Genomic DNA, 106,349 nt, shown 5'->3' with positions numbered 1-106,349 from the left:
TTGTAAACACGACATATCAAAAATGACTTGGAACTTATCTAAATTTGAAAATAATGAAATATATCAAAAAAAGTTAAATGGAATACAATCCATCTTTACTTTGTTTATAGATTATAAAAATCCAATTAAAATTGATGAGGATTTTGTCTGGTTTAATATTAATAACAATATTTCAAATAAAATTATTGATAAATTTAATACTTCGAATAAATTAATAAGAGAATTTATAGATCCTGATTTAGAAGATTTAATGAATATACTATTTAATTCTGGAGCAGGAGATGCTGGATATGATGTTTCTTCAGCTTTATTTATACCTTTCAATTTCAATTTTGAGATAAATAAATCAGAAATAACTAATCAAATTAATATTAACGGCAAAGAAATCATATTACCAAAAAAATTATTAAATTTTGAATGTTTACAACATGATGACGCTTATTTGTTAGCTATCATGTTAACTGACGCAAAGAATCGCCTAGATTCTGAAGGGAATTTCGAGTTAAATTATGATGATTTAGTGATGAGAAAGCTTTTTATAAAATATTTTTATAAAAAAATTGACAATCCCAAACATGATTTTATAATTTTCAAATTAGATAATGATTATGAAAAAATATTTACGTCTACTCAAGATATGAATATAGGATTTAAAGCTATGAAGACAAGTGATGGCTATAATGTTATGCCGAACATAAAATATTTGAAGTATTTAAGTTAGGATTTAGTAAGGCAAAGTTATATTGATCTACTCACTAACTTAATATCATTTTTAGAGGTGGAAAATGGGTAATAAAAACGATTATATTAATGGAATTTTTTTATTAGGGAATGATTCATTCGCTAATAGTCCTTTAGTTACATATACAATAATTGATAAAGTCTCAAACAAAGTGGCTTTAGTTAAATCATCGTTTGATTTTGATACTTTTTTTAATACAATATTAATTGATTTAATTGATGCACTCCATAAATTTATAAAGTGGGTAAACTCTGATAATGATGTATTAGGAAATCTTGTTATCAATTTATCTAAAGAGCAGTTGCTTTGCTTTAAAAACCATCTTTCGGAACAACATTATAAATTAATAGAAGTTGCATTAAGTGGAAATAAACTTATTGAAAAAGGTAACTTACGCTATCGTTTTGATAACTTTTACAATAACGAATTCATATGTAGAATTTTGAATGAGGCCATTCAAGAAATTGAAATTATTAATGAACAAAATCTTAAAATTACTTATACATTTTTTTACGAAATATCTAATTTAATAATTCGCAGAAGAGATTATATTGACTCTGAATTAAAAATGAACTATTCGAAGGAATTAAAAATCATACCATATTATAAAAATTAAATAAGTTAATATTATAGCCAGCCTTCATTTTGAAGGTTGGGCTACCCCATACTAGACAGGCAACAAAGAATTACACTCACCTGAATTTCGACATTCTGTATGTGCTAGTTAGTTAAGTCTAGCCGGCATTTTATCAATAAGCACAAAGGTCAACTAACCTTATGTGCAACCCCCTCACTTAATTGCATATAAAATTACTCTCCTTAAGATGCTAGATAATCTTTCAAACAATACTTTGCATGTCAAAATCCGCAAATTCCATTGCTCCACTATAGCTGATGGATTTATCTGCTAATGGATTTTTATAGTGATAATCCCTAAAATGGTGTACGGCGGTTTAAAAACCTATTACATATTCAATTTCAAAATTAATATCAAACCCCATTTTAAAACCCATAGCAAAACCCATTAGGAAATCAAAAGCTCCCACCAGAACTGCTTATAAAGCCTTATCTATCAAGGGCTTCAACTGCTGATCGATTAAAAGCATCGTTGATTATACTACGAGAAGCAATGTACATTAAAAAGAATTCAAAAATAAACCCTTGATAAAAACCACAAATAAAATACTTTTAAAAAAAACTAATTATTGCTTCATGTGCAATATTACGTCCTTAAATTGGAGAATCCCCATTTTAAATAGGTACTTAGAATATGGTTTTCACGAGGCTATAATGTGTAAAGCCAAATAAAATATTAGAGCCTCAAGCTCACTATCAATGCTATTTAACTAGCAAACGATTGTGTGCTTAAAACTATTTGCTAACCTAAAACGGAGGAAATCATCATGAATTCAAAAGAATTTAAAGTACATTTCATTTACAACAACAAAGGGCAACGCGTTGAATTGGGTTATCCAGAAATTCAAGCCCTACTTTTTTTAAACGAGCATAACTTTTTATCACAGCCGCAAATGTATCAGTTTTATTCATTCGTTCAATTAGTTCATCCGGCTACTTTTCGAAAAAAAACAGGCAAATGGCTACAAGCTGGACTAATTAAAAAGAAATCAATTCCACTGCAATCAGGTCATTCTGTTGTTATTATTTCATTGGCAAATGCGGGCTTAACAGTATTAAAAAAATTAGGTTATGTTAATGATAAAGCTAAAGTAAAATCATTTAATCTGGCTAAACCTGATCATGCATTAGCAATTAGAGAGGTCGTACTTGATGTAATAGCTAATCATCGCAAACGTACTAACGCTCAAATTTATCACGCTAAAGGCTTATATTTTGTTGGTATTCAGCCTAATGTTTCTTTAAACAACCTAACAGACCCTGTTTTGATTTATAAAACAAAACACCTTGGTGAAGATAAGCTAATACATTTTACAAAATATGATAACACTATTATAGAATATGAAAAAACCTTACTAACATCAATTAATCCTTATAAGGTAACAGATACAGAAGTCATTGCAGATTGGCTCTTCGAAATAGAAGGACACTACCTGCATTTAGAGATTGACTGTGGAAATGAGCAAATTCGGAAACCGAAAAGTGGGAATGATTCGTCTTTCGAGGGAAAGTTATCACGATTGCAGCCACAGCTTAACAAGAAAGAAATCGACTCAGCAAACTATCATGTCTTATTTATAATGGTAGATAATCGTAAAGACTCTGTTTTAACGCGAGCTTATCAGAATTGTACAACACGTATAGCTAATGTAAAACAAGAAATTGCACGTTTTTCAGAATTTAAAAATTGGCAGTTTGAAATGTATGTGATTAAATTCAGTAGAGCTACTGAGTTTTTGAAAGCATTTTTCAGAAAAATTGCAGGATTCATTCCGGATGAAAGCTTCTTGCTTCTTCAATTGGTTGATGCTTTTATCCAGAAAAGAGACTTACAATTTTCAGATTGGGTATTTGGTTATCTAGATAAAGATTTAATACTACAAAAAAAATACTTTCTGCAAGATGGATATATCCCCGAAAAAACATTAGTATACACAAATCGTGAACATTCTACTGCTCAATTACTAATTCCCTTCTTTATGGAGGAAGGTAATGTTAAAAAAGGTGAACAATTAGCTATTTTAGCTGAAGGTATTAATAGTGGGCGATACTTTAATCGCTTCACAAAAATTTTGGTAGTATATCTCGATACTGGCGAATTTTCTAATGATATTCTTAGAAAAAATAAAGCTAATTCAAAAAATGCATTCGCGATGGATACATCTAATATGTTGTTCATTTCTCTCTCAAACTTCATTGGCAAATATGACACTCCAAAATTATTCAACGAAAGTAAAAAGCAGCTTCCATATAGCAGTATTCTTGAGATAACAATTTAGGGTGGTTCAATTATGAACCATCTTTTTTACTTCATTTCCGTGAAACAGGATTTTGCAAGGACTTCAATAGCACTTTGAAAATCAAGGCAATTTCATAAAATTGGTTACCTTGAAGGCACAAACGGGTTACACTCTCTGTGGGTAACCCTTTAAACCCGCCAAAACCTTGAACCAGTAAGTGTTAACAGCATTTCAAAAACACTAAAAATATCGCCATTAATACATTTAAAATAATTACTAATCGTTGCTTTTTGTTTAATTAGAGTGTGTGTTGCTTTTAAAGTGAATATTTAAGTTTAATTGCCATTTCAGTGTGCCACTTAAATAGCATTAAAAAATCCCTCTCACGTTGAGTGCAAGAGGGATACTATTTACCTTAAATCATAGTAATTTAGTCCTTTTTTGATTAATGTATTAATCAGGTTACTCACTTTAATCGATTTTTTTTGACTCAATTCTTTTAGCTCTTCATAAAGTTTTTCTTCAAATAACACGGATTTTTTATCTACTGTTGCTTTTACATTCAGGCTGTCTTTATATAATTCGTAATCTAAATCCGCTACCTTTTCATTTTCCCTATCATTTTCTACATTCTCACTTGATTGAACATATTTTTGATCATAGGGCTTCACATAAATTTTTTTATAAATATTACGTGCTAATGACTCATTTTCATTTTCCCCAAGATATACCCATTTACTTTCTTCATTCAACTTAACAGCTGCGTTAGCTAATTTGCTTGCTAATACATTTGTACGCATCTCTAACTTTTGTGCAACATGCTCAATTGTTTCATTTTCATTTAATAATGATACTACTTCTCTGATTGTTACAACTTGCTTTTCTTCTGCTTGAAACGTATCTTCCAACTGTGTTTCTTCTGAATTACTGTTTAATTTGTTCTGAATGAAATGCTCTTTTTTTAGCATTGCAATCATCTCCTTTTCTTCTTTTAATCATCTTAGCTTCATACTTTGAAAATTCTTAGAGCAGATTCCTCAAAATAAATATTTATTTTATCGTAATTCACTATTCGAATATGAAAAATCCTGTAGTAGAATATTAAAAATTTTGGGGAGGAATGTCGCTATGAACCACGTACGACTAACTTTTGATGTTCAATCATTGCAATTAAACCATCAGCACTTCTTTTATTTAGATGCTGACGATAACTTAAAAACTACAGAGGAAGTTTGGCCAGAATTGCAACAAATCCATCAATCAGAAGAACTTTGTGTAAAGGCAAATACGCTTTTATTAATCATGCAATTTTTAGTAAAAGAGGAAGAGGTGATTCACATTTCTCGTGAAAGCGTGTCAAAAAAATCACGACGAATCGCTAAAAAGGCCGCTAATCTAAATGAGCTATTACGTTATCTGAACAAAAAAGGTTATATCAGCTTTCAATATGCTGGCGTTTCTGGCCGTAAACAGTTTATAACTATCAACCCGAAAATTTTCATGTAATAATAAAAACACAGCAATCGTTACAGAGTTGAAGTGATTGCTGTGTGATTTAACTAATTCATAATCTGCTAACTGCTCAACTATATAGTTACTATTGATAGGAACTATATAAAATATATACAATAACCGACAAGGAACTTGCTTATTTATTTTGGTATGACATATTTATTTAACTATGAAGATCTATTTTTAGCACAATTTAATAACCTTGGTTGATTCGAAAAACAGTAAAGCCTACATTACCGAAAAAGATTTAGTAACATATAAAGAGAAATTCTCACCCTTACATTTAAAATTTTCTGGATATCCCGATTTTAAATGGCCATCTACTGAAATTTCTAATTCATCAACATCAGGAGGTAATACTTTTACAACAAGAAAGCAATCTAAAATCTTTAGGCTACCATCATGAATTAGATAAAAATACAAAATGGAATATACTGTGCAAAGCCGTTAGACAATTCGGGTTAAAAAATGTGGCGTATACATTAGCTACTAATACTAAACGTTTAAAAGGTAGAAAACCAGATTCCGTTGCAATCACAATTTGGGAAACTGATTTAAAGCGACTTAGAAATAAATTTTACAAAAATCAATTCCAATGGCCTTCTACAAAACTTTAAAATTCACCTATGAACTGCAACGCAATTGTTTGACACATCTAATAATTGCTGGTGCAGTTTTTTCGTGATCAGATTAACCAATAAAGCCGAAAGTGGTTACTAATATCATTAATAAAAATCATTCAGAAAGTATTTTAGAAACTTTAAAAAAGCTTCGTACAAAAAGAACGATAAAAAAACACTAAATTTCACTTGGAATAGGCTCCATAGATTTTACCTTCAACTGGTTAAACAAATTCGCTAATGCCGTCTCACCGACATTTCGGTACTTACCTAATAATACTAGCTCTTTCGGGAAATCCCTCACATGCTGGAACCCTTGCTCTAGCAACGAGTTCAGCAAGCTGGTTTGACCTGGAAAGTTATCCTTCGTTAAGGCAATATTACCTAAAGCCTCTGTTAAAATAACAAAATCTGATTTGTAAAATAGCAAAATTTCGCCTTGGTACTGTTCCATCAGAATTTTACGTTTTTCCTCTTCTTCAATGAATAATTGCAATTCCTCGAAAAAGCACGCATCATTCGCTTCTTTAAAGCGCTTAACATGCTGATGTAAACCATCCAGTTGATACGGGAGTTCACTCATAATACGTGCCTGCTGCTCGCCATTTAAACGAATTAAAAACGTAGTAGACTTTGGGAAACGTTGCGGTAATAAAAAGGCATCACGTAAAAAATTCGGAACCTCAATAAATTGATCTTTATAATAAATTTTACGACTAACTTTTTGCTCGACAACAACCTTTTCTTGCGACGGCTGTTTTTGTACAAAGGTCTGCATTAATGCTTCAATATGATTAATTAAATCATCACGATCACCAGCACTCTTCTCAGGCACTGGCTCCATATATTCTGGCACTTCAATATCTGGTGAAGCATACGTTTCGATAAACCATGTCAAAATCACATGTTGATATTCCCAACCTGTCAATGCCTCTCGTATAAGCATTTTCCGCATCCCATCATGACTTGCAGTGTTTCCTTGACGACGCACGAAATGAATGGCATTATCCGTAGTGGTTGTAAGGATGCCTTCATTTTTTAACTTCATTTGTAATTCGCCAAAATTTAACTCGCTGCCTTCAAGCTCTTCCAATTTTGCCACTTCACGAACTAAAGTTTCCGCCATAGTGCGCGTGGTTTGCATTGCTGCTCTTGGTGAAACAAAAATAAGCTTTTCGATATCTTGTGTAAGTTCAGCTAAGCTTGGGTTAATTTCTAACAAAATTTCTTGTAATTTTTGCGACATAATTTCCCCCTACTATCCTTATCATCATATAATCTAGCAGTATACAAAAACTTTTAAATATGAGCGTACCAATAAAATGATACGCCTAATTTTTGTTATATAAGATTTGATATACCTTATAATGAATCTTTTTTCTTTTTCAGCTACCTATTCTTCATCTACCTCAATCAACATCGCAAAATAATTCAAATGTTGCTGCGAAATAACAATTGAACTCGCTTCTCCATTAATTTCGCACGGGATGTCATAGAAGTCCCCGTTATATAATTCTATTTCTTGTGGAGCTGTTTCTTGTAATAAAAAAGCCTTTGCTTCATCAAGAATAGCTGTTAAATTTAACTGCTGTCCGTGCTTCATAAGTGCATGACAGTTCGGGCAAAGACCTAAAATGTTAAATGGTTGATTATGCCACGCATGGCCTTCCTTGTATTCTACTAAACGATATACTTCGATATAATATTGACTAGGTCCAATCATTAAACGCGTAGCACAAACTTGACAGCGACCTTCATACTCTTGAATTAAATATTTCTTTGGGTCAGGTGCAGTCGTATCAACGTATTGTATATTTGACTTTATTTTTTTCGCACGTTCTCTTACTTCTTTTTTTACTGAACCAACTTTTAATTGTTCAGTAGTACGTTCTTTTAAAATGGCTATACTAGCTAAATGCTGTTCTGGATCTGTTGCAGTTTTCCATGGTTCATATGTAGCCGCAACTTCACCGTTTTTTTCACGTTGTAATGCATTCATTAATAAGTTTGCCACGGATTGGATATTTTCTTCTGTACTCGTTCCGTCAAGAGATTCTTCTACGACCACTTTAACAACTTTATCTGAAGCTTCTTCATGATCTACTTTATGTTCAATTGATTTTTTACTTTGCTGCTCATGCACAACAATTGGTTCTTCTTCTAAGTTTAATTCTTCTTTGGTTGCTGAGCTTTCTTTTAAAGAAGCGGTTGATTTCTTAGATTTTTTTACAGCCTGTTCTTTTTTAATAATTTCTTTATAATAGTATTCGTAATCTCTTAACGTACTTTTGTATGGTGAAAATTCAAGAAATGCTATCCATTGAGCAGCTATTTCAAAAACGTGTAAGTTTTCTTCAACATAAAATCTTTTCTCTCTCGTATCGTATAATGGCAAACTGCTATTAATCTCGAATTCAAAAATCTTTTTATGGATTTTATTTGTATAAACAATGTTTTCGACGACTTGTTCAATACCACCATAAGGATCGAACAAACGCTTTAATCTGGATGATTCAATAAAATCTAATTCTTCAAACTGCGATTTAAATAGTTGAATTAATATCGATTTTTCTTCTTCGGTCAATAATGAATATTCATCCGCTGATACTTTTCCATAATCTTCAACATTTCTCAGAGAAAATTCACTTGCAATATTTTTATATATGACTTCTTTTTGAGCATCACATTCTAAGTGAACGATACTGTATTCTTTTTCCAGAATATATTGATAAAGGTTATAATTATTACAAACATAATGCAGCTGTTGTGGATTCTTTTGACGCTTTTTTATAGTTAACTGCTGAGCTAATAAAGCCAATTGATCCTCTTTATTTAAGTACTCAAATTGTTTAATAACATAATTAATAATTTGGTTTTTATCTTCAATAGATTGTTGTTCATCTAAATAAAATTCTTCTAAACTTTCTAACAATGGAATTATTTCTGAATCCATTTGTAATTGTAGTTTTTCGCCTAACGACCTACCAACTGTTCCATATTGTTGCTCTATATAAGGTGTTGCTTCATTAATTTCTGCTCCTAGCTTAAAATCAAAAATCGATCTCAATTGTCGAGTATTTTTATCAATAATTCGCAATTCTGTTAAGTCAACTTGATTATTTGCAAGTTCATTTGTAGCTGCAAATAAATCGTCCCATTGTTCAGGTGTTGCTACTCGCCATGCTTGATTAATTTCTTTTATAGCAAGTTTTTTCACTTTTAAAGTTTCTAAATAGAAAGTGTTATATTTTGTTGGACTTTCATGCACAATATCCCAAAAATCCAACGCCTTATTTAAACCTCTAACGGATTTTAATCGGAATGCTTTTGAAGCATTCGTTAATCGTTCATCTTCAGTAGTTAACGGAATAAAATAAGAATCCAATCCACCCCAAAGATCATCTTCCAGCAGTAATTTCTTTTCCGACCTTTGTCTATGGTACATTGTTTTTAAAAAACCAGGTGGTGTCGGCTCGTTATAGTTACTACCTTCAATATAGCCGATGTGATTTAAATAATTTTTTTGCCATACCTGATATAAACGCTGTTCGACTTCAATTGTTGCTTTTTCATTTATAAATAGCTCTCTAGTTGCTTGATCTAAAATAACATTTTGTAAAGTAATCGAGTTTCTACTAGTATAATCGTTACTATTTTTTTCTTTCCAATCTCCAAATAGCTTAGGATTAGCATTATAAAAATCAGCAGCAGTATCATATTTCATTTCTTTGAAAAAGAATTGAGGACTATTAGCAATACCACATGAAACTAGAAAGTCCCGAATTTCCATATAATACTGGTCTAATCGTTCACCGCTTTGTTCAATTTTTGATTCGGGTATATACCAATATCCTGGCAATTCAAATTCAATTAATCCCGAATTATTGTAAGCGTCGTCACCATTTTTCAGCTGCAATTTAATTGGTAAAATCACATTTGAAAGTTTTTTCATGTACTTATTATCAACAAGAACCTTCATCTCCCGAAGCTCTGCCAATACTTTCAAATAATTTTCATCCTTACTTGACCTTTTCGCGCGATAAGCGTCAAATACAGTGAACAACACTTGAATACGATTATCTACAATTTCTCTAGTCCATTTTTCATATTGCCTCGTTAAATATGGGATTTGAATAGATCGCAAAATTGTATCCTCATTCAATTCTTCCACTTTTATTTCTTTCAATAACATTCTTAATGCTTCATTTCGTTTTGCTATCAGCTGCTGTTCAGGCTCATCTATGGAAGTTGGTTGCATTGTATAATTATAATCGATAATTGCTATATCATTAATTAAATGCAAACCATGATTTCTTCTCATTCGGTTTGAAAGCCAATAAATTTTAGAAGCATTTTTTAATTGGAAAAATGCTTTAAAGCCCTGATTCTCAATTGGAAAAATCAATGCATTTTTTATTCTGCTTCTTATATCACTCCATGAATAATAAGATCGAATGCCATCGTACAGTTTTTGATACAGTTTAGTTAATAAAGAAGCATCTCCCAAAATTTCTGAACTTAGCGGCCTCTTTTCTAAGGTAATTACGCTTTGGGTAATATCAATTTCTTCAATTTTATAAAATTTCCAAACAGGTTCCCACCGTGAAATTCCTTGCCAATCCTCAGAAATAAATGATCGATAAATACTTTTCTCTGCGTGACCTTGTAGAGAATCATCTTTACTAAACATATCAGACCATAGCGGTGTAGCTAATACCGTTTGTTTAGGTGTTTTCCATCCTGAGCTAGTCTTAACCCATTCCATTTCCTTCAATATTTCCATAAAACGTTCAAGGACTGGTGCAAGCTGCGATCCGCCTTTCTGAATAGGTATTAAATCTGGAAATGAATATTGTATTGAGTTATTAAAACGTAATTGTGAATATGCTTTTTTAAAAAATGTTGGTAAATATTCTAATAAATACCGATTCCATTCATTTGCCTGCGGATCATGCAATCGCTCTCGATCGGCCTTTAAATGTCCATCAACTTGTAGAAATATTGGTACTGGTAAAGTTACTTCTGTCGGTAAATAGCAAAATAACCTTCCTTCTTCTATTCCGAGATTGTATGCATTTAGTAATACAGCCATCTTCAGTGTTCGTTTCAGCGGTTTATCAGCTGTTAAGCGTTCCCAACGAGACTTTACTAAATCAGGTGAAAATTCTAGTTCATCCTCGTAAACTAAATATTGTCGTTCAATACCTACTGGTTCTGCAGTTAATTTTATGAGGTCTGAATTTTTCTCAATATTTAACGTATATGTTTTTGTTTCGTTACTTCGATAATCACTCAAAATAAAATGGGTCAGCTGTTGTAAAAATAAAAATGATTCCAATCTCTCCGACAAAAGTTTTCTTAATTCATCCGCAATAATTTCAATACTTTCGCTTTCTTTGAAATATACCTTTAACTCTGTACCCTCTGTAAATGATTCATTTTCAAGAATAGTAGGCACTATATAGGATTTATTATCTAATTTAAAATGCCATGGTCCACTATGTATATGAACTTCTTTAGCTAAAGCAAAGACGGATTTAAACCCAATACCCTTCTCACCAATGAATGAATTTGCACCTAGTTTACTCGTTGTCTTCGTAGATCCACCTGTATCAGTAATTGCAAAAATATCTTGCATACTAAATCCAGATTCATTATATGAAATCGCAAAATAATCATTATAAATTTTAAAATGAATAGCTGGTTGTGTATCATAAGTTGCATCGTCTGCATTTTGAATAAGCTCTAATAAAAAGTGCTTTCTATCCTCATAAGTTGTATCTGATAAAACTTTTAGTGAATTCATATAGCCTGGAACATGACTTTCAAATTCCCTTCGAATTCTTAAAAATTCAAGGGCCTCTTTACCAGGTTTTGCTTCAAAAAATTGTTCTTCTAATTGCCTTAATTTCGATTCAAACTCGGCTGGATTTTGCATCTATTTATTCTCCCTTCACTACAAGATCGATTAGCCCGATTAATTGTGTTGTATATGCAATTTGTTGACTTCCCTTTAATGATCTAATTTTCTCATTTGCCCTATTTTTTTCATTTTCTATTTGACCATTTAACATTCTTAAATATCTTTCATCCGCTCGCCCGCTTACAAGATAATCGTTAAGTGTTTGTTCAAGACGCTTGACACGTGTTTGACAGCCTAATTCGATTGCTTGAATACGGGTTTCAATTAATATTGATTGCTCAAACTGAATTTCTCCGAGATAATTTCCCATAAATTCTTCTATCACAAATTGACCTTCCGCTATCGCTTCATCAGGTGTAAAGAAATTCAAACCCAGATTTTCTATTTCTTTAGTATTAGACAATTGTTTACTAAATTCTAGAAAATCAACATCAACTGCTATACCTGATTGCTCACAAACTGGCACAATTCCAATATGATTTAATTCATGAACACCGCTCACCTCAATATTAAAAATTGGCATACAATAATTTCCTACTTCCAGACCAATGTCCTTTGAAGTGACAGCAAATTTAAATACACGATATAAAGCGGACCTATTTTCTAACTCGGCTAATACAAATCGAATCCAGAACCCTGTAATTGGTATAAAAACTTCTAGTAATTCATTGTACTTACTCCCATTGAATTGAAAAATAAGTTTTTTACTCTTTAATATCGAAGCCATTTCTTCTTGATGCCCTTCATTTCCTGGCTTCCTTAAAAATGTTGTTAACTGCTCCAATAGAGTGGATGTTAATGTAAATTTAAGCCGCTCAGCGTCCAGCCATTCAAATTCGATATTGTTCATATCAAGATAAAAGGCTGTGATTTTGGCTGCATCCCTAGGTGTTAAAAAGTCATTTCTTTTAGTAATCCCACTTATGATGGAATTAAATGAATCATCCCCATATAAATCATTTCTTTGTAAATCAAACTGTTCTTTTTCAATTTTGGCCTTCTCTACAGCTAGTAGTAATGTTTTCATTTTTTCCTGCTGTTGAGCTTCAGTTAATGAACCTTTTATTAAGTCTTGTTGCAGATCCTCAATTTCTTTTCCTATAATGGGTTCAAACATTCCAATACTCTCATGGATTAGGTTTACTCGTTCATACAATAATTCATATATTCGCTCATCAACCGTATTTGCTAGATACATATTAGCTACAAACACTTTTTCAGCTTGCTGACCAAAACGATCAATACGTCCTATACGTTGTTCAATTTTCATTGGATTATAAGGTAAATCATAATTTAACATCGCCTGACAAAACTGAAAATCTAAACCTTCTCCACCAACATCACTTGCAAGTAGAATATTAAATTTCTTTTGCTTAAAATTTTCAATAATTTCATAACGCCCTAGATGACCACCGTTTTCTACTAAAGGTGTTTGTCCTGTAATCACACCAACTGAAAAACCATCTGCTTCTAAGCGTTTTCTTAAATAATCAATTGTTTTCGTAAAAAATGAGAAAATGATTATTTGCTTATTTTCTAAAACTTCAAATAAACGATTAATCGTTATCAGTAATTGGTCGTATTTTGTGTCTGTAACTAGAGCATCAATTTTTCTGCAAATTTCTTGAGAACGAGTCAGTAAATGTTGAGGTAAAATGTCATAATCAAACATAGAATCATCTTCAATATCTTCAAGCGATTCATTAAAATCGATTTTCCCTGTTAAAAACCCTCTAGTTAAATACTCTTTCATTGCAGGTAAACAGCTAGTTGCCATTCTTCGTGGTAAATTAGTTACAAATCCTATTGCACTTGGATGACCACCCCTAAATTGATATTGTTCAGTTGCAAAGGCGATAATTTCTTCGTAAATTTCATTTTCTTCTTGTGTAAAATAAATAGGAACTTTCATAACATCCCTTACCACGACTTGTTCAAAGGCCTCTTTTTTTAATGTTCTTGTAAAACTTGCTTCTAAAGGATTAAACAATTTCAGAATTTTTTCAAACTGGGCTATTTCCTTAGGCTGGAACGGAATATTTCTACCCAATTTTCGATATAATTGCTGCATTTGCTCATGCTTCATAAACAAACCATTCATCTTCTTATCTATTTCTAACATTTGAGATTGCATGGATGAAAATTGCGATATATCACTAAGTAGAAGGTCCTGCATGAATCGATTCAATATTTTTACTGGTTCAATTAGCGCTGAAAACGATTGAATATCAGGGTACAGATAAGGATTTAAAATATGCATGAGTTGAAATAAATCCTCGTCTTTTAAATTTAATGGTGTTGCAGAAAGCATGACGAGCATTTCACTTAAAGTACTTATCAAATGTCCTAAGCGGTTACTATTCGTCCCACTATTCCTCATATGATGTGCCTCATCTATAATAACTAGAGACCAAATCGCTTCTTGTATCTGGCTATTCAGTTCCTCTAATTGCAATAGCATTTCCTCACTTCTTAACATTTGCATACTAACAATATGGAACATTTGATGTGGTTGGAGCTGATTAGTCTCAATGTTTTTTAACAACAACTTAAAGGAATCCTTATTGTGCAATTGAAAGGTCAAATTAAATCGATCACGCATTTCTTTTTGCCATTTCGGCCCTAAAATGTTTGGACAAATAACGATGACGGGCTTTTGCCAACGAATTTTTTTTCGCGCAAGCATTTCGGTAATAATAATGCCACTTTCGATCGTCTTGCCGACACCCACCTCATCTGCAATAAATAACCTTTCCATCGATTGCCCTTGCAAAAACTTTAACAACGGCTTAAATTGAAACGGATTAAAAACTGTTTTACTATTTAAATAACTGTATAAATTTCCTTCATAGGGCTTCCTTAATCGAGTCCATGTTTGAAAAATTTCAAAATCACGCAAGTTACCGTAACGAGCCTCGTCTATTTCTTTATAAATTAACACTTCCTCATTAACGAAAAATTCAAAAAATTTAGATTGCATTGTTTTAATATTGCCATCAACAGATACTTTATATAAATATTGCCCGCGTCTTTCAATAATGTCTATAACAACACCAACTTGTTGCGTAGTAATTAATTGTACTTGGCTACCAACTTCTATCTCCAATAAAATTCACACCCTTATTTCATAGATATATAATACTATTCACTTAATTATATAGTAATATTTGTAAAACAAAAGCATACTGACATAAATCAGTATGCTTAAAGTTCTTATTTCACAAATTCTTCAATAATAATTTCAGTTCGTTAAACTCTTCCTCCGACAATGTAACACCCTTCCCCATCTTCTCACGGTTAGGCGCCCATTCGCGGATATCGAACTTCGGTGCATTTCCATTCCAGCTAATACGGTTCAACTCTTTCTTCCAACCCTTTGCTGATTCTGATAAAACACCGATGTGTTCGACTACTTCATACTTAATTTCAGCCATGCTCAATACCCCTTAGTAAACTTCCTGTAATTGTGTTGCTTTTTTAAATGTAATTCCTGTTTCAATTGCAGCAAAATGCTTCTCACCACAACGAATTTTAGCTAATTCAGTTGGACGTAAATCTTCTGCGGCAATGCTTCCTTTTGTTTCTACGATGAAGTACAAATGATCTTTACCATCCTTTTCAAGCGCTAATGCCCAATCAGGATTGTACATTCCGAGCGGTGTCTTAATTTTAAACTCAGCAGGTAGCTTAATATAAAACTTCACATTTGCATCTTGCTCACAGGCCACTGCGAATTCCCTTTCTACGGATGAATCAACAATAATATGATCGTATGGCGAACGATTATTACTTACAGGTACAATGTTATCGCTATAAGTTTCAATTTCTTCTTTAATAAATAGCGATTGATCATACAATTCATCGCCTACTGATTTTTCGTATTTAATGCCATCCACCATTGCCATACGCTTAGCTGCATTGATAATCCGAGACGTTTCCATCATATAAGTTTGAGGATTGCGTTTGAAATCAGATAACGTGCCACTATCTTTTAAAATTTGAATTAACGTTTTACGTTTTATTTTCGTTTCATTTTGTAAGAAAGTTAAAATATCTGGCGCTTTTACATATTCTCGCTCAGTCGTTGCAAATACTGTCGATTCTTCCATAACCGTTGATATGCCGGCCTCAGTAGTTTCAATTTTGTGGCGTTCAAATTCTAGCTTATTTATACGAACGATTAGCTCATCATTTAATTTTTCCGCAGCTTGTTTAATGAACTTGTCCGAATCTAAATGAATCGTATAATTCGTTTTATATTTAATGCGTTCCCATAGCTCTAAAAATGGGCCAGAAAGTGCTTCTTTGTTTAGCTTCACACTTTCCTTTTTATCATTATCTTTAATCTCGATTTTTTCAACATTAAATTTTAATTCAATTGCTTCGATGATTTTTTCTTTCATGTCAGGCGCAAGCTCTTTAAACGCTTCTGGAATATCAAATGTTTCCTCTTTGATCGCTTTAGCGAGTGCTACCGTCCCTTTATGCTTCTCATCAATGTACTTTTGCTCTTTTAAATAAGCGACAAGCTGCTCTGACTTTTCGTGTCCAAGAGGCGTTTTGATGCCAGTATGTTCATCGACTTCGATGACTAATGAACTGAAAATATCTTGTTTAAAGAGACCAAATTCCATACCTTCTTCTTCGTATTCAGTTTGCAAACCTTTCGCAAATTCATCATAGCTTTCGTTCGCCATCACCGTTAATGTATTGACCTCAAAGCCCGGTACACGTTCGCCGTCTTGATTAACCGCAATACGAAGCCCGCGTCCTATTTTTTGGCGCTTTGTAATTGTGTCCGTAGACTCAATTAACGTACAAATTTGAAAGACGTTTGGGTTGTCCCATCCTTCTTTTAAAGCAGAGTGCGAGAAAATAAAGCGGTACTTATGCGCGGCTTTTGTTTTGCCCTTCGTCTCATCATACATCGTCAATAAATCTTCTTTATTTTTCATGATGATATTGTATGTTGTCTCATCCTCTTTTGACGATCCAGATGTATTTTTTACTTTCTTTTTGCCATCAATTGAGAAGTAGCCATTATGAATCTCTTGCACAGATACCTCATAATCACGAAGCTTTTTATATTTAGAGGACTTTAAGGCATCTTTGTATTCCTCTTCAAAAATTTGACCATAAATGCCAAGTAGCTCATTGCCTTCATCATCATACTGGCGGTAATTTGCTACATTGTCGATAAAGAATAAACTTAATACTTTAATACCTTGATCGTTGAGCTTCAATTCTTTATTTAAATGTTCTTCAATCGTTTTTCGAATTTGACCACGCTTAATTTCTAAATCTTCATTTTGTGATTGGCTTAAACGAATCATTGAAGGTTCACCTGAAAACTCGATATATTCATTGCCTGGTTCCGCTGAAATATCCTTCACAAAGCCAACTGATTCATATGCAGCAATTCTCTTGGACTTTATATATAAATCATCACCTTGCTTGAGCTTAATTTCTTTCTTTTCAATATCTGTTTTATTTTTTACAAGCATTTCAACAGTTGCCGTAATCGTTTTAGCCGTTGCCTTAATGCTCACTAACTTTAAGTACGCCTCGTTACCATCAATCGAACGTTTAATACCCGCTACCTCAATTTGTTTTACAAGCTTTTGTTGATAGGCTTCTAAGGGACCAAGCTTATAAATTAAGGGGTAACTTTTGTTTTTATGAGTTGCAGAAAAACGGAAAGCAACAGATGGATTTAATGCTGCAATGGCTGCCTGTGCATTTTCCGTATTATCCACGCTTTGTGGCTCATCAATAATAACGATTGGATTTGTTTCAGCGATTAATTCAATTGGTGCAATACCGTACAGCGCATCCATATCATTACGATAAATAATATTCATGTTGTCATTGTTTTTCGTACTTTTTGAAAAGGCTTGAATGTTAATAACCATAATTTCCACATCATCACTTGTTGCGAAGGCCTGTACATCATTTAACTGTGAACTATCATACATAAATGAACGGTACACTTGACCTTGCATTTGTGTTTTAAAATATTGGCGTGTCATTTCAAGCGTTTTCATTACCCCTTCTTTAATCGCAACAGAAGGGACAACAATGATAAACTTCGTGAATCCGTATTTACGATTCATTTCTAAAATTGATTTCAAATAAACAAACGTTTTACCAGTACCTGTTTCCATTTCAATATTAAATTGAGGGAATGCGCCGGGAATATCCTTTGCAATCGGGATACCTTGGTTAATTTGGAGCTGCTGCACATTTTGAAGAAGCTTACTGATGGAAATATCGATTTTATTGCCGACCCCTTTTTCGCCAAAAAGCTTGCCCTGTGCATCTTGATCCATAATGGTAAACTCCGATTTACGAATTTGCTGCCCTTCAAATACACCTAATACTGCATTAATCGCATCCGTTTGATACGTTAAATCATCAAATTGAATTTTCATATTGTATCACCTCTAAAGTGTCAACAAGTTATCTTCTGGATAACCTGCATCTTTTAAGATTTCTATACAATTCAATTTATTCGAATCATTTTCAAAGCCCGCGTCACTGAAAATAACACTACTTGTCTCTGTACCTTGTTCATTACGACGTTCAATAATCGCCTTCGCGATATCTGCATTGATTTTTTGCGATAAACATACAAATAAGCTGCCGAACGCAATATCATAAACCGTTTGGCTATTCACTTCAAACGTGTCTATTGGATAAGTCAGCTCAAGGCCCTGTTTTAGTATAATTTCATACACAATATCTAACTCTGAACGACCATCAATAAATGGTGTTTCATATAAATCAAGTTTGTCCTCTAAATCAGCAAAATCTAAATTCCATTCGCGAATATTAGACGTGTCTAGCTTTAATACTTTGAAGCCAATATCTAATGACTCTGGATCAACTACATCTCCATCCAACATACCTGCCTGTTGTTGCTTCTCTTTTAAATCAGCTTTAATTTTCTCTCCAGATAGGCGAATACGTTCTTCTCCGATATCGCAAATTGTACGGTAGCTATCTTTATATGCTTCCGTGTTTTCATCTAATTGTTCGGGTAACTGTACCATAATGAACTTACGATTCCCACCATCTTCAGCATTTAATTGCATCGTTGCATGAGCAGTCGTTGCCGAGCCGGAGAAAAAGTCTAAAATAATAGAATCCTTGTAACTTGCGATTTGTAAAATTCTTTTAATAAGCCTAGTTGGTTTAGGTGTATCAAAAGGTGTCTTTTTGTTAAATAATGCTGTTACTTCTTTATTTGCTTCATCATTATGCCCTACTTCTTCAAAATTCCACCAAGTTATCGGAACCCTACCTTGTTGTACTTCATTTAAATAACGTTTTAATTGAGGCGCTCCCTTCCCGTCTTTTCCAAAATAAATTCTATTTTCATTTAACCAAATTTCCATTGTTTCTTTACTTGCTCTCCAGCAGCTTCCTTCTGGTGGTAAATATTCAACACCTGTATTGGGATTCACTATAGGATATACACCTGATTTAGAAAATGATTTCACCAACAAGTTATCACTTCTCCATAAACCTTTTCCATCATTATCGTTATTCTTATACGGCTTATTCTGTTCTTCAGTTCGCGGTAGTAAATTCCTATTAAAATCATTTGACTTTTGATACACTAAAATATAATCATGTGTAGTAGAAAATCCTTTAGCATCATTGGTCGCAGCATATTTTTTTTGCCAAACAATATTTGCTAAAAAATTATTCTCCCCAAATATTTCATCGCAAATTTTCATCAAATTGGTAATCTCATTATCATCAATACTAATAAATATAGCGCCATCATTACTTAATAAATTCCTAGCTAATTTAATTCTAGAATAAATCATATTCAACCAATCAGTATGGAATCGCCCATTGCTTTCTGTATTCGTTGAAAGCACATTTCCTTCAGCATCTACTTGTCCAGTTTGCTCTAAATAATTTTGTACTCCGTCTTTAAAATTATCCTTATATACAAAATCCTTACCTGTATTGTAAGGTGGATCAATGTAAATCATTTTTATTTTGCCGTTATATGATTTTTGCAATAGCTTCAATACTTCTAAGTTATCGCCCTCAATATAAAGATTTTCTGTTGTATCAAAGTTTTTACTCTTTTCTGGTACTGGACGTAATGTACCCTTTGAAGGCTTTTGCGCACCTGCAATCATCTTTTTCTTACCATGCCATGTGAACTGATAGCGTTCATTTTCTGTATCTATCACTTCACCTAATAGCGTCTTTAGCATATCAAAATCGACTTTCCCACCATCTGTTAAGATTTCTGGAAATAGTTCTTTTAATTGTTCGATGTTCCGTACTGTCAAATCGATCGATTCACCATTCATTTTATTCACCATTACTTTTGCCCCTTATAAATTTTATTAGTCCTGCAAAATCTCTTAGCTCCAATAGATTTTTTGAATATTATGGTACTATAATGGAACCATAAATGTAAATTACTATATTCACTCATAATTTGTGTAGCAGATCTTGGTGAATATTGCGTTAAAAAGTCCATTGTTTGCGTAGCAGACATTGGGCTTTTCTTTATTCTATTATTTCTTCTAGTAGCTTGGCCTTTTGTTCTTTTATCTTATTCACCGCCTGCTGCAACTCCACACGCTTATTCAGCTGTGATTCCTTTTTCGCTTGTTTTACATAGTCGTTTATTTGTTCATCCATTGCAACAAGCTTTTCTAACAAATTATCTTTTAATGACACGGTTGTGTAAACGTTATAGCGTGCTTGCAGCTCCAGCTGAAGTATACGTTCAACCCATGACTCATACAACGTTTTTAAATTTGTTTTATCAAAAATATCAAAACGCAAGCCCTTTTCAACCGCTACTAAAGAAACCCCTTCTTGGATTTCATATAATGATTTACTCGCTAAGAAACCATCCTTCTTCTTTTCATGTGTTGAAAAGACCCACCTTGTTTTCAATTCGTCCCAAAATAATATGACAAGTGGATTTGGCATAATGCTCATAAACACTTTATAAATTAAAGCTGATTTTTTTAAATCCTTGACATTTATCGCTAAAAAAACGATGGAATCATAACGCTCTGTTTCACTTTCAAATACAGGAATATTTGTATTGCTCGTCTGAATTGTCGCTAAAATACGGATTCCCCTTGATACAACATACTCAGAAATGGTTTTTTTCTGCGCGGATGTTAGCTTATTTTCCAATTGATTATACGGCAACGTTTTCATGATTTGCGTTGCTTTCGGAAAGTGGGTTGCTTTTAATAATTGCACTTCATTCATACCGCTTCATCCTTTACAACTAAAAATGAAATGAGTTCAATTTCATCGTCACCTAAGTCCAGTTCCAGTTGTGCTTGTAATGTATTGGCGCCAAAACTAAACAAGCTTTCAAAGCCAACCTCTTCTTGCTTATCTTTAATTATATCGATTGCTTGCTTCAGTAAATCCTGATACTGCTCCATATTCGTTGCATCAGTTGTTTCCTCATTAAACAATTGAACTACGGCTGTATCTGGTTGCTGCTTACCAAGCGTTAATTTACGATAGGCGTCTAAAACTTTCTTCGCATGGGTGTAATGAATAAATGCTTCGCCCGTATCTGTAACATATAATAAAATATATGGAGCTAGGCTATTACTTTCAACTGCTACCTCTTTATACTGTTTAAAGCAGAAAATAACACCTGGTTTAGCTTCTGGCATAGTGTCATTACTTACTACCGCATACAAACCTTTTGGAGCAACGGCAAGTTCTTTTTTATACGACTTTAGTGCGGTGCTTAAATCGCTTTTGAAATCGGTGTATGTTAAATCGGTGATGGAAATGGCTCCTGAAACATCTTCTAAGTTTAACACATCGTTTTGCAGCGCTTTTAATTGGTTTCGACGATATTCTAAGTCATTCATTTCTTTTGATGACGTATCTAAAATATCTTCTTCCCCTGAAGCCGATGTATTTAAGATTTTCATACGTCCTTTTACACGCTCTTCTAAATTGATGTATTCATCTAATTCCATGTTCGGCCAGAAGTTGACGAGTTGGATTTGTGTATTCGTTGAACCAATTCGATCAATTCGTCCAAAGCGTTGGATGACACGTACGGGATTCCAATGTATATCATAGTTAATCAAATAATCGCAGTCCTGCAAGTTTTGACCTTCTGATATACAGTCAGTCGCAAAAAGTATATCAATTTCTTCTGTACGTTTACTGTCCACCTTATGACGTTCTTTTGATTTCGGTGAAAAGTTGATTAGTATGTCGTTAATATCTTTTACACGCACACCTTTTAATGTACATTTATTAGCCCCACTACCGACAACTAATGCAGAATGAAGCTGTTTTTTTAATAGTCGTTCTGCCAAATTATCGTGCAAATATTTAACCGTATCAGCAAAGGCTGAAAAAATAATTACCTTTTTATTGCCCTCATTAATTGGCTGTTCTATTTTTTGTTGAATTAAATTGACTAAATGTTCTAATTTGGCATCTCTGTCTGTAGAAATTTGCGTTGCTTGCTGTAAAAGCTCTTGCAATGTTGCTAGATCGGCCCTCAAATCGCCTGCCCATTTTAGCGCATCAATATCATTTAACTGGATTTGTACTTTGTCACTGCCGACTGTTATCGCTTCAAGTTGCTCGTCGTCAAGCTCTGCTGTGTCCTCATACTGTTCCGAATAGAATTGCTGATTTTGAAGCTGTAATGTTTGGAGTGTGCCTTCAATACGTACCACTAATTTTTCGAGCGTCAATCTAAATGAATGGATAGAACTTTCTAAACGCTTAAACAAGTTCACCTTCATTAATGCTGCTACCGCAAACTCACGGTCCGTTTGTTTAAAAGTCGTTTGGCCATCCTTTACTTTCGTATCATACAACTCTTCATAATGCTTTCGTTTATGAGGTAAAACATATTTCATCGGCTGATAAATGCTGAAGCTTAGTGACTCTAAACGCTCATTAACCTCAGCCATATTAATGAATTTTTGCTCTGTGTCCACATCAGCCTTAATAGAAATTGGCTTTAAACGGGTAGGGAAACTACCGATATCTTGTACATTATAGTATTTTTCAATATGCTTACGGCTACGTGCAATCGTTAATAAATCTAACAACTGAAAGTAATCTTGCTCTACCATATTTAAAAATTCTTCTGTTGTTCGCTTTGTTGCTGGTAATGCCGTCCACCGGTTAAACGCAGCTTGTGCAGAACGTAATGTTTGCTCGATACTTTCAATACCTTGTGCCTTTAATGCTGTATCTTGATCCTCCGTAATGAAAGCAATTTGATTTTTAATATCATTCATTTTATTGTTTACAGGTGTAGCAGATAGTAACAGCACCTTCGTTTTTACACCTTTTTTAATGATCTCCTGCATTAGCTTTTGATAACGCGTCAATCGCCCTTTCCGCGCATTATTATTACGGAAGTTATGGGATTCATCGATTACAACTAAATCATAATTTGACCAGTTAATCGTATCTAGACGGATTTCTCCTGATGTTCCACTTTCACGACTTAAATCCGTATGATTCAAAATGTCATAGTTAAAGCGATCATCACTTAGCACGTTTCGTTTATCGTTCTGTGTGTAAACTGCCCAATTATCTCGCAACTTCTTTGGACATAAAACAAGTACGCGGTCATTTCGTAGTTCATAGTATTTGATAACGGCTAACGCAGAAAAAGTTTTTCCTAGACCGACACTATCCGCTAAAATACAGCCATTATATTTTTCCATTTTATCAATCATGCCGATTACACCATCACGTTGGAATGGGTAAAGCTTGTTCCAAATAACAGAATCTTTAAAATTCGTCCCTTCCTTAATAATATTGTCCTCTGACATGCCTTCTAAATTTTCAGAGAAAATATTATAAAGTGTGACGAAGTAAAGCCATTCTGGTGAATTTTCCTTTTGAAAGACATCTAATTGCTGTAACACTTCTTTTGTAATTTCTTTCGATTTTGTTTCATCCTGCCAAAGACGATCAAATTCTGCGAGCATGTTTTGGGTCACACCTATCGTTTCTTTCATGACCGTATAGCTTGCTTGACGGTTCGAAGGCGTAACACCTAATCCGTCTGCTGTAAATTCAATTTCTGATTGAATAAAAATATCTTCATCGGATTTACCTTGGATCATAATTTGCTTAGGATAAGAAACTTCTCCTAAAATTGTTTTAAACTGCGCGTGTTGACGGATCCATTCCGATAATTCTCTCGCAATTTGTTTTGATTGCATTTGATTACGTAACGGAATTTCAAACTGATTTCCTTCTAACTGGAGTTGCTGGCCTTTTCTTTCAACCAACTTGAACTGATGATTATCATCTATTTCCTGCTCGTAAAATGTTGGCTCTGTATAGAGAAAGCGAAAAGAATCCCCTTTAGCTAACGATTTTTTTAGTGCTTGAAAGACGTTCATACTAAATTTGGCAGAAGCAACTGCAATTTTTGAGCCTTTTTTTATTTCATCTTTCATCACATTAACGAGGGTGTTCTCCCCTTTATTATCCACTAGTTCTACTTCCATCCTCAAACACCCCTTACGTTACATTTCTAATAATTGATCAAAATAACCATCGTTTTCATTCGGATTAATGTTGACTAATGTACGACGGTCTAAAAGTAAATTGCCCCATTCACACGATGTTTCAGATACAAATGTACATGCGTGACAAGCTGCGCCGTTTGCGGTTGTATGGTATTCAAAATCACCATCTGAGCAAATTGGATCCGATGAACAATAGCTCATATTTTCTAAAGCGCGGATAATAATCGGCAACAACTTTTCACTTTGTGCCAAGTTTATTAGTCCACCTAAGCTTCCTTCTGAATCTCCTGAAGCAGTATAAATAAATACGCCATACATATCATCACTAGCATAAATTCGTTCTTTCAGTGAAGTTGTTGTATAGCCACAGTGAGCAGCAAACTCTTGTAATAATGCATGGCTAAATGTATGAAGTAATATTTGGCGCGGTAAAATATCTAATTGTGTTTTATTAAATTCTTCACGCTGCGAATTGTAGGCTTTTATAATAGCGCTCGTTACTTGTTCATTCTCTTCCCATTTCAAGAGTTTTTCTAAATTAAATTGAAAGAAAATCCCTTCTCCGTAATTCCGTACAGCAGGTAACCACTTTGCTTCATTTGTAATAACGACAGGTTGTGTTTTTACTTCCTCATCTGTAAATCGATCAATATAATCTAAACGAGTAAATTCCTTTAACACTTGGACTTCTGGTACAGTATCTATACGAAATACTCCATCAAAATATGGTACTAATATTGGGGCAATATCAACTTTTTTTGATGAAAAACGTTCTTCGTTTATTTCATCTTGCGTTAATGTATTCCACTCTTGCTTCTTAATCGATTCATAAGTCGAACTTTCTTCAAGTGTTATTTCACCATCTAAATAACGTTTAATAGTAGGTACAAACGAAGTGGGAATACTTTTAAAACCACATGCCATCTCAAGACCCTCTTCACCCATTCCTATATACGCTTTATTAAATTTCTCTTTATCTTTTTCTACAAGATAGAGTACATCAAATTCTGAACTGGAAGCGGTCAATGGAACTTGTAAAAAGCTCGAAATTGATGGGGAATAAACATTTGAAGCCCCGCGCAATGTTGTTTTCATTTTACAGTTACATTTTTGCTTAGCTTTATCACTAATCCATGGTCTATCTCCCTTGCAATCAAATAAGCTATGAAGATCTCTTTCTTCTGTCTTCATAATTCCACCTAGACTCTCACTATGCTTACAGTGTAGACATATAACATGTAAGTCTGACAAAGAACCACTTGACCCACGTGTTTTTAACATTAATCGTGGATCTTTAGATTGCTCTGTACAAACTTTATTTCGATGAACCCATTCATTATATGGAAAATCCGATATATGGCCATTTTCACACGCTAATATAAAACGACTTGCATAAAGATCTTGTAAATCATGTTCATTTTTACGCGCACAATAATAACACGTATCATTATCATAATTTGTCATATTATGGCACTTCGGACAGATTTTCCATTTTGGAAATTCTACTGCTTTTATTCTTTGCTTATCCGGATTTTCATTTAAAACTCGAACATGATCTACCCCTAGTAATGATGTAATACGCACATCTTTTTCTTGTGGCGCTCTTCTCGTATGCCATTGATCTGCCGATTTAACGATGACACTTTGATTTAAAAGTTCGACGATTGCTCCTGGACCTGATTGATAGATTAATTGAGAAGGTCTGATTGTTTCATTTTGCTGACTCATGATTTCAACACCTCGATTTCGATAGCTGCTTCTACATTTCTCAGTGACATCATAGCTGGACGTGCTTCTTTTACTTTTACTTCTTCATTAAAATTTTTTAATAAATAAGTTTTTACATATTGTGATTCCTTATATGCAAGTGTATTTTCTGCGTATTTAAACGCCAAATCACGCCACCAATCTAACAACTCCTTTACTTCCGATTCGATTGAAGCATCATTAGCTTGTTGAACTCTTTCTAAAAATTCAACTGTAGCTGTATCTATTTTATTTTGTAGTTGTGTTATTTTTTTCGGACTTTGTTCTGCATTGATCTCCATAATCGTTTGACGTATATATCCAATATATGTGCCAGTTAATCCTTTATATAAAGCCCCTTTTGCAAATGGCGTAACACTCATCGTTTCTACATGGCGATACAATGCATGGTGATAAGCTCTAAAGCGTTCAAAATGCGATAAATCTCGAGAACGCATTGAATTTAATAAAACAAATACAACACCTGGATATTTACGCCCAACCCGGCTTGTCGCTTGGATATATTCAGAAGTCGTTTTAGGTTGTCCTTGTACAATCATTGTCCCTAGACGATCTACATCGACTCCTACTGAAATCATATTCGTTGCTAGCACTGCATCAAGGACACCAGCTTCATTTAGTGTTTTCTCCATTTGTGTGAGTAATTGAGGAATTTCCTGTGCTTTTTTTCGACTTGTTAATTCTTCTACAACTAAATCATGTTCAAATTTATTTGTAGGATCCAACATATTTAATCGTGAATTTATTTCATCTTTAAATGTAGTAACCATACCCGCCAATTCTTTAACCGTATTAAAATACCCTAGCATTGTATGATACGGGTCTACTTTAAACTTCTTCTCACTTCTTGTAATGGTAGTATAGGCACTATAAGTTTGAATGGCCTGAATTTTATTACTAACACCTGGCGCACAAATTCCTACGTAATAACGGCCAGGTTTTTCAGTAGTCGGGATTTCTTTTGAAACAAAATTATCATTTGCTTTTTGCACTGCTAATGGGAATTGCTGCATTTTTCGACCATATAGCGCTCGAATTTGCTCATCCGCACCGCTAATTGTTGCAGTAGAAGCAATTACTTTAGCTGGTTTTCCGTTATGTCGTGTTAATAAATCAATGGCTACCTCATATAACCCTGTTAAAGAACCAAGAGGACCTGAAATTAAATGAAGTTCATCTTGGATAATTAATTCTGGTGGTTTCAAACGGTCAATTCGACTATAGCCTCTAGGAGTAGATTCACTATATTCAAAACCTAATTCCCGATGATAAACATTTTTATTTCCAAACAGTTCATGCATGTTTTGTTTCCAAGGTAATTGTGCAATCTTATCTACTGTTCCAATTAATAATGTTGGCAATTTTTTATAGATTGCTTCATCTATCGTATAAACAGGAATACCATGCTTAAATGTACAAGCATTATTTGAACAATATATTTTTTGTGATTTTTTATCGATTTGATATTGCTCATGCCCTAACTCAGATCCACACCATGGACAATGCATCAACTGAATTGGATTCCCTGATTTCACTTCTTTTCCTTCACGAAGTTGTTCGAGTTTTTCCATTGCATCTTCAAATCTATTCGGTGAAGAATCTTGTCCAATCCAAAGTCCGATACTAAATGGCTCCGCTCCAAATAAGTTCGCGTTTGGTTTACGCAGCATTTCTGCAGCACAAATTAAAGCTGCTGCTCGTTGGAATTGTTGCGTCGTTAATAAACGTAACGTATAACGCATAAAAACTGTAACCCCAGCATATTTATCCACTTGATTTGGGGCTAATAGTCTTCGATACGCCATCACATAAGCTGCAACCCCTAAATATGCCTCTGTTTTCCCACCACCTGTTGGGAACCAAATTAAATCAACAATTTCTCTATCCCTGTGTTGCTCGTCCGATGCACCTGCAATATTCATCAGTAAAAAGATTAGTTGGAATAAACGCCATTCACCATCTAATACAGGTTTTACTCTTTCTCCTGTTGAACGATACGTTTGAGCTACTCCTGATTGCGCTCGCTGCAATAGCATCGCGCGGTTTGCAAATTGAAACGCTAAATAACATAAGGAATTATTACTTTCTGTTACTAATGAAATTCCTTCTTCTAAACGTTGAATAATATCTTTAACTTTTTGTACATTTTGCTGTGCTTCAGCCTTTAAATATGCTGGAAGTTCATTAACTATTTGAAGCTCTTGGTTCAACCACAATTTGTATGCAGCAGGAATACTACTTAAATTTTCTTTCAAAATATCAACAGGATATTCACTTAATTCCTTCATTTTAAAAGACTGGTTTTCTAATTTATAATGATCAACATTTGGCAATTCATATCGAGGCATCCAAGTTGAATAAATTGTTGTGATATTTCCGACTGTTTCCCAATCTACACCAACACCATGCCCAATTGCTAACTCTTCTTTTTCACGGTATAGAAGCTCGTTCTGAACATTATATTGATCGGCCTTTGACGTAAATTTAGCCAAATTTTTGGTTGGTATATGTACTTTCAATGCACTTTGAAACATAACTTCATCTTGTTCAGGATATTGATTTTCTCGCTTTAAACTATTCATTAGAAACACATTTACATGGAACAAGTCATTTCGGTGCGTAACAGTAAAACGCACTTTTCCGTACTTTGAATCATTTAAATTTTCTAGCGTCTCCATTTTATTTTGTGTCAGATCAATCTGCCATGTTTCTGACTGTGGTATACGCTTATGTTCATTATCTTCATAAATAGCCCAAGATGCTTCTATTTTGATAGTTGTTAGTTCTTGAAGTTTAAAACTAAAACCCATTGTTGAGGGACGGAATAGTTTTTTTACCGTCAACTGTTCATTTATTTCTTCTTCACTTGCTTGTACATGCGTATCTATTGCATTATCACGTTCATTTACTACATCTGATGTTGATCCAAATGGAACTAATTTTCCTGTTAAATAAAGCTGCATTGGTCGGATTTCTGTCCCTAATATTTCATCTGTATCGCGCGGGCCAACTAAATATGTTTCTAGCTCATGAATTAGATCTTTACGTAAAAGTGCATATTTCTCCATCCTACTAGCACACCCCTTCTTTTTAGGTCGTTTCTATTATTATAGCACCTCATTATTATGTTTAGGAAATAACTCCTATAACCGGAATTGTATTTTGAAAGTATTAATAGTTAGTAACATAACAACATAATGCATATTCTACTTGCTACCATAAAAAACTTTCCAAAACCTCGTTTATGAACCTTTATAAATAAAAGTAACAAAGTAACAAAGTAACAAAGTAACAAAAGTAACAAAGTATACCTCAAAAGATTTATTAATTCCGAATCAAAGTAAATATACTTAATTTTTCATAGTACCTCTCAAATCATGTTACTTTGCTACTTTTTATGTTCGTTTAACTTGTAATTCAAATTAAAAAGGCAGCTTAGATAGCTGCCTTCAACAAAATTACATAATTTCGGTAGTTTAATTAATAGAAACACTAAAGTGTTGAAAGAATTCCGGAATATCTGGATGTTGTAAATCAAAACGCCAAACACGCAAATTTTTGTCACCTATTTTCTTTTGAGCATTCATATTTGTTTTAATGAAGTATGATAATGTTTTTACATCATTTGTAACTTGATTTTTTGTTGTGTAAATTGTTCCTAACCTCGAATCTTCTATAGCAGACCAAGCGTCACCGATTGCCAAATTTAATACCTTTGGCCTCTTATTTTTATCGATATCGATTTTATAATGTACTCCTTCAACTAACGAACCCTTATCTGCTAAATAAGCAATACTTGTTAAATAGTTCACAACGTTTTTATTTTCATCAGCTACAACATACGCCTTGATCATTTCTTTCGTACTAAAATTTATTAGTTCGTCCAATACTTGTTCTACATTTAAATTGATTTTAAAATGTTGCTCAATATTTAGTAGAAATACTTTTGCTCCTGCAAGTAAAACTGCATAATTAGTCCTCACACGCGAAAGCACTTTTTCATTAAGGTATTGGTCAATTAGATTCACATATTCATGGTATGCTTCAATATAGGTATCTCGCCATTCCCCAGATTCTCTCATCATATATTGCCCCATACCAAGTATCAATTCTTTGTTTGACTGAACATTTTTGAATGCCACTTGATCATGAGTAAAAGATGCGGAATCTACTAGGATTGAACGAGTGGATAATGCACTATTACTCACCGCAATTTCTCCTGCAAAAATCAAACTACATCGTATTGGATAATTATATACTTTCAAAATATCTTTATCTCCACGAAATTGATTTCGTCGATTAAAGTAAGCTTTCAAAGCAGCCTCATGCCGCTTATAAAAACTCGTATTTCCATCATCCTGAGCTTCATCGTAACCATATGGTAAGTGGGAATAAAACGAAACTTGCTTTCTTAGAACGTCAATTCTTTCCGGAGGCGAAACAAATTCTACTTCAACCCCTGCGAATTTTGATATCAAATTTAAATATTCAGTTTTACCTGAATGGGTAATTCCATTTGGACTATAAAATGGGAATTGATTTGTTATCTTTTCAATACAACTAATTTGCATTGTCGCTATCATATAACCAATTCCCAAAAACAATTGATTACCATAAAGTTTATAAAGGTCCCTCAATAAAATCTTCACTAAATCAGGTTCAAATTCTTCATCAACATAATGTACTTTAATTTCTAAATTATCAATTAAAAATTTATTTAACATAAAGCTTTTTTTCTCTGTAATGAAAATTCCATCTTCATTTGGAAAAACCACTTCACCATTACAAAAAGCAAATTCCGGAAATACCCACAAATCACCATTCTGCAGGGTATTACCATCTTCGAATCGCTGATACCCAATATAGTTTATTTCTACAACTTCATTACAATCAAACATTTCAATTAGATATTCATTTAAATAATCTAATCTGTATTGATTCCCTAACCAAGCAAAATCACCCTTACTTCTAACAAATTGTCGGAAGGCTTTATTACTTGTTAAAATTTCAGCATTCATTAGAGTGCGAATACTCTCTTTTTTATTTTTCAACTCCATGCAATAATAAATTTCGTTATTATCAGAGCGGACTTTATACACTGGCTTCAAAGTGAAGTTACTAATTCTCACAGTATAAAATTTAACGAAATCCGTATAATTAATACAATTATCATCATATGAAATTGGACTGATAAATGGCTCATCTTCAGTCATTATACTTTTATCTTGCACTGAATTAATGTATACATCTTGAGCGCTATCTGAAAGAGATCCTAATATTTCATTATATAATTTTAACGCTTCAGGTCCTGCTTCAACTACTTTTACTTCGTTATTAACTTCTTTAATATTATTAAGTTGATTCATCCGATATAACCTCTTTCAAAAATATTTGAAATACTATACCAGACGATTTTTTTCTTTTTAACCCCACTTCTTATAATTTCTTATTAATCTAAATTTCCAGTAATTTAAGTAACATCAAACAACATTACTTAATGCTAAATATAGTTCAATAGACTTATTTATATTTTTTTACTATTCACCTCTTAGAATATGGTTACTTAGCAAGTATAGTATTTCAAAGCTCGAAAGGAGGGAATTTCAAATGCAATATTCTAAGCATACGGAAACAATTATAGAATGGATGGATTTAAAAACTGCTGCAGCTTATCTAAATGTCTCATATAAGACACTTATGACATTTCGTCAGATGGGGCTAGAAATTGTAGAAATCGGCCGCATTCGTCGCGTATCAAAATCTGCATTAGATGAATTTATGAAAAAAAATAGTTTTTAATAATATTTTTATCATATAAATGGGGATTATTTTCTAAATTTAATCCCCAACCATAACTATTTTAGGAGGACAAAACTATGGAACAAATATCAAAGAAACATCGACAAATCAAAAAATACACACTAAAGAACGGTGAAATCAAATATAAATTTACAGTTTATCTAGGTATAGATCCCTTGACTGGAATCGAAAAACCTGTAACACGCAGTAGCTTTAATTCTGTAAAAGAAGCTGAATTAGCAATTGATAAACTAAAATACGAATTTAAACAAGGAAAAAAGCCAGAAAATAATCGTAAAACTTTTCAAGAAGTATATTTAGATTGGGATAAAGATTATAAAGAATCTGGCGTTAAAATGAGTACGTATTCAAAAACAGAAGGGTATTTTAAAAATCATATCCTTCCCTATTTCGGGGATAAAAAAGTGGCAAAAATTACTGTACGCCACTGCGAAGAATTTGGATTAAATTTAAAAAAGAGCTTGAAATATTTTCACCATATTATTAATTACGCAAAAGACGTACTTGATACTGCAACAAGATATGATTATATTCATGTAAACCCTTTCGATAAAATGAAAAAATATCCAAAGGAAGGCAAACATATTAAAATTAATAATTATTTAGAAACAGACGAATTAAAACGATTATTAGATTATGCTTCAAATGATAATTGGGAATCATACACGCTTTTACGATTATTAGCATTGACAGGTATTCGTAAAGGAGAGATGCGTATTTTAACCTGGTCTGATTTAGACTTCGAAAAAAAATTACTAAAAATCTATGGGGCTTACTCCTATTCAAAACATAATCACGGCAATAATATAAGCTCAACGAAAACAGACCTAGATCGAGAAATTCTCTTAGATGATATGACTTTAAAAGTATTAAAAAAATGGAAAAAAGAACAACTGTTACGCCTTCAAATGCTAGGTCTAACACCTAAGCAAGCCGAAGATCAACTTATTTTTAGTAATACTAAAAACAAGATTGTGAAAGATAACTATGCAAACAATTTTTTCAGTAATTATCTAGAAATTTTGAACATCCGTCATTTCGGAGTGCATGGTTTGCGTCACACTCATGCTACACATTTATTAGAAGCAAACCCTCATTCTGAAGGTATTCGAACTGACGGGGAAAAACAGCGATTAGGTCATACAGGCAAACAAGATACAACTAGCAAATATTATCGTCATATAACTTATCCGATTATGGAGTATACATTAGAGAGATATACTGAATATTTAAATTCTAAAGGCATTTATTAAGAGGATTAGAATAATGGAACAATATAAGAATATCGATTAATTTTCAATCATTTAGAATGTCAATCCTCTCACCAGAGAGCGTTTGTGCTATGAGAAAAATATAGACGCTCTGCATATAAATGATACTTGGTTAATTAACACTAAATACAGTCCACTTCTAACTTTTTATGTATTTGTTAGACAAGCTGGTTAGTGAATTCAATGAGTTAGGAGCATCATTCATTTATATAATGCATTTAAATCTAAAAGATAAAATAAATGATATGCCGTTATTTTAACTAAAAATACTACAGCAAGAATACAGTATGCTGAATTAGCGCAATTATGTTACATTCGCTATTTATTAGGTTACCAAATTGAAACTGGTTGTTACCCTTTCTTTCTAAAGGACCGACGCTTAAAACTTTAATGTTTTAAGCGTTTTCTTATTTGCTGAAAAAGAATTTATTACATACAATAAACGTGTAGTATCTACTACATCCTTTAGTCTCCGTAAGCTAAAGGAGGAAATATAGTGAATCTTAAAACATATAAACTGCAAAATGGTGAGGTGCGCTATAAATTTCATATTTATATTGGAACCAATCCACTAACAGGTAAAGAAAAAACCACAACCCGTAGCGGGTTTAAATCGAAAAAAGAAGCGAAAGAAGCGTATTTGACGTTACAACAAGAAATCAAAAATGGCACATTCGGGAAAGTCGCCAAAGACACTTATCGCGAGGTGTACGATTTATGGATTGAAAACTATGAAAACACAGTAGAAGACAGCACTTTTCTAAAAACTACTCGAATTTTTCAAAATCATATTTTACCCGCATTTGGAGATTACCGAATCGCTAATATTGATACAGCGATTTGTCAAAAACACGTTAACCAATGGGCTAAAAAGCTAGAGCGTTTTCGCATGGTAAAAAATTATGCTGCATTAGTAATGAAATACGCTATGAAGCATGGAATCCTCGAAAAAAATCCTTTTGAACTTGTTGAATTGCCTGTTATTAAAAAGAAAATTAATTTAGATGATGACGATGAGGAATTTGAAAACTTTTATACGCGTGAGCAGCTTCTTGAGTTTCTTACTTGTTTAGAGATTGATAAAAATATAAAGCGAATCGCTGTATTCTATCTACTAGCTTTTTCGGGAATGCGCAAAGGAGAAGCATTTGCACTTCGCTGGAACGATATTAATTTTGAAGAAAATGAAATTCGAATTAATAAAGCGGTTAAGAGAGGTAAGAATGGGTTATATTTAGGTCCTACTAAAAATGGGGATCCGCGAACGATTAAAATTGATGGGAAGACATTACAGTATTTAGCTGCGTGGAAAGAAGAACAAGCCAAACTTTTCAAAGCAAATGGAATTAATACAAATACTAAAAAGCAGCTTGTTTTCTCAAATGTTTATAATGGTATTCAAGATCCAAATAAAACCGTTCAATGGCTAACCCCTTTTTTAGAAAAGCATAGTCTTGAACACATTACCGCTCATGGATTACGGCATACACACTGCTCCTTACTATTTGAAGCTGGTGCATCTATTAAAGAAGTTCAATTTCGTCTAGGGCATCGTGATGTCAAAACTACTTTAGATGTCTATGCACACGTAACTAAAAAAGCAAAATCTGAAACGATTGATAAATTCACTAATTTCTTAAATGAAAATGATCCAATTGCCAAAGGACTAACAAAGGATTAACAAAGGGTAATAAGGTTTTTAATAAGGATTCAATACCACTCAGTACAACTCAAAAACATAAAAAAAGCGCCACAAACGTTGTTATATCAACGTTTATGACACTCAGTGAAATTCAGTACATTTCACAGTATGGAGACGGCGGGAGTCGAACCCGCGTCCAGAAACTCCAATACTTCAGCTTCTACGCGTGTAGTTTGCCTATTTACGATTCACGTAACATTATGCCGACAAACAGGCGTCCTGTACGCTAACCTGGAAATCTCTTGCCGATGACTCAGGTGGCACCATCGACCGTATCCCACTAAAGTTGGGCCCCACGTTCTCTACATGGGCGATAGAGAGGCAGAGCGCTTACGAGCTTACGCTGCGAAAGCTAAGTTTTGTTGTTTGCCAGTTATTATATAACTGTCGTTGATGACGGAGCCGAGCCCTCCGACGCGCGACCAAAGCTTGAACCATCCCTGTCGAATCCGTAACGTCCCCTTGAATATGAAGCGAAGCGGCTTGGCCTCGTTCAAACAAAGAGCTAGAATTGCTTCTAGTACGGTGGGAGCTTAAAAGTACGCTTCCATGAAATCTGGCAATCAGTAATACATATTATAAAACAAAATGAGAGAGAGTTCAAGTGTACCGCTTTAATAGAAAAAATTGGCTTCGCTATAAATACTATCCGCCAGATTAAGTCTGCTATCCACCACTTTTCAACCTCTATCCGTCACTTTCGCCATTCTATCCGCCAAACTCGCTCGCCCCACCCAACAACGAAAAAACTCACCGCTATCCGCAGTGAGCTTTCTCTAAATCTATTAATATTGATTTTTTGCTTTGAAGGCACGTTCCATCTCGCGTTTGGCTTCTTTTTTGCGCATGTCGCTACGCTTGTCGTAATCTTTTTTCCCTTTACCAATGCCGATTAGGAGCTTGGCGTAGCCATCCTTGATGTACATTTTCAGTGGAACGATTGTGTAGCCGTCACGTTTTACGGCACCGACTAGCTCGCCGATTTGCTTTTTGTGGAGCAGCAGCTTGCGGGTGCGTAGTGGATCGTGATTGAAGCGGTTGCCTTGTTCAAAGGCGCTAACGTGCATATTGTTGATCCATGCTTCGCCATTGCGGACGCGGACAAAGGAGTCTTTCAGTTGAACTTTGCCTGCACGGATGGATTTGATTTCTGTACCTGTTAGGACCATGCCTGCTTCGATTGTTTCTTCGATGAAGTAGTCGTGGCCTGCTTTTTTGTTTTGTGCTAATACTTTACCAGAACCTTTTGCCATATCTTTCACCCTCTACTTAAAAGGTTGAGCTTAAGCGAAAGCACCCTTTCAATGGATACTTTCGCTTAGGCTTATTTACGTTTTGTTTTTTTCTTTTTGCCTTTTTTGGCAATGCCCTCATAGAACTTTTGCTTTTGCTTCACGCGTTTTTTTGGACCTGGGCTTGAGTCATCTTTGCGGCGTCCACGTGGATCACGGTCACTTTCGCGTCGTTCACCTTGCTTTGATGAGCTACGAGTTCCACGATCATCCTCTTGACGGCCGCCTCTACGATTGCCACCACGTCCGCCTTTTTCCTCATCATTGCGTGTGCTTCGGCGACTGCGTCCACCTTTGTTATCGCTGTAATTTTTACGTGCATGAATAACAGTTGGTGCTGCTTTGCGTGTTCGTCCATATGAAGTTACCATTCCAACGATTTCAAAGTCAATGGATGACTCCTCAATAATGACATTTGCCACACGAACTGTCACTTCATCCCCAATACGGAATTGGCGATTTGTTCGTTCCCCGATCATAATCATTTGACGATCATCGAAGCGGTAGTAATCATCAGTCATATTACTAATATGGACAAGTCCTTCGATGGTGTTTGGTAGCTCCACGAAAATACCGAAGTTTGTAATGGATGAAACAATTCCTTCGAATTCTTCGCCAATTTTGTCGGACATATATTGTGCTTTTTTCAGTGCGTCTGTATCACGTTCTGCATCAACAGCACGACGTTCACGCTCAGATGTGTGGTCAGCAATTTCATCCATTGCCATACTCCACTGTGCAATGGTTTCTCTCGATGTATCCTTGTTAATTAAATACGTACGAATTAAACGGTGTACAACTAAGTCAGGATAACGACGAATTGGTGATGTGAAGTGTGTATAGAAATCCGTTGATAAGCCAAAGTGTCCAAGACTTTCTGGGTAGTACTTCGCCTGCTGCATTGAACGTAGGAGCATCGTTGAGATAACAGGCTCCTCTGGCATACCTTCAATTGCCTTCAAAACATCCTGTAATGCCTTAGGATGAACGGTATTACCAGTACCTTTAATTAAAATCCCGAAATTCGTGACAAATTCAAAGAAGCGTTGAAGCTTTTCAGGCTTTGGATCTTCGTGAATACGGTATAGAAACGGTACATTCATCCAGTGGAAGTGCTCTGCCACTGTTTCATTGGCAGCTAGCATGAAATCTTCAATTAATTTCTCCGCTACTGTTCGTTCACGTAATTCAATATCAACGGGCCATCCTTCTTCGTTTACGATCACCTTGGATTCTTTGAAGTCAAAGTCAATAGCTCCTCGCATTTCGCGTTTACGGCGTAAAATACCAGATAGCTCAGCCATGTTTTTAAACATTGGAACAAGTGGCTCATAGCGTTTAATTAATGCCTCATCCTGCTCCTCTAAAATCTTGTAAACGTCCTTATACGTCATACGCTCAGTCGTTTTAATGACACTTTGGAAAATTTCGTGTGCAACCACATTACCATTCGCATCAATAATCATTTCACAGGATAGTGTTAAACGGTCAACCTGTGGATTTAATGAACAAATGCCGTTTGATAAACGATGTGGAATCATTGGAATGACACGGTCTGTTAAATAAACACTTGTCGCACGATCGTAAGCTTCAATGTCAATGACTGAGCCTTGCGTTACATAATAACTTACGTCTGCAATATGTACGCCAAGCTTATACGTACCATCTACATTTTTCGTTACGGTTACTGCATCATCTAAATCCTTTGCATCTGCCCCATCAATTGTCACAATCGTTTCATGACGTAAATCACGACGACCTACTAAATCGGCCTCGGTAATTTCATCTGGTACACGCTGTGCAGCAGCAATGACTTCATCTGGGAATTCAGGTGGAATGTCATGCTTATATAAAATGGATAAAATGTCCACACCTGGATCATTTTTATGCCCTAAAATTTTTGTAATATAGCCTGTAGCGGATTTTAAATCCTCTGGCCATGTTGCTACCTCAACAACAACCTTATGTCCATCGACAGCTCCTAATGTATCTCCTTTGGCAATAAAGATATCCATTGGTAGCTTTTTATCGTCTAGGACAACAAAGCCGAAGCCACGGTTAGCCTGAAATGTGCCGACAAAGCTTGTTTGACCGCGCTCAACGACCTTTGTAACCGTACCCTCACGTCGATCACCAAATGATTCCTTTAAAACACGAATCAGAACGATGTCTCCGTTAATGGCACCGTTAATTTCATGCGGCGGAATGAACACATCATCCATGCCCTCGACATCAGGTGTCACGAAGCCAAAGCCCTTCGCATGTCCGATAAATTTACCTCTTAGCAAATTCATACGCTCTGGTAGGCCATAGCGATTGGAGCGAGAGCGTACAACTAAGCCTTGCCCTTCCATGCGGACAAGTGTTTTCACAAGCTCCTTGAACTCCTCCGCATCCTCAAAGCCGAATTCATCCTCGATTTCACCGACGGTTAGTGGTTTATAATCATCTTTGCTGAAAAAATCGAGTAAACGACTTTGTAGTGTATCTTTTTGATCTTTCATACATATTCCCTCCTTCATGAGAAAATCCTATTTATAATTATTGTGCCCAATTTAGGCTTTCTAAAAAGCGATAAATGTCCTCATGTAATTGATCTTTTTCTTGATCTAATGTAATAACATGTTTTGAGTTTTCATACCACTTGATGTGCTTTTCAAGTGACTCAGTTTGATTATATATAATGTTGGCAGATTCTGTCTCTATTACTTCATCATTTGTAGCTTGTACGACGAAAATAGGCGCGTAAATCATGTCAATTTCTTGACGAGTGCGAGCTATAAATTCTCGTAGCTGCTGTAGAGATGGCATGCCTTTGTCAGCAATGCTTGCAACTTCAGCTTCAATTTGCTCTTCCTGTTTCCCTTGGAACTTTTTATAGTCCCTTGCATATTTCAAGACACCCTCAAACATAACGTCGGTTGTACGCATTGTCATAGGGGCACACATTGTCACAATTCCTTTAACAGGATTATTTAATGCAACGTTTAATGCCATAACACCGCCTAATGAAAGGCCAGCAACGGCTATTTCCTGATAGCCAGCATCCTGTAACTGTTTGTAGGCGGCAATAACATCCTGCCACCAGTCTGCTGGACCTGTTGTGATTAGTTCTTCTGGTTCCACACCGTGACCTTTATAGTGAGGTGCTAATGTAGTATACCCTTTTTTCTCTAAAAATCTACCAAGCATTCGTACGTCTGCAGAGCTTCCTGTGAAGCCGTGTAATAATAAAACAGCACGTGGTCCTGCCTGAAAGAAAAATGGCTGTGATAATGATTTGTTCACTGTAAGCACTCCTTCATTCTAAAACACTTATACATACTATACCCATTCTCGTCATCTCAATGATGCCCAGCGGATGACATTGGTTATTGCATTACCATTCATTTATTACTCCAGAGAGAGAATTTACCATTTAACAATGATAAAAGAAAACGCCCAACCAATTCGGTTAGGCGATATATCTTCAACTATTAGATTTTTGTAATAGCGATTGCTAATAAAAAGAACACTATAGCTAACACAATTGTTGCACGGTGAAGGATTAAATCCATACCACGTGCTTTTTGCTTTCCAAATAGTTGCTCAGCTCCACCCGAGATGGCACCTGATAAGCCTGCACTTTTACTAGATTGAAGTAATACCACAACGATTAACGCTAATGATACGATAACTAATGAAACTAATACTACTGTATGCATTTACTGCACCTCCCGAACTTTGAAACATCACAACAGACTACATTATAACAAAAAAAGGTTACGATGACAAACTTCGCTTTATGTTTTGCTGGAAATTTTCCGCCTCATGCTTCCATCCTTGTCGACTTATGCTACTATTTGTGGATGTCACTCCCTATAAATTAAACTATAATGGCAAAAATGAATTTTTTTGGAGGGTGGGAAAATGAATAAAAAAATAGCAGCGCTGCTTGTGCTATGCTGCATGATTCCGTTTCTTACTGCATGCTCAAAGGCCATTGACCTACTTCTTGAGGAAGAGGATGTAACAACTACGACCTTAGCAGAAGAAACAGAGAATGATATGAAGAAGCCAGAAAGTAAAGCGTTATCTGCCTCTTTTTCACCTAATGATCTTTTTTCAACCTCATTATTTAAGGATGATCCTGCCTTACTACAATTCACTAAAAAAGTCGAAAAACAAGTAGCAAAGTTTGAACAGCACTTTGAAGTCCCTTATACCGGGAAGCTACACTTCGAAGATTTTGAGGTGCAGCTGAATGACTTAAATAGCCTGCTTTCTTTCGTTGATCCCTATACAGCTGGTTATTTTCTTACTTATGAATGGACGGCTTGGGAAACCGAGGATGGCTATTTGGTAGAGTTGTCGATTGATTACTTAACAGATGCCAAAAAGGAGCAAAAGGTCGATCAATATGTAGAGGCTTTTGCTGACCAGTATATTACGACAGATATGACAGATTTTGAACGTGCTAAAATCATTAATGATACGGTCGTACAGTTAGCCACTTATACAGAACAAGGCTCTACTGAGGGACAAACGGTTTTTGAGCTGATAGACGAGGAAACTGCGGTATGTCAAGCCTATGCTCTACTAGCTTATCGCCTACTATTAGCATCGGATGTAGAAGCTAAATACGTATATGGCTATAGTGAGGATCAGCTGCATGCTTGGAATTTAGTCAGTATCGATGGCAATTGGTATCATCTTGATACAACGTGGAATGATGTGGATTCAGCGGAGCCTTATGCGATTTCCTATGAATACTTTTTAGTCAGTGATGAAAAACTAAGCCAAGATCATTTATGGGTAAATGAAAATTATTTTACTGCTACAAATAACAATTATGATTTTATGCATGATATGTGGTATGCCAATACTGTGGATGATGTGATTTATTATAATAGTATCAATGATAATATGGTCTATTCCTATAATTTAGACACAAATGAAAACAATCAAATTACAGAAACGGCATGCTATTATTTAGCTACTTATGATGATTTCATTTATTGCAGTGACTATGACAATGCCGGTTATTTAACAAAAATTAATGTCCAGGACGGCTCCGAAGAAGTCTTATTTGAAGATGAAGTCCTCAACTTGTACATTGAAGAAGACATTTTATATTATGAAACAATTGATGGCGCACAACATCAGGAAAATTTGTAATGCCCCAAAAGAATCTGTGTGACTTTTACACAGATTCTTTCCTTCCCCAATATTTACATAATTACCATATTCCATTAACAAACCTTTAACGCTAGCTTTACACCATTCCTTTACACTTACAATTGAATTCACCTAAAGGAGGAAAATCATGAAATACGCAAAAAAATGGACTTCATTGTTCTTAGCAAGTGCAGTGACTTTATCCGCAGTTAGTATCCCACAGCAAGAGGTACATGCAGCCGAAGTAAAGAAACCGACAAATGTCATTATGCTTGTGATGGATGGTAGCAGTAATAATGCTGTCACCCTTTCTCGCTGGTATAAAGGTGAAAGCCTAGCAATGGATGAAATTTTATCGGGTGCTATGCGCACATATTCTGCTGAATCTGCCATTACCGATTCCGCGCCTGCTGCGACAGCATTAGCAACTGGGCATAAATCGAACGATAAATATATAGGTGTGCTGCCCTCTGTGATCAACTCCCCTGGATTAACGCAAATCGCTAAGGAAGATGCCTTCCGACCTGTAGCCAATGTGCTAGAAGGAGCTAAACTGCAAGGTAAGGCTACTGGATTAATTTCTACTTCCGAAATTCAACATGCTACACCAGCTGGTTTTTCTGCACATGTCAACAATAGAAGTCAATATGGGGATATAGCAGAGCAGCAGGTTTATCAAAATATTGATGTTGTCTTAGGTGGTGGACTGGAATCACTATCACCAGGCACATCGAAAAACGCTCGTCAAGATGGCGAGGATTTAATCAAAGTTTTGAATGAAAAAAACTATGATCTCGTTAAAACGCGCGATGAGCTATTTAACAGTCAATCCTCAAAAATTTGGGGAAGCTTTGCGCCAAGTGCACTTGCTTATGATTTAGATCGTGCTAAAACAAGAGCATCTGAGCCTACACTTGCTGAAATGACAAATAAAGCAATCAATACGCTGAAAAAGGATGAGGATGGCTTCTTCCTCTTTGTAGAAGGTAGTAAGGTTGACTGGGCTGCACATGCCAACGATACTATTGGTATCATTAGCGATATTTTATCATTCGATGATGCAGTGAAAGAAGCGGTTGATTTTGCGAAGGAAGATGGTAATACTTTAGTCATCGCAGTAACTGATCATGGAAATAGTGGCATTACGATGGGGAACGCTAATACAACTAGTACCTATTCCAGCATTCCAGTCTCTGCGTACATCGACCCGTTAAAAAAAGCTACAATGACCATTGAAGGAGCTTTAAGCCAACTAAAAGAAGATCGCTCGAATTTAGTTGAGGTCGCTGCTCTTTATGGCTTAGATTCATTAACGGAGGACGAGCTTAAAACATTACAGTCTGCTAAAGACTTAGGCAATGAAATGGTAAAAATGCTAGCCAATCGTGCAAACATTGGTTATACAACAGGTGGCCATACGGGTGAAGATGTATTCTTATATTCATTTGGTCCTTCTAAATTGACAGGATTAGTAGAAAACACTGATTTAGCCCATACAATGGCACGCTTTATGGGCTTTGACTTAAACACATTAACAAATGAATTATATGTGCCTGCAACGAAGGCATTTACGGAAAAAGGATTTACAACAAAAATTGACTTATCGAATAAAGAAAACCCAACATTTATTGCACAAAAAGCAGATGTTACAGTGAAAATTCCAGTCAATAAAAACACGATGATCTATGAACAAACTTCAACAAACACGGCAAAGACTCATACATTTGATACAATCAATGTCTACAATGGCTCTGAATTTTATATATCTAAAAAAGTTATTAATGAAGTGAAATAAAAATAATAGCGCGAACATAAGTTGAGATTATTCCCTTATGTTCGTGCTTTTTTTACATAAGTAAACCAGCCAATAATTTGTAAACTCTACGTATCCCCCCAAAACCTTAAATTTACCTTAAATTAATCTTATGATTTACTGAATTCATCTTAATTCAGCAACATTTTTCTCCACATTCCGTCAAATCAGTGTTAAAAACATAAGGTAAGGATTTTTAACTAGTAAATTACTATTTTTTGAAAGTTTAATCCTATACTTTTTTTCATTGGAGGTGGACAAATGCAATCCATCAAAAATAATGAGTATCTACGCTTTATTGGCTTCACGTTGTTTTATTTGATTGTTTTGGTACTGTTGTTTCTTATACATGGCTTCCATGATATGAACGCTGGACCATTTATATATACGGAATTTTAAATAAAGGAGATTAAAATATGTTAAGTATTTTGGCAGCTATTGAACGTGTGGCCCTCCAGCAGCCACAAAAAACTGCTTATCAGACTCACAATGCCTCCTTAACTTATAGTGAGCTTTGGCATTTATCGGATCGTCTTGCCGATTATTTAATGAAGCTTAAGTTGCGGAGACAACAGCCTATTGTCATTTATGGACATATGTCCCCCCTACAAATTGTTGCGTTTATCGGAGCTGTAAAAGCTGGCCATCCATATGTGCCTGTTGATTCGTCAACACCATCAGAAAGATTACAGCTCATTACAGAAGCTTCTGGAGCAGGTTTAGTATTGACAACAGAGCTATTACAGATGCCGTTGAACCTGCCAGTTATGGCAGTGCATGATATTCTGGATGCCTCCTCAAAGGACGTGATCCTATCATCCGCAACATGGGTTCGAGATGAGGATATCCATTATATTATTTACACTTCTGGTTCAACCGGTCAACCAAAAGGGGTACAAATAACAGCTAGTAATCTAACACACTTTGTTAGGTGGATGCAGGAACACTTCCCTTTACAGCAAGACGGCGTATTTTTAAATCAAGCACCTTATTCCTTTGATTTATCTGTTATGGATCTCTACCCAGCTCTTGTTGGTGGACACACGCTTTATGCGATTACACAGCAAGAAATTGCTAATCCAAAAGCATTGTTTGATTCATTAGCGATGTCAAATACTCGTGTATGGACTTCTACACCTTCCTTTGCCAAGATGTGTTTGATGAACAAAGAATGGGATCAAAAACTCATGCCTGCATTGGATACTTTTTTATTTTGCGGAGAGGTTTTACCGATAGCGGTATGTAACGAGTTAATGCTTCGTTTTCCACAGGCAACAATTTATAATTTATATGGTCCTACAGAAACAACCGTCGCTGTATCCTATGTAAAAGTAACAAAAGAGCTAGCAGCACACTTCGAACAATTACCAATTGCCCCTATAACGGAGCCAAACGTTTCTGTAGCAGAAGATGGAGAAATTATTATTTCAGGGCCAACCGTTAGCGCAGGGTATTTGGGAGCGCCTGAATTAACAGCGAAGGCTTTCCCGATCGTGGATGGCGATCGCATCTATCAAACTGGTGATATAGGCTATGAGCAGGATGGTTATTTGTTCTTTTCAGGTCGTAAGGATTTCCAAGTGAAATTACATGGCTATCGTTTAGAGATTGAAGAGATTGAAAAACAAATCAATAACCTGCCACCTGTTTCAAGTTGTGTTGTTGTACCTGTTTATAAAGAGAAGGAAATCATTTCTCTTAGTGCCCATATTGTTTTACGTGAGCCATTAACAGGAGCAGCCTTCAAAACGACAAAGCAATTGAAGGCACTTTTATCGGCGTACTTACCTGCCTATATGATACCGAAAACGTTTAAATATATGGACGCTTTACCACTAAATCCAAATGGTAAGGTAGATCGTAAAGGATTGGCGGTTATGGAGACAGTATGACGCCTTATGGAAATATAGCATTTTTTGTGATCATCGGACTTTTATTACTACCTACCATCCTCCTAGGGTTACGAGGCAAATCTTCGAAACGTTATAATCTTTTTATATCGGTCATTGTCTTAGCATTAATCTTCGGACATTCATTGAATGGGACCATCTCGCTCGTATTATTTACTGTCTTTCAGGTAGTACTTATTGTGGCTTATCAGCGTTACCGACTTCAGCAAAATAGCGGAACCATTTTTATAATAGCAGTGCTTTTATCCATATTACCCCTGATTCTTGTGAAGGTTTTGCCGATTCTCGGGTTACATCATTTATTTGGCTTCCTTGGTGTATCCTACATTACGTTTAAAGCGGTGCAAATGATTTTAGAAACTCGTGATGGCTTGATGAAAGAGAAAATTTCGGTAGTAGAGCTAGTCTATTTCTTATTATTCTTTCCTACCGTATCATCGGGACCTATTGATCGTTGGCGTCGTTTTACAAAGGATTTTCATACCGTACCTTCCTCGGAGGATTACCAAAAGCTGCTATTGAGTGGCATTAACTATATTTTTGTCGGCTTTTTATATAAGTTTATTTTGGCTTATTTAATTTACAACTACACGCTTATTTATTTGCCTAACCATACGTATAACTATTTGACACCCTTTCAGGGACAGCTAGCGTATATGTATATGTATAGCTTTTACTTATTCTTTGATTTCGCTGGCTACAGTGCATTTGCTGTTGGTGTGAGCCGGATAATGGGTATCCAAACACCGATTAACTTTAATCGCCCTTTCGCCAGCCGCAATATTAAAGATTTTTGGAATCGTTGGCATATGAGCCTTTCCTTCTGGTTTAGGGATTATGTCTATATGCGCTTTGTCCTTTGGATGACAAAGAAAAAATGGCTAAAAAATAAATTTGCTATTTCGTATATAGGCTTCTTTTTACTATTCTTTTTAATGGGTATTTGGCATGGTCTGGAATGGCACTTTGTGGTCTATGGACTCTATCATGCCCTATTGATTATCAGCTTTGATAAATTTGAACGCTGGAATAAAAAGCATAAGCGTTGGCCAAAAAATAAATGGACGCATGCTATTGGCGTAATCATTACGTTTCATGCTGTATGCTTCGGCTTTTATATTTTTTCTGGCACATTATTTTAAACAAAGGGCTATAAGAGCCTGTTCACTAAAGGAGAATTATTAATGGATCAACAACAAGTTTTAGAAATGCTAGTCGAGTTATGTGAAGATGAAATTATTGTAGAAAATCCAGATATTGATTTATTTGAAGAAGGTTTACTAGATTCGTTTGGGACAATTAATTTATTAGTTGAAATTGAAAACCGTTTTAATATTTCTGTCCCTATTACTGATTTCAATCGTGAAGAATGGAATACGCCTAATCGAATAGCAGGGAAATTAGCTGAAAGACAATGATCAAAAAAGGCTTTCTTTCTTTATTTATTGCATTTGCTCTTTTTACTGGCTTTGTCTTTTTTCCTAATGCTTGGATTAAAGCATGGATATCCAATGAGGATGTGGAGCAAGCCAAAACGAACATGTCTCCACTTGTATTTCAGGGCACATATTTACAGGAGCGAATGTTGCAGGAGCCTAATTCCATGCCACTTTATGGCTCCTCGGAATTAAACCGTTTTGATCCGTTCCATCCATACAATTATACGCGAGCAACTGATGCTCCGTATTCGACATTTATGATTGGGCGTGGAGGCATGCAGTCCATTACTCACTTCTTGAATTTCGCAGCACAAGAAAAGAATTTAAAGGATAAAAAAGTGGTCTTTATCATCTCCCCTCAGTGGTTTACAGAGAAGGGCATGGGTGAATTTCACTTTTCACCGAATTATTCCATGTTACATGCTTATGATTTAGCCTTTAATCAGGAGATGGATGCCAACCTTCGTAAAAGAGCAATGGAGCGCCTACTTGAATTTGATACTGTCAAACGAGATCGCCTCTTAAAGACCATGTACCAATATCAAATGTCTAACGGCAAGGAAAAACCAATTACTGGACGTATGGCCATGGTCGCGGGGCGTTTCCACAAGGAGTTACTAGAAAAGAAGGATTTATATTATTCCATTTTCCCACGTAAAGGTCATGCATTAAAAAGTAATGACAAGCTGATTGCCAATCAAAGCTTTGAGCAACAATTGCAGCATGCAGAGGCATATGGGGAGAATCGTGTATCCAACGACTATATGATTGAAGATCGCGCCTATCAGCGACTTGTAAATGCTAAATTTTCAAAGTTTAAAGATATACGAAAAAAAGAGGATTATACAAACTCTCCTGAATATGAGGATTTCCAACTAGTTATCGATGTTTTAAAGGATGCAGGTGCCAAACCACTATTCGTCTCCATTCCAGTTAATGGCTATTGGTATGATTATAATGGCTATCCTGAGGAACGTCGTCAAAAGTATTACGATAAAATGGAGCAAGTATTAAAGGATGCAAAGGTTGCCTATGTTGATTTTTCAGATCATGAATATGATCCTTACTTTATTATGGATACGATTCATATTGCCTGGAAGGGCTGGGTCTATCTCGATCAAGAACTAGATCAGCATTGGTCACAGCCATAACAATAGTCAGGACAGTCTAATATTAGTAGACTGTCTTTTCTTATTATCGTAAGAGACCTTTTATGTAAAGCGCCATTTGCTCACTTATATATCATTTAGGTTTTTCAATAGCTTCACTAAATTGTTGAACCTGCTCTGCCTGATCATTAGAGGCTGCTCCAATTTGCTCCATGCTTCCCATAAGTGCTTGAATATTACTCGTAATCGTTTTAGAGAGGTTTCAATTTGTTCTGTTGCTGTAGCTGTCTCACTAGAAAGCTTCCTTACCTCTTTGAAACCTGCACCGTATTGGCCTGCCATGCCGCTTCACGTTAATCTTTTTTATATGTTAAAATGCCTCAAAGTTAATTCAAACTTTGAGGCATTTTTTGAAATTCGTCTATTTAGCTTTCGCAAAATGGTATTCAATATAAGTCATATTCTAAATTGTGTTGAATATAAGCTTGCTCTTCTGATGGAGTTAATAGACGAATTGCTTTCCCTGAAGCTTCTTCATCGCCGCCTTGCATTTCCCATATGGAATTGTGGTCGTCAACTGCATTTGAAAAATCACCCTTCGACCATCTTTCCAATATTGAAATGTAAAGCTCTTTATATTTATAATTGCTTTCTTTGGCTATAGCTAACAATCGGTCAACCTTTTCTTGTGTTATTTGCTCGTGACCCCATTTTATTTCCGCTTCAACCTTCTGATGAGACATACTATGAATGGTTTCGTTCATTTTGTGTTCTATTAAGTCATCTGGATATATTTCATTTTCTTTTTTTAGAACAGTTCCATCCTTAGAAGTTACTTCAACATATCCAGCGATTGTTTTTTCTTCCTCGGGAGTAGATTTATTCATATGCTCAGTGAATTTGATGTAACCAAATGCTCCACCGAAAATAATTAATATTACAATGATACTAATAACCGATTTGGTTTTTCTCTTCATGTTATTACCCCTCAGTAATTTTTTATCATTATGTAAATATGGTTGATATTAGTTAATTAGGTTAAATAATAACAGAATGTTGTAATAGGTTTCAATGAATAGATACTTAATGTCCACCGCTTTCGGTTGTTCTAATTGAATAAGCTTACTCTGTAATTAGATAAGTAACTAAAAAACCCCCAATCTACAAGTGTTTATCACACTTATAAATCAGAGGTTGAAGCAATACATAAGCCTAAATGTACAACATGGTTCAAATATAAAAGCTGTGTATTACTAAATTCAAAGTATTTTCTCTTCAATCAAATACTTATTTTAAGTTATAGAATGAATTTAAACCAAGATACTCTGCTGTTGAACCAAGTTGATCTTCGATGCGAAGAAGTTGGTTGTATTTAGCTACACGGTCTGTACGTGATGGAGCACCTGTTTTAATTTGACCAGCATTTGTTGCAACAGCGATATCAGCAATTGTCGCATCTTCTGATTCACCAGAACGGTGAGAAATAACCGCTGTGTAGCCTGCACGTTTCGCCATTTCGATCGCTTCAAATGTTTCAGTTAACGTACCGATTTGGTTTACTTTGATAAGGATGGCATTTCCTACGCCTTGCTCAATACCTGCTGATAATTTTTTCGTATTTGTTACAAATAGGTCATCACCTACTAATTGTACGCGATTGCCGATACGGTCTGTTAATAGCTTGTGTCCAGCCCAGTCGTTTTCGTCTAAGCCATCTTCAATTGAAATGATTGGGTATTTATTTGTTAACTCTTCGTACCAATCTACCATTTCCTCAGAAGTTTTGACAACACCTTCACCATCTAAGTGGTATTTGCCATCTTCTTTATTGAATAGTTCAGAGGATGCTACGTCCATTGCAAGTTTCACTTCGTCACCTGGTTTGTAGCCTGCTTTTTCAATCGCTTCTAAGATCACTGTAATTGCTTCTTCGTTAGAGCCTAGGTTTGGTGCAAAACCACCTTCATCACCTACTGCTGTGTTGTAGCCTTTTGCTTTTAGAACAGCTTTTAGGCTATGGAAGATCTCAGCGCCAATACGTAATGCATGACGGAATGATTCTGCACCAACAGGCATAACCATGAATTCCTGAATGTCTACATTGTTATCAGCGTGAGCACCACCGTTTAGGATGTTCATCATTGGTACTGGTAATTGCTTAGAATTGAACCCACCAAGATATTGATAAAGAGGTACATCTAAATAATCTGCCGCAGCATGTGCAACTGCCATGGATACACCTAGAATTGCGTTGGCACCAAGCTTGCCTTTGTTTTCTGTGCCATCTAGCTCGATTAAAGCTTTGTCGATGACTACTTGATCAAGAACAGAATAGTTACCTTCTAATTCTTCCGCAATAATTGTGTTTACATTTTCAACTGCTTTTAATACACCTTTGCCTAGGTAACGAGATTTGTCACCATCGCGTAATTCTACCGCTTCGTATTCACCTGTTGATGCACCTGATGGTACGATTGCGCGGCCAAATGCGCCTGATTCTGTAAATACTTCAACCTCTACTGTTGGGTTCCCACGTGAGTCTAAAACTTCGCGCGCATAAACTTGTGTAATAAATGGCATAATTAATTCTCCTCTTTTTCAATTAATGATTGTCCTGTCATTTCAGTAGGCTGTGACACCTCTAATAATTCTAACATGGTTGGCGCTAAATCGGCTAAAATACCACCATTTCTTAACATTATATTTGGTTTTGTCACAATTACTGGAACAGGATTTGTTGTATGAGCTGTCATTGGCTCACCTGCTAAAGTTAACACTTCATCAGAGTTGCCATGGTCAGCTGTAATAATAGCTGCGCCACCTTTTGCAAGGAGTGCGTCTACTACTTTCCCTAAGCATTCATCTACTGCTTCAATGGCTTTAATTGTTGGCTCCAGCATTCCACTATGACCAACCATATCAGGGTTGGCAAAGTTAAGAATAATGCCATCAAATTTTTCAGCCGCAATTTCTGCAAGTAAGGCTTCTGTCACCTCATAGGCAGACATTTCAGGTTTTAAATCGTATGTCGCCACCTTGGGAGAAGCAATTAAAATACGTTCCTCACCAGGGAATTTTTCCTCACGTCCACCACTCATAAAGAATGTAACATGTGGATATTTTTCAGTTTCCGCAATCCGCAACTGTGTTTTCCCATTCGTCGCTAATACTTCACCAATTGTATTTTTCAAGTTGTCATTTTCATAAGCAACCTGAGCGTTGACTTCATCACTATAGTGTGTGAAGGACACAAATTTTAAATTCTTTGGATGATTTGCAGATATAGCAAAGCCATCGAATGCTCCATTTGTAAAAACTGTTGACAGCTGAATGGCACGATCGGGACGGAAGTTAAAGAAAATCACTGCATCATGATCGCCAATTGTTGCTACTGGCTCACCATGCTCTTGAATGCTAAATGGGATGACAAATTCATCTGTTACCTCACGCTCATAGGATGCTGCTACACCACTTTTAGCACTTTCTGCTGTTTGACCGACGCCATCCACCAGTACATTGTAAGTCAGTGCCACACGATCCCAACGTTTATCGCGATCCATTGCATAGTAACGTCCATGAATAGAAGCAAATTGCCCTATGCCTATTTCAGCCATTTGCTTTTCCGTTTCTTCGATATAGTCTAATGCTGTTGTTGGACCAACATCACGACCATCTAAGAAGCCATGTATATAAACTTCCTCTAATCCTTGCTGTTTAGCTAGCTTTAATAGTGCAAACATATGCTCATAATGACTATGAACACCACCGTCTGATAATAAGCCCATAACATGTAGCTTTGACTGATGAGCTTTCACATGTGCTACTGCATCTAAAAAGGCTTGATTCGTGAAGAAATCTCCATCACGAATAGATTTATTTAAGCGTGTTAAGCTTTGATAGACGATACGTCCTGCACCGATATTTAAGTGCCCCACCTCAGAATTCCCCATCTGTCCTTCAGGTAATCCAACGGCTTCTCCCGCTGCTGTTAATGTCGCATGAGGAAATTGATGCCAATATCGATCAAAATTTGGCTTATTGGCCTGTGCTACTGCATTCCCGAATGTTTCATCTCGAAATGCAAAGCCATCTAAAATAATTAATGCTACTGGCTTTTTAGGCATTTGCTGCCGCCTCCAATAATGTTAAATAAGATTCTGGTTGTAAGCTTGCTCCACCAACTAAAGCACCATCAATATGTTCTTTGGATAAAAGCTCCTGAATGTTATCAGGCTTAACACTGCCACCATATTGAATGCGCAAGGCATTCGCAGTTTCAGCATTATATAGCTCTTCTACTACTGCTCGAATCGCTCCGCATACTTGATTTGCATCGTCTGCCGTAGCCGTTTTACCAGTACCAATCGCCCAAATCGGTTCATACGCAATGACCATGTGCTCTACTTGCTGTGCTTCAAACCCAGCAAGTGCTGCTTTAATTTGACCAGCCACTTTTTGCTCTGTTGTGCCTGCTTCACGTTCTTCTAGTGTTTCGCCACAGCAAATAATAGGTACGATAGTATGTGCAAGTGCTGCTGCTACCTTCTTATTAATCGCTTCATCTGTTTCATTGTAGTATTCGCGACGTTCAGAGTGTCCTAAAATGACATAGTCAACATCCACACTTGCTAGCTGTGCTGGACTAATTTCACCCGTAAAAGCACCTTCATTTTCATAGTGCATAGTTTGTGCACCAATTGCCAGCTCTGACTCACTAGCAACTTGCACAAGTGTAGGTAGGTAAAGAGCTGGTGCGCAAATAACAGCATCTACTTTGTCATTGGAAGGAAGTTTTTCTTGTACAGCATCTACAAACTGAATAGCCTCTTCAAATGTTTTAAACATTTTCCAGTTACCTGCAATAATTGGTTTACGCATCATTTTGCCTCCGATTAGCTTATTTATCGTTTAGTGCTACAATCCCTGGAAGCTCTTTGCCTTCCATTAATTCTAAGGAAGCACCACCACCTGTAGAAATATGATCCATCTTATCTGCTACTTCAAATTTTTCAACTGCTGCAGCTGAATCACCGCCACCGATTACTGTGTAGCCAGCTGTTGTTGCCATTGCATCAGCAACTGTTTTTGTGCCGTTTGCAAATTTGTCCATTTCAAAGACACCCATTGGTCCATTCCAAATGATTAATTTAGAGTTTTTGATAACTTCTGCATAGTTTGCAGCCGTTTTAGGTCCAATATCTAGACCCATCCAATCAGCTGGAATAGCATCTACATCAACGATTTGTGTTTCAGCATCCTGTGAAAATTCATTTGCCACAACAGCATCGACTGGCATATGTAATTGCACACCTTTTGCTTTTGCCTTCTCAATAAAGGACTTTGCTAGCTCAATTTTATCTTCCTCTAGCAATGATTTACCGATATCGTGGCCTTGTGCCTTAATAAATGTAAAGGATAAACCACCACCGATAATTAAGTGATCTACTTTTTCTAAAAGGCTTTCAATAACACCAATTTTATCTTTTACTTTGGCACCACCAATAATGGCTGTAAACGGATGCTCAGGGTTAGACAATGCCTTACCTAGTACATCTAATTCCTTTTGCATTAAGAATCCAGATACAGCTGGAATATGCTTAGCAATTCCTTCTGTAGAAGCATGAGCTCGGTGGGCTGCACCAAAAGCATCATTAACATAAATATCTGCTAGCTGAGCAAATTGCTGTGCTAATGTAGGATCATTTTTCTCTTCACCAGCATGGAAGCGTACATTTTCAAGCAGTAGAATATCTCCATCTTGCATGTTTGCAACGGCTTCTTCCACCGCTTGCCCAATGGATTCATCAAGCTTCGTAACAGGCTTGCCCATTAATTCCGCTAAGCGAATGCCAACAGCCGTTAAACGCATATCCTCTTTTACTTCACCTTTTGGACGACCTAAGTGAGAAGCTAGAATAACTTTAGCACCCTGCTCTACTAAATACTCAATTGTAGGAATAGCTGCACGAATACGCGTCTCATCGGTAATAGCACCGTCTGCCATTGGTACATTAAAATCTACACGTACAAAAACGCGTTGACCCTTAACATCAATATCTTTCATTGTTTTCTTATTTAACATGAAGAAACTCCCTTCAAAGTTTGTTTTAGTCTTACACCCTTGTGTTTTACCCATCTTGGCTCTACACCATGCTTACTAAATTGAATAGTCATTTTGGTAATTTTTCAGCGTCACTATCTCGTGTAAGTATGATTCTCCAACTTTTGATAATGAACCCTAATACTTGTTTTTATAGTAGCAAAAGTTAACTGTTATGTCTTGCAATCAACATGTATCAATTACGCCTCAGTGTATTTATTTTTTCCGAACTTGTTCCTCTTCAAAATCTGTGACATTCGCTGAGGCTTTTATCTTGATTCAGTCGATGATTGAACACCAATGAATCAAGAGAGTCATTGGTGTAATCATCTCATTACCTATAGAGGTGGGGTTTTCTGCTGAATCTAGAAAAAAGGAGTAAGGGTTATCCCTTACTCCCAATACCCTTGTATATTATATCTATTCGATATTATAAAGGCTATACTTTTTGTGCATAAAAAGCAGTAATATGTCACACTTTTTACTCAAAATGTCGAAATATGATACTTATTTATGGTTTAAGCCTTGTTCAGCAATGTATAAAGCTAGGTCCATTAAGCGAGTAGAGTAACCAATTTCGTTATCATACCAAGCTAAAACTTTCACCATTTTGTTTTCTAACACCATTGTTGAAAGGCCATCTACCGTAGAAGAATAATGGTTACCGTTATAATCAATTGATACCAATGGTAGCTCATTGTAATCTAAAATGCCTTTTAATTCATTTTCAGAAGCTTCTTTTAATGCTGCATTAATCGTTTCTTTCGATACATCTGCTTTTAGCTCTACAACTAAGTCAACACATGATACGTTAGGTGTTGGCACACGCATAGAGAAACCATCTAGCTTACCTTTTAATTGTGGTAATACTTTTGATACAGCTACCGCTGCACCTGTTGTTGTTGGAATCATAGACACCGCTCCAGCACGTGCACGACGAGGGTCAGAGTGTGGGAAGTCTAGAATTCGTTGGTCATTTGTATAAGAGTGAATTGTTGTCATCATACCACGTTCAATGCCAAATTTCTCATCAAGCACTTTAGCTACTGGTGCTAGACAGTTAGTTGTACAAGAAGCATTGGAGATCACATCATCAGTTGCTGGGTTATAATCCTCATGGTTTACACCCATAACAAATGTAGGCATTGCGCCTTTTGCTGGTGCCGATAGAATCGCTTTTTTCGCCCCTGCTTCAATATGCTTGCCTACTTCTTCCATTGAACGGAATCGACCAGTACATTCAAGCACTACATCTACGCCTAATTCGCCCCATGGTAATTGGGCAGGATCTTTTTCAGCATATACTTTTACACGTTGACCATTTACTACGAAAGAATCTTCATCTGCATTGACTTCAGCATCATAGATACCGTGTACTGAATCATATTTCAATAAGTGCGCAAGCTGACCAGCATCTGTTAAGTCGTTTACGGCTACTACTTCAAATTCATCATGCTTCATTGCCTCACGAAATACTAAACGTCCAATACGTCCAAATCCATTAATCGCTAATTTTAATGCCATTGTTAATTCCTCCAATAATGTGTGATGTCTGTCTCTATGAATAGAGACATCAAAATTTACTTTATGCTCATTCAAAAAATGCTTTAGCACTTTCTGAGATCGAGTGACATGTTTACAACTTTGCCATCATTCAAGATGCTTATTTTCTATAGAAGATATTTTAGCAGCAATTGCTTTGGCCGCTGCTTCATCTGTTACAAATATGGTTTGCTTAGGTGCTACTTTGAAATAAGAAAGCATTGCATTGACCTTCTGTTTTCCTGCTGCAACAGCAATGACCTGCTCACTGTTTTGTACCTGCTCAAGCTGGATACCAATTGTCCGTATACGATGTACTATTTCTCCATCGGCATTGAAATAATAACCGAAAGCCTCACTCACAGCGCCTTTTTCCTCAAGAATTCGCAAATCCTCAGGAGATGAGTTGCGACGAATCGCCATTTCCTCTGCAGAGCCAATCCCATGAATGACGCAATCTGCTTGATCATAGAAGGCCATCATTTCTGTTACCATCGGCTCTGTTAGCATCGCTTGATAAGCTTGCTCACTTAAATGCTCTGGTAAAAATAAAGTACGGTATTGTGTTTCCATTTGCATGGCAAATGTTGCAACAAGTGTATTGGCCTGCATTTGCATTTCATGTCCAATCCCCCCACGTGCAGCTACAAAAGTGATATCCTTTTGTCCGTCTAAAGGATGTAAAAACTGTGCAAGTGAGGCAACAGATTTTCCACCAGTGACAGCTACAACTTGCTCATCAAAAGCAGCCGACATAAATTGCAATGCTGCTTCTTTGCCTAGCATGCTTAGGATTGTATGATCCTCATTGTAATCACCAGGAACTACGACTACACGTTGAATGCCAAAGTGGCTTTCAAGCACTTTTGCAAGCTGGGTTAAACCAGACCATTCATAAACGATAGCTCTTAATTTTTCAATGACTATATCACCATCATCTGTACATACCATACCCGACTTTTGCGCATCTAATAACCCTTGTTCACGTAAAATATCAGTTTCTTTGCGTATTTCTCTTTCTGTCATTTTCAGTGAATCAGCTAGTGTACGTCGCCCGATTGGTTGCATAAGTTGAACGGCTTGCAATATTCGATATCTTGCTTGCAGAAGCGGATACATTTCAGGAAGTAGCCTTTGCTGTGCCTCTGGAACAGTTAACATATCTATCTACTCCCCTAATTAATAGTGGTGGGTTTGTTTTTAACCCACTTAATTATTTTGTGTCCCACTTATGCTTTTATTATAATATGCATTGTTTTAAAGTGCAAGTAGTTGTATTGTTCTGGATAAAAAAAAGCCTCATAGCTCTAAAAACAGCTACAAGACTTTGTTGAACTTATTTAGTGAAAGATAAAATCGCATTCTTTTTAAAACCTTCTAAAGCTTTTGTTGCTTCAGTTTTATTTGTAAATTCAAAAATACGAACGTCCTTTTTCTCAAATACTGTAATAACCCACATTGTAAAATCTCCCTTCACATCATTCATTTTTGTAATATAACAACCACTAAAATTTGTGATACATTTGCTAAACTGTTTTATAACAACTTCTTACTTGATACCTATTCTACTCCGATTTTTAGGAAAAGAAAGTCTAATGTGAAGGTCTTCACAAACTGTTCAAATTCAAACCGCTTTCATTGAACAATTTGTGAATTGTGAGAATGACAGCTAATAATAAAGTCATTTATACCGTTAATAATTCTTTATACTTTCAGTAGATTAACTGCCTAATCGCTCCATTAACGTGGCATAATCTAAATGACCATACTGAATGACGACACCCTCTTTTTCAACTACCGGAATCATTAGCATATATTTTTCATGTATACGATCATCCTGCTCTATATCAATTATTTCAATATCAAATAGAACATCTTCCTGAACAAGCTTTAATGTCTGTAATCCTTCTACACATAAAGGACAATTCGCCCGACTAAAAAATTGAATCTTCATAGATAGCACCTCCTCCTTTATTATAAACGATGTGGCAATGTAGAAATGGCTACTATTCTTTGATGATGTTTATTTGAGCTGTCTTAGCATCCTTCTTTGTAATGGTTGTATTTTTGCCAACAATGACGGAAATCACGACAATCATTGCCACGACGATCGTAAACCAAGAGATGGATTCATTTAAAAATAGCGTAGCAAAAAGAATCATTAAAAATGGCTGTAAATATTGGATCTGACTAACTCTTGCAATACCTCCTAAAGCCATTCCCCCATACCAAGCAACATATGCTAAAAACTGACTGACAACAGCTAAATATAACAGGCTAACCCACGCTGTAAGAGGGGCATGTAGCATTTCCAAGGAAAATTGGGAAATGACAGGGACAATAAAAAAGGGAGCCGCCATCAAAATAGCCCAAGCAATCACCTGCCAGCTCCCTAATTCCTTCGCTAACTGTCCTCCTTCTGCATAGCTAAGACCTAATATTACAACTGCTGCTAATAATGCTAGATCTGCCATATGTAATTGGCCTAAGCCTAAAAAGCTAGCATAAATAATAACGGCTATAGCCCCAATAACACTCGATAACCAAAACTTAAATGAGGGACGTTCACCTGCTCTGAATAAAGCAAAGCCCGCAGTCGCTAAAGGTAAAAGTGCTAATTCTACCGCTCCGTGAGAAACTGGTAACCTTATCATTGCCCAAGATGTAAGTAAAGGAAACCCTAATACAGCGCCAAAGGATACTATTATCAAGCTTTTAAATTGTCTAGCAGTCGGTAGTCTTTCTTTTCTTACAAGTAAAACAATGGCTACGATGAACGCCGCAATGACAGCTCTCCCCAATCCTACAATCGTCGCTCCAAAATATGGTACAGCTGTACTTGTTGCGGGTAACGTTAGACTAAAGCAAATTACGCCCACAAATCCTAACAGCAAACCTATTTTTTCTTTTCTTTTATCCTGCATGTTCTCATCCTTTCATTTTCCTCTCCATCTGTCCCTGGTATAATCCATAGTAAGTGGCGCTATCTCAAAAATAAACAGAATTTTCTACCAACTGTCCTGGTACAGATAAAGGAGGAAGGATGATGATTGCAAAATATTTAGAAGTTGTAGAGGACATTAAAGAGCAGCTTGCTAATGGTGTGCTCCTTGCAGGCAGTAAACTACCTTCCGTTCGACAACTGTCTGAGCAATTTTCCTGCAGTAAAAATACAGTGATAAGAGCGTATAATGAATTAGAAAAGGAGCATCTTATTTTTTCCAAACCCAAAAGTGGCTATTATGTTGTGAATAACATAGAGCAACCAACTACAAACCAACAAGTTATTGATTTTTTATCAGCTGGCCCAGACAAAAGCATTATGCCCTATATTGAATTTCAGCATTGCATCAATCAAGCTATTGACACATATAAAGAAGAATTATTTAGTTATAGTGATCAGCAAGGGCTTTACTCGCTGCGTGTACAATTGGCTAAGTATCTACAGGACTTACAGGTCTTTACTGAACCTGATCGATTATTTGTTGTCTCGGGCTCACAGCAAGCATTACATTTACTAGCGGCAATGCCTTTTCCGAATGGTAAAAATAATATATTAATAGAACAGCCTACCTATTTTGGTTTTATAGAATCTGTCCATCTGCAACAAGCTACAACTTTTGGGATTGATTTAACAATGGAGGGCATTGATTTAGATCGTCTTGACTATATTTTTCGCAATAATGACATTAAGTTTTTTTATACTGTGCCGAGATTCCATAATCCTCTTGGTCATAGCTATACAAATGACGAAAAAAGAAAGATTGTGGAATTAGCAGAAAAATATGATGTTTATATTGTGGAGGATGATTTTTTAGGAGATTTAGATCCTAATAAAAAAGCGGATCCGTTTTTTTCTTTTAATCCCACTGGCAGGGTTATTTATATTAAAAGCTTTTCAAAGGTATTTCTTCCGGGTTTAAGAGTAGCGACAGTCGTCCTTCCCACTATAATGACAAATCATTTTCTACGTTATAAATTTAGTGCTGATTTCAATAGCTCTGTGCTCTCGCAGGGTGCCTTAGACATTTATTTAAAAAGCGGTATGTTTAATAGTCATATTAAAAAGATTAAAGAGCTTTATGTAAGAAAAATGAGCGTTTTACAGGAGGCTTGCGAATCATTACTTCCCACCTCTACTAACTATACGAAACCAGTATCAGGCTTTTATCTTTCCGTTGTTCTTCCTGATAATGTAAGTGCTAGGCAGGTGGTTCATTTATTAAAGGAAAAAAATATATTGATGGATGACGCTGCTAGAATGTATCTACCAGAATTTAAAAAAGATAATCTTATTCGTTTAAGTATTTCTCAGGTAGATGAACCATTAATTTATACTGGTATTGAGGAACTAGCACTGTGCATTTCATCATTTGAACGTAAAATGCGCTATCCAAATCCCATTCACCTATTGTAATAAAAAAAGGCATTGATTGTGAGCAAGCTACACATCAATGCCTTTCGTTTTAAATTATTTTAAATGACTATCGAAGAATTTTACCATGGCATTATAGAATTCAATTCTATTTTCTTCATTTGCAAAGCCATGTCCTTCATTATCTTTTAGCATGTACTCTACATCCACACCTCTAGCGCGTAAGGCTTCCACAATTTGATCGGATTCTGCTTTGTTTACACGTGGGTCATTTGCTCCTTGTGCGACAAATAATGGTGTTTTGATTTTATCTGCATGGAAAACTGGTGAAACAGCAGTTAACAATTCTTTGTCTTTCTCTGGATGACCTACGCGCTCATAAAACATGTTACGCATAGTTTCCCAGTAAGGAGGGATGGTATTTAATAATGTAAATATGTTAGATACCCCTACATAATCAACTGCAGCAGCATATAAATCAGGTGTATACGTAATACCCGCTAATGTTGCATAACCACCAAATGATGCCCCATAAATACCGATGCGATCAGGGTCTGCAATGCCTTGGTCAATTGCCCATTGGACACCATCAGTGATGTCATCTTGAATCTTCAGACCCCATTGCTTATTACCAGCCTGAAGGAATTCTTTACCATATCCAGTTGATGAACGGAAATTCACCTGTAGCACTGCATAGCCACGATTAGCTAATAATTGTACTTCTGGGTTGAAGCCCCACATATCACGTGCCCAAGGCCCACCATGAGGATTGACAATAAGAGGGAGATCTTTTGCTTCTTTATTTTTCGGTAAAGTTAAATAGCCATTAATCGTTAAGCCATCTCGGCTCTTATATGAAATTGGATGCATTTCTGCCAGTTCATTCGGATTTAACCAAGGGCTTAAAGTGGCCAACTCGGTTAATTCATCTGTCGTAGAATCGTAATAATAATATTTTCCATAGACAGTATCACTTGAAACACTCACAATAAATTTGGTCATTTCTTTATTGTAATCATTGATACCAAGCTCACTTTCATGCACATTCAGCTTGCTTTGGATTTTACGGAAAAGCTTTTCAAAGTTCTCGTCAAAGAATTGGTAATGTGGTTTATCTGTTATATACGCACCATATAGCAATTTATCGTGTTCGGCACTATATAAGACACCAGAAACATCTACTTGATCATTAGACATAATTACTTCTTCATTACCTTTTAAGTCGTATTTCACAACTTCTACTTTGTCTCTACCTTTGTTAGATGTAGCGTAAATGTATTGATTGTCTTTTGAGAAAGCTAGTGGCATTACTTCATCTCCAGCTTCCATTTCAATAAATGGCTTGAATTCATCCTTTTCAGAATCTCGATAAAGGATCGTTCCTTCCACACCATCTGAGGCTACGGCAATTCGCACATTTCCATTGCGATCGGCTAGCCAGCTCGTAATATTACCCGGATTTTTTGCAACGTGAGTTGTTTCCCCAGTCTTTACATTCAACTTGTAGACATCAAAAACTGTTGCATCTTCCTTATTCATCATGATAAGAATTTCATCTTTAACACCCTGTAGGCCACTTAATATCCCAACTGTGACATTTGGATATGGCGTTAGATCTTTTTCCTCAGAGCCATTAAATGTTGTAGAATAAATATGGAAATTCTCATCTCCACCTTTATCCTTTACGTAGAGTAAATTATTATCCTTCCAGTAAAATCCTGCAACGTCTCGATCTTTTGAATTGGAAACACGAACAGGCTCACTATCATCATTCATCTTTTTCACGAAAACATTCGCTCTGTTCTCCCAAGCAGAGGAAAAAGTAATGTAATTGCCATCTGGCGAAAGTTCATAACCAAAATTACCAGGATTTTTCATAAAGTCTTCAACTGAAATTTCCTTTACACCTTCATGATTGGAACCATTTTTTATTTGTTTTGCATTGTTTAATATTTTTACTGCATCTTGTTTTGAAATTGCTTCTGTATTTAATGTTAAGCCATTAAATAAACCAATCTTATTGGCCTTCTCTAAATAGTCAGCAAGCGAAGCTTCTTTTTCTTCTTTATTTAACGCTCTAACTAAAATACGAGCCGCTTCATCACGTTTAATTGTCAAACTTAAATCTGTGAATTCTCCAGCCTTGACCCATTTATCAATAATTTGTTGACGCATTGAATCTGAACCGTGTTGGAATGTTAAAGTTGTTACAGCTAAATTCAAAAATTCCTGCGCTGACACACGTTCTTCTTGTGCTGTTACTGTGCTATTAGTTTCATTTGCAGCACGGACTTCTTGCATTGTTGCAGGAATAACTACAGAGGTTGTTAAAATAATTGCTAACGATGCAGATAAAAATCTTTTTTTCAAAATGATTCCTCCCTATATCAGTTTACGCTATATCGTTTGTCGATATATTTAAATTATAACAATTCTAGCATTATTGTCAATAATTGAGAGGTTTTTAAATTAAGCCAAAATGAAAGCGAACTATATAGAATAGTTCGCCATACTCTATTAAAATTTCCTGCTTGCTCCTCCACCAGCAGAAGATCCGCCACCAAATCCGCCAAAGCCCCCTCTACTCGAACCTCCACCAAAACTTCCTGGATAACCGCCATAGCCTCCAGAGCGAGGACCTCCGCCGCCTTTCGAAAAGAATGAATAGATAATAATAACAACGATAATGATTAGGATAATTAACCAAGTGGGTATGTCATCCTCTTCTTTTGTTTGCGCTGGCAAATCACCGTTCCAATTATACTCTTGGGCAACAGCGCGGAAAACTTCAGAATAGGTTGCTTGAAAAGCTTGGTCTAGATTACCAGCACTTGCTGAGGGATAAAATGCATTATCTAAAATGCGTCCTAATTTACCATCTGGTAATGCTCCTTCTAATCCCTGACCCACGGCAATTACAACGTCGTTATTTCCTTCCCCTTGACCTAAGGTAGCTAAAATCAGGACACCGTTATTTTTTTCCTTGTCACCAATGCCCCATGACCGAATCAATTTTGTCGCATACATTTTCGGCTCTTGTCCATGAAGACTATCAACTGTGACTACCATGATTTCAGCACCCGTGCCTTGATCCAACTGCTCAGAATATTGATTTATCTCTTCTTTGACATTCGCAGAAATTACATTGGCAAAGTCATGTATATACGTATTTTTCATCGGTGATGGCATTGTTGCTTCTGCTAGATTCGAGAAAAAAAGAAGCATCGAACAAACGATGATTATCTGTACAATGCAGCGTTTCATTAATGTGTACCCGATTGACTAAAATCGATAGATGGTGCTTTGTCAGCTCCTGCTGTGGCTTTAAAGTATTCTTTTTGTTCAAAGCCAAACATCCCTGCCATTAAATTCCCCGGGAAACGTTTAACATGTTTATTGAATTGCTGCACCTCATTATTGTAATCCTCACGTGCTACTGCCAGACGATTTTCCGTACCTGCTAGCTCATCCATTAACTGGCGGAAGTTTGCATCTGCCTTTAAGTTTGGGTAATTTTCTACAACTACTAGTAAACGACTAAGAGCGCCAGTTAAAGCATCATTGGCAACAGCTTGCTCCTCTGGTGAGCTTGCACTTCCCATTTGTGCACGTGCCTCCGTAATATTCGCTATCACCTCTTGCTCATGATTCGCATAGCCTTTCACAGATTCCACTAGATTGGGAATCAAATCATAGCGACGTTGGAGCTGATTTTCAACTTGTGCCCATTTAGAATCAACATTTTCCTCGGCTGTCACCAGACTATTGTATTTAGGTATAAATAATAAGGCGATTACAACAAGAATGATGACAATTATTCCAATTGGTCCAAGTAACTTTTTCAATTTTAAGCCTCCTTGACTTGCTTTTCCTTCTATCTTTAGTCTACATTTTTACCTTTACATTTATACCGTATGAAATTGAATTGACACGACATACTAAATACTGCAACAAAAAATTATTGAGGAGGCGTTTTTTTTGTCACAATCGTTTTACAATGAATCATCAAACCAAACAAATTTAAATCAACAACATAGCCTAAATCATGGTGGACATGAAATGATGGACATGCATGAAACAATTGGCGAAATTATTGCAGGTATGAACCAAGCGATTATTTTGCGTCCCCATGTAAAAGATCCTGAATTACTCAACATTTTGGATCGCCAATATAATTTCACTCTTGGTATGTACAATACGATCGTAGAGTCCTTTAAAACAGGACACGATCCATCTGTTCCAACAGGACGTTACCAAATGGAAACAGGAAATGATTTCAAATATGGCCTAAATCCTGGTCAACCAAAAAAGCCGATGCAAAACGCTAATGAAATTAATGATGAAGCTATTTCCGGATTTTTACTTGGAGCTCAAAAAGGAGCAGCAAAATGTATGACAACTGCTGCGTTGGAGACAACAAACCCTGTAGTTCGTCGCGTTGTTGCGGATAGTATTCCTAACTGTATTGAAATGGGATACGAATTATCTATTTATCAAAATAAACACGGCTATTATCAGGTGCCTCAGTATTCCCAACAGGATATGCAAACGATGCTGAATGCATTCGACACAACATCTAATCCCCTTCATTAAATAAGAACAGCACAAAAAAAGCGAACGAGCATGTCGTTCGCTTTTTCAGCTTTATAATACTTTTCCTAAAAACGCTTTCGTACGGTCGCTTTGGGGATTGCCGAATAGTTCCTCTGGAGACCCTTCTTCTACAATATAGCCCCCATCCATGAAGACTACTCGATCACCTACTTCACGAGCAAAGCCCATTTCATGTGTCACAACTACCATTGTCATCCCTTCAGCTGCTAGATTTTTCATAACATCTAGCACCTCTTTTACCATTTCAGGGTCAAGTGCTGAAGTTGGCTCGTCAAATAAAATAGCTTTTGGCTTCATTGCTAAGGCACGAGCAATCGCCACACGTTGTTGCTGACCACCTGATAGCTGCTCAGGATAATTATAGGCCTTGCTGTCGAGCCCGACCTTTTTTAATAGCTCATGTCCTAAAGCTTCTGCGTCTGTACGATTCATTTTACGAATTTGCATAGGTGCCATCGTGACATTATCGATAACAGTCATATGCGGGAATAAGTTAAATTGTTGGAACACCATACCCACTTCAGCGCGAATTTCATTGATATTCGTTTTAGGATCATTAATTTTTACATTTTCAATATAAATAGCACCATCCGTTACTTCTTCTAACATATTGATGCAACGGAGAAATGTACTTTTTCCTGAACCAGACGGCCCAATAACACAGACAACTTGTTTTTCTTGAATTTCATAATCGATTCCTTTTAATACTTCAAGCTTGCCAAAGTATTTGTGTAGGTTTTCAATTTTTATCATCTAGCTTCCCGCCCTTCTACCTTAGCTTTACGAGGGACATAGCTATTGCTAAATCGTTTCTCGATAAATGCTACAATCTTCGTTACACCATATGTCAACACTAAATATAATAATGCTGCAACGATATACGGTTCCCAGAAGCGGAAGCTTGCACCAGCTACGACCTTACTAGCGTATAAAATATCTGGTGCTGCAATTACAGTTACGAGTGAAGAATCTTTTAATAATGCAATAAATTCATTGCCCAATGGCGGAATCATACGTCTAAATGCTTGAGGTAAAATGACCTTACGCATCGCTTGGTTATGCGTTAATCCAAGAGAGCGAGCAGCCTCCATTTGCCCTTTTGCAATACTTTGAATCCCTGCACGGAAAATTTCCGCATTATAAGCAGCACAGTTTAAAATAAGCGCTGTAATCCCTGATACCATATAACCTAAAGAATGACCAAAAATTGTTGGAATAACTGCTAAGTGAATTAACAAGATTTGTACAAGCATCGGTGTTCCACGGAATAAATCGATATATAGTTTAGATGGCCAATAAATCCATTTTTTACTCGATAATTTTCCAAGGCCTAAAAATAGTCCTAATAGAATACCGCCAAAATAACCACTAAGTGTCAAAATAAGTGTTACGCCAATACCTCGTATAAACATATCTCGGTAGTTCCAGACAATGTCCCAGCGTAAGTCAAAGATGTCCATCCGAAAACCCCATTCCCCTTTAAATTACAATTAATAAATGAGCTGTTAGCACAGTTACTATGTTAGTAGCATCATTTCATTCATTTTTATTGAAAATCAATGCCTGTAATTTCTTTTAATTTACCGTTTTCTTTAATCTTTTTAAGACCTTCGTTTAATTTATCTAGCAATTCTTTATTCCCTTTTTGAACCATGAAGCCATAGTATTCTTTTTCGAATGCATCATCTTCAATTACTTTTAGTTTTTGATCTGGGTGAGCTTTGATATATTCATAAACTACTGCATTATCTCCGATAGCTGCATCAACATTACCATTTAGCATCTCTTGGATAGCGATTGGCTGACTTTCAAAAGCCATAATATTTGTACTTGCTTCCCCTTGTAGCTTTTTCGCTGCCATATGACCAGTTGCATTGATTTGTACAGATACTTTTTTATCTTTTAATTCATCAAGAGATTTAATCTTTGAATCTTCTTTCACAACAATTAATAACTGAGACTCATAATACGGTTCTGTAAAATCAAATGATTCTTTACGCTCTTCCGTAATTGTGATTCCAGAAGCACCGATATCTGTTTCACCGTTCTTAATTGTTTGGAACACTGGCTCCCATCCAATATTATTCCACTCAACCTCAAAGTCCATCTCATCTGCGATAGCTTGTAGAATATCGACATCAATCCCTACAATTTTCCCTGAATCGTCAACAGATTCAAATGGTGCAAAAGTTGCCTCAGTACCTACTTTGTAAACTTTTTTGCCATCTCCACCATCTTCTGAAGATGAGCTACCTGAAGATGCATCATCTTTTGTACCACAACCTGCAAGTGCTAATGTTAAAGCTGCAATAATCATCAGTAACATCCAACCTGTTTTTTTCATTGTATTTCCCCCTAGTTCGATAATTTTCCGAATTACGCATTATTTTTCGCAATTCGGAAATGTTAGACTATTAGGTCAATTATATTAACATTATAGTATTTAGACAACAACTTTTCGCATAAAATTAAATATTTTTTCATATAAATTTATAATAAATTCATATAATTTAAAAAAACATGTATAAATAACAAGAAATTTAACCTAAAACTAATATATATACAATAAGAACCATGCCAAATTTCGATAAATTTAGGCAAAAAAAAAGAATCCCCTCAGATAGGATTCTTTTTTTTCGACTATTACTAGTCTCACGTACAGTATGTTCACTAAAAAATAATTTGGAGTTGTTGCTTTTTTGAAGGTTTGAAAGGAATAAATAGGGGAATAATGCCAACTAGGACAGTATTCCCTTTATTCTTCCTCTCGATCTCCAGTAAGCAGGCTGCTAAACTACTTATTAGGAGATGAGCTATAACAGTATATCAATTGATCAGTAAAATGGCGCCCTCGGAGGGAATCGAACCCCCAGTGCAAGAACCGGAATCTTACGTGTTATCCATTACACCACGAGGGCAAAAGACACAAAAAAAAAGTACTCACTCTAGGCTTACGAAAAGCATGATGTAGATAACCCTCATTTTTGAAGCATACCTGCAAAATAGTGTCCTGTACTTTAAACCTTATAACCTTAATCATTATACAAGCCTATCCTATATAATTCAACCATAGAATGCAAAAACAATTTATTTTTTTTAATTTCACTTTAGCAGGGTTAATATTTGACCTTCCCTGACTATAATGTGTATGATAAGGATACAGCTGAAATACAAAGGAAAATTTTCAGCAAAGGTATTCGAATTTAGCTTTTTAAGGAGGATTTAACATGAATTTAATTCCTACAGTTATTGAACAAACTAGTCGTGGTGAGCGTGCATATGACATTTATTCACGTCTACTTAAAGACCGTATTATCCTTTTAGGAAGTGCTATTGATGACAATGTTGCTAACTCCATTGTCGCTCAGCTTCTTTTCCTACAAGCAGAAGATCCAGATAAAGATATCTCTCTTTATATTAACTCACCTGGCGGATCCATTACGGCTGGTATGGCTATCTATGACACAATGCAAATCATTAAACCACAGGTACAAACAATTTGTATTGGTATGGCTGCATCAATGGGTGCTTTCCTACTTGCAGCTGGAGAACCCGGTAAACGTTTTGCCTTACCAAATGCTGAAGTCATGATTCACCAACCACTAGGTGGTGCACAAGGTCAAGCGACAGAAATTGAAATTGCTGCTAAACGTATTCTATTCTTACGTGAGAAATTAAATGGCATTTTATCTGAACGCACTGGTCAACCACTTGAAGTCATTGCAAGAGACACAGATCGTGATAACTTCATGACTGCTGAACGTGCAAAAGAATACGGTTTAATCGATCATATTATGCACCGTAGCGATAATAAATAAAAAATAGAAGGCATCACAGAATTGCTCTGTGATGCCTTTTGTATTTAATGAATGTTAATCTTCATTTTCAATAATTGTTGCCAATGCTGTAACCGCTTGCTCAGCATCGTTACCTTCACTGCTTAAAGTCACTTCGGTACCTTTAGCAACTGCTAAGCTCATAACACCCATAATGGATTTGGCATTTACTTTTTTCTCATCTTTTTCTAGAAAGATATCAGCACTAAAACGATTTGCTTCTTGCACAAATAGTGCTGCTTGTCTAGCTTGTAGTCCTAATTTTAATTTAACCTGGACTCTTCTCTCAATCATTCTCAAAACTCCCCTTCACTACCGTTCGTCTATTAGTTTTATCTTACCTTACTTACTGGCAAAAGAACAATAAGCGATTAGCATGACATTCATACCTGAGAAGTATGATAACTTAACCACCTATTTTTTCACCACGCCTTAATGCATCCGCAATCTCATCAATTTTTCTCAATCGATGGTTAACACCTGATTTACTAACCGTTCCACTAGATACCATTTCACCAAGCTCTTTTAATGTCACATCTTGGTATTCAACACGGAGACGTGCTATTTCACGAAGCTTCTCCGGTAGTTGATCAAGACCAATTGAATTTTCAATAAATCGAATATTCTCAACCTGCCGTAATGCTGCTCCAATGGTTTTATTTAAATTGGCAGTTTCACAGTTCACAATACGGTTGACACTATTACGCATATCTCGCAAAATCCGAACATCTTCAAATTTCATCATAGCCTGATGCGCTCCAACAATATTAAGGAAATCTGAAATTTTTTCTGCTTCTTTTAAGTAAGTTACAAAGCCTTTTTTACGTTCAATTGTTTTGGCATTGAGTTCAAATTCATTCATCAAATCCATTAATGCCTCACCATGTTCTTTATATAAAGAATAAACCTCTAAATGATAAGCCGATGTTTCTGGATTATTGACGGAACCTCCTGCTAAAAAGGCTCCTCTTAAATAAGCTCTTTTTTGGCCGCTCTTTTGAATGAGCTTTCTTGAGATAGTATGGTTAAATTGAAAGTCGTCTGAGATGATTTCTAAATCAATTAATAGCTCACGCGCTCCTTCTCTTACACGGCATATATACACATTATTTTTTTTCAATCGCATTTTCTTACGAACAAGTAATTCAACATTGTACGGATACAATTTTTTCATAATCGTATATAGTCTTCTGGCAATTGCAGCGTTTTCGGTTTGCACGTCTAAGCTTAGTTGTTTATTTGCAAAGGATAATGAACCATTCATACGAATTAGGGCAGAAACTTCTGCTTTCATACAATGATTGTCCGCTTCTATTTGTGTCAATTCTTTTTTTGTTTCAGAAGCAAAAGACATATCACGCCCCCCTTTCAATCATGATTTCTATGTATATGTTCATCTTACCATATACAATAAAGCCATTATGTTTCTATTATTGGTCCTCTTACTTTTTGATGGTAAATATCAGCATAATCTACCAGCCATTCTGCAACATTTGTAGCATTATGTCGAACCGTTCCATCTGGTCGAATTGTAGCAATGTCTCGTTTGATAACTTCTAAACCCATACTTTCAAGCTTTGCTACGTCAAATGTTACTGGTTCCGCTCTTTCTTCTTTATACAGTTCTTTTACAGGGTTAGGGAGTTCTTCATCATTTACTAAAATGGAATCGATAAAATCATGGCCAACATGCTTATGTATGGCTGTTACATGATCGCCTGCTGTATAGGAAATGGTTTCACCCTTTTGTGTCATTAAATTACAAACATATATTTTTCTTCCTTTAGCCTTAACAACTGCTTCACCTATTTCCTTAACAAGCAAATTCGGAATAATACTTGTATATAAGCTTCCTGGTCCTATTAAAATATAGTCTGCACGAAGTATTGCACGAATAGCTTCTGGCAACGGTTGCACATTTTCAGGTACTAAAAAAACGCGATTAATGCGTTTCGTCGCTGTCGGGATTTTTGATTCTCCCTCGATAATTGAACCGTCCTCAAGCACAGCATGTAAGGTGATTTTTTTATTAGCTGCTGGAATAACTCGACCATGAACTTTTAAAACCTTTCCCATCTCACTGATAGCATGATTGAAATCACCAGTAATATCAGTAAGGGCTGTAAGCATTAAATTCCCTAAGGAGTGACCTCGTAAGTCTTCAGATGCCGAAAAACGGTATTGAAACATTTGCTCTACAAGGGGCTCAATATCTGATAATGCTGCAATCACATTACGTACATCGCCAGGCGGTGGGATATCGTAATCATCACGTAAACGACCTGAAGATCCACCATCATCTGCTACTGTTACAATAGCAGTAATATCAAATGGGTGATGCTTCAGACCGCGAAGTAACGTGGAGAGCCCTGTGCCACCACCAATTACCACAAGCTTTGTTTGCTTTTTCCCCATTCACTCATTCCTTTCTACGATTAATATCACGATGCGTAATAACCGTATTTTCCTTGCCCGCAAAATATGCACCAAAAAATTCTGCTAATGTCACGGAGCGATGCTGGCCCCCAGTACAACCAAAAGCAATAACAAGCTGTGATTTACCTTCTTGTCGATAGAGAGGAATCATAAAGTCTAATAAATCCGTCAGTTTTTGTATAAGGATTTGCGTATCTTCCAACGCTAACACATAAGAAGATACCTCTGTTTGAAGACCCGTTTTTGGACGTAGCTCCTCCACATAGTATGGGTTTTTAAGAAAACGAACATCAAACACTAAGTCCGCATCAATCGGCATACCATGTTTAAAGCCAAAGGACATAATGTTAACGGTAAAAATAGTATCTGCCTCACTTGCAAATTCTTTTACGATTTTTTCACGTAATTGCTTTGGTTTCATGTTAGATGTGTTATAAACAAAATTGGCACGACCCTTTACTTCAGATAAAAGTACTCGTTCCTGTTTAATTCCATCTAGAGGTAAACCATTCACTGCTAATGGATGTGCACGTCTCGTTTCTTTATACCGTCTGACTAATGTGGCATCATCTGCATCTAAAAATAAAATACGAGCAACAATATCGCCTTCTTTTAGTATATGGTCTAATGCGCCAATTAGAGCATCAAAAAAGTCGCCTCCGCGCATATCCATTACTGCTGCAATTCGGGTACTGTTTTTACCAGAATCTCTTAATAAGGTTAAAAAAGTTGTAAGTAACGCAGGTGGTAAATTATCAATACAGTAATACCCTAAATCCTCAAAGCTTTGAATAGCTACTGTTTTCCCAGCCCCAGACATTCCTGTAATAATAACCAATTCATGTGTACTTTGTTGGCCTTCAACCACCACTGTCATGCAACTCCTTTATTGTTCTTTTGAAATTTGTATTTTCTGATGAAGTAATTCAAAATTCGTTGTATAGTCAAACGTGCCATACTGAATGCCTGATTGCGAAACAGCAAATTGTAAATTAGTTCGATCTCCTTCAGCCATTGGCAAATGTGCTAAATCCTCTACTGGGTGCCATGCAAGTTTGCCTTCTCTTGTTTCTTCGAATGGTACTCCATCTACATCCTTTGCAACAAATGTATAGAGCATCCATTCATCCACTACGTCATTGTTTTCTTTAATGATCATCGTATAAACACCCTTTAAATGAACATGTAAAGGTATGACGTTTGTCTCTTCTTGAAACTCTCGAATAGCAGCCTCGAAGATTGACTCGCCACTCTCCATTTTCCCTCCTGGAGCTACATACCAGCCTCGTCTTGGTTTCTGAAGTAATAATACTTTACCGTCTTTTACGGCAATTAAATTTGCAATTCTTTGCATAGGCACACCTCTAATCACTTTTGCATTCTACTCTTCATTATAACAAGACCTTGTAAGTTTTGTCCTCATTTACAACTCTTGTACGTAGACAATTAACAATTTAGTTCTATTCAAAGATAACCATTTCATCTTGGGCGAAATTTACGTTTATCGTGATATTATTATTTGATTTTTTACACATAAAAAAGTAGGTTGCTCCCACCTATTGGAGGCGGAAACAACCTACTAAACAAAATAAAAGGGGGATTGCTAATTACATTTTTAATCATACACCTTTTATATGTCATTCAAGTTACAGCAATATTAAAACCACATTAAAATTGTATTTTTTTCCTTAAAATAGCCCTATTAGGCATTAATTTTCTCTAATAGCTCTTCTACATAATGTTGAACAGCTTGCGCGGCAATACTACCGTCACCAGTTGCTGTTACAATTTGACGAAGTGATTTTTCACGAACATCTCCAGCTGCAAAGATACCTGGGATTTTTGTTTCCATCGTTTCATTTGTCAAAATATAGCCAGCCTCATTTAAAATACCTAATGACTCAAATGGTTTCGTTAACGGAAGCATACCTATATAGACGAAAACACCATCTGTAGCAAATTCAGATTCTGTACCATCGACAGTTGATTGTAGTGTTACACTGCCAACTTTACCATTCGCTTCATTAATTTCTTTTACAGTTGCATTCCAAATGAAATCAATTTTTTCATTGGCAAAGGCACGATCTTGGAGAATTTTTTGTGCACGTAATTTATCACGACGGTGGACAATTGTCACTTTATCAGCAAAGCGAGTTAAATAAACACCCTCTTCAACAGCTGAATCTCCGCCACCTACGACAACTAGATTTTTTTGTTTAAAGAATGCTCCATCACATACTGCACAGTAGCTGACACCACGGCCACCAAGCTCTTTTTCACCAGGCACACCCATTTTTTTATACTCAGCACCAGTGGTGATAATAATGGCACGTGTTTTATATTCTTTTGCACCTGATTTAATTGTTTTATATTCTTCTCCATCGATGATTTCCGTTACATCACCATAGGCATATTCAGCACCAAATTTTTTAGCATGCTCAAACATTTTTGTAGAAAGCTCTGGTCCTAAAATTGTCTCAAAACCTGGGTAGTTTTCTACTTCTTCTGTGTTTGCCATTTGTCCACCAGGAATGCCACGTTCAATCATTAAAGTAGACAAATTTGCACGAGATGTATAAACAGCAGCAGTCATCCCAGCAGGACCTGCACCAATAATTACTACATCATAAATTTTTTCTTCCGACATAAATACTTCCCCCTAAACAGAATACTTTTTATCTTCATTCAACCAATACATATAACGTCATCTATAGAAGAAGATCAATGACGCTAAGGAAAAATTGGTGATAGCGTTAGTATGTTCATCGTATGTGAAAGTATAAAGTTATTCAACTATGTTGCTCACACATTAATCATGACTGTTTGGCAAAAACGTTAAGATTTCGTCAATATACTTTGATAAAGTAGATACAGAAACTCCATATTGCTGCGCAATTTCCTTTTTTGTCACTTTAAGCATTTGTGAAGATCTGAATAAATAATCATTTGCTCCTGCAATTGCTGTTGGATTTGTAAAACGATAATTTTCTATTAAAGCTTGTTCACATAGCACAAACCACATTTGAAACAGCGGTACAATTAATGATGATAGCTTTCCATATTGTTCTAATAAAATTTCTGAGACCTGTACTGATCGTAAAAAGCTTGCTTCTACTTTATTTTTCTTATCAAATTCATGTCCAAGTGCATAAGCTAAAAACAATTTTTCAAAAGAACCTAATTGTTCAATATTAATCCATTTCGGATGGGCGATAATTTCTTGCTTATGCGCTGTACCTTTCAGTAAAAATAAACCAAAAATGCGCTCACTCGTATAAGTGCTCTCTAATTTTTCAACGATAAAATCACGATCATGCTCCAATGCATCAAGTCCAAATTCATTTTCTTGTTGGCGCCAAGGTTCGAAGCCCTCTTTGTCTGGGTCTAGCTCTAGAAGCTGATCCCACGCACTTTTCGAAATCTCCTCATGTCCTGAGAAATAAGCAGCATGTGACAGCCAAAAGTAAAATCCTGCATCTCCTACATAGCCTCTCTTTTGCATGCTGCGCAACCATTTATAGGCTAATTCATATTGGCTGATTAAGGCTAAGGTAGCACCAAGTTTATAACGATGCTCCCAAGTATAGGGTTGAATTTTAACAAGAACATTTAACAGTTCTTGTAAATCATCTTCATTTTTTTCATAATACGCAATTACCGTTAAATTGCATAATGCATGTAGATTGCCCTTATTTTCACGTAGCACTGTATGCAAGAGAGCCTTTGCTTGCTCTTCTTCTCCAACATAAAAATAAGCGAGTGCTAGATTATTATAGGCTGACCAAAATGCTGGTCGATCTTCAATTAAATCTTCTAAAATAGTAATAGCTTCAGGAAAATCTCCCTTTTCCATACAACGACGAGCTTGCTCCTGACGATATAAATCCTCACCAGAGCCTTCAAGCTCTTCAAAATCATCTTGCTCAAAAGCGACAAACTCTAATATTTCTGCTGCTTCATCGGCATAAGCACCCTCAGGTTCTAGCTTTAAATATTCTTCTGCAAAGCGTTTTGCATCATGCATGATGCCTACACACCCTGATACTTCTGCCATGTAAAATATGATTTCTGGATTATCTGGATCAATTTGATAGGCGCGACGAAGTAGGTCATACGCTTCCTCAAAACGTTGACCTTCTAACTCTACTATGGCTAACTGCAAGATAATCATTGGATCGTCGGGACTTAAATCTACCGCACGCTGTAAATATTTATAGGCTTTATTCATTTGTCCACTGTTCATTGCTTGAATTGATTTCTTATAATAATAGTCGCCTGTTGGAATGAACGACACTATATTCGATTGAGTCTCATTTTGACGTTTCTTTTCCAATATATTTCCTCCGAAACAAGAAATAAGGAACGTATTCTACGTTCCTTTACACAGTAACTCCTATTATACCACACAATCAATAATATGCTGTTATTTCTCCTCGTGACGTTTTTCCAACACATGCAGAACATCATAAATGCTTACTTTTTGTTCTTGTAATAATACGAGTAGGTGATAAATTAAATCAGCTGCCTCCCATTTTACTTCCTCAGCATCTCGGTTTTTGGCACCAATGACCACCTCTGTTGCTTCTTCCCCAACCTTTTTACAGATTTTATCAATGCCCTTATCAAATAAATATGTAGTGTACGCTCCTTCTGGCATTTCCTGCTCTCGCTTTTCGATGACACGAGCAAGTTTAGAAACGATGTCCACAGAGCCTACCTTCTCTTTTTGCTGAATAACCTTAGTGAAGCAAGAAATTGTCCCATTATGACATGCTGGCCCTGTCGGTAGAACCTCCACTATTAAAGCATCTTGATCGCAATCCGCTTTGATTGAAACCACCTGTTGTGTATGGCCACTTGTTGCTCCCTTATGCCAAAGCTCTTGACGGGAACGAGAATAAAACCAAGTTTCCCCTGAGTCAATTGTTTTAGCTAATGACTCCTTATTCATATAAGCTACTGTTAATACCTCTTTTGTATTGGCATCTTGTACTACAGCTGTAACAAGACCTCTCTCATCAAATTGAATGTTCTCTATCATCTTACTGCCACTCCTTTTTCACGTAAGTATTCCTTTACTTGCGCTACACTTGTTTCTTTATAATGGAAGATAGAGGCTGCTAGTGCAGCATCTGCATCTACCTCTTGTGCTAATACTTCATAAAAATGTTCGGCATGTCCCGCTCCACCACTAGCAATCACAGGGACTGTCACAGCTTCACGCACTGCTTTGGTTAAGGCTAAATCAAAGCCTGATTTTTCTCCATCTTGATTCATACTTGTTAATAAAATCTCACCAGCTCCTAAGCGTACAGCCTCTTTGGCCCACTCAATGGCTGACCAAGGGGTTTTGTTGCGACCACCATGTGTATAAACCATCCATGTGCTATCTTCCTCACTATAGCGAGCATCGATTGCTACAACAATGCATTGTGCGCCAAAGTAATCAGAGCCTTCCTGTATAAGGGCAGGTCTTTCCAGCGCGGATGTATTCACTGAAACTTTATCAGCACCTGCTCGTAAAATACGCTTCATATCATCCAACGTACGAATACCTCCGCCAACAGTAAAGGGTATGGCAAGCGTAGCCGCTGTTTGACGAACCACATCTACCATCGTTTCTCGACCTTCATGTGATGCAGAAATATCTAAAAATACAAGCTCATCTGCTCCTTGTTCATCATAGAACTTCGCAAGCTCCACTGGATCTCCTGCATCTCGGATAGAGACAAATTGTATACCTTTTACAACACGACCTTCTTTCACATCAAGACATGGAATAATACGTTTTGTTAGCATGCCTTCACACCTTCCAACCATTGCTCTAATAAATAAACACCTAATTCCCCTGATTTTTCAGGGTGAAATTGCATGCCAGTCACAGAACCATTCATCACAATACCAGGTACTTGAATGCCGAAGTAATCAGCATAGGCAACAAGCTCTGATTCTACGATATCTGTTGCATAAAAGGAGTGAACAAAATAGACATGCTTCGCTGATACTTCATTGTGTAACCATGCAGGACGATTTGTCACAATTAGTTCATTCCACCCCATATGCGGTACTCTGTATGCTTGGCCCTCTTGGCTACCACTAAAGCGTTTAATACACCCCTTGAAAAACCCTAGCCCTTTTGTTGGGGTTACTTCATCACTTTGCTCGAATAATAATTGCATACCTAGACAAATTCCTAAAAGTGGACGGTTTTCTCTTTGTGCCTTCTGTAAATATTGATCTAAGTTTGTTTCAGCTAAACGCTTTCTGGCATCAGGGAATGCACCCACCCCTGGTAATAAAAGTGCGTCAGCTGTATCTAATGCCTTCTCATCAGCAGTTATAATAACTTCACAGCCTAGCCTTTTTAATGCCTGCTCCACACTAAATAAATTACCCATTCCATAATCAATGACACCTATTTTCACGTCAACAGCCCCTTAGTCGATGGTACGCCTTTAACACGTGGGTCAATTTCCACTGCGGCATCAATCGCACGTGCTAATGCTTTGAAAATTGCCTCAATAATGTGATGTGTATTCTGACCATAAGGTACAATTACATGAACATTCATCCTTGCCTCAAGGGCAAATTTCCATAAAAATTCATGCACTAATTCTGTATCAAACGTTCCTACTTTTTCTTTTAATGCTGGCACACGGTACTCTAGATGAGGTCGATTCGAGCAATCGACCACTACCTGAGCTAGTGCGTCATCCATCGGTACAAAGGCGTTACCATAGCGTTTTATGCCTTTCTTATCACCAAGTGCTTCTCGAACAGCCTGTCCTAATACAATACCAAGGTCCTCTGTTGTATGGTGATCATCAATATAAGTATCGCCATTTGCATGTATTGTGCCATTAAATAGTCCATGCTTAATAAATAAGTCAAGCATATGGTCCATAAACCCCACGCCTGTTTGGATATCTGCCTTGCCTTCACCATCTAAATCAATTGCTACAGAAATTTGCGTTTCATTCGTTGTACGCTCTATCTTTGCATATCGTTTCTTTTCTGTCATCGTCCTATTCCTTCTCCCATCCACGTGATTCCACTGCACGAGCATGGCCCTCTAAGCCTTCCATACGCGCTAAACGTGCAATTTTTGGTGCGTTGTCTCTCCAGGTTTTTTCACTATAGTAAACAATACTTGATTTTTTCACAAAATCATCAACATTTAAGCCACTTGCAAAACGAGCCGTACTATTAGTTGGAAGTACATGATTGGTCCCTGCAAAATAATCACCAACTGGCTCAGAACTATACCGACCTATAAAAATACCACCAGCATGTCTTATTTGCTCAGCTAACGCCTCCGCATTTTCCATCACAATTTCTAAATGCTCCGGTGCTAATGAATTAATGGCTTCCACTGCATCTGCCAATGTTTCAGCTACATAAATTACCCCAAATTTCTCTATGGAGGCACGAGCTACTTCTTGACGCGGTAAGTTCAGCAGCTGCTTCTCTACTTCCTCAGCTACTTTTTTGGCTAATTGCTCTGAGGTTGTGACAAGAATTGAACAAGCTAGTGGATCATGCTCTGCTTGTGATAAAAGGTCTGCAGCAATTTCATCAGGATAGGCTGTGTCATCAGCCAGCACAGCAATTTCACTCGGTCCCGCAATCATATCAATGGCTACTTCTCCAAATACCTCACGTTTGGCAAGTGCCACATAAATATTTCCTGGACCTGTTATTTTATCGACTGGGGAAATTGTTTCCGTGCCATAGGCAAGTGCAGCTATTGCTTGTGCCCCACCAACTTTATAAATCTCATCAATCCCTAAAAGGTGAGCCGCCACAAGTACACCTGCTGGTAGTTTCCCATTTGACCCTGCAGGTGAAGTAATAACAATACGTTTCACCCCTGCGACCTGCGCTGGTATTACATTCATCAAGACTGATGAAGGGTAGGCAGCTGTACCACCTGGAACATATAGTCCTACTGCATCTAAAGCTGTTACCCGTTGGCCTAACCAAGAACCATCTCCCAGTTCTAGGTGATACCCTGAACGTATCTGTTGTTCATGATAAAAACGAATATTTTCTGCTGCTTCCGCTAAGTCCTTATATAATTGAGGATCGAGTTCACTTACTGCTTCTTGTATTTCTTCTTCAGAGACACGTAAATTTTTAGTGACATAGCCATCCCATCGCTCAGTATAGGTGCGTAACGCCGCATCTCCCTGTGTCTTAACATCCGAAAGCACTTGTCGTACAACTTTTATTTGTTCTTCATTTCCTCCTTCAAGTGGTCTTTTTAAGGAAATGCCTTTTTCAAGCTTTGTTATTTTCATAGGATTAATCCCCTTTAGTCCTTCATATGTAGCTACAAATGATTACTTTTTCTGCTCATTTACACATTTCTTTAACCGCCTCACAAGATCAATAATACGCTCACCTTTCATACGATAACTTACAGGGTTTGCAATTAATCGAGAAGAGACAGCCGTAATAAATTCATATTCTACTAAGCCGTTCTCTTTTAATGTACGACCTGTAGAAACAATATCGACAATTCGATCAGCTAAGCCAATCATTGGTGCTAATTCAATAGAACCGTTGAGCTCGATAATTTCCACTTGCTCTCCAATGCCTTTGTAGTACTTCATGGCAATATTCGGATATTTCGTAGCAATTCTAGGCGCAATCTCATTCATGGGGGTGTTTGGTAGGCCTGCAGAAGCGATATAGCAATTACTAATTTTCAAATCAAGTAATTCGTGCACTTCTCGCTGTTGCTCTAACAAAACATCCTTACCAGCAATACCAATATCAGCAACACCATGTTCAACATAGACAGGAACATCCATTGGCTTTGATAAAATAAAGCGAATTTTTTCCTCTGGTATTTCAATCATTAATTTACGTGACATTTCTACTTCTTCTGGTAAATTAAAACCTGCCTCTAACAACATTTGATATGCCTCTTCAAAGATTCTTCCTTTGGGCATTGCAATCGTTAATTCATTCACCGCCAACTTCCTCCTGTCCAACTACCACCACTTCTGTAAAGTATGCTAAAAAAGCCGCCTCATCGACTAGACTACTACGTAACTGCAAAGTAGCTAATTTTCCTGCTGCTCGTAAATTTTTAACCTTTAGTAAAGCTTCCTCAAATTGTTCTTCTTCAAAAAGAACAACTGTTGCTTCCTGTCGTTTCACAGATTGCCCGTTTAATGTTTCTAATAAACGATCCACACGAATACTAAATCCTGTAGCACCAACCTTTGAACCAAAAACTTCTAACAAGCCATCATAACGACCACCATTTCCTAATAAAAAGCCACTTCCCACAGCAAATACTTCAAATAGCATACCCGTGTAATAACTCATATGACTCGAAAGTGTGAAATCGAAAGCTACATAATCAGCTAAATCAGCCATTTCAAGTAGTTGAGCAAGTTGTTGCATATATTCTAATGCATCATTTTTGCGGACATATTTTTCAATATCTCGTATATCTCTGACATTCATGGCTTCTTCAATAAATTGTAAGAGGGCATCGGATTTAGCTTTAGGCAGATCAAATGACTCTACTGCTTCTTCAAACCCTACGTAATTTCGTTGGACAAGCAATGTTCTAAGCGTTGTTTGCTGTTCGATACTCTCTGTGTAATCTTGTAAAATGCAATTTAATATACCAGCATGTCCAATTGTGATTTTAAACTCTTCCAATTTAAAATGCTTTAATAGCTCCATTGCTGTTACAATAACTTCTGCATCAGCAAAAACTGATTGATCACCTATTAACTCAATCCCCATTTGATCAAACTCAGCCGGCCTGCCTCCCTCTGCTTCCTGAGCTCGAAAAACGCTTGCAAAATAGGCAAGACGTAGTGGGATCATTTCCTTTAATAGTTTCGATGTAGCTACTCGAGCAATCGGTGTAGTCATGTCAGGTCGCAGCACTAACGTATTTCCTTGGCTATCCACTAGCTTAAATAAATGAGCATCAGCAATCGCTGAAGCCTTCCCCACTGTATCGAAATACTCCACCGCAGGCGTTTTAATAAACTCATAACCCCTTTTATATAAAAAGTCTCTGCCCGCATGTCTAACTGCTTCAACTTTCTCATAGATTTGCGGGAATGTATCGCGCATTCCAAGTGGCTTTTCAAACATTTTTATCGACGACATATGGACACTTCCTCACATTTCACTTTAATTCACTAGAGTATTAGAGAATTAGATTATGAAAGAATTTTAACTTATTTCATTAATACAGTCAACGATATCCTTATTAATTATCGAAATCTTTAAATACTTATTATTCTGTTAATTATACACATTGAATTGCAAAGACTTCCAAAAAAAGCATGACTCATTTTACTTATAATTTGACAAAATACTTTAGTGACAATGAGAATATGTCTAAATTGTGACAAACCAATTTTTAATCACTTTAAGTATTCGCTAAAAATTGATAATGATTCTCTCTTAACAAATCATTGATAAAAATAAAGAGTTTTCAATAGAGTATTCTCAATATCGAAATCCAATAATTATATCTATATAATTATTTTTAACCAATCACTTAAAATGATTCTCAATCTCATTATCGTCAATAATACTTTTATATCAATACATTTATTGATTATTACTCTCATTTTATTTTACTTTTTACATTTCAAAAAACTTAATATAGAATAGCATTAATAACAAAAAGAACCATATACATTACATTGGAGGGATTTATTATGGCATGTCCATTCGTACAACTTAGTGAGCAAATGATCGTTAGTATTTGTAAAGGCGAGTTTTATCCTGGTGACAAGGTAACACTTCACACAACTGAAGACATTGATGGGACTGCAATTAAATCAACTTTTGTTGAAACAACTTGCTTAGGTGATCATGACACTTGTGAATTCAAATCAGATTATGACGCAGCTCTTGCTTAAACAGTAAAAGCTACTCCCAAAACCTAGTGTTTTTGGGAGTAGCTTTTTATGCAAAAAACTCACGAAGTATATCACTATACTACGTGAGTTTTTATTATTTCTTTGGTGTACACCACTCTACAGCCTCATTACGTTTGCGCTCAGCCATTTGTTCAGCAGTATATATTATTCGCATTGGATTACCCCCTGCTAAACAGCCTGCTGGCACATCCTTATGTACAAGAGTGGCAGCTGAAACAATGGCACCATCACCAATTGTTACACCTGGTAAAATAGTTGTATTTGCCCCTATCATTACTTCTTTTCCGATATGAACATCACCTAAGCGATATTCCTCTATTAAATATTCATGCGCTAAAATGGTAGTATTAAAACCAATCACAGTATTGTCTCCAATGAAAATACGTTCAGGAAACATGGTATCTGGCATGACCATTAAGGCTAATGACGTTTGCTTACCAATAGTCATGTTTAAAAAAGTACGATATAGCCAGTTTTTCACACGTAAAAATGGTGTGAAGCGTCCAATTTGAATGACAATGAAACACTTCATCACCTTCCAAAAGGACACCGTGTCATATATATTCCAAAGTGAATTGGCTCCTTCGACACGGTAACGTTCTGTCTTACGCGCCATCTACCTTACCCCTCTTTCACAATATCAAATAAATCTGACATATGCTGCAACATATATTCTGGTTGATACTGCTGTAAGTAAGCCTCTCCCTTAATTGCCCAAGCAACACCCGCTGCTCTTACACCAGCACGATGTCCAGCTTCAATATCGTGCGAATTATCACCAATCATAATCGCATAGTCTTTTTCTATCCCTAATCGTTCCAACGCAAGCAATACTGGCTCTGGATCAGGCTTCACATTGTTCACATCATCTGTACCAATACGCACATCAAATAGATGCGTTGCACCAAGAATAGCAAGTCCACGATCGATGGTCTCATTACGTTTCGTCGAAACAATAGCCAATTTTATACCTTGAGCTTTTAACTGCTCTAGAGTTGACACAACATCAGGATATTGGCTGACTAGGTCATCATGGTGTGCAATATTCCAAGCGCGATACATCTCTATCAAATCGTCTTCTTCACCTGGTGCAATGTCATTAAATGTCTGTTTCAATGATGGACCAATGAATTTCAGGCAATCTTTTGGCGAATATTGCCCGGGAAATCGCTCATTTAATACATGCATAAATGTTTGAATGATTAAATCATTTGTATTTAGTAAAGTCCCATCGAAATCAAATAGTAGTGCCTTAACAGCCATCTTTTACAACCCCTTATTTATTATCCAAGTATTTTACGGCTGGTTTCACCTTTATTCTACGATAAATAATTGCACCTAGACCAACTACAATACCGATAATGGATACAACCTGTGCTGAACGTAAATCTCCCACTAAGTAAAGGCTATCTGTGCGCATTCCTTCGATATAAAAACGACCAATTGAATACCAAATTAAATAGCTAAAGAATATTTCTCCACGATGTAAGTTCACTTTACGCAAAACTAATAGAATAATAAGCCCAATTAGGTTCCAAATCGATTCATATAAAAAAGTGGGATGAACATATGAACCTAATTCTTCAATATACATTTGATTAATAATCCAGTCTGGTAGCATTAGGTTTTCTAAAAATGCTTTCGATACCTCGCCACCATAGGCCTCTTGGTTCATAAAGTTGCCCCATCGACCAATAATCTGCCCGATTAAAATACTAGGTGCTGCAATATCTGCTACTCGTAAAAAGCTTACATTTTTTATACGAGTATATATGTAAGCTGTGACAAATGCCCCGATGAGTGCACCATGGATGGCAATACCACCATTCCATATCTCTATGATTTTGCCTGGATTTTCACTATAGTAATCCCATCGCATTGACACATAGTAAATACGTGCACAGATAATGGATATAGGAACTGCCCATAATAATAAATCTGCAAGAAAGTCTTCAGGCAGACCTCGCTTAACGGCCTCTCTTTGCCCAACAATATAGGCTAAAATGATTCCCGACACAATTAGCAATCCATACCAACGAACTGGAATTGGTCCTAAATGAAAGGCAATCGGGTCAATTTGCAATAGTAATAAATCCATCTTCTACTCCTCTCAATATGTCATGAACAATGTTGTTCGCTTTTTAATCGTCTAACACATCATTTGATGAAATCACTTCATCTAAACGTCTTGAAAATTCCTCTGCCGCATTGACGCCCATTTTCTTTAAACGATAGTTCATCGCTGCCACTTCAATAATAACGGAGACATTGCGTCCAGGTCTTACTGGAATTGTTAGTTTTGTTAGTTCCGTGTCAATTATTTTCATTTTTTCTTCTTCTAAGCCCAATCGATCATAAACTTTTTGTGGATCCCATATTTCGAGCTCAATGATGAGGGTAATACGTTTATAGGGGCGTACTGCACTTGCACCAAAGAGTGTCATAATGTCAATAATGCCGATGCCTCGTATTTCCAATAAGTGCTCTAACAAAGGTGGAGGGCTTCCAATTAATAGGTTTTCTGATTCTTGACGAATTTCAACACAATCATCAGCAACTAAACGATGACCCTTTTTTACAAGCTCAAGTGCTGTTTCACTTTTACCTACGCCGCTTTTACCGATTATAAGCACACCAATGCCATACACATCGACAAGTACACCATGTGCTGCTGTCATTGGAGCTAAGCGCCCCTCTAAGTAGTTCGTCAATCTACTCGAAAATTTGGTTGTTGTCATATGTGTTTTAAACACAGGTACATGCTTTTCGTTTGAGGCCTGAATAAGTTCCTCTGGTACTTCTAAATCTCTAGAAATAATAATAGCAGGTGTATCCTGTGAACAAAGTAAACGCATACGCTCAAGCTTAACATCCGCTGGTAGCATTTCAAAAAAGGAAAGTTCAGTCTTGCCAAGCAATTGTACTCGATTTGCTGGATAATGAGTAAAGTATCCTGCCATCTCAAGCCCTGGTCTTGAGATATCACTTGTCACAATTGTCCTGCCTATTCCTTCTTCACCAGCTAATAACTCTAATTTAAATTTCTCCATAACATCTCTTGTTAATACTACGACCAATGAAAAAGCCTCCAATCAATGGATAAGGTTCATCTTATTTTAGCATGTCTATGTGTAAAAGAAATGTATTTACTCTCAATACAGCGTTTACTTGCACTAAAAAAACTAGCGGCTCTCCAGCCCGCTAGTTTTTAAAAAGCAATTATTTTTGAGTTGCTAACCATTTAGCAACAGCTTCAGCATCTGCACCTTTTACTAATCCTGCAGGCATGCCGTTTTTACCATTATTTATAATATCTAAAATTTCTGATTCAGACAAACGTGAACCTACATCATTTAATGCTGGACCATTTGCACCTTGTAGCTCGCCACCATGACAAGTAACACAAGATTTCATCGCTATTGCTTCGCCATCTGGCTCTGTAGCAGTTTCATTACCATTATTAGATGCAGTTTTATCTCCGCCGCCACATGCTGCTAAGAAGATTGCTGATCCGAACACTAATGTTAACATTGCTTTTTTCATTAGTACCCCTCCTCATAATAAATATCTTACGCCGCCATTATACCAAAATTATGCACGTTTGAAACCTTCTCCTAATACCTCATATGCATCAGAAACGATAACAAACGCTGATGGGTCAACGCTTTTAATGAGTTGTTTCAGCTTTGTGAATTCTGTTTGATAAACAACAACCATCAGAACTGGTCGTGCTTCTCCTGTATACCCTCCAATTGCTGGTAACTTCGTTACACCACGATTAATTTCAGCATAAATGGCTTCCCTTACCTCATCTTGTTTCAATGTAATGATATAGACCATTTTTGACTGACTAAAACCTAGCTGAATAATATCAATCGTTTTTGTGGTAACATAAAGTCCAATCAGAGCATACAAACCTTTTTCTAAGTCAAAAACAATTGCTGCACTAATTGCGATAACGCCATCTATTAACAGCACACTTGTTCCAAGCGACAATCCTGTAAACTTCGTAATGATTTGCGCCAGTAAATCAGTGCCACCAGTTGAAGCATTCCCCTTAAAGACCAGTCCTATTCCTAGGCCAACAACAATTCCACCAAAAAGAGCACCCAATAAAGGATTATCAGTCCACGGCTCCCAGCTATTTGTTAATAAGACGATAAAAGGTAATGTAATTGTCCCAATAAAGGATTTTATTCCAAATTTTTTGCCCAATAATAAAACACCAGCAATAAAAAGCGGAATGTTAAATGCATACTGAACAATTCCCGGATTCCAACCAAATAAACCATGCAAAATCGTACTTATTCCACTTACCCCACCTGAAGCGACTTGATTTGGTAATAAAAAGACATTAAAACCAATAGCAATTATTGCCGCTCCTACAATGACATACACATACTCCACAATGCTATCTCTCACATCATGTTTCATTTCCCCACGCCCACTTCAACTATCAGAATTTTTTAAAGACGAGATGATTATAGCAAATACTTTTAGCATTGAGAACTTCATCATGATGAAGGGATACTAGATTGAGGAAGGTATAAAATAAGCTATCTTACAGTATTCAATAAAGATAGCTTTTGTTGATTTGGTTTAAAATGATTTTTCTGCCCATTCGATGGCTTCATAATATAAAAGATCAATGTCAACTAACTGAATATTCAACTGTACAGCTAGCTCTTCTAATCGTGGCCAATCAAGTTTACTTAACGCAATACTAAACTCCAAATATGGGGTCATTTCCGTTTCAAAGCCTAAAATGGTATTCGTAATAGCCTCTGAGAATGGTAGCTGCTGTAAAATAACATTCATCGGTCTTTGAAGTAATGTATCAATTAGAGAAAACATGCCGACTAAAAAATATTCTGAGAAATTCTTTTTATAAGCAAGCTTAGCTAGTTTTTCACAAACCTTAGCTCGGAATAAAGACGTACACATCACTTCTTTAAAAAGATCAGAATCAGCATCAATATCAATTTCACGCATGGCCAATAAATAAATCCATTTTCGTAAATTGGATACGCCCAATAACACAATCGCTTGCTTGATGGAGCGCACTTTAGATTTAGAACGTTTAGATGAGTTATTAATCATTTGCAATAATTTGTATGTCAATGAAATATCACGTTCAATATTTTCCGCTAACAAATGAATATTTGGTTCTTCCTCTTTTAGTAAAGAGATAATGTGAATATATTGAATCGCATTTGCTGGAATGTCTGTTGCTCGTATTATTTGCGGTTGTTCAAAAAAATAACCTTGAAATAACACATAGCCTGAGGATTTAGCGACTTCAAATTGATGACGCGTCTCTACCTTTTCAGCGAGCAATTGAATATGTGGAAATTTCTCCTTAACTTTATTTTCGATTTCCATTCTTTTTACGATGGAAGAAGCTAAAAAATCCACCTTAATATAATCAATTTGTTCAAATAATTCATCATAAACTTCCACTTGATCATCCATCATAAAATCATCCAAGGCAATTTGAAACCCCTGTTTTTTTAGCTCAATTACACGCTCCACTAATTGAGAGGTAAGTGGAACATCCTCTAATATCTCAATCACTACCTGTGAGGGATTTAAAAATTCATGTATAGAGCTCATCAATAAGTTTTCAGTAAAATTAACAAAGCCAGGCTTACCTTTCGTTACCTCTTCAAAACCAATTGAAAGAAATGAGTTCACAAGTACATCAATCGTTGCTGCATCTGAATCGACCATTGGAAAGGCATTTACATTTTTGCTACGGTATAACAATTCATATGCAACGACTTGCTCATGAAGATTAAATATAGGCTGTCTGCCAATGAATACTTCCATTCCATTGCCCCCCATTTCTCCATTTTCTAGTAATTTATAGTATAACATTTTTTACGACCTGATGCTTATACTTCAAGCTAACTTAACATGCCAACTTTGCTTTTTCAGCAAATAATAAAGAAAGGACAGTCCCTGTGATGATGAATCACTTAAGGACTGTCCATATTATTTACCGACTTTGGATTTAATTGCACCGATCACTGCAGGCACAACTGATATAAAGATAATCAAAATCAATACAACAGAGAAGTTATCTTTAATAATTGGAATATTCCCAAAGAAGTAACCTAATAACGTACAACTGAATACCCATAAAATTGCACCAAAAATATTATAAAATAAGAAATAACTATATTTCATTTTACTTGCACCCGCCACAAACGGGATAAATGTACGAATAAATGGCATGAAACGTGCGATTACGATCGTTTTCCCACCATGTGTATTAAAGAATTTTTCAGCTGCTTCCATACGCTCTTTCTTAACAACTCTACCGAGGAGGCTCTTTGGCGGAATAGATGTCCCTACCTTATGTCCAATATGATAGTTCATCGTATCTCCCAAAATAGCTGCTGCTAAAAATACAGGGATTAAAATCCACATATCGAATGCGCCCATTGCCGCAGCTAATGTTCCACTTGCAAATAACAAGGAATCACCAGGTAAGAATGGGAAAATAACAACCCCTGTTTCTACAAAAACAATCGCAAATAAAATAAGATAGCTCCAATTGCCAAAATCACGAATAATTTCTTCTAAATGCACATCGATATGCACAATAAAACTTATTAACTCCTTAATGAGTTCTAACATGTTTTTGTATGCTCTCTTTCAATAGTATTTTTACCTAAAAGTTTTGACGTGGCTTCACCTCAAAGGGTTCCAGTTTTGTACGTCTTTTTACATTACTTCCTCACTATATGACAAGCTCTTGAAAAGTATGTAGAAGATTTCACAAGTTTGATTTTATCACTTACAGACATCTACTCTCAACTGATTTTACTATTATACGAATAATGTACAAAAAAAGAGCTACCATTTTTCAATAGTAGCTTTTCTCGTTTAAACTTTCTCTTTTAATGAGCGTCTTAATATTTTTCCTGTTGTGTTTTTTGGTAGTTCATCCAGTATTTCAATTACTTTCGGAACCTTATACTTCACCATATGTTTAGCACAATAGGATAGTAGATCATCTGTTGTAGTAGCAGCTACTTCTTTCAGCACAACATAGGCATGTACTGCTTCCCCTAAGTTAGGGTCTGGGAAGCCTACCACTGCTGCTTCTACAATATTATTATGGGCAAACAGCACTTCCTCTACTTCACGAGGATAAACATTAAAGCCCCCTACAATAATCATATCCTTTTTACGATCGACAATGTAAAAATACCCTTCTTCATCTACCTTTGCTAAATCTCCTGTATAGAGCCAGCCGTCACGAATCGCCATCGCCGTTTCTTCAGGCATTTTATAGTATCCCTTCATCACATTTGGACCACGTACAATTAGCTCTCCAACTTCGCCCACAGGTACTTCCTGACCATTAACATCAACAACTCTATTCTCGACATTGCTAATGGATGTTCCAATAGAGCCAGCTTTACGATCACGATCTAATGGGTTAAAACATGTCACGGGTGAAGCTTCGGATAAGCCATAGCCCTCTGACACACGCACATTAAATTTCTGTTCGAAATTATGTAGTAGCGCAACAGGCAAGGAGGCACCACCTGAAATAGCTAAACGAATTGTCGAGAAATCTTCAGGATTGCCCTCAGGTAATTGGTACAAGAAATTATACATAGTAGGAACACCAGCAAATACCGTTGCTTTTTGCTCTCGTGCTAAAGCAAAAATTTCGCTAGGGCTAAAGCGTGGTGCAAGTAAAACTGTTGCCCCACTTAATAAAGGCGCATTCACCACTACCGTTAAGGCAAATACATGGAATACAGGTAGTGTCGCAATAACACGGTCCTCTGCATTAATGCCTAAATAATGCGCAACATCACGTGCATTTGAGTACACATTGCCATGTGTCAGCATGGCTCCCTTTGGACTACCTGTAGTTCCTGAAGTATATAAAATAATAGCATTGTCATCCTCTGCAACTTCAACAGGTTGTAAAGATTGAGTGGTTTTGGCGATTACATGTGTAAATAAATGTGTTTTTTCTTGTGCTTGTGGTGATAAAGCTGCCACTTTTTCCGCTATATCTGGTGTGGTTTCACAAACTATAAATGTTTTTACCTGTGGAAATGCTTGTACACCTTTTTCAACCAATGGCAGCAACATATCCAGAGCAATGACTGCTTTTACATCTCCATTATGCAAAATGTAAGAAATTTCATCCGGTGTATAGATTGGATTAACAGGTATTGCTGTTGCCCCTAAGCGCATTGTTGCATAGAGGGCAATTAAGTAGTGTGGCGTGTTGCCGAGTAAAAACGCCACATGATCCCCTTTTTCAACGCCTAAATCTTGTAATCCCTTTGCAAAGCGGCCAACTGTATGCTCAAATTCCCCGTAAGTCGTATCTTTCCCCATAAAATGATACGCCACTTTTTCAGGTTGTTCTGTTGCCTGTTGACGAACACGTGAAACTAAATTCAATTACACCATCCCCTTATCGTATAAAATGAATCGTTATTCAGTAATATTATATAAGAAATATATCTAAAAAACAATGAGTCTTTTTATCTCATGTCATAAATTACGTTAAATAATTCATTTTTTTCTCTTTTAAACCATTACTTCATGAGCGAATATGGGAGATATAGCGCCATCGAATTAAATAAAAATAAACCACTTGTATTAATACAAAAAAGCCAAAAGCAAAGAATACTTCTTTTACAATCGATATATTCGCAATGTCCCTTAAAATACCTTGAACCATTAGAAAAGCAAAGGCACTATGCATCATCGCAACACCCCAAGGTAAAAAGAATTGGGGAAACAAATGGCGATTAACTAGCTTTTTTAACTCTGTATCTGTTAAACCCATACGTTTTAATACATCAAATTTACGCTTTTCACGTTCGAGGGATGTATGCAATTTAAAATAGATAAAGCTACCAGCTGCAAGTAAAAATACAGTGGCTACTAAAACACCCACTAATGTAAATAATGAGTAGGTAGCTAGTATATAAGAATAATTTAATCCTGCATTTTCAAAGTAAAAAGGGCTAAACTTATCCTTTTTAATAAAATATAAATTGGATTCTAGATGATCGATATCCTTACCAATATCCTTCGTTTCCATCCATTGAGGAATAACAAATGTAAATAGATGATAGCTTGGTTGAATAATGTCTTGATCGGAAATCGGATGAATAAGCTTCGCGAAGTCTTCATCACTAATGACAATCGAATTGACACTGACAATCGAGCCTGGAAACACTATTTTTGGATAGACACTATCAATAGTGAGCGGTATATTGTTTTCTTCTAAAACAGTATGCACAACTCGATCTTTTAATTTTTTTAGGGAATCCTCCGAATAAGGAATGAATACTGCCTCACCTGCTTCCAGATTCAATAATGGATAACTGTAGGAAGAAAGCAGGACATTCATATCGGACTCTCGAAAAACCTCCACTTCATTTCGAGTGAAAGAGGAGGTTTGCTTCACAACAATAAAACGGGATAGCTGATAAGATAAACCTTTCTCCTCTAATTGCAGCCTTAAAGAATTGATATGCTCCCGTTCATATGGATTATCGACATCCCCTTTATAAACCAGCCCGAGTGGATTTAATCGATCATATTGCGTTGTATAGGAGGACATTGTTGCTAAAACACCAACAGATAAAAATGCAAGTGTCGATACCATCGTCACAACGAAAAACATTTTCACGTTATCCATCATTATATGCGTTTGTTCTGCTAGCGATAGTAGACGGTAGCGTTGCCAATGATATTTGCGTTTCCCACGTGCTAAATCTAAAAAACAAGGTACAGAATCACTGAAAAAATAATAGGTGCCAAATGTTGCGGAAAATGGTATTAACAGCGTTAGCCCAATTAGTGATGTATGTCCGACAACAAACGCGAGAATATACGTCGTTACAATTAAAGAAATACCATAGAAAGCTCGTATTTTGGAATACGTTGTTAAGCTATTTAAATAATCACTGCCTTTTATAAGATCTCGTAATTTTCTCTCTCGTGTAAAATACACACTAATAAATGAAATGACGAAAAATGCACTTGTGAAAACACCAATCGTTAATAAAAATGGCTCCCATGAAATATAGAGTGGTAAATCTTCTAAATGTAAAATTTCCCTAACAATCATAAAAAAGAATTTTGAAAAGGAGAAACCAAAGACAATCCCTACAATAATGGAGCCTGTTCCAATAATCATTGTCTCTAAAAAGACAAGTTTATTCATCTGACGTTTTTCCATTCCCAAATGCAATAAAATAGCAAATTCATGTGATCTGGCCTCTAAAAAGGCACTCATGGAATAATATAAAAAGAATAATGTAAACAGGACGAGAACAATTTCAGCCCCCACCATCCCAATGAGAGACATCTCCCCTAATATCCCACGTTCAATATCAGGGTGAAACATCAGCATGGAATAGATAAAAAATACAGCCACAGAAAAAAAGCTTGCCATGAAAAAGGCGCCATATATCCGGCTGTTCCGCACGACATTACGGTAAGCGAATTGTCGAAAGGTCACCTACTTGCCCTCCTCCTAGTAAGCTCAAAACATTTAAAATACGTTGGAAAAACATCTGACGGCGGTCATCTCGATAAATTTCATTAAAAAATTCACCATCTTTAATGAATAACACTCGATCACAATAACTTGCTGCAATTGGATCATGCGTGACCATCACGATTGTCGTTTGTTTATCCTGATTCACCTTTGTCAATAGTTCAAGCACATCACGTGAAGAATTTGAATCTAAATTACCTGTAGGTTCGTCCGCTAAAATGAGACTAGGATTATGAATAAGCGCACGACCAATTGCTGTTCTTTGTGCCTGTCCCCCAGATATTTCATTTGGACGTTTATGAAGGAAGGAAGTTAAATCTAGCTTTTCTACAATACTTGCCAGACGCTCCTCCATTACCTCTAGTGGCTGTTGATCTAACGTTAAGGGCAACACGATATTTTCCTCGACCGTCAGCATATGCAAAAGATTGAAATCCTGAAACACAAAGCCAAGCTGTCTTCTTCTAAAATAGGCAAGCTCTGTAGCATTCAACTTATGTGGATTCATTCCATCTAAAATGATTTCTCCACTAGTTGGTTCATCGATGGTCGAAATAATATTCAACAATGTCGTTTTACCGCTTCCTGAGGGCCCCATAACAGCTAAAAACTCGCCTTCTTCCACGTCAAAGCTCAATTGATTTAATGCTCGATGCGTTACTTTACCTTCGTACACTTTTGTCACATCTTTAATTTGTAAAATAGGCATACTTCATTCACCTTATTTCTTCATTAATTCTAAGGATTGAGGTAAAAGCCACTGTAAAACGACCTCAAAACCAATGTGAAAATGAGGCTCTGTTAAAGCCAGTATTGACTCTTCCTCTACTAAACTAAAGCAATGCTCCCCAATAATCACATCCCAAGCATCCATTTCTCCCTCTACGATTTCCCCACATACAGTATAATACCCACTATACATAATCTGTTGACCGTCTACAGGAAAAGCATTCAATAATGTTGGTTGCTGTAAGTTTAACCCAAGGCTCTTTGAAAAATGCAGTAGTTCTTCATCTAACTTTTCATTTGCCAGGATAAAATTTTGATAGGCTAATGGATCTCCCGCTTGCAGATGTGTCATATAAAGCGCATTTGTTTTCTCCTTATCAATCGTTAGTTTCCAATCTTCTATACGTACCTCTACCATCCTAGTGCCCCCTAATTTGTAAATGTTACTGTCACAATCGTCCCTTTTCCTACCTCTGATGTAATAGCCAGCTCATGCCCTAGCTTTTCACAGATTTCTTTGGCTAAATAAAGGCCCATTCCAGTTGATTCACCTGTTTTCCGCCCATTTTCGCCAGTAAAAAAGGCTTTCGTAACACGAGAAAGATCGGAAGCTGGAATCCCAATACCCTCATCACAAATCGCAAGTTGTACATAGTCATCCTTTTCAATGGCAGAAATAACAATTTTTTTATTGGCTTCAAACGTGTATTTCACTGCATTGGTGATAAATTGTCCAAGAATGAAACGAAGCCATTTTGAATCACTGGCAACAATTAGATCGTCGTCAATATGAATTTCCGGGAAAACTCTTTTCGTAATAAATAAACGTTTATTTTCATTAACAGTTGCAGTTACAATACCTTTTAACGCAACCCGCTCTACTTGCATATCATCCTCAAAATTTTCTAGGCGTGCATTAACAAGTACCATGTCCAATCCTCTACGCAAGCGATCGATTTCCTCCTGAACATTCTTTTTATCAAGAGGTCGGTCATCTTGTAATAATAATTCAATCACTGAAATAGGTGTTTTCATTTGATGGACCCACTGGTTCATAAATTGATCATGCCTTTTTTGACTTGCATATAAAGCATGCAGCTCATGTTGATAAAGTCGATACAATTCATGCATATACTTCTCGGTTTGTATAGCTTCTGGCGTTTTTGCATTTTTTTGTAGCACATCCTCCATTGCTGATGGAAGCTGAGTTATCTTCAATAAGTAGCGTTGCCGCATTAAATAGCGGACAAGTAAAAAGGATGCTAATAGCACAAGGCTAATACAAAAGGAATAAATAGCCGTATCAATATTTCGAAAACCGTCGAGTGCATAGATAACCATGATGAAGCCAACTAATAAGAGCTGGAACACAATAAATGATGCATAATCACGTAAAAAAAGTTTCCAGCCCACTATAGCTCACCTGCACTTAATATGAATCGATAGCCTGCACCACGTACCGTTTCGATTGTTGACGATATATGATAATCCGCTAACTTTTTTCGAACTCGGGTCATATTCACATTCAAAGTGTTTTCATCGACAAATGCTTGATCGTCCCAAAGCTCCTCTAACAATTGCTCACGCGAAACTACTTTCGGTGCATTGCCCATCAATAGCTCTAAGATGATACATTCTTTTTTCTGAAGTGGAATTTCTAAATCATTTTTATGTAGCTCCATTCTTTCTAAATGAAGTACAAGCTGTCCTTGCTTGATTGTCCGTTCTTCTTGCCTTGCTGCATATTCACCATATGTACGGCGTAGATGACTACGGATTTTAGCCAACACAATTTCGTAGTTAAAAGGCTTTGTAATAAAATCGTCGCCCCCATTTTCAAGCGCAAAGATTTGGTCCATTTCTCCTGAGCGTGCAGAAATGAAAATTATTGGACATGTTGTATGCTGACGTAGCTGGCGACACCAATAATAGCCATCGTAAGCGGGTAAATTTATATCAAGCAGCACCATATGTGGATTAAATGCTGTAAATTCTTCTATAAGATGATCAAATTCTTGAATTGTTGCAACTTCGTATTGATATTTTCTAAGCGTTTCCGCTAGTAATGATGCAATCTTGACATCATCTTCAACTATGAATATTCGATGCTTTTCCATATCAACACTCCTTTCTTTCTATATTGTATCAAAAAAAGGTTCGACGACATAATTGTCAGCGAACCTTTAGGCTAAAACATTACATGAAACCGTATTTTCCTTAATAAATTAATTGTAAAAAGTCCTCAGTTGAAATTCCACCAAAATATGTAGGGATATCAATGTCTGCTAATGCCTTAGCAATTGCAGCTCTGTCATAGTTTGTCCCAACTAAGCGCTGTTCTATATCAGCCATATCACCGACACCAAAGAAATCTCCAAAAATATGCACTTCTTCCATCACACCATGATTTACTTCTAGGCGAATATCAATGCCTCCTGTTGGGAATCGGTGTGTTTTTTGAATATTAAAGCGAGGTGATTTCCCAAAATTCCACTCCCATGTTTGATAGCGTTCCTCTGATAGCTTGTGGATATTTGCCCAATCATCTTCGGTTAGCTCATAATAACGAATATTTTCTTCCCCGCCAAAAATGGATTTTAAAATTTCAAGACGGAATTCCTCAACTGTCATTTGCTCTTTTAAAAACTCTGAAATGTTTGCTACTCGTGAGCGAATTGATTTAATACCTTTTGATTCGATTTTATCCTTTTTGACCTTTAAGGCTGAGACAACCGCATCGATTTCTGTATCAAACATCAATGTACCATGGCTGAACATACGTCCTTTTGTAGAGAACTGAGCATTTCCTGAAACTTTACGTCCCTCTGCTAGTATATCATTACGTCCTGAGAGCTCTGCATTCACACCCATTTTTGCTAGAGCGTCAACAACTGGTTGCGTGAATTTTTTATAGTTCATAAAGCTATCGCCATCATCATTTGTAATAAAGCTGAAGTTAAGATTGCCTAAATCATGATAAACAGCACCACCACCTGAAAGACGGCGCACAACAATAATGCCATTGTCCTCTACATAGTCTGTATTGATTTCTTCAATCGTATTTTGGTTTTTACCGATGATGATAGACGGTTGATTAATATAGAAAAGGAGCACTGGCTCTTTCTCAACGTCCATTGTTTTTAACAAATACTCCTCAATAGCAAGATTAATACGTGGATCATGGATCCCTTTATTATCAACGAAAATCATAGTTCACGTTTCCTCCTTCACAAAATATCCATATTTATTTTACCGTAAATTAGGCATTTTGTGTTGACGAAAAGCATCTGTTATAATACACTAGAAAATATCAAAACAGTAATAGTACAGATGAACTTAAAGGAGGAGTCCACAATGTTAGAAAACGTAGTTGAATTTTTCAAGAATTTACCTGCTAAGCAATGTACTGAGTGCGGTGAAAAAATGGAAGAACAAAGCGAATGCTACAGCAACACTTGTGAAAAATGTAACCACCTATAAGCATTTGCCTATTCTGATATAGTCATATACGTGCCCCACACGTAGCAATCATGACACCCTTCATCATATTTTGATGAACCCTTAATTAAATCTCTTACACTTACAAAAAACAACAGCTGATACGCTCATATCAGCTGTTGTTTTTATGCTTTTGAAAAAGACAATCACTAGCAGAGAAATACCTTTTGGCAAGGGAAGGGGGATTTCCGTTCTGCCAGCGTCCAGAGGGAGCAGCTCACCTACTTAAAAACAAATGACCGCAATGGAAATCCATACTTTTTTTCATAAAATTTCTATAGATAACTTCGTTTTTATTTATGTCATTTGAGGCTGAAGAATTATTACATAACCCCTATGAACAACAAAGCACTCACCGTACATTAGGTGAGTGCTTCATGATTAGTTTTCTTCAGCTACTTTAGAGTAACGTTTATTGTGCAGTAGCATAAAGTAACCAAATGTGATCGCTAAGAATGCTACTAAGAAGCCAGCTAGAACTCCATAGTTTTGCATTAAGAATGACGTATCACCAGTAGAAATACTTGATTTAAATGCTTGAACTGTATATGTCATCGGTAATAGCTTGTTAAATACTTGTAATGGTGAAGGTATTAATTCTAATGGGAATGTACCTGCACTTGTTGTTAATTGTAAAATTAGTACAACAATTGCCATGAAACGACCAGGGTCACCAAAGATTGAAACAAGCATTTGGATTAAGGCTAAAAATACATAGCTTGTTAATAAGGCTGTTAAGATAAAGTAGCCCATGTTATTCACTTCGAGGCCTAGACCCCATTTAACAATAACTACTGTTAGTAATGTTTGCACTAAACCTACGACTGCTAGTACTGTCACTTTACTTGTAAACCAAGATGCCCCGTTTTTAGGACGAATAGCAGGTTCAACAAGTGGAAACACAATTGAAATTAATAATGCACCTACGAATAAACCTAGAGAAATAAAGTACGGTGCAAAACCTGTACCATAGTTAGGAACATGGTTTACAGACTCTTTTTCAACTTCAACTGGACTACCTACCATATCATACGTGTCTTGATTTGCTTTAACTTCATTTGCTTTTTCACTAGCCTCACCTAATTTACCAGATAAAGTAGCTGTACCATCTGCAAGCTCCGTCGAACCATCTGCAAGTGTTGCAGATCCTTGTGCTAGCTCACCAGATTTTGAAGCAAGTGTTGAAGTACCTTGATTTAATGTTGTTGTACCATTCGCTAATTCATTTAAACCAGATGCTAATGTTTTTGAACCTGTTACAGCTGTATTCACACCTGCATGTAGTTCACCTAATTTTGCAGCTAATGTAGCATTACCTGCTTGTAGACCTTTTGCACCTTCCAATAAAGCATTACTTTTAGCTGATAATGCATTCGCACCAGCTAGCACTTCTGCTTGACCTGCTGCAATTTGAGTTGCCCCAGAGCTTACTTGATTGGCACCAGCTTGTAATTTTTCTGTACCAGCTGATAAGGATGTTAAACCGTTATGCACACTAGCACTACCTGCCTGTAGTTCCGCTAATGTTTGTTTCAACGCTGTTGCTTGCTCTTCAGGCATTGAAGCCATCATCGTTTGTAATTGATTTGATAGAGCTGTAATGCCTGCCTCTACTTTTGCAGATCCCGCTGTTAATTGAGTTGCCGCACCATTCAATGCACCGGCATTCTCAGCAATAGATGCTGCACCTGCACTAATTTGCTGTTGTTTGTCGTTTAAAGTGTTTAAACCAGCACCAACTTTTGCAACACCTTGTGTATATTGTGATAACCCCTGTTCAAGGCTCGTTGCTCCATTTGCAGCTTGCTGTGCACCCTGTTGTAATTGAACAGTACCATCTTGTAGTTTGACTAAACCACTAGATAAGTCATTCGCGCCTTTTGCGGCATCTCCCGCACCTTTTGTTAATTTATCAGTACCATTTGATAGTTCAACTGTGCTCGATGCTAGTTGCTCCAGATATCCTTTTAAATCTTTTGCACCATTCGCTACTTTTTGTGCACCCTCATCTAGCTTATTTGAGCCATCTGCAGCTTCTGTAAAGCCATCTCCAAGTGTTGCAATGGAATCAAATAATTTTTCAGCATAAGTCGCTGATACTTGAGAATTTACTTCAGCGCGTACACGATCCATTGCAGTCTCACCAATTTGAGCACCAAGGAAGTTCAATCCCTCGTTTGGAATGTAGTTCATTACTAATTTTGATGGTTTGTCATCTAATAGTGTTGTTGCATGTTCAGAGAAATTTGTTGGAATTTCTAAAATCATATAATAGTCACGACTATTTAAGCCTTTTTCAGCTTCATCTTTTGAAACTTCTATAAAGTTAAATTGCTCGCTATCTATCAATTTATCGACCAAGGTATCCCCTAAGTCTAATTTAACGCCATCCATCTCAGCACCAGTATCCTCATTAACAACAGCTACTGGAAGATTAGGAAGCCCCGCATAAGGATCCCAAAACGCCCATAAAAACATACCCGCATACATTACTGGAATAAATAATACAGCAATGATTGACACAAGCATTTTTCTTGTTTTAAAGATCTTCAGCCACTCAGCTTTAATCATATAATATCCTCACTCCTAAACTATTTGACCGAAAACGTCATTTGGTCATTTTCATTCAAAAAAAATAATCAACCTCGACAATATTGCAAAAAGAGCACTTGATTCAATACTTATACAGCTGTATTTTATCGAATCAAGTTAAAATCAAACCTCGAAAGATAGTTTCCTTAAAAAGATTAAGAATCTTTTCTTCAGGGATTACATCACCATGTAACTCATGCCAATCGACAACAAAAGCAAGATATGCCTTCAGCAATAAGTAACTAACTAGCTCCGCATCACACTCTCTAATTTCACCTTTATTAATACGTCGTTGTATTAACTCTGCGACATACGATAAGATTTCAGTCTCGATACGTAGTAGCACCTGTTTAACTGCTGGTGTTCGTAATTCTTTTTCTTCCTCGATTAGCTTTGCAAATAAAAGATGTTTTTCTCGGAACTGTAGCATTTTCATTAAAGCATTATGCGCATTATCCATAAAGCTTGCTGATGCATCCAACACTGCATCTGCTTCCGCTTTCATCTCTCGTACAAGTGACATTGCGATCTCTTGAAATAAAATTTCTTTATTTGCAAAGAATGTATAAATCGTACCTTTACCGACATTGGCGATTTTAGCCACTTGCTCCATTGTTGTTGCCTTGTAGCCAAACAATGTAAAAGATTTTGCAGCTGCTTCAAGAATTTCCTGCCTACGATCCATTAGTAACATCCTTTCTAGTTAGGTTATGTACATCTCTCGTACACTTCAATAAAAATGACCAGAAAACCATTTCGGTCATCTGGTCATTATCATATTCCTATTTCAAAAAAATTGCAAGCTTTTAATGATGATTTTTTTCATCTTTTTTCTCTTCCTCATGATCCATATCATCTGAAGTGTCATTATTATGATCCATCATGTTATTATCCATGCTGTTATTGGCTTTTTCATCCTCTGGGACAACCTTTGTCATATCAGGGCTTCCAGCAATAATTTGTTGCTTTGGCATATTATGAACACCGTTAGCTGTTGTATGTGCATACATATAATACACACCATCATGATCAAAAGTAGTCGTTGCTTTATATACACCGTCTTGCTCTAATTTCCCATCAATCATTTGTCCTTCATCGCGTTTTCCTGATTCCCAAACTTCAAATTCTACTACAGCATCATCGACATTTTTTCCACCTTGTTCAACATGTGCTGCCAGCTCAATCGTTTCATTGAGTGCTACTTCTTTTGGTGTTAAAATTTCAACTTCTGGGATCTGTGGTACTTCTGGTTCTGGCAATGCCTCTTTTTTTTCTCCACATCCTACTAATAATGTAGGGACTGCAATTAGCGCAAATAACCACTTTTTCATCTTTTAATCCTCCATTAATGGCAACCGTATCTTCACGGATGTGCCTTTTTCAACAACACTTTCAATTTCTAACGTTCCCTGTAACTGTTTTAATAACTGTTCAACAATCGATAAACCTAGTCCACTACCACCGTCCGCACGACTTCGAGCTTTGTTAACACGATAAAATCGTTCAGTGACATGGGTTAAATCCTCGACAGGAATACCAATTCCATAATCCCTAATGGTAATTTGTGCACTACCAGCCTTTTCAGCAGCAACAATTTCCACCTTAGAATTTTCATGCGAATAATTAATCGCATTTTCAATAATGTTAATAAAAATTTGTTTTAGTTTTACTTCATCCGCTTCAATAATTAGGGCATCATCTACATCTAAATATAAAGTTATGTTCTTTTTATTTGCTTGATGCGTTAAGATTTTTTGAACCTCTCGTAATGTTTCACCTAATGGAATTGGATATAAATCAATGTCAGTTTGTTCATTTTCTGTTCTTGCCAGTTGAAGTAATTCGTTTGTTAAGCGTTCCATGCGATTGGCCTCACGGACGATTAGCTGAATGGTTTCTTCTTTTTGGCCTTCTGTGATGATGCCATTTTGCATGGCTTCGCTATAGCCCTTTACATAGCTAATTGGTGTTCGTAATTCATGCGAGACTGTTGCCAAGAATGTTTTTTGTGCTTCATCCTCTTGCTGAATGGCCTCTGCCATTTTATTAAAGGTACTAGATAATTTACCGATTTCATCTCGTGAATTGACAGGTACACGAGTCTCATAATTCCCATAGGACATCTGCTCCACTGCAAGCTGTAAATCGTTTAATGGTCGCATAATATGTCGAATCCCTTTATAAATTAAATAGCTAACAACTACTAAAAATATGAAAGCACTAATAAACAATAAAATAACGCCACTATTTGCCAATTCACTAATTTTGGCCAGTGGGAAATAAATATAAATAATACCTTCTAATCGATTTTGATCAACAAGTGGTACAACCACCGAAATAAGTTGTCGATCAAAGCGAGGCTCGTACCCAATTTTTTGCACATACTTTCCTGCCAATAATTTTTGTCTTTCCTCAGGACCAATCAATGTCTCATAATCGATATCAAATGGAACACAGGCACTTAATTCACGAGGATTCCTTACCGCAAATATATTCAAATTGGAATAATCATTAAATTCTTCAATATCTGCAATAAATTCATCCGTTACCTTGCCATTGTCATACATTGTTTGTAGCTTCAATCCAACTTCGACCATTGTATCTTCTGTATCTTGTACATATAAACGTTGATATAAAAAATTTGTGAGAACATACATAAAGACAACGGTAATAATTAAAAAGGCGAAAATTAACAACCAAATGCGCGTGGCAATTTTTTTCATTCGCCAGGATCAAAGCGGTAGCCCACACCCCAAACGGTTTGAATATGCGAAGCCGCATCCTTTCCAAGCTTTATTCGTAAAGTTTTAATATGTGTATCTACCGTGCGTGTTCCACCTACATAATCAATATCCCAAATGCGTTCTAATAATTGCTCTCTCGAATAGGCATTTCCTGGATTTTTCATAAATAAGTGTAAGAGTTCAAATTCCTTTAAAGTAAGTGGAATACTCTTTCCATCAACGGATACTTTTCGTGCTATTTCATCTATTTTAATAGAGCCAAAAATTACGTACTTTTGCTGTAGTTCTGTAATATTTGCACCACTTCGTCTTAATACAGCATAAATTCTGGCTACGAGTTCATCATGTGTAAATGGCTTAACAATATAATCATCTCCGCCAAGTGTAAGACCTTTCACTTTATCCTCATTCGCATCACGTGCAGTTAAAAAAATAATCGGCACATTGGACATAGCCCGAATACTTTGACAAACAACAAAACCATCCTCATGTGGCATCATTACATCAAGTAAGACTAAATCTATATTTTCACGCACTATTACATCGTAAGCCTCAGTTCCACTAGCGGCAGTAAATGTCTCTATATCAGAGTTATTGAGCATCATTTCAATTAAATTACGCATATCCTGCTCATCATCAACTATTAATACAGTTGTCATCATTGTTCCTCCCTTACTAACAGCTGAAAAGCACCTTTCCCCACATCAACTGTTTTTTCCTTCTGGCCATCTTTTATAAAATACAATGTGTGATCATCATAGCCAGCGACAACAATATAATCTTTAAATTGATCCACTACAAATGGATTTGCCCCAACCTCTTGCTGCCATTTGATATGGCCATCAAAGTCAGCCACATATAACTCGTTGTGACCATGACTTACAACAAGAATAGCATCTTTGGTCTTTTTTATTCCTACTGGCATCAAAGGCATGTCAATCTCTCCATGCAGTTGACCTGTAGTCAAATCATATTTTTTAACAGAACTATTTGGCTTACTTCCTTCCCCATGACCGCCTACCCATAGCTCATGTGTTTCTTCTAGAACAGCTATTCCATGTGCAGATTTTTGAATCGGCCATTCTTGCTCAATTTTTAAATCCTTCATATTTAACACAGATAACTTTGTATCTTTAAAATTAATAACATATAGTTTATCCCTATACGATGTCATTGACATTGGATAATTGCCAAGTTGTTGTGAAGCTAGCTGATTGCCTTCTTGATCAAAGCTTGTCACTGTATTGGTTTTACTATTCGTGATAAAAAATTGCTTGATGTTGTCATCGTAGTATACATTGGTCGTACCAATCTCTACTTTTTTTGAATAGAGCTTTTCTCCGGTGGATATTGTATAGACGTCGATGTTATTTAGTTGGTGTCCATATAATAAAACTTGGTCATCTCCTAATAATATGGCCCCTGAATAAGCCTTATCAAATAACCATGTCGCAAGCATATTCCCATCCTCATCAATAAAATCTAATGATGGCTCTTGTATGTTCAATGAAGCTATAAAACTTCGTTCCCTTTCAATGGGTTCATATGACTTTTCAGCGCAACCCGCTAACCATATAATTTGTAGTAACGAAAAAATGAAGAATGCCCATTTTTTCAACTTTATCACCTCTGCCCCTTTACTATACTTCACAATTGTGAAATTCGGGTGAAACTTGGAAGGTAAATTTATGACAAACCATGAAAATACATTTCACATATCAGGCGCGCAATTCTTCTAACAGTTCAATCATCCAACCAATATTTCCGTCCTTACATATATTACAAAGATAATGGTAAGGAGGAATTTGAGTATGATATCCATTAGCTTATGTATGATTGTAAAAAATGAAGAAGATGTTATTGGTCGATGTCTTGACTCTGTCAAAGATATAGTAGATGAAATTAATATTGTTGATACGGGATCAACAGATAGTACAAAGCAAGTGGTTGCACAATATACAGACCGAATTTTTGATTTTAAATGGATACATCACTTTGCAGCAGCACGAAACTTTTCCTTTCAACAAGCAACAAAAGAATACATCCTCTGGCTTGATGCTGACGATGTTTTTTTAGAGGAAGACCGCCAAAAATTAAAGGCACTCAAAGCATCTCTTACTTCCGACATTGATGCTGTTTCTATGAATTATCATTTAAGTTTCGATCATGAGGGAAATGCAGATGCCTTAATAAGAAGATATCGCCTTGTCAGGAGGGAAAAGCAATTTCAATGGATTGGTGCAGTTCATGAATATTTAGAAGTTTGTGGTATGTTGTTTGATAGTGATGTTGCTGTCAGCCATTTACCGTTAACCCATGATCACTCCCGCAATATTACGATTTATAGACAACTGATTGAAACGGGAGAAACACTATCACCACGTGATACATTTTATTTTGCTAATGAATTAGTAGATCATGGCCTGTTTGAGGAAGCTATTTATTATTATGAATTATTTTTAACGTCCAAATTAGGGTGGATTGAAGATAACATACGTGCCTGCTTAAAATTAGCTGATTGCTATTCCCATTTAAACGATAAAGAAAACAATTTCAGCGCTATACTACGAAGCTTTGAATACGATATCCCCCGACCAGAAGCCTGCTGTCGCCTAGGTTATCACTTTATGGAACAATCTAGAAATTACGAAGCTATATTTTGGTATGAGCAAGCTCTAGTGATTAAACAGAAGCCAAATGCGCCCTTTCAAAACAAAAGCTTTTCTACATGGCTACCCCACTTACAGCTCTGTGTTCTTTACGATCGCTTACAACAATATGAACTAGCCAATGCCCATAATGAATTAGCGGGCTCGTTTATTCCGAATGACCCAAAAATTCTACACAATAAAGAATATTTCAAGCGTATTTTAACAATCAATCACAAAGACTCTTAAAAAATATCAATCACCATCTAAAAAGTTTCGTCTCCTGTTTGCAGGATAAACATCCAATTATCTTAAATACAGTTGCAACGAATCTATAAATAACTCTCTATTTACAAGTAATTAATAGTTATGTGTCTACCTCCCTTATCATTCATCAGAATACGATATTTGAGAGAGGAGGTGAGATTATGCATTTTGGAAATTTTATAGATAGAGTTTGCAGTAAGTGTCATTCATTTCCTTGTTGTTGTAAAACTGGTCCTATTCCAAGTTGTCCAATTTGGCCAGTGAAACCTACAGGACCGACTGGGGGGATAACTGGACCTACAGGTAGTACAGGTGTGACTGGCTCTACGGGGGTAACTGGCGTTACTGGGGCTACTGGCGCTACCGGCGTTACTGGCGCTACCGGCGTTACTGGAGTAACTGGGGCTACTGGTGTTGCTGGTTCTACGGGCGCTACTGGCGTTACCGGGGCTACTGGTGTTACTGGCGCTACCGGCGCTACCGGCGCTACCGGCGTTACTGGCGTTACTGGTTCTACGGGTGTAACCGGCGCTACTGGTTCTACCGGCGCTACCGGCGTTACTGGAGTAACTGGGGCTACTGGTGTTGCTGGTTCTACGGGCGCTACTGGCGCAATCGGACCTACTGGCGCTACTGGCGTTACTGGCGCTACCGGGGCTACTGGGGTAACTGGGGCTACCGGCGTTACTGGGGTAACCGGCGCTACTGGCGCTACTGGTGTAACCGGGGCTACCGGGGCTACTGGCTTGACTGGCGCAATCGGACCTACTGGCACCACTGGGATAACTGGGGCTACCGGCGTTACTGGCGTTACTGGCGCTACCGGCGTTGCTGGGGCTACGGGTGAGACTGGCGCTACTGGGGTAACTGGGGCTACCGGTGTTGCTGGGGCTACGGGCGCTACGGGCGTTACTGGCGCAATCGGACCTACTGGCGCTACTGGTGTAACCGGGGCTACCGGCGTTACTGGCGTTACTGGGGTAACCGGCGCTACTGGCTTGACTGGTGCAATCGGACCTACTGGCGCTACTGGAGTAACCGGGGCTACCGGCGTTACTGGGGCTACTGGCGTTACTGGGGTAACTGGGGCTACCGGCGTTACTGGCGTTACTGGCGCTACCGGCGCTGCTGGCGTTACCGGCGTTACTGGCTTGACTGGTGCAATCGGACCTACTGGCGCTACTGGAGTAACCGGGGCTACCGGCGTTACTGGGGCTACTGGCGTTACTGGGGTAACTGGGGCTACCGGCGTTACTGGCGTTACTGGCGCTACCGGCGTTGCTGGCGTTACCGGCGTTACTGGCGCTACTGGCGTTACTGGTTCTACGGGAGTGACCGGCGCTACTGGTATTACTGGTTCTACGGGTGTAACCGGGGCTACTGGCGCTACTGGTTCTACTGGGGTAACCGGCGTTACTGGTTCTACGGGTGAGACTGGGGTAACTGGGGCTACCGGCATTACTGGAGTAACCGGCGCTACTGGCACTACTGGAGTAACTGGCGCTACCGGCGTTACTGGCGCTACCGGCGTTGCTGGGGCTACGGGTGAGACCGGCGCTACTGGCACTACTGGAGTAACTGGGGCTACCGGTGTTGCTGGTTCTACGGGCGCGACTGGCGCAATCGGACCTACTGGCGTTACTGGTGTAACTGGGGCTACCGGCGCAATCGGACCTACTGGCGTTACTGGTGTAACTGGGGCTACCGGCGCAATCGGACCTACTGGCGTTACTGGAGCTACCGGCGTTGCTGGGGTAACTGGGGCTACTGGCGTTACTGGTGCAATCGGACCTACTGGCGCTACTGGGATAACCGGGGCTACTGGCTTGACTGGTGCAATCGGACCTACTGGGGCTACCGGTGTTACTGGCGCAATCGGACCTACTGGCGCTACTGGGGTAACTGGGGCTACCGGTGTTGCTGGTTCTACGGGCGCGACTGGCGCAATCGGACCTACTGGCGCTACTGGGGTTACTGGTTCTACGGGTGTAAC

At 36.8% G+C, this 106,349-nt stretch carries 88 protein-coding genes, 1 tRNA gene and 1 other RNA gene; 21 read left to right on the top strand and 69 right to left on the bottom strand.

Annotated features, from left to right (window positions below):
- From C7B89_RS01540 to C7B89_RS01530, 3 genes are all read left to right on the top strand, one after another.
- A partial coding sequence (locus C7B89_RS01540) for a hypothetical protein (protein ID WP_208644721.1) occupies positions 1-721 on the top strand: 721 nt, incomplete at its 5' end.
- Between the two features lie 64 nt (positions 722-785).
- Positions 786-1,358, top strand: a complete 573-nt coding sequence (locus C7B89_RS01535; RefSeq protein ID WP_115673038.1) for a hypothetical protein — start codon at positions 786-788, stop codon at positions 1,356-1,358.
- 787 nt (positions 1,359-2,145) lie between these two features.
- Positions 2,146-3,657, top strand: a complete 1,512-nt coding sequence (locus C7B89_RS01530; RefSeq protein WP_115673037.1) for a hypothetical protein — start codon at positions 2,146-2,148, stop codon at positions 3,655-3,657.
- A 371-nt stretch (positions 3,658-4,028) separates the two neighbouring features.
- Here C7B89_RS01530 and C7B89_RS01525 read toward each other — a convergent pair whose 3' ends face one another.
- Complete coding sequence (locus tag C7B89_RS01525) at positions 4,029-4,586, bottom strand: hypothetical protein (protein ID WP_115673036.1); 558 nt, start codon at positions 4,584-4,586, stop codon at positions 4,029-4,031.
- A 160-nt stretch (positions 4,587-4,746) separates the two neighbouring features.
- Here C7B89_RS01525 and C7B89_RS01520 point away from each other — a divergent pair, with 160 nt between their 5' ends.
- Entirely contained in the window at positions 4,747-5,124 is a 378-nt protein-coding gene (locus C7B89_RS01520; protein WP_115673035.1) for a hypothetical protein, read from the top strand.
- An 804-nt stretch (positions 5,125-5,928) separates the two neighbouring features.
- Here the strand turns inward: C7B89_RS01520 and C7B89_RS01515 are convergent.
- The 11 genes from C7B89_RS01515 to C7B89_RS01465 form a co-directional block, all read right to left on the bottom strand.
- On the bottom strand, positions 5,929-6,996 hold the full coding sequence (locus C7B89_RS01515) for a DUF4145 domain-containing protein (RefSeq protein WP_115673034.1): 1,068 nt from the start codon (positions 6,994-6,996) through the stop codon (positions 5,929-5,931).
- A 147-nt stretch (positions 6,997-7,143) separates the two neighbouring features.
- Positions 7,144-11,688: a sacsin N-terminal ATP-binding-like domain-containing protein gene (locus C7B89_RS01510; RefSeq protein ID WP_115673033.1), complete on the bottom strand. Its 4,545-nt coding sequence runs from the start codon at positions 11,686-11,688 to the stop codon at positions 7,144-7,146.
- 4 nt (positions 11,689-11,692) lie between these two features.
- Complete coding sequence (locus C7B89_RS01505; protein WP_115673032.1) at positions 11,693-14,779, bottom strand: DEAD/DEAH box helicase; 3,087 nt, start codon at positions 14,777-14,779, stop codon at positions 11,693-11,695.
- 112 nt (positions 14,780-14,891) lie between these two features.
- Positions 14,892-15,107, bottom strand: a complete 216-nt coding sequence (locus C7B89_RS01500) for a YdbC family protein (protein ID WP_115673031.1) — start codon at positions 15,105-15,107, stop codon at positions 14,892-14,894.
- Between the two features lie 12 nt (positions 15,108-15,119).
- Positions 15,120-18,104, bottom strand: a complete 2,985-nt coding sequence (locus C7B89_RS01495) for a restriction endonuclease (protein ID WP_115673030.1) — start codon at positions 18,102-18,104, stop codon at positions 15,120-15,122.
- Positions 18,105-18,116: 12 nt separating this feature from the next.
- Positions 18,117-20,021, bottom strand: a complete 1,905-nt coding sequence (locus C7B89_RS01490; RefSeq protein WP_244205540.1) for a site-specific DNA-methyltransferase — start codon at positions 20,019-20,021, stop codon at positions 18,117-18,119.
- Positions 20,022-20,211: 190 nt separating this feature from the next.
- Positions 20,212-20,934, bottom strand: coding sequence for a DUF4391 domain-containing protein (locus C7B89_RS01485; RefSeq protein WP_115673029.1), 723 nt, complete (start codon positions 20,932-20,934; stop codon positions 20,212-20,214).
- A complete protein-coding gene (locus C7B89_RS01480) occupies positions 20,931-24,191 on the bottom strand; it encodes a helicase-related protein (RefSeq protein ID WP_115673028.1) in 3,261 nt (1,086 codons plus the stop codon). Before C7B89_RS01480 ends, C7B89_RS01485 begins: the two co-directional genes overlap by 4 nt.
- An 18-nt stretch (positions 24,192-24,209) precedes the next feature.
- A complete protein-coding gene (gene drmB / locus C7B89_RS01475) occupies positions 24,210-25,940 on the bottom strand; it encodes a DUF1998 domain-containing protein (RefSeq protein WP_115673027.1) in 1,731 nt (576 codons plus the stop codon).
- Positions 25,937-29,047: a DISARM system helicase DrmA gene (gene drmA, locus C7B89_RS01470; protein WP_115673026.1), complete on the bottom strand. Its 3,111-nt coding sequence runs from the start codon at positions 29,045-29,047 to the stop codon at positions 25,937-25,939. Before drmA ends, drmB begins: the two co-directional genes overlap by 4 nt.
- A gap of 408 nt (positions 29,048-29,455) precedes the next feature.
- Positions 29,456-31,345, bottom strand: coding sequence for a hypothetical protein (locus C7B89_RS01465; RefSeq protein WP_115673025.1), 1,890 nt, complete (start codon positions 31,343-31,345; stop codon positions 29,456-29,458).
- A gap of 241 nt (positions 31,346-31,586) precedes the next feature.
- Between C7B89_RS01465 and C7B89_RS01460 the strand changes: the two genes are divergently transcribed.
- The 3 genes from C7B89_RS01460 (at position 31,587) to C7B89_RS01450 (ending at position 34,751) form a co-directional block, all read left to right on the top strand.
- Positions 31,587-31,778, top strand: a complete 192-nt coding sequence (locus tag C7B89_RS01460; RefSeq protein WP_115673024.1) for a helix-turn-helix domain-containing protein — start codon at positions 31,587-31,589, stop codon at positions 31,776-31,778.
- Between the two features lie 77 nt (positions 31,779-31,855).
- A complete protein-coding gene (locus C7B89_RS01455) occupies positions 31,856-33,052 on the top strand; it encodes a tyrosine-type recombinase/integrase (protein ID WP_115673023.1) in 1,197 nt (398 codons plus the stop codon).
- A 514-nt stretch (positions 33,053-33,566) separates the two neighbouring features.
- Positions 33,567-34,751 carry a site-specific integrase gene (locus C7B89_RS01450; protein WP_244205538.1) on the top strand — a complete coding sequence of 395 codons (1,185 nt, stop codon included), beginning with the start codon at positions 33,567-33,569 and terminating at the stop codon, positions 34,749-34,751.
- Positions 34,752-34,878: 127 nt separating this feature from the next.
- Here C7B89_RS01450 and ssrA read toward each other — a convergent pair.
- The 5 genes from ssrA to secG form a co-directional block, all read right to left on the bottom strand.
- Positions 34,879-35,234: a transfer-messenger RNA gene (gene ssrA / locus C7B89_RS01445) on the bottom strand.
- Positions 35,235-35,557: 323 nt separating this feature from the next.
- Positions 35,558-36,025 (bottom strand): SsrA-binding protein SmpB, encoded by a 468-nt coding sequence (gene smpB, locus C7B89_RS01440; protein WP_048390901.1) that lies wholly within the window; start codon positions 36,023-36,025, stop codon positions 35,558-35,560.
- Between the two features lie 71 nt (positions 36,026-36,096).
- Entirely contained in the window at positions 36,097-38,568 is a 2,472-nt protein-coding gene (gene rnr / locus C7B89_RS01435) for a ribonuclease R (RefSeq protein ID WP_115673021.1), read from the bottom strand.
- 37 nt (positions 38,569-38,605) lie between these two features.
- Positions 38,606-39,352: an alpha/beta hydrolase gene (locus tag C7B89_RS01430; RefSeq protein ID WP_004228103.1), complete on the bottom strand. Its 747-nt coding sequence runs from the start codon at positions 39,350-39,352 to the stop codon at positions 38,606-38,608.
- Between the two features lie 188 nt (positions 39,353-39,540).
- On the bottom strand, positions 39,541-39,768 hold the full coding sequence (secG, locus tag C7B89_RS01425) for a preprotein translocase subunit SecG (RefSeq protein ID WP_004228101.1): 228 nt from the start codon (positions 39,766-39,768) through the stop codon (positions 39,541-39,543).
- 205 nt (positions 39,769-39,973) lie between these two features.
- Between secG and C7B89_RS01420 the strand changes: the two genes are divergently transcribed.
- From C7B89_RS01420 to dltD, 7 genes are all read left to right on the top strand, one after another.
- The gene (locus tag C7B89_RS01420) at positions 39,974-41,221 is read left to right on the top strand and encodes a transglutaminase domain-containing protein (protein WP_048390896.1); all 1,248 of its coding nucleotides are present in this window, start codon (positions 39,974-39,976) and stop codon (positions 41,219-41,221) included.
- Between the two features lie 148 nt (positions 41,222-41,369).
- Positions 41,370-43,016, top strand: a complete 1,647-nt coding sequence (locus tag C7B89_RS01415; protein ID WP_054549542.1) for an alkaline phosphatase — start codon at positions 41,370-41,372, stop codon at positions 43,014-43,016.
- A 279-nt stretch (positions 43,017-43,295) separates the two neighbouring features.
- Positions 43,296-43,433, top strand: a complete 138-nt coding sequence (locus C7B89_RS01410; RefSeq protein WP_004228095.1) for a teichoic acid D-Ala incorporation-associated protein DltX — start codon at positions 43,296-43,298, stop codon at positions 43,431-43,433.
- A gap of 17 nt (positions 43,434-43,450) precedes the next feature.
- Positions 43,451-44,926, top strand: a complete 1,476-nt coding sequence (gene dltA, locus C7B89_RS01405; protein WP_115673020.1) for a D-alanine--poly(phosphoribitol) ligase subunit DltA — start codon at positions 43,451-43,453, stop codon at positions 44,924-44,926.
- Entirely contained in the window at positions 44,923-46,086 is a 1,164-nt protein-coding gene (gene dltB, locus C7B89_RS01400; RefSeq protein ID WP_115673019.1) for a D-alanyl-lipoteichoic acid biosynthesis protein DltB, read from the top strand. The genes dltA and dltB overlap by 4 nt, the downstream gene beginning before the upstream one ends.
- Positions 46,087-46,128: 42 nt before the next feature.
- Positions 46,129-46,362, top strand: a complete 234-nt coding sequence (gene dltC / locus C7B89_RS01395; protein ID WP_016994756.1) for a D-alanine--poly(phosphoribitol) ligase subunit 2 — start codon at positions 46,129-46,131, stop codon at positions 46,360-46,362.
- A complete protein-coding gene (gene dltD, locus C7B89_RS01390) occupies positions 46,359-47,534 on the top strand; it encodes a D-alanyl-lipoteichoic acid biosynthesis protein DltD (RefSeq protein WP_115673018.1) in 1,176 nt (391 codons plus the stop codon). The genes dltC and dltD overlap by 4 nt, the downstream gene beginning before the upstream one ends.
- Before the next feature lie 404 nt (positions 47,535-47,938).
- Here dltD and C7B89_RS01380 read toward each other — a convergent pair whose 3' ends face one another.
- The 10 genes from C7B89_RS01380 to C7B89_RS01340 all read right to left on the bottom strand — a co-directional run bounded on the left by C7B89_RS01380 (position 47,939) and on the right by C7B89_RS01340 (position 58,058).
- On the bottom strand, positions 47,939-48,469 hold the full coding sequence (locus tag C7B89_RS01380) for a DUF6241 domain-containing protein (protein ID WP_115673017.1): 531 nt from the start codon (positions 48,467-48,469) through the stop codon (positions 47,939-47,941).
- A gap of 310 nt (positions 48,470-48,779) precedes the next feature.
- Positions 48,780-50,072, bottom strand: a complete 1,293-nt coding sequence (gene eno / locus C7B89_RS01375) for a phosphopyruvate hydratase (protein WP_048390885.1) — start codon at positions 50,070-50,072, stop codon at positions 48,780-48,782.
- Between the two features lie 2 nt (positions 50,073-50,074).
- Positions 50,075-51,616 (bottom strand): 2,3-bisphosphoglycerate-independent phosphoglycerate mutase, encoded by a 1,542-nt coding sequence (gene gpmI, locus C7B89_RS01370; protein ID WP_103118783.1) that lies wholly within the window; start codon positions 51,614-51,616, stop codon positions 50,075-50,077.
- A complete protein-coding gene (gene tpiA, locus C7B89_RS01365) occupies positions 51,609-52,370 on the bottom strand; it encodes a triose-phosphate isomerase (protein WP_115673016.1) in 762 nt (253 codons plus the stop codon). Before tpiA ends, gpmI begins: the two co-directional genes overlap by 8 nt.
- A gap of 19 nt (positions 52,371-52,389) precedes the next feature.
- Positions 52,390-53,574 (bottom strand): phosphoglycerate kinase, encoded by a 1,185-nt coding sequence (locus C7B89_RS01360; protein WP_026023505.1) that lies wholly within the window; start codon positions 53,572-53,574, stop codon positions 52,390-52,392.
- Positions 53,575-54,099: 525 nt separating this feature from the next.
- A complete protein-coding gene (gap, locus tag C7B89_RS01355; protein WP_004228061.1) occupies positions 54,100-55,116 on the bottom strand; it encodes a type I glyceraldehyde-3-phosphate dehydrogenase in 1,017 nt (338 codons plus the stop codon).
- A gap of 126 nt (positions 55,117-55,242) precedes the next feature.
- The gene (locus C7B89_RS01350; RefSeq protein WP_048390878.1) at positions 55,243-56,295 is read right to left on the bottom strand and encodes a sugar-binding transcriptional regulator; all 1,053 of its coding nucleotides are present in this window, start codon (positions 56,293-56,295) and stop codon (positions 55,243-55,245) included.
- A gap of 175 nt (positions 56,296-56,470) precedes the next feature.
- Positions 56,471-56,593 (bottom strand): hypothetical protein, encoded by a 123-nt coding sequence (locus C7B89_RS23375; RefSeq protein WP_004228055.1) that lies wholly within the window; start codon positions 56,591-56,593, stop codon positions 56,471-56,473.
- 261 nt (positions 56,594-56,854) lie between these two features.
- Positions 56,855-57,088 (bottom strand): glutaredoxin family protein, encoded by a 234-nt coding sequence (locus C7B89_RS01345; RefSeq protein ID WP_048390876.1) that lies wholly within the window; start codon positions 57,086-57,088, stop codon positions 56,855-56,857.
- Between the two features lie 52 nt (positions 57,089-57,140).
- The gene (locus tag C7B89_RS01340; protein ID WP_054549561.1) at positions 57,141-58,058 is read right to left on the bottom strand and encodes a DMT family transporter; all 918 of its coding nucleotides are present in this window, start codon (positions 58,056-58,058) and stop codon (positions 57,141-57,143) included.
- 122 nt (positions 58,059-58,180) lie between these two features.
- Between C7B89_RS01340 and C7B89_RS01335 the strand changes: the two genes are divergently transcribed.
- Positions 58,181-59,551, top strand: a complete 1,371-nt coding sequence (locus C7B89_RS01335; RefSeq protein ID WP_115673015.1) for an aminotransferase-like domain-containing protein — start codon at positions 58,181-58,183, stop codon at positions 59,549-59,551.
- Positions 59,552-59,605: 54 nt separating this feature from the next.
- Here the strand turns inward: C7B89_RS01335 and C7B89_RS01330 are convergent, their stop codons facing one another.
- From C7B89_RS01330 to C7B89_RS01320, 3 genes are all read right to left on the bottom strand, one after another.
- Positions 59,606-61,879, bottom strand: a complete 2,274-nt coding sequence (locus C7B89_RS01330; protein WP_115673014.1) for a S9 family peptidase — start codon at positions 61,877-61,879, stop codon at positions 59,606-59,608.
- 147 nt (positions 61,880-62,026) lie between these two features.
- Positions 62,027-62,773 carry a TPM domain-containing protein gene (locus C7B89_RS01325; protein WP_048390868.1) on the bottom strand — a complete coding sequence of 249 codons (747 nt, stop codon included), beginning with the start codon at positions 62,771-62,773 and terminating at the stop codon, positions 62,027-62,029.
- On the bottom strand, positions 62,773-63,354 hold the full coding sequence (locus C7B89_RS01320) for a LemA family protein (protein ID WP_048390866.1): 582 nt from the start codon (positions 63,352-63,354) through the stop codon (positions 62,773-62,775). Before C7B89_RS01320 ends, C7B89_RS01325 begins: the two co-directional genes overlap by 1 nt.
- A 133-nt stretch (positions 63,355-63,487) precedes the next feature.
- Here C7B89_RS01320 and C7B89_RS01315 point away from each other — a divergent pair, with 133 nt between their 5' ends.
- Positions 63,488-64,102 (top strand): spore coat protein, encoded by a 615-nt coding sequence (locus C7B89_RS01315; protein WP_004228038.1) that lies wholly within the window; start codon positions 63,488-63,490, stop codon positions 64,100-64,102.
- Between the two features lie 51 nt (positions 64,103-64,153).
- Here the strand turns inward: C7B89_RS01315 and C7B89_RS01310 are convergent, their stop codons facing one another.
- The 4 genes from C7B89_RS01310 to C7B89_RS01295 form a co-directional block, all read right to left on the bottom strand.
- Positions 64,154-64,876, bottom strand: a complete 723-nt coding sequence (locus C7B89_RS01310) for an amino acid ABC transporter ATP-binding protein (protein ID WP_048390865.1) — start codon at positions 64,874-64,876, stop codon at positions 64,154-64,156.
- The gene (locus tag C7B89_RS01305; protein ID WP_004228035.1) at positions 64,873-65,583 is read right to left on the bottom strand and encodes an amino acid ABC transporter permease; all 711 of its coding nucleotides are present in this window, start codon (positions 65,581-65,583) and stop codon (positions 64,873-64,875) included. Before C7B89_RS01305 ends, C7B89_RS01310 begins: the two co-directional genes overlap by 4 nt.
- An 86-nt stretch (positions 65,584-65,669) precedes the next feature.
- A complete protein-coding gene (locus C7B89_RS01300; protein WP_004228033.1) occupies positions 65,670-66,467 on the bottom strand; it encodes a basic amino acid ABC transporter substrate-binding protein in 798 nt (265 codons plus the stop codon).
- A gap of 499 nt (positions 66,468-66,966) precedes the next feature.
- A tRNA-Arg gene (locus tag C7B89_RS01295) sits at positions 66,967-67,041 on the bottom strand.
- Positions 67,042-67,350: 309 nt separating this feature from the next.
- Between C7B89_RS01295 and clpP the strand changes: the two genes are divergently transcribed.
- A complete protein-coding gene (clpP, locus tag C7B89_RS01290) occupies positions 67,351-67,941 on the top strand; it encodes an ATP-dependent Clp endopeptidase proteolytic subunit ClpP (RefSeq protein ID WP_004228025.1) in 591 nt (196 codons plus the stop codon).
- 54 nt (positions 67,942-67,995) lie between these two features.
- Here the strand turns inward: clpP and C7B89_RS01285 are convergent, their stop codons facing one another.
- The 14 genes from C7B89_RS01285 to C7B89_RS01220 form a co-directional block, all read right to left on the bottom strand.
- Positions 67,996-68,253 (bottom strand): HPr family phosphocarrier protein, encoded by a 258-nt coding sequence (locus C7B89_RS01285; RefSeq protein ID WP_004228023.1) that lies wholly within the window; start codon positions 68,251-68,253, stop codon positions 67,996-67,998.
- Positions 68,254-68,365: 112 nt separating this feature from the next.
- Positions 68,366-69,313: a DNA-binding protein WhiA gene (gene whiA / locus C7B89_RS01280; protein WP_004228019.1), complete on the bottom strand. Its 948-nt coding sequence runs from the start codon at positions 69,311-69,313 to the stop codon at positions 68,366-68,368.
- Between the two features lie 65 nt (positions 69,314-69,378).
- Positions 69,379-70,374, bottom strand: a complete 996-nt coding sequence (locus C7B89_RS01275) for a gluconeogenesis factor YvcK family protein (protein WP_054549565.1) — start codon at positions 70,372-70,374, stop codon at positions 69,379-69,381.
- Positions 70,375-70,378: 4 nt separating this feature from the next.
- The gene (rapZ, locus tag C7B89_RS01270) at positions 70,379-71,272 is read right to left on the bottom strand and encodes an RNase adapter RapZ (RefSeq protein ID WP_054549566.1); all 894 of its coding nucleotides are present in this window, start codon (positions 71,270-71,272) and stop codon (positions 70,379-70,381) included.
- 9 nt (positions 71,273-71,281) lie between these two features.
- A complete protein-coding gene (locus C7B89_RS01265; RefSeq protein WP_048390859.1) occupies positions 71,282-71,749 on the bottom strand; it encodes an NUDIX hydrolase in 468 nt (155 codons plus the stop codon).
- Positions 71,750-72,097: 348 nt separating this feature from the next.
- Complete coding sequence (gene trxB / locus C7B89_RS01260; protein WP_054549567.1) at positions 72,098-73,042, bottom strand: thioredoxin-disulfide reductase; 945 nt, start codon at positions 73,040-73,042, stop codon at positions 72,098-72,100.
- Positions 73,043-73,204: 162 nt separating this feature from the next.
- Entirely contained in the window at positions 73,205-74,728 is a 1,524-nt protein-coding gene (locus tag C7B89_RS01255) for a tetratricopeptide repeat protein (RefSeq protein ID WP_048390855.1), read from the bottom strand.
- Between the two features lie 90 nt (positions 74,729-74,818).
- The gene (hisIE, locus tag C7B89_RS01250; RefSeq protein WP_115673013.1) at positions 74,819-75,436 is read right to left on the bottom strand and encodes a bifunctional phosphoribosyl-AMP cyclohydrolase/phosphoribosyl-ATP diphosphatase HisIE; all 618 of its coding nucleotides are present in this window, start codon (positions 75,434-75,436) and stop codon (positions 74,819-74,821) included.
- Positions 75,433-76,194 (bottom strand): imidazole glycerol phosphate synthase subunit HisF, encoded by a 762-nt coding sequence (hisF, locus tag C7B89_RS01245; protein ID WP_066037088.1) that lies wholly within the window; start codon positions 76,192-76,194, stop codon positions 75,433-75,435. The genes hisIE and hisF overlap by 4 nt, the downstream gene beginning before the upstream one ends.
- On the bottom strand, positions 76,188-76,820 hold the full coding sequence (hisH, locus tag C7B89_RS01240; RefSeq protein WP_048390850.1) for an imidazole glycerol phosphate synthase subunit HisH: 633 nt from the start codon (positions 76,818-76,820) through the stop codon (positions 76,188-76,190). The genes hisF and hisH overlap by 7 nt, the downstream gene beginning before the upstream one ends.
- Positions 76,817-77,416 (bottom strand): imidazoleglycerol-phosphate dehydratase HisB, encoded by a 600-nt coding sequence (gene hisB, locus C7B89_RS01235; RefSeq protein ID WP_004227994.1) that lies wholly within the window; start codon positions 77,414-77,416, stop codon positions 76,817-76,819. The genes hisH and hisB overlap by 4 nt, the downstream gene beginning before the upstream one ends.
- Before the next feature lie 4 nt (positions 77,417-77,420).
- Positions 77,421-78,695 (bottom strand): histidinol dehydrogenase, encoded by a 1,275-nt coding sequence (gene hisD, locus C7B89_RS01230; RefSeq protein ID WP_115673012.1) that lies wholly within the window; start codon positions 78,693-78,695, stop codon positions 77,421-77,423.
- A gap of 42 nt (positions 78,696-78,737) precedes the next feature.
- Positions 78,738-79,373, bottom strand: coding sequence for an ATP phosphoribosyltransferase (gene hisG, locus C7B89_RS01225; RefSeq protein WP_115673011.1), 636 nt, complete (start codon positions 79,371-79,373; stop codon positions 78,738-78,740).
- Positions 79,366-80,538 (bottom strand): ATP phosphoribosyltransferase regulatory subunit, encoded by a 1,173-nt coding sequence (locus C7B89_RS01220; protein ID WP_048390842.1) that lies wholly within the window; start codon positions 80,536-80,538, stop codon positions 79,366-79,368. The genes hisG and C7B89_RS01220 overlap by 8 nt, the downstream gene beginning before the upstream one ends.
- Positions 80,539-81,098: 560 nt before the next feature.
- Here C7B89_RS01220 and C7B89_RS01215 point away from each other — a divergent pair.
- Positions 81,099-81,302, top strand: coding sequence for a hypothetical protein (locus tag C7B89_RS01215; RefSeq protein WP_054549571.1), 204 nt, complete (start codon positions 81,099-81,101; stop codon positions 81,300-81,302).
- A gap of 94 nt (positions 81,303-81,396) precedes the next feature.
- Here C7B89_RS01215 and C7B89_RS01210 read toward each other — a convergent pair whose 3' ends face one another.
- The 15 genes from C7B89_RS01210 to lplA form a co-directional block, all read right to left on the bottom strand.
- The gene (locus tag C7B89_RS01210) at positions 81,397-81,939 is read right to left on the bottom strand and encodes an acyltransferase (protein ID WP_054549572.1); all 543 of its coding nucleotides are present in this window, start codon (positions 81,937-81,939) and stop codon (positions 81,397-81,399) included.
- A 5-nt stretch (positions 81,940-81,944) separates the two neighbouring features.
- Positions 81,945-82,586, bottom strand: coding sequence for a pyrophosphatase PpaX (ppaX, locus tag C7B89_RS01205; protein WP_048390836.1), 642 nt, complete (start codon positions 82,584-82,586; stop codon positions 81,945-81,947).
- Between the two features lie 13 nt (positions 82,587-82,599).
- On the bottom strand, positions 82,600-83,421 hold the full coding sequence (gene lgt, locus C7B89_RS01200; RefSeq protein WP_054549573.1) for a prolipoprotein diacylglyceryl transferase: 822 nt from the start codon (positions 83,419-83,421) through the stop codon (positions 82,600-82,602).
- Positions 83,422-83,464: 43 nt separating this feature from the next.
- The gene (gene hprK / locus C7B89_RS01195) at positions 83,465-84,400 is read right to left on the bottom strand and encodes an HPr(Ser) kinase/phosphatase (RefSeq protein WP_004227974.1); all 936 of its coding nucleotides are present in this window, start codon (positions 84,398-84,400) and stop codon (positions 83,465-83,467) included.
- Between the two features lie 142 nt (positions 84,401-84,542).
- Complete coding sequence (gene cccB / locus C7B89_RS01185) at positions 84,543-84,866, bottom strand: cytochrome c551 (protein ID WP_048390832.1); 324 nt, start codon at positions 84,864-84,866, stop codon at positions 84,543-84,545.
- A gap of 48 nt (positions 84,867-84,914) precedes the next feature.
- Complete coding sequence (locus C7B89_RS01180; protein ID WP_004227970.1) at positions 84,915-85,757, bottom strand: YitT family protein; 843 nt, start codon at positions 85,755-85,757, stop codon at positions 84,915-84,917.
- A 165-nt stretch (positions 85,758-85,922) separates the two neighbouring features.
- Positions 85,923-87,152 carry an EAL and HDOD domain-containing protein gene (locus tag C7B89_RS01175; protein WP_048390830.1) on the bottom strand — a complete coding sequence of 410 codons (1,230 nt, stop codon included), beginning with the start codon at positions 87,150-87,152 and terminating at the stop codon, positions 85,923-85,925.
- A gap of 165 nt (positions 87,153-87,317) precedes the next feature.
- Positions 87,318-87,965, bottom strand: coding sequence for a VTT domain-containing protein (locus tag C7B89_RS01170; RefSeq protein WP_048390828.1), 648 nt, complete (start codon positions 87,963-87,965; stop codon positions 87,318-87,320).
- Positions 87,966-88,214: 249 nt separating this feature from the next.
- Positions 88,215-89,762 (bottom strand): fatty acid--CoA ligase family protein, encoded by a 1,548-nt coding sequence (locus tag C7B89_RS01165; RefSeq protein ID WP_103118789.1) that lies wholly within the window; start codon positions 89,760-89,762, stop codon positions 88,215-88,217.
- Between the two features lie 142 nt (positions 89,763-89,904).
- A complete protein-coding gene (locus tag C7B89_RS01160; protein ID WP_054549574.1) occupies positions 89,905-91,839 on the bottom strand; it encodes an FtsX-like permease family protein in 1,935 nt (644 codons plus the stop codon).
- Positions 91,811-92,587 carry an ABC transporter ATP-binding protein gene (locus tag C7B89_RS01155; protein WP_004230460.1) on the bottom strand — a complete coding sequence of 259 codons (777 nt, stop codon included), beginning with the start codon at positions 92,585-92,587 and terminating at the stop codon, positions 91,811-91,813. Before C7B89_RS01155 ends, C7B89_RS01160 begins: the two co-directional genes overlap by 29 nt.
- Before the next feature lie 12 nt (positions 92,588-92,599).
- Entirely contained in the window at positions 92,600-93,025 is a 426-nt protein-coding gene (locus C7B89_RS01150; RefSeq protein ID WP_048390821.1) for a hypothetical protein, read from the bottom strand.
- Between the two features lie 11 nt (positions 93,026-93,036).
- Positions 93,037-94,020, bottom strand: a complete 984-nt coding sequence (locus C7B89_RS01145; protein ID WP_048390819.1) for a sensor histidine kinase — start codon at positions 94,018-94,020, stop codon at positions 93,037-93,039.
- Positions 94,020-94,724, bottom strand: a complete 705-nt coding sequence (locus C7B89_RS01140) for a response regulator transcription factor (protein ID WP_004230457.1) — start codon at positions 94,722-94,724, stop codon at positions 94,020-94,022. The genes C7B89_RS01145 and C7B89_RS01140 overlap by 1 nt, the downstream gene beginning before the upstream one ends.
- 100 nt (positions 94,725-94,824) lie before the next feature.
- A complete protein-coding gene (gene lplA, locus C7B89_RS01135; RefSeq protein WP_048390817.1) occupies positions 94,825-95,817 on the bottom strand; it encodes a lipoate--protein ligase in 993 nt (330 codons plus the stop codon).
- Between the two features lie 144 nt (positions 95,818-95,961).
- Between lplA and yhfH the strand changes: the two genes are divergently transcribed.
- Positions 95,962-96,087: a protein YhfH gene (gene yhfH, locus C7B89_RS01130; protein WP_004230455.1), complete on the top strand. Its 126-nt coding sequence runs from the start codon at positions 95,962-95,964 to the stop codon at positions 96,085-96,087.
- A gap of 399 nt (positions 96,088-96,486) precedes the next feature.
- On the opposite strand, the gene C7B89_RS01125 is transcribed toward yhfH, so the two are convergent.
- The 6 genes from C7B89_RS01125 to C7B89_RS01100 form a co-directional block, all read right to left on the bottom strand.
- A complete protein-coding gene (locus C7B89_RS01125; RefSeq protein ID WP_115673010.1) occupies positions 96,487-98,676 on the bottom strand; it encodes a YhgE/Pip domain-containing protein in 2,190 nt (729 codons plus the stop codon).
- Positions 98,677-98,809: 133 nt separating this feature from the next.
- Positions 98,810-99,382, bottom strand: coding sequence for a TetR/AcrR family transcriptional regulator (locus C7B89_RS01120; protein ID WP_009373269.1), 573 nt, complete (start codon positions 99,380-99,382; stop codon positions 98,810-98,812).
- Positions 99,383-99,503: 121 nt separating this feature from the next.
- A complete protein-coding gene (locus C7B89_RS01115; RefSeq protein WP_004230451.1) occupies positions 99,504-100,028 on the bottom strand; it encodes a FixH family protein in 525 nt (174 codons plus the stop codon).
- Positions 100,029-100,031: 3 nt separating this feature from the next.
- Positions 100,032-101,420, bottom strand: a complete 1,389-nt coding sequence (locus C7B89_RS01110) for a sensor histidine kinase (protein ID WP_054549576.1) — start codon at positions 101,418-101,420, stop codon at positions 100,032-100,034.
- Positions 101,417-102,100: a response regulator transcription factor gene (locus C7B89_RS01105; RefSeq protein WP_004230448.1), complete on the bottom strand. Its 684-nt coding sequence runs from the start codon at positions 102,098-102,100 to the stop codon at positions 101,417-101,419. Before C7B89_RS01105 ends, C7B89_RS01110 begins: the two co-directional genes overlap by 4 nt.
- Complete coding sequence (locus C7B89_RS01100) at positions 102,100-103,068, bottom strand: YncE family protein (RefSeq protein ID WP_241489986.1); 969 nt, start codon at positions 103,066-103,068, stop codon at positions 102,100-102,102. Before C7B89_RS01100 ends, C7B89_RS01105 begins: the two co-directional genes overlap by 1 nt.
- A gap of 184 nt (positions 103,069-103,252) precedes the next feature.
- Here C7B89_RS01100 and C7B89_RS01095 point away from each other — a divergent pair, with 184 nt between their 5' ends.
- Together C7B89_RS01095 and C7B89_RS01090 are read left to right on the top strand one after the other, a co-directional pair.
- A complete protein-coding gene (locus C7B89_RS01095) occupies positions 103,253-104,338 on the top strand; it encodes a glycosyltransferase family 2 protein (RefSeq protein WP_048390807.1) in 1,086 nt (361 codons plus the stop codon).
- Positions 104,339-104,517: 179 nt separating this feature from the next.
- Positions 104,518-106,349, top strand: a 1,832-nt coding sequence (locus tag C7B89_RS01090; protein WP_425269267.1) for a beta strand repeat-containing protein, incomplete at its 3' end; no start/stop codon positions are given.

This window comes from Lysinibacillus capsici (assembly GCF_003367505.1).
GTDB classification, from domain to species: Bacteria; Bacillota; Bacilli; order Bacillales_A; family Planococcaceae; genus Lysinibacillus; species Lysinibacillus capsici.
The sequence above is the reverse complement of the archived record's forward strand: the minus strand, read 5'-3'. Positions and strand labels throughout refer to the sequence as shown.

Excerpts from the sequence above, each read along its gene's own strand:
- C7B89_RS01535 (WP_115673038.1), top strand. The coding sequence starts at position 786 with ATGGGTAATAAAAACGATTATATTAATGGAATTTTTTTATTAGGGAAT.
- C7B89_RS01530 (WP_115673037.1), top strand. The coding sequence starts at position 2,146 with ATGAATTCAAAAGAATTTAAAGTACATTTCATTTACAACAACAAAGGG.
- C7B89_RS01525 (WP_115673036.1), bottom strand. The coding sequence starts at position 4,586 with ATGCTAAAAAAAGAGCATTTCATTCAGAACAAATTAAACAGTAATTCA.
- C7B89_RS01520 (WP_115673035.1), top strand. The coding sequence starts at position 4,747 with ATGAACCACGTACGACTAACTTTTGATGTTCAATCATTGCAATTAAAC.
- C7B89_RS01515 (WP_115673034.1), bottom strand. The coding sequence starts at position 6,996 with ATGTCGCAAAAATTACAAGAAATTTTGTTAGAAATTAACCCAAGCTTA.
- C7B89_RS01510 (WP_115673033.1), bottom strand. The coding sequence starts at position 11,688 with ATGCAAAATCCAGCCGAGTTTGAATCGAAATTAAGGCAATTAGAAGAA.
- C7B89_RS01500 (WP_115673031.1), bottom strand. The coding sequence starts at position 15,107 with ATGGCTGAAATTAAGTATGAAGTAGTCGAACACATCGGTGTTTTATCA.
- C7B89_RS01495 (WP_115673030.1), bottom strand. The coding sequence starts at position 18,104 with ATGAAAATTCAATTTGATGATTTAACGTATCAAACGGATGCGATTAAT.
- C7B89_RS01490 (WP_244205540.1), bottom strand. The coding sequence starts at position 20,021 with ATGGTGAATAAAATGAATGGTGAATCGATCGATTTGACAGTACGGAAC.
- C7B89_RS01485 (WP_115673029.1), bottom strand. The coding sequence starts at position 20,934 with ATGAATGAAGTGCAATTATTAAAAGCAACCCACTTTCCGAAAGCAACG.
- C7B89_RS01480 (WP_115673028.1), bottom strand. The coding sequence starts at position 24,191 with ATGGAAGTAGAACTAGTGGATAATAAAGGGGAGAACACCCTCGTTAAT.
- drmB (WP_115673027.1), bottom strand. The coding sequence starts at position 25,940 with ATGAGTCAGCAAAATGAAACAATCAGACCTTCTCAATTAATCTATCAA.
- drmA (WP_115673026.1), bottom strand. The coding sequence starts at position 29,047 with ATGGAGAAATATGCACTTTTACGTAAAGATCTAATTCATGAGCTAGAA.
- C7B89_RS01465 (WP_115673025.1), bottom strand. The coding sequence starts at position 31,345 with ATGAATCAACTTAATAATATTAAAGAAGTTAATAACGAAGTAAAAGTA.
- C7B89_RS01460 (WP_115673024.1), top strand. The coding sequence starts at position 31,587 with ATGCAATATTCTAAGCATACGGAAACAATTATAGAATGGATGGATTTA.
- C7B89_RS01455 (WP_115673023.1), top strand. The coding sequence starts at position 31,856 with ATGGAACAAATATCAAAGAAACATCGACAAATCAAAAAATACACACTA.
- smpB (WP_048390901.1), bottom strand. The coding sequence starts at position 36,025 with ATGGCAAAAGGTTCTGGTAAAGTATTAGCACAAAACAAAAAAGCAGGC.
- rnr (WP_115673021.1), bottom strand. The coding sequence starts at position 38,568 with ATGAAAGATCAAAAAGATACACTACAAAGTCGTTTACTCGATTTTTTC.
- secG (WP_004228101.1), bottom strand. The coding sequence starts at position 39,768 with ATGCATACAGTAGTATTAGTTTCATTAGTTATCGTATCATTAGCGTTA.
- C7B89_RS01420 (WP_048390896.1), top strand. The coding sequence starts at position 39,974 with ATGAATAAAAAAATAGCAGCGCTGCTTGTGCTATGCTGCATGATTCCG.
- C7B89_RS01415 (WP_054549542.1), top strand. The coding sequence starts at position 41,370 with ATGAAATACGCAAAAAAATGGACTTCATTGTTCTTAGCAAGTGCAGTG.
- C7B89_RS01410 (WP_004228095.1), top strand. The coding sequence starts at position 43,296 with ATGCAATCCATCAAAAATAATGAGTATCTACGCTTTATTGGCTTCACG.
- dltA (WP_115673020.1), top strand. The coding sequence starts at position 43,451 with ATGTTAAGTATTTTGGCAGCTATTGAACGTGTGGCCCTCCAGCAGCCA.
- dltB (WP_115673019.1), top strand. The coding sequence starts at position 44,923 with ATGACGCCTTATGGAAATATAGCATTTTTTGTGATCATCGGACTTTTA.
- dltC (WP_016994756.1), top strand. The coding sequence starts at position 46,129 with ATGGATCAACAACAAGTTTTAGAAATGCTAGTCGAGTTATGTGAAGAT.
- dltD (WP_115673018.1), top strand. The coding sequence starts at position 46,359 with ATGATCAAAAAAGGCTTTCTTTCTTTATTTATTGCATTTGCTCTTTTT.
- C7B89_RS01380 (WP_115673017.1), bottom strand. The coding sequence starts at position 48,469 with ATGAAGAGAAAAACCAAATCGGTTATTAGTATCATTGTAATATTAATT.
- eno (WP_048390885.1), bottom strand. The coding sequence starts at position 50,072 with ATGCCATTTATTACACAAGTTTATGCGCGCGAAGTTTTAGACTCACGT.
- gpmI (WP_103118783.1), bottom strand. The coding sequence starts at position 51,616 with ATGCCTAAAAAGCCAGTAGCATTAATTATTTTAGATGGCTTTGCATTT.
- tpiA (WP_115673016.1), bottom strand. The coding sequence starts at position 52,370 with ATGCGTAAACCAATTATTGCAGGTAACTGGAAAATGTTTAAAACATTT.
- C7B89_RS01360 (WP_026023505.1), bottom strand. The coding sequence starts at position 53,574 with ATGTTAAATAAGAAAACAATGAAAGATATTGATGTTAAGGGTCAACGC.
- gap (WP_004228061.1), bottom strand. The coding sequence starts at position 55,116 with ATGGCATTAAAATTAGCGATTAATGGATTTGGACGTATTGGACGTTTA.
- C7B89_RS01350 (WP_048390878.1), bottom strand. The coding sequence starts at position 56,295 with ATGTTAACTGTTCCAGAGGCACAGCAAAGGCTACTTCCTGAAATGTAT.
- C7B89_RS23375 (WP_004228055.1), bottom strand. The coding sequence starts at position 56,593 with ATGTGGGTTATTACAGTATTTGAGAAAAAGGACGTTCGTATTTTTGAA.
- C7B89_RS01345 (WP_048390876.1), bottom strand. The coding sequence starts at position 57,088 with ATGAAGATTCAATTTTTTAGTCGGGCGAATTGTCCTTTATGTGTAGAA.
- C7B89_RS01340 (WP_054549561.1), bottom strand. The coding sequence starts at position 58,058 with ATGCAGGATAAAAGAAAAGAAAAAATAGGTTTGCTGTTAGGATTTGTG.
- C7B89_RS01335 (WP_115673015.1), top strand. The coding sequence starts at position 58,181 with ATGATTGCAAAATATTTAGAAGTTGTAGAGGACATTAAAGAGCAGCTT.
- C7B89_RS01325 (WP_048390868.1), bottom strand. The coding sequence starts at position 62,773 with ATGAAACGCTGCATTGTACAGATAATCATCGTTTGTTCGATGCTTCTT.
- C7B89_RS01310 (WP_048390865.1), bottom strand. The coding sequence starts at position 64,876 with ATGATAAAAATTGAAAACCTACACAAATACTTTGGCAAGCTTGAAGTA.
- C7B89_RS01305 (WP_004228035.1), bottom strand. The coding sequence starts at position 65,583 with ATGGACATCTTTGACTTACGCTGGGACATTGTCTGGAACTACCGAGAT.
- C7B89_RS01300 (WP_004228033.1), bottom strand. The coding sequence starts at position 66,467 with ATGAAAAAAACAGGTTGGATGTTACTGATGATTATTGCAGCTTTAACA.
- clpP (WP_004228025.1), top strand. The coding sequence starts at position 67,351 with ATGAATTTAATTCCTACAGTTATTGAACAAACTAGTCGTGGTGAGCGT.
- C7B89_RS01285 (WP_004228023.1), bottom strand. The coding sequence starts at position 68,253 with ATGATTGAGAGAAGAGTCCAGGTTAAATTAAAATTAGGACTACAAGCT.
- whiA (WP_004228019.1), bottom strand. The coding sequence starts at position 69,313 with ATGTCTTTTGCTTCTGAAACAAAAAAAGAATTGACACAAATAGAAGCG.
- C7B89_RS01275 (WP_054549565.1), bottom strand. The coding sequence starts at position 70,374 with ATGGGGAAAAAGCAAACAAAGCTTGTGGTAATTGGTGGTGGCACAGGG.
- rapZ (WP_054549566.1), bottom strand. The coding sequence starts at position 71,272 with ATGACAGTGGTGGTTGAAGGCCAACAAAGTACACATGAATTGGTTATT.
- C7B89_RS01265 (WP_048390859.1), bottom strand. The coding sequence starts at position 71,749 with ATGCAAAGAATTGCAAATTTAATTGCCGTAAAAGACGGTAAAGTATTA.
- trxB (WP_054549567.1), bottom strand. The coding sequence starts at position 73,042 with ATGTCGGAAGAAAAAATTTATGATGTAGTAATTATTGGTGCAGGTCCT.
- hisIE (WP_115673013.1), bottom strand. The coding sequence starts at position 75,436 with ATGATAGAGAACATTCAATTTGATGAGAGAGGTCTTGTTACAGCTGTA.
- hisF (WP_066037088.1), bottom strand. The coding sequence starts at position 76,194 with ATGCTAACAAAACGTATTATTCCATGTCTTGATGTGAAAGAAGGTCGT.
- hisB (WP_004227994.1), bottom strand. The coding sequence starts at position 77,416 with ATGACAGAAAAGAAACGATATGCAAAGATAGAGCGTACAACGAATGAA.
- hisD (WP_115673012.1), bottom strand. The coding sequence starts at position 78,695 with ATGAAAATAACAAAGCTTGAAAAAGGCATTTCCTTAAAAAGACCACTT.
- C7B89_RS01220 (WP_048390842.1), bottom strand. The coding sequence starts at position 80,538 with ATGTCGTCGATAAAAATGTTTGAAAAGCCACTTGGAATGCGCGATACA.
- C7B89_RS01215 (WP_054549571.1), top strand. The coding sequence starts at position 81,099 with ATGGCATGTCCATTCGTACAACTTAGTGAGCAAATGATCGTTAGTATT.
- C7B89_RS01210 (WP_054549572.1), bottom strand. The coding sequence starts at position 81,939 with ATGGCGCGTAAGACAGAACGTTACCGTGTCGAAGGAGCCAATTCACTT.
- ppaX (WP_048390836.1), bottom strand. The coding sequence starts at position 82,586 with ATGGCTGTTAAGGCACTACTATTTGATTTCGATGGGACTTTACTAAAT.
- lgt (WP_054549573.1), bottom strand. The coding sequence starts at position 83,421 with ATGGATTTATTACTATTGCAAATTGACCCGATTGCCTTTCATTTAGGA.
- cccB (WP_048390832.1), bottom strand. The coding sequence starts at position 84,866 with ATGAAAAAAGCAATGTTAACATTAGTGTTCGGATCAGCAATCTTCTTA.
- C7B89_RS01180 (WP_004227970.1), bottom strand. The coding sequence starts at position 85,757 with ATGAAACATGATGTGAGAGATAGCATTGTGGAGTATGTGTATGTCATT.
- C7B89_RS01175 (WP_048390830.1), bottom strand. The coding sequence starts at position 87,152 with ATGGAAGTATTCATTGGCAGACAGCCTATATTTAATCTTCATGAGCAA.
- C7B89_RS01170 (WP_048390828.1), bottom strand. The coding sequence starts at position 87,965 with ATGTTAGAACTCATTAAGGAGTTAATAAGTTTTATTGTGCATATCGAT.
- C7B89_RS01155 (WP_004230460.1), bottom strand. The coding sequence starts at position 92,587 with ATGCCTATTTTACAAATTAAAGATGTGACAAAAGTGTACGAAGGTAAA.
- C7B89_RS01150 (WP_048390821.1), bottom strand. The coding sequence starts at position 93,025 with ATGGTAGAGGTACGTATAGAAGATTGGAAACTAACGATTGATAAGGAG.
- C7B89_RS01140 (WP_004230457.1), bottom strand. The coding sequence starts at position 94,724 with ATGGAAAAGCATCGAATATTCATAGTTGAAGATGATGTCAAGATTGCA.
- lplA (WP_048390817.1), bottom strand. The coding sequence starts at position 95,817 with ATGATTTTCGTTGATAATAAAGGGATCCATGATCCACGTATTAATCTT.
- yhfH (WP_004230455.1), top strand. The coding sequence starts at position 95,962 with ATGTTAGAAAACGTAGTTGAATTTTTCAAGAATTTACCTGCTAAGCAA.
- C7B89_RS01125 (WP_115673010.1), bottom strand. The coding sequence starts at position 98,676 with ATGATTAAAGCTGAGTGGCTGAAGATCTTTAAAACAAGAAAAATGCTT.
- C7B89_RS01120 (WP_009373269.1), bottom strand. The coding sequence starts at position 99,382 with ATGGATCGTAGGCAGGAAATTCTTGAAGCAGCTGCAAAATCTTTTACA.
- C7B89_RS01115 (WP_004230451.1), bottom strand. The coding sequence starts at position 100,028 with ATGAAAAAGTGGTTATTTGCGCTAATTGCAGTCCCTACATTATTAGTA.
- C7B89_RS01110 (WP_054549576.1), bottom strand. The coding sequence starts at position 101,420 with ATGAAAAAAATTGCCACGCGCATTTGGTTGTTAATTTTCGCCTTTTTA.
- C7B89_RS01105 (WP_004230448.1), bottom strand. The coding sequence starts at position 102,100 with ATGACAACTGTATTAATAGTTGATGATGAGCAGGATATGCGTAATTTA.
- C7B89_RS01095 (WP_048390807.1), top strand. The coding sequence starts at position 103,253 with ATGATATCCATTAGCTTATGTATGATTGTAAAAAATGAAGAAGATGTT.